The following is a 115,343-nucleotide window of genomic DNA, read 5'->3' on the forward strand; positions in this document are numbered from 1 at the left end:
ACAACGCGGTGCCCTTCGTGTATCGGAACGCAACACAATCACTTTATTACGATCAGTGGAGAGCATTCCATGTCCGGCAAGCCCGCCTATAAGCGCGTCCTTTTGAAAGCCTCGGGCGAGGCATTGATGGGCAGTCAGGGTTTCGGCATCGATGTCTCCGTTGCAGATCGTATCGCCAACGATATCAAACAGGCCCGGGTGCTCGGCGTCGAAGTCGGCGTGGTGATCGGCGGCGGCAATATTTTCCGTGGTGTCGCGGTGGCGTCCAAGGGCGGCGACCGCGTGACCGGTGACCATATGGGTATGCTGGCGACGGTGATCAATTCGCTGGCGCTGCGCACCTCGCTGCACAAGATCGGCGTTGACGCCGTTGTTCTCTCCGCAATAGCAATGCCGGAAATCTGCGAGAGTTTCTCGCAGCGTCAGGCGACGGCCTATATGGACGAGGGCAAAGTAGTGATTTTTGCAGGCGGTACGGGCAATCCGTTCTTCACGACCGATTCAGCGGCAGCGTTGCGCGCCGCAGAAATCGGCGCGGATGCGCTGTTGAAGGGCACGCAGGTGGACGGCATCTATTCGGCTGATCCGAAGAAAGACCCGACCGCGACCCGGTTCGACACGCTCACCCACAAGGAAGTTCTCGATCGCGGACTGGCTGTCATGGATACGGCAGCTGTTGCCCTTGCGCGCGAGAACAACATTCCGATAATAGTCTATTCCATCCATGAAAACGGCGGCTTGGCCGAAATTCTGCAAGGCAAGGGACGTTGCACGATCGTTTCCGATAATTGATCGACACTGATCGTTCTCATGTCTTGCTGCGTATCGAAGGAGAATATGCATGAGTGATGCTTTTGACATCAACGACCTGAAACGCCGCATGGAAGGCGCAGTCAATTCTTTGAAGCACGATCTGAACGGTCTTCGTACCGGTCGCGCTTCCGCCAGCCTGCTTGAGCCAATCACCATCGAAGCCTATGGCGCGACGATGCCGATCAATCAGGTCGCCAATATCACGGTTCCAGAATCGCGCATGCTTTCTGTTTCCGTCTGGGACAAGAGCATGGTGGGGGCCGTCGAGCGCGCTATCCGTGATTCCGGTCTGGGCCTCAACCCAATCACCGACGGCATGACACTGCGTATTCCGCTGCCGGAACTGAACGAACAGCGCCGCAAGGAACTGGTCAAGATTGCGCATCAATATGCGGAGCAGGGCCGTATTGCCGCTCGCCATGTGCGTCGCGACGGTATGGATACGCTGAAAAAGCTGGAGAAGGACGGCGACATCAGTCAGGATGACAGCCGCGTTCTGTCCGAAAAGGTGCAGAAGCTGACCGACGACACCATCGCCGAGATGGACAAGGTCGTTGCTGTCAAGGAAGGCGAAATCATGCAGGTCTAGGACCTGTATGACGTTCGTAAAAGGAGAGCCAGGAATGTCCGATCCGCGCCACATCGCCATTATTATGGATGGCAATGGCCGTTGGGCGAAGGCGCGCGGCTTGCCGCGTAGCGCCGGGCATCGTGCTGGCGTGGAAGCGCTGCGCGAAACGGTGCGGGCGGCGGGTGATCGCGGTCTTGGCTTTCTCACGCTTTTTGCGTTTTCTTCCGAAAACTGGTCGCGACCGAGCGGTGAGGTCAATGACCTGCTCGGTCTGCTCAAACTGTTTATCCGTCGCGATCTTGCCGATCTTCATCGTAACAATGTGAAAGTCAGCATCATCGGCGAGCGGGAAGGGCTGACCGACGATATTCGTGGGTTGCTCACCGAAGCAGAAGCGCTGACCCGCCGCAATACCGGCCTCAATCTGGTGATTGCCTTCAATTACGGTTCACGCGACGAGATCGTCCGTGCAGTCAAGAGCCTGGCGCGCGATGTCGCCGCCGGGCGTCTCGACCCATCGTCGATTTCTGCCGAGCTGCTCTCGGCAAATCTCGATACAGCTTCTATACCCGACCCGGACCTCATCATACGCACCAGTGGCGAGATGCGTCTGTCGAATTTTCTGCTTTGGCAGGCCGCTTATGCGGAATTTCTGTTTCTGCCCGGTCACTGGCCGGATTTCCGTCCGGCCGATCTCGATGCTGCCTATGAAGTGTTCCGTCAGCGTGAGCGCCGCTTTGGTGGTGTGGAGGCGCGGAGCAGCCTTGAAGACGGTCTCGTCGAATGCGAAGAGGGCAGCCGGGCAATGGGGCAATAGGCGCGTCATGACAGATCGTTTCACAGCCGTGCTTCGCCATTGCGCTGTTCCATCGCATCGCATGCTCTGACGCAGTGCAAGCCGAAAGGTGTCAATGTCCAATCTGCAAACCCGTATTCTCACCGCCATCGTGCTCGGCGCAGTGGCCTTGTGGCTGACCTGGGTAGGCGGGTTGGGTTTCACGCTTTTCGCAATCGCTATCGGTCTGGCGATGTTCTACGAATGGACGGCCCTGAGCGCCCCGCGTCAAACATCGTTTTCGCAGGTTTTCGGCTGGGTCTGGCTGGTCCTGACAGCCATTCTTCTTATTCTGGACCGCAGCGCGTTGCTGACCATCGGCACGCTTTTGCTGGGGACGCTGATTCTTCTCGCCACGCAGTGGAAAACTGGGCGTGGCTGGCCTGCCGCCGGACTTTTCTATGCCGGGTTCTCGGCGATATCGCTTTCGCTCCTGCGCGGTGACGAGCCCTTCGGCTTTACGGCCATCGTTTTCCTGTTCGCCGTCGTCTGGTCCACTGACATCGCAGCCTATTTCAATGGTCGCGCTTTGGGCGGGCCAAAGCTTGCGCCGCGTTTTTCGCCCAACAAGACATGGTCTGGCGCTATTGGCGGTGCTGCGGCGGCGGTCGCTGGCGGCATTCTGGTCGCTTCGCTGGTGGCGACACCGGGTAGCCTGATCGTGCCGTTGCTGGCGCTTCTGCTCTCTATCGTTTCGCAGATCGGCGATCTGGCGGAATCCTGGGTAAAGCGCCAGTTCGGCGCCAAGGATTCTGGCCGTCTTCTGCCGGGGCATGGTGGCGTGCTGGACCGTGTGGATGGGCTTGTCGCCGCCGCTGCACTTCTATACCTCTTTGGTGCCGTGATTGCGGAGCCGGATGTGCCATCTGCTATCTTTTTCAGTTTCTAAGCGGCAGACGATTCGTAGAGTACGAGGGTCGATGCCGTGCTGTGGCCGCTGTCGATCACTGGGTGATTTGTAAGGAGTAGTCATTTGCAGGAGGCTCTGGCCTTTTTCTTCGGCGGTGAAAGCCTGCTTGTCGGGACAATCGTACCGTTCCTTTTCGTTCTCACAATCGTCGTATTCGTGCATGAGATGGGGCATTATCTGGTGGCGCGATGGTGCGGCATCGGTGCGCAGGCCTTTTCAATTGGCTTCGGCCCCGAACTTCTCGGCTTCACCGACCGCCGTGGCACCCGCTGGAAGCTCTCTGCAATCCCGCTTGGCGGCTATGTGAAGTTCATCGGCGATGAAAGCGAAACCAGTTCGCCCGTCGGTGTGGATAACAATGCGCTGAGCGAGGAGGATCGCAAGCGCGCGTTCCATACTCAGCCGGTCTGGAAACGTGCGGCAACGGTTTTTGCCGGTCCTGCTTTCAATATCATCCTGACCATCGTGATTTTCAGCGTCTTCTTTGCGCTTTATGGGCGGCAGATCGCCGATCCCCTGATTGCAGGCGTTCAGCCGAACAGCCCTGCTGCTGCTGCCGGTTTTGAACCCGGTGATCGCTTTATCAGCGTTGAGGGCGAGAAGATCACCACTTTTGCCGATGTACAGCGCATCGTTTCGGGCCGTGCAGGCGATACGCTCGACTTCACGGTGGAGCGCGGCGGCAAGATGGTTGATCTCAAGGCGACGCCCGCGACCGTCGAGAGAACCGATCCGCTCGGCAACAAGGTGAAGCTTGGCGCCATCGGTGTCGAGACCACGGAAGCGGTCGGCAATTTCCGCCGTATTGAATATGGTCCGCTCGAATCAGTCGGGCAGGCGGTGATGGAAACGGGCTTCATCATCAGCCGCACAGGTGAGTTTTTCACACGTTTCGCCTTTGGCCGTGAGGACAAGTGTCAGCTCGGTGGGCCGGTCAAGATCGCCAATATGGCGAGCAAGGCGGCGAGCGCCGGCTTTGACTGGTTGATACAATTGACGGCTATGCTCTCCATCGGGATCGGGCTTTTGAACCTGTTTCCCCTGCCGCCGCTGGATGGCGGGCATCTGGTTTTCTACGCGGTCGAAGCGGTCAAGGGCAGCCCGGTTTCACCGGCGGCGCAGGAAATTTTCTACCGCATCGGATTCCTTCTTGTGATGGGATTTATGGGGTTCGTACTTTTCAACGACCTCTTTGCCTGCTAGATCAAATGCCGACTGTCTCAGGCAGCGGTCCTAGGAATTGAAATCTTGGGGGATGACGATCTTGGGGATTATTGGCCAGGCCGGCTTGTCCGGTTAAGCTGACTGCAGTGAGGCGACGCTTTGACCGACGGAGGCCGGGCAAGGTGTTAAACAGAAGTGAACATTGGGAGCGACGACCAGAAAAGCTAAGCAATCTGTTTACCATAACTCACAATTCGCGTGGCATGGATGCCACGCTTGTTGCCTAAGTAAACAGAATTTAACCGCAACGCTTGCTTGTATGGAAAAACCGGCTAATACGGTTGTATCTGTACGCATTTTTCTGGGTTAATCGTCCCGGGGACAGAAACGAAGGTTCGGAAAGCCTATGACGGCAAGTTCTAAATTCTTTGGCGCCGCGTCCGCGCTCGCCATGTCGGTGGCTCTAGTGGCTTCGGGTACTGCTGCGCTCTCGCTCGCATCCGTGAATGTCGCGGAAGCTGCCGTTGTGAGCCGTATCGATGTTCGCGGTAATACGCGCGTTGATGCTCAGACCATTCGCGACAACATCGACATTCGTCCGGGTAAAGCCTTCACCAGCGCCGATATCGATGCCGCTGTGAAGCGTCTTTTCGGTATGGGCCTGTTTTCCGATGTTCGCATCAACCAGTCTGGCAGCACGCTTGTCGTGACCGTCAGTGAGCGTTCCGTGGTCAACAACGTCCTGTTCCAGGGCAATAAGAAGATCAAGGATCCTGACCTGACGCGCGCCGTGCAGCTGAAGCCGCGTTCGCCTTACGATGCGGCGACGATGGAATCGGACAAGGAAGCGATCAAGGCTGCCTATGCACATATCGGGCGCAGCGATGCGACCGTTAATGCGCGCACCGTCGATCTCGGTCAGGGTCGCGTCAACGTTGTCTACGAAGTCAACGAAGGTTCGCGCACCAAGATCGAGAATATCGAATTTGTCGGCAATCAGGCCTATAGCGGTCGCCGTCTGCGCGACGTCATCTCCACCAAGCGTTCGAACCCGCTGTCGTGGCTGACCCGTAATGACGTTTATGACGAAGGCCGTTTGCAGGCTGATGAAGAAACGCTGCGTCGCTTCTATTACAATCGTGGTTATGCCGATTTCCGCGTTGTTTCGTCGAATGCGGTTCTCGATCCGGCTACCAATGAATACACGATCACAATCACCGTCGATGAAGGTCAGCGTTACACCTTCGGTGATGTGAGCGTTGAAAGCACCGTTGATGGCGTCAATACCGATGCTTTGTCCGGTCTCGTGAAGACCCGTTCGGGTCGCGCCTATAGCGCCAAGGAGGTTGAAGATTCCGTTCTGGCTGTGACTGAAAGTGTTGCCGGTAGCGGTTATGCCTTCGCCAAGGTTGAGCCACGCGGTGATCGCAACTTCGAGAATCGCACGATCTCGGTTGTCTATAGCGTTGATCAGGGTCCACGCGCTTACATTCAGCGCATCGAAATCCGCGGTAACGACAAGACGCGCGATTACGTGATTCGTCGTGAGTTCGACATGAACGAAGGCGATGCCTTCAATCAGGTCATGGTGCAGCGCGCCAAGCGTCGCCTTGAGGCTCTGGACTTCTTCCAGACCGTCAACATCTCGACCGCTCCGGGCTCCGAGCCGGACCAGGTGATTCTGGTTGTGGATGTTGTCGAAAAGTCGACGGGTGAATTCTCCATCGGTGGCGGTTACACCACCGGCGGCGAAACGCCGGGTGCGTCTGTCGAAGGTGCAATCACTGAGCGTAACTTCCTCGGTCGCGGCCAGTATATCCGTCTTAGCGCCGGTGCCGGTCAGGACGATATGCGCAATTACGGCCTGTCCTTCACGGAACCGTATTTCCTTGGCTATCGCATTTCGGCTGGCTTCGACGTGTTCCGTCGCAGCTATCGCGTGAACGATGACTACGACGTCGAGCAGACTGGCGGTACGATTCGCTTCGGTCTTCCGGTCACGGAAAACTTCTCGGTCGGTCTCGCTTACAACCTGGTTCAGGAAAAGTATGACCTGTTCCGCGACAATATTGCTGATTACTATGCGCCTGCTCTGCAGGAAGCTGCAGAAAACAGCCCATGGCTTCGCTCGTCGGTCAGCTATTCGCTGACGTATAACACCATCGATGACATGAAGAATCCGCATGAAGGCCTCTTTGGCAAGTTCACGCAGGAATTTGCAGGTCTTGGTGGCGATGCGAAGTTCCTGAAGACGACTTTCAAGGGTAACTACTATAAGACGCTGGCGCAGGAAGCCGACATTGTCGGTATGCTGGGTGTCGGTGGTGGTTACATCCACGAATTCGGCGACGACGGCGTTCGTATCTTCGACTTGTTCAAGAACAATTCGGATATCATTCGCGGCTTCAAGTTCAACGGCATCGGTCGTTACCAGGATTCTGCCAGCGGCCAGCGTTACTGGATGGGCGGCACGACCTACATCAACGGTACGGCTGAAGTGCAGTTCCCGATGCCTGTCGTACCGGAAAGCCTCGGTATCCGTGGGGCATTCTTCGCTGATGCGGCCATGCTCTATGGCGGTGACGACGTGTTGGGTAATCAGCCGGTTCTCGGCGACGACAAGAAGCTTCGCGCTTCGGTGGGTCTCAGCCTGATGTGGGCTTCGCCGTTCGGTCCGTTGCGCTTCGACTACGCATTCCCGGTCGCGAAGGCTGATACTGATAAGGTTCAGAACTTCAACTTCGGTGTTTCGACCAAGTTCTAACCGATTTGCCTTTCCCCGGGGCGGCTACGCCCCGGGAGAGAAAGTGTACTGATGGCAGATCCCGTCTTTTTCTCGCCTTCTCGTGAACTCACGATTGGCGATGTTGCTGATTTCACCGGTGCAAGACTTCGTGACCCGAAGCTTGCACCGCGTTCTGTTGAGCGTCTGGCTTCCATGAAGGATGCCGGAGAGGGTTCGCTTATCTTCGTGGAAGGTAAGAAGAACGCCGAAGCGCTGGCCGGTATCAAGGCCGCTGGCGTTTTTTGCAAGGAGGACATCGCTCCAAGTGTTCCTTCGCATATGGCAGCCCTGATTACCCGCAATCCGCATCGCGATTTTTCCGCCGTTGGGCGCATGCTGTTTCCGACCTCGGCCAAGCTGGAAAGCTGGCTTGGCGAAACCGGCATTTCCCCGCAGGCCTTCATTCACCCTTCAGCGCATGTCGAAGATGGCGCGACCGTTGAAGCGGGCGCGGTGATCGGCAAGGGCGTCACCATCGGTTCGGGCACGTTGATTGCTGCAACGGCGGTGATCGGCGAGAATTGCCAGATTGGACGCGACAGCTATGTCGGGCCTGGTGTGACGATCCAGTGCGCATTTATCGGCAATCGTGTTTTGTTGCATCCCGGCGTGCGTATCGGTCAGGACGGTTTCGGCTATGTCCCCGGCGCTGCAGGACTTGATAAAGTTCCGCAGATCGGGCGGGTCGTTATTCAGGACAATGTTGAGATCGGGGCTAATACGACGGTTGATCGCGGGTCGCTGAGCGACACGGTGATCGGTGAGGGCTCCAAAATCGATAATCTCGTCCAGATTGCGCATAATGTGCGCATCGGTCGTTTTTGTCTCATTGCCGCGCATTGCGGTATTTCCGGAAGTTGCGTGATCGGCGACGGGACCATGCTTGGCGGTCGCGTCGGTCTTGCGGATCACCTGATTATCGGCTCGGGCGTGCAGATTGCCGCTGCGAGCGGTGTTATGAACGATATACCCGATGGAGAACGTTGGGGAGGTCTTCCCGCACGTCCTATCAAGCAATGGTTCCGCGATATCGCGAACATTCGCAGCATCGGGCAATCAAGAAAGGAGCAATCCTCAGATGAGTGATACGGAACAGACGAAACTCGAAGCGGCGGATATTCAGGATCTTCTGGCAGTGCTGCCGCACCGATATCCCTTTCTGCTGATTGACCGGATCGTGGATATTGATGGCGATCGTTCGGCAACCGGCATAAAGAATGTCACGATCAATGAGCCGCATTTTACCGGGCATTTCCCGGAAAAGCCGATCATGCCGGGTGTTCTGATTATCGAAGCCATGGCGCAGACCGCTGGTGCCATCTCGCTGCTGCAGCGCAAGACCGGTCGCCCGGGCGTGGTCTATTTTATGACGATCGACAATGCGAAGTTCCGCCGTCCGGTTGTTCCGGGCGATCGCCTGCTTCTGCATGTCAAGAAAACCAAACAGCGCGCCAATATTTCCAAATATGAGTGCGTGGCTGAGGTTGATGGTGTGAAAGTTGCTGAAGCGGAAGTCGCGGCGATGATCAACGCCGGTGAAGAAAGCCAGTGAGCATTACAATGAAAGAAACAATCATTCACCCCACCGCTCTTGTCGAGCCGGGTGTGGAACTGGGCCAGGGTGTGTCTGTAGGCCCCTTCTGTCATATTCAATCGGGCGCTGTCATCGGCGATAATTCCGTCCTGATGAGCCATGTGGTGATCACAGACGCGACCACGCTTGGCGCGGGCGCGAAGGTCTATCCGCATGCCGTTCTCGGCTGCGATCCGCAGAACAACAAGCATAAAGGCGGCCCAACCACGCTGAAGATCGGCGCGAATTGCATGATCCGCGAAGGCGTCACCATGCACCGCGGCTCCGACAGTGCGCGCGGCTATACTTCGGTCGGCGACGACTGCTCTTTCCTCGCTTATGCCCATGTTGCGCATGATTGCGATATCAGCGATCATGTTACTTTCTCGAACAATGTGATGATCGGCGGTCACACGACCATCGAACACCACGCCATTTTGGGCGGCGGTGCGGCTGTGCACCAGTTCGTGCGCGTGGGCCACCACGCGTTCATCGGCGGCATGGCTGCCGTGGTAGGCGATGTCATCCCTTACGGCATGGCCATCGGCAATCACGCGCATCTGGGCGGGCTCAACATCGTCGGCATGAAGCGTTCCGGCATGGAGCGCAAGGAAATTCACAATCTGCGCCATGCCGTGCGTATGCTGTTCGACCGTACCAAGCCGGTGCGCGACCGTACCATCGACGTACTCGCAGCTTTCCCGGATTCTCAGGCGGTCGCCGATATGATTGCCTTTATCAGTGCCGATACGAAACGCGCCTATACCACGCCACCGCTCGATGCGGCTCATGGTGGACTCGGGCATGACAGCGACGAAAGCTGAAAACTTGGCACGTCCGTCCGTCGATGGCGGGCGTGTCGGTATTATTGCGGGCAACGGCCTGTTGCCCATTGCCGTGGCTGAGGCGCTTCAAAACGCTGGCACACCGCCCTTTCTCGTTCCCTTGCGTGAAGAAGCCGACCGGGTGCTCTATAATTATGAGCATCAGGAAGTATCGGTTGTCGAATTTGCAAAGCTTGTTCGCTCCATGAAAGCGGCTGGCGTTTCGCGAGTTGTCCTGGCAGGAGGCGTGCGCAGCAGGCCGCATCTCAGTGACCTCAAGCTCGACTGGCCGACGTTGCGGGCTGTGCCGCATGTGTTTCGCGCGCTTGGGCAAGGCGACGACGCTTTGCTGCGGGCCTTTATCGGCCTGCTGGAATCATTCGGCTTCAAGGTGGTTGGTGCCCATGAAGTCGTGCCCGATCTTCTGTCTCCGTCGCCCGCTCGCATTCTTACCAAGGTTGCGCCGGATGCGCGTGAAGCGGGAAATATTAAGCTGGCTATGGAATCGGCTTTGCGGCTCGGCGATCTCGATGTCGGGCAGGGCGCTGTCGCTGTCGGTGGACGGGTAGTGGCGCTGGAAGGCGCGGAGGGCACCGATCTAATGATTGAGCGCGTCCGTGAACTGCGTGAAGCCGGGCGTATTCCCAAGCGCGGAGGAGTGCTTGTGAAAATGGCCAAACCCCGTCAGGATGAACGCGCGGATTTGCCTGCCATTGGTATTTCCACTGTGCTTAATGCTAAACGCGCCGGTCTCGCCGGGATTGCAGTTGAGGCCCGGCGTACATTTATTCTAGGCTTCGGCGACACCATTGCGGCGGCCAATGAAGGCGGCCTCTTCATAGAGACGATCAGTCGACACGAGAAGGACAGTTAAGGGTGAGCAACACCAGCCGGCCATTGAAAATAGCAATCGTGGCCGGTGAAGAATCCGGCGATCTTCTTGGTGCTGACCTAATTGACGCCTTGCGTCTTCAGACCGACAGGCTAGTGGATCTGGTCGGTGTCGGTGGCGATCATCTGGCCGCGCGGGGTCTGAAAACCTTTTTCGACCCGCATGAAATCGCTTTGATGGGGCTTGGTGCCATCATCAAAAACTTGCCGGGACTGGTGTTGCGCATTCGGCAGACTGCACGGCAGATCGTGGCGGAAAAGCCGGATTGTGTTCTGCTGATCGATAGTCCGGATTTTACGCATCGCGTCGCAAAAAAGATCAGAGCCGCCGATCCCTCCATTCCAATCGTCAAGTATATCGCGCCCAGTGTCTGGGCGTGGCGTCCGCAGCGCGCACGTGCGATGCGCGCCTACATCGATCATGTGCTGACGGTTTTGCCGTTCGAGGTCGATGTGATGGAGCGGCTGAATGGACCGCAGGCAACCTATGTCGGGCATCGCCTGTCGAGTTATGCGCCGATCATTGAGACGCGCGCGGCGCAGCTTGCGCTGGAGCCGCAACGATCGGAAGCCGGAAAACATACGCTGTTGCTTCTGCCCGGTTCTCGCCGCACAGAAATCCAGATGTTGATGGAGCCTTTCGGCAGAGCGGTCGAAGAGCTGTCGCAGCGCGTGGAGAAACTCGAAGTCATTCTGCCCACTTTGCCGCGCATCGAAGCGATGGTGCGCGATCTGTCGCGGGACTGGGCGGTGAAGCCGCTGATCGTCGTGGGTGACGAGGAGAAGTGGAAGGCCTTTGCGCGGGCCGATGCAGCACTTGCCGCGTCAGGCACCGTATCGCTGGAACTGGCGCTGTCGCGCATTCCGAGCGTGCTTTCCTACAAGGCAGACTGGTTTGCGCGCAAATTCCTGATGCCGAAGATCACAATCTGGAGCGCGGCATTGCCCAATATCATTGCGGATGAACCGGTGGTGCCGGAGTTTTTCAATGAATTTGTGCGTCCGGGCATGCTGGCGCGCAATCTGGAGCGCCTCATGCGGCCCGGTTCAGCGCGTCAGGCGCAACTGGATGGCTTCGACGCGGTCGCTTCGGTCATGGCGACGGAGCGGCCTTCTGGGGAAATCGGCGCGCGGGTTCTGCTGGACGCGATCGAAAAAGGCCGCAAGGGCTGAACAACTCAAATTTGGATCAAAAAGAAACCCCGGTTGCCATTGGCAGCCGGGGTTTTGTTTTCAGCGTTTGCCGCGCTTATTTGCGCTTTGCAACCGGCACGTAGTCGCGTTCCGTTGCGCCCGTGTAGAGCTGACGCGGGCGGCCGATCTTCTGCTGCGGGTCTTCGATCATTTCCTTCCACTGAGCGACCCAGCCCACGGTGCGGGCGAGTGCAAAGAGAACCGTGAACATTTCGGTCGGGAAGCCGAGAGCCTTCAGCGTGATGCCGGAGTAGAAGTCGATATTCGGATAGAGCTTCTTCTCGATGAAGTATTCATCCGTCAGAGCGATCTTTTCCAGTTCCATTGCAACGTCGAGCAACGGATCGTCCTTGATGCCCAGTTCGCCCAGAACTTCATGGCAGGTCTTCTGCATGATCTTCGCACGCGGATCGTAGTTCTTGTAGACGCGGTGACCGAAGCCCATCAGACGGAACGGATCGTTCTTGTCCTTGGCGCGGGCGACGAATTCCGGAATGCGGTCAACCGAGCCGATTTCGGCCAGCATGTTGAGCGCTGCTTCGTTTGCGCCGCCATGGGCAGGGCCCCAGAGGCATGCAACGCCAGCTGCGATGCAGGCGAACGGGTTGGCGCCCGACGAACCGGCAAGGCGCACGGTCGAGGTCGAAGCATTCTGTTCGTGATCGGCATGCAGGATGAAGATGCGGTCCATGGCGCGGGCCAGAACCGGATTGACCTTGTAATCCTCGCAAGGAACGCCAAAGCACATGTGCAGGAAGTTCGAAGCGAAATCGAGGTCGTTCTTCGGATACATGAACGGCTGGCCGATATGGTACTTATAGGCCATTGCAGCGAGCGTCGGCACCTTAGCGATCAGGCGGATGGAAGCGACCATGCGCTGATGCGGATCGGTGATGTCGGTCGAGTCGTGGTAGAAGGCGGACATGGCGCCCACACAACCGACCATCACGGCCATCGGATGCGCATCGCGGCGGAAGCCGGTGAAGAAGCGCGTCATCTGTTCATGGATCATCGTGTGACGGGTCACGCGATAGTCGAAATCGGCCTTCTGGGTTGCCGTCGGCAGTTCACCGTAAAGCAGCAGGTAGCAGGTTTCGAGGAAGTCGCCATGTTCGGCGAGCTGGTCGATCGGATAGCCGCGATAGAGCAGGGTGCCTTCGTCGCCATCGATATAGGTGATCTTGGATTCGCAGGAAGCGGTCGAGGTGAAACCCGGATCGTAGGTAAAGGCATGCGAATTCTTGTAAAGTGGACCGATGTCGACGACGTCCGGCCCGACAGTGCCTTGTCGCACAGGCAGATCGAACGTATTGCCGTCGAGAGTAAAGCTGGCTGTCTTAGCTGACATCATGTTTCCTTTCATGTCCACTTTGCCGCCGCAGGCGGCAGTATTGCATTCGCTGCTATAACTTGTCTCGTATCTCTTGGCGGGCCCCGAAAGACTGCGGGATGCCCGATTTTTAACGCATTACGGCTACGATTTTGACCGCCAAACTATCCCAAACCGTCCGCGATGCAATGCGAAATTTGAACTATTTATATGCCGTTCGTCACGTCAGCGTGAATGATAGCACCTTAACCGATTTGATCGCGAATACGGCCCAAGGACTCGTCGCGACCCAGCACGAAAAGCACATCGAACACACCCGGTGAAGTAGCGCGCCCGGTAAGGGCGGCACGCAACGGTTGCGCAATCTTGCCGAGTTTCAGTCCGGTTTTTTCTGCATGGGCGCGAACCACAGCGTCCAGTGATTCAATGGTCCACTCGCCGGCAGCTTCCAGATCCGGCAGCACCGATTTCAGAACGGCGCGACCTTCTTCATTGAGAAGTGAGGCGGCCTTTTCATCGAGATCGAGCGGGCGCGCTGCGAAAATGAATTTTGCACCGTCGGCAAGTTCAACGAGCGTCTTGGCGCGGTCCTTCAGGCCGGACATGGCCGTGAGCAGCTGCGCGCTGCGCTTGTCATCGAGCGCTGCGGCCAGCTCTTTACCACCTTCGATTTCCGGCAGAACGGCAACAAGGGCATCAAACAGCGCCTTGTCGTCGCTGCCGCGCATATAAAGACCGTTGATCGCTTCGAGCTTCTGGAAGTCGAAACGGGCAGCGCCCTTGTTGATGTCCTTCACGTCGAACCATTCGATCATCTGTTCGGTCGACATGATTTCGTCATCGCCGTGGCTCCAGCCGAGACGGACGAGATAATTGCGCAATGCTGCGGGCAGATAGCCCATGGCGCGATAAGCATCGACGCCAAGAGCGCCATGACGCTTGGAAAGCTTTGCACCGTCCGCACCGTGGATCAGCGGAATATGCGACATTTGCGGCACGTCCCAGCCCATGGCGTCATAGATGACAGTCTGGCGGGCTGCGTTGGTCAAATGATCGTCGCCGCGAATGATATGGGTGACGCCCATGTCGTGGTCGTCAACGACAACCGCGTGCATATAGGTCGGTGTGCCATCGGAACGCAGAATGATGAAATCATCGAGATCCTTGTTGGGGAAGCGAATATCGCCCTGCACGGCGTCGCGCACGAGCGTTTCGCCTTCCTGCGGCGCCTTAATGCGAATGACCGGCTTTACACCTGCAGGCGCTTCGGACGGGTCGCGGTCGCGCCAGCGGCCATCATAACGCGGCGGGCGGCCTTCGGCGCGCGCTTTTTCGCGCATTTCTTCCAGCTCTTCCGGCGTGGTATAGCAGTAATAGGCTTTGCCGAGAGCAACCAGTTCCTCGGCGACTTCGCGGTGGCGCGGCGCGCGCTCGAACTGCGAGATCGCGTCACCTTCCCAGTCGAGGCCGAGCCAGGTCAGGCCGTCGAGAATGGCGGCGGTGGCGGCATCGGTGGAACGTTCACGGTCGGTGTCTTCGATACGCAGCAGCATCTTGCCGCCGGTATGCTTGGCATAGAGCCAGTTGAACAGGGCCGTGCGGGCACCGCCGATATGAAGATAACCCGTGGGCGAAGGGGCAAAACGGGTGACGACCGGTTTCGACATGGTAGCTCCACTTTATCGTGCGCCCGTCAAGACAGCGGCAATTGCCGGGGCAGGGGCGCAAACTGAATTCTGATGCTCGCCGCCAAAGAGCGAGGGCGAGGATTTCTATAACGAAACCCTCTCGATTTCGACTGGCGTTCATGTAGCATAGGCAGCATTGTGCGCAAGGGCTTCGCGTTTGTTTCGGCTCCTTGCGACATTGTTCTTTTGGGGTATTTCGACAAAAAGACCTTTTTTTGCAGTCAGGCGGGGGCATGACGCGCATAGGTGATATGGCGGAAGCAAATGAGCGGGCGCTTGTCAAAAGCCTGCCTGACGGCTTGACGCGCTCATATCTTCCCGAGCCGTGGCCTGACCCTGCAATTGCGCCTGCCGAACGCCGCGACCGCGATCCGTCGCAAATCCCGACGCCGGATGATGGCCGCAGCGCCGTCAAAAGCCTTGCGCGCAGGGCTCCCGCCGCCTTTGCGGAAGCTGTCAGTCTGGAAGCGGCGCGCGGGATTTTCTTTCTGCTGATTCCGATTTTCAGCGGCCTTGGCGCGATTGCCTATTTCACCGTGTCATTTGAACCGGATTGGACGCCGGTGCTGGCGCTTCTCACCGGACTGGCTGTCATCCGGCTCCTCGCGCGGAAGCATTTCCTTGTTGCGCAGATACTGACGCTGGCGCTGGCTTTCCAGCTGGGTCTTGTCAGCGGAAAATGGGAAACCGAACGCAGGGCGACGCCGATGCTCGGTTCCGATGTTTCAACACGCATAACAGGCCGTGTCGTTGCGCTGGAAGCGCAGGATAATGGCAGCTGGCGTATTACCCTTGATTTGCTGGCAACAGAACGCCCGAAACTGCGCTTTGCACCGGAACGTATCCGTATCAATGCGCGCGATATACCTGCTGAAACAACGATTGGCGGCGGCTTGACCGGTTTTGCGCGGCTGCGGGTGCCGTCAGGCCCGGTCCGCCCCGGCAATTATGATTTTTCTTTTCACGCCTATTTCAACGGTATTGGTGCAAACGGCTTCTTTCTGGGGAACCCAAAGACGGCGCATGTCCCGCCGCAAACAAGCCTGATCGCTGCGATCAGTGAGTGGGTCGCCTTGCTGCGCGTGCGCGTTTCGGAGCGGGTGGAGGAGGTGATTGGCGGCGAGGACGGCAATGTCACAGCCGCATTGATCGCTGGAACGCGCGGCGGCATCAGTGAGGAAACCAACGAAAATCTGCGCAAGGCGGGTCTCGCGCATATTCTTTCCATATCGGGGCTGCACATGGCACTGGCGGCGGGGGTCGTCATGTTTGTCCTCCGGTCTGGTTTTGCGCTCTTTCCCGCGTTCAGTGTGCGCCATCCGGTCAAAAAATACGCGGCATTCCTGTCCCTGCTGAGCTGTACGTTCTATCTCGCCATGTCTGGAGCGGATGTGGCCGCACAGCGCAGCTATGTGATGATCGCCGTGATGCTCAGCGCGTTATTGTTCGACCGGGCTGCGATCAGCATGCGCAATCTGGCAATCGCCGGAATGGTGACCATCGCGATTTCACCGCATGAAATATTGGGGCCTAGTTTTCAAATGTCCTATTCGGCGACAGCTGCCCTGATCGCCGGTTATGCCTGGTGGAGTGCGCGCAAGGCCAAGAAGCTGCAAGATATGGAAGGGCGTATTGCGGCACCCGCTGGCGGATTGGCAGCCAAGGCGTTGAAATTTGTCTTTGCCGCTGCAGGAACGTCGTTATTGGCTGGGCTTGCAAGCGGTATTTTTGCTGCCTACCACTTCAACAATACCGCACCGTTGGGGCTGATAGGCAATGTGCTGGCTGATCCGGTGATTGCCGTTCTGGTCATGCCCTTTGCTGTTTTCGGTTTGGTGTTGATGCCGCTCGGTCTCGACTGGATACCATTGTCCATTGCTGGTTCCGGTGTGTGGATGGTGCGCGAGATTGCAAGTTTCGTGGCGTCCTGGTCCCCGGAAGGCAATCCGGGCGCGATGCCGCTCACAGGTCTTGCTTTCTGGACCATAGCGCTTGTGATTGCGGTCCTGTTCACAACCAGATTTAAGATTCTCGCTTTACCATTTGCTTTATTGGGATTTATCGCCTTTGTACGCGAGCCGTTTCCAGATGTCGTGATCTCGGAAGACGCTAAGCTGGTTGGGGTTCGACTGTCCGATGGGCGTTTTGCCGTGAACCGCGACAGGCCCTCCAAGTTTACGGTCGATAATTGGCAAACCGCCTATCTCGCACCGCACTTTCTGATACCGCAACACGCAAAGGACCGGCTCAGAGGAAACCCGACGGACGGCTTTATCTGCGAGGATGGATTGTGCACGATCACGCTGCACGACGGGCGCGTGCTTGTCTATACGGCTGATCCGACAGTTCAGGATATCGCCTGTGACATTGGCGATGTGATTATTCTGGCTGTAGCTGGCGAAATGCCAGGATGCACGCGCACGAATAAGCTCGTTCTCAACCGGCGTGATCTGGCCTTGCGCGGAACCGTTGAAATCAAATTGGGTGACAAGAAAGACGCCGCCAATGTTCGCACCACCGTGAAGCTTTCAAGCACCTCGCCCGACGAAAGCGGCGCTCCACCGCAACAGCCCAGATTTGCTGATCCGCGTTACGACGACACGCTGGCCTTCGCCATCGATGAGCCACGGCGTCCGTGGCATCTATTTCGGCTCTATTCCCGCGCAGCGCGGGGACTGCCAGATTGGGAATATAAAAAGAAAAAGACTGCGCCAGTGTTGGTGTCAAATTGCCCGGCTGATGACAATCAGGAGCCGGGCAAATGTGAATGACCGCATGGCGGCTATGAGATCAGTTATTCCGGCAGTCCGGTAAAGCTACCATTGCGACCCAAATCGCCCAAAACGGACAACCTCTGATCAATACCGGCGGATCAGACCGACCAGCTTGCCCTGTACGCGCACGCGGTCGGGACCGAAGATGCGCGTTTCGTAAGCGGGGTTTGCCGCTTCAAGCGCAATCGACGCACCCTTACGGCGGAAGCGCTTCAAGGTCGCTTCTTCATCATCGACCAGAGCGACGACAATCTCGCCCGGATTGGCCATGTCACCGCGCTTGATGATCACCGTGTCACCGTCGAAAATTCCGGCATCGATCATCGAGTCACCTTTGACCTCGAGCGCATAATGTTCGCCTGCACCGATCATTTCCGGCGGAAGGCTGAGCGAATGTGTCTGGTTCTGAATGGCGGAGATCGGCACACCGGCAGCGATGCGCCCCATGACAGGCACCGACACCGTCGTGGAAACATCGTCATTGATCGCCACAGGGGCGGGGCGCAATGGCTGCGCGGGCGCAGGCGGCGCCTTGCCCAGACTGCCTTCAATGACGCTTGGTGCGAATTTCTTCTGCGCGTTCAGCCCCGGTGCAATCGAATCCGGTAGCCGCAGCACCTCAAGGGCACGCGCTCGGTTCGGCAGTCTGCGAATAAAACCGCGTTCTTCCAGAGCGGTGATCAGCCGATGGATACCCGACTTGGAAGCAAGATCGAGCGCCTCCTTCATTTCGTCAAAAGATGGCGGAATGCCCGTTTCTTTCAGACGGTCATGAATGAACAGCAGAAGCTCGTGCTGCTTACGGGTCAACATGCGCGACACCCTCCGGCCAGATAAGAATCGAGAAAAACAAAACCAGAACGAACACTATATGTTCCAGTCTTGTTCTGCAATGGTTTTAAAATGATTAACGGGTGCGCGCCTTGTTGCGGTTCTGTTCACGGAAGGGTGTGAGGCGGGGCTCGGTGTTTGATGAAGCGGTTTGTTTTCAAACAATTACGTTTGTTACTTCGTGTTCATTCGAGGTTGTGAAAGCGTGGCTTTTCTCGCCGATTAGCGCAACATCAGAACGTGACACGGTGTGCCCGCATCAGCCGCCGGGGCATTTTCATCACGAATAAGGAGTGCGTTGGAGCCGACGAGTGCTGTCAGCATGGACGAGTCCTGTACTGGAAACGGTGTCGCCAGCAGTGTTCCATCGCTTTGTGATTCGACCGTTGCGCGCACAAAATCGCGGCGATGGTCATTGGCGGGCATCGCCTGACCGAGTTTCGCCGGGCGGATATCCGCCGTCAAATCGGTGCCTGCAAGTTTCGCGATAAGCGGACGGAGAAAAACCAGACTGCAAACAAGACTTGAAACCGGATTGCCTGGCAGGCCGATTATGTGAACGGTTTTGCCATTGACGGTCTTGCGTCCGTACATCAGCGGCTTTCCGGGGCGCATGGCGATTTTCCAGAAGTCCAGTTCGACACCGCAATTGCGTAATGCGCCATGGACGTAATCGCGGTCACCGACCGAGGCGCCGCCGATGGTCACCAGTACGTCGATGCCGCTGTCGAGAGCGGAGGCGATAGCCGCTTCGATCTGAGCCGGATCGTCCGGAATGATTCCCATATCTTCAGGCTTGCCACCGGCGCGGCGCACGATTTCGGCAATGCCGACGCTGTTTGACGCGACAATCTGGTCCGGGCCGGGGTCGGCTCCCGGCGGCACAAGTTCGTCGCCGGTGGCCAAAATAGAAATGCGAGGTTTGCGAAACACATCAAGCGTTGGATTGCCGCTGGCCGCAGCCAGTGACAAAGCGGGTGCGTCCAGTTCGCGGCCAACGGACAGAACAGTCTTGCCCGGCGCAAAATCGAGACCAGCCCGGCGGATATGACGCCCCGTGGCTATGCCTTCGAGTATGGTTAGCTGATCGCCGGATCGCTCGGTATGTTCCTGGATGACAATCGTATCGGCAGCTTCCGGCATCGGTGCGCCAGTGAAAATACGCACAGCCTGTCCGGGGAGGAGTGAACCGTCGAAGCGCTTGCCAGCAGCGGATTCGCCGATAACCTTCAGTTGAAGCGGATAGGTGGTATCTGCTGGCGCAATCAAAGCGTAGCCGTCCATGGCCGTGCAGTCGAAAGGCGGTTGCAGGAAATGCGCCTCAACGGCGCGGGCAACAACGCGCCCGCCCGCTTCGTTCAACGCAACGGTTTCGAGGCCATGCGGTTCTGCGGAGGAGAGTATACGCGCCAGAGCATCTTCGACCGGGAGAAGGGACATCGTATTTCCTCTCGAACTCAAACTTGTCGGAACGTTTCACGCCTTCCAGTCGCCGGACTTGCCACCAGACTTTTCCACAACGCGGATATTGCCGATTTCCATATGGCGATCGACAGCCTTGGCCATGTCATAGATCGTCAGGCACGTCACGGATACAGCGGTCAGAGCTTCCATTTCCACGCCGGTGCGGCCCTTGAGCTTTGCAAGTGCGCGAACGCGCAAGCCCGGCAGCGCATGGTCCGGTGCAATATCCACCGCGACCTTGGTCAGCATCAGCGGGTGGCAAAGCGGAATGAGGTCGGCGGTCTTTTTCGCGGCCATGATGCCCGCAAGACGCGCGGTTCCGATCACATCGCCCTTGGCTGCGTCGCCCGCCAATATGAGCGCCAGCGTTTCCGGCTTCATGGTCACGCTGCCTTCGGCAAGGGCCTGGCGCTCCGTCTCGTCCTTTGAGCCGACATCCACCATATTGGCGGCGCCGGTCTGGTCGAGATGGGTGAGCCTGGCCGTGTCCGAGGTCATGACATCAGACCTTGCCGGTAAGAAGTTCGCGTGTGGCAGCGGCCACATCGTCCTTGCGCATCAGGCTTTCACCGATGAGGAACGTGCCGATGCCGGATTTTTCCAGTCGCAGGCAATCGTCATGGGTGAAAATGCCGCTTTCGCCAACCAGCAGGCGGTCGGCAGGAGCCATTTTCGACAGCCGTTCCGAAACAGTCAGGCTGACTTCGAATGTACGCAGGTTGCGATTGTTGACGCCCAGAAGGCGCGAGGAAAGCTTGAGCGCGCGTTCCATTTCGGCTTCGTCGTGCACTTCGATGAGCGCATCCATGCCGAGTTCGAAAGCGGTTTCTTCCAGCGCCCTGGCTAGATCGTCATCGACGCTCGCGAGAATGATCAGGATGCAATCCGCACCCCAGCTGCGCGCCTCATAGACCTGATAGGTGTCGAACAGGAAATCCTTGCGCAGGGCAGGCAGGTTGCACGCGGCGCGCGCTGCCATCAGGAATTCCGGCGCTCCCTGAAAGGACGGCGTATCGGTCAGAACCGAAAGGCAGGCAGCGCCGCCATCTTCATAGGCCTTTGCCAATGCTGGCGGATCGAAATCCGGACGGATCAAACCTTTGGAAGGGCTAGCCTTCTTGATTTCCGCGATCAGGGCGAATTTATCGGCTGCGCGCTTGGCTTCGAGCGCCTTGAGAAAGCCGCGTGGTGCGGCCTGATCCTGTGCACGGGCCTTCAGGTCTTCAACCGTATGACGCGCCTTGGCAGCCGCGATTTCCTCGCGCTTGTAGACTTCGATCTTACGGAGAATGTCGGTGGACATGGTGCGCTTCCTCTCGTCAGACTGTCTTGTCGTTGGAGACAGCGATTACTTTTTGCAGAACGGCCAAAGCTGCGCCGCTGTCGATGGAATGGGCAGCCTGTGCTATACCATCCTTCAAATCCGTGGCCTTGCCCGCGATCACGAGGGCGGCAGCCGAGTTGAGCAGAACAATGTCGCGATAAGCGTTCTTCGTGCCTTCCAGAACGGCAAGCAGAGCCTTGGCATTCTCGGCAGCGTCCCCGCCTTTCAGTTCTTCCGGCTTGCAACGGCGCAAACCGACGTCTTCAGGCGTAATCTCGAATGTGCGGACGGTGCCGTTTTCCAGCGCCGCGACCTGGGTCGTGCCAGCGGTGGTCATCTCATCCAGACCGTCGCCATAGACGACCCAAACGGCTTCCATGCCGAGTTCATTCAGCACATGCGCCAGAGGCTCAACCCATTGTGCCGCGAAAACGCCCAGGAGCTGGCGCTTCACGCTGGCCGGATTGGCGAGCGGACCCAGTATGTTGAAGATCGTGCGGGTTCCAAGCTCGACGCGAGAAGGGCCGACATGGCGCATAGCGGAATGGTGCATCGGCGCGAACATGAAGCCGAGACCGGCTTCCCGGGCGCTGCGGCCAATGGTTTCCGCGTCGGCTTCAATATTGACGCCCAGTGCTGCAAGCGTGTCTGCCGCGCCTGAGCGGGACGACAGGGCACGGTTGCCGTGCTTGGCGACGGGAACGCCAGCGCCCGCCACGACAAAGGCCGAGCAGGACGAAACATTATAGGAACCGGACTGATCGCCGCCGGTGCCGACAATGTCGATGGCGTTTGAAGGGGCGACGACCGGCAGCATGCGTGACCGCATGGAAGCGACCGCGCCCACGATTTCCGGCACGGTTTCGCCACGCACGCGCAAAGCCATCAGAAAACCGCCGATCTGCGAAGGCGTTGCCTGACCGGACATCATGATATCGAACGCGGCCTTGGAATCCTCTTGGCTCAGTGGTTCGCCGGAGGCCGCTTTCGCGATGTATGGTTTCAGATCAGCCATTGTCTTTCTGCCGTTTGTTTCTGTGAATTCTCGCGTTCGGCTGCTCAGCAGAACCTAGAATGCGAGAGCATTATTGATGACAGTCTGGTTGATCTTCACCGGATACTGCTTCTGCAATTCGCCAACCATCTGTTCCAGCACATCGTCGGAAAGGGCGGTTGCGAGATAGTTGCGCTGTTGTTCAGGAATGGTGTCCGGGCCAGCACTTGCAGGCTCGGTCACTTCCGTCACCTTGAAGAGAATCTGCGCGTCGTCGGAAGGCGCTGCCGCCGTGCCGGTGAAACCGTCCGGGCCGCGGAAAATCTGCGCTGCCGCAGCCGAGCCGATATCGGCATCGTTCGTGGAGCGGGTGATGCCGCGCTTGGTCTGCTTTTCAAGGCCAAGTTCCGAAGCAATCGCATCGAGCGTCGCGCCGCCATCGAGGCGCTTCTTCAGGTCTTCCAGACGCTGATTGAGACGCTTGACGGCTTCCTCACCCTTCCATGCCGCCACAACCTTGTCCTTGACTTCATCAAGGGTGCGGTCGCGGGCAGGGGTGACGCCATCAATCTGATACCAGAGATAGCCGACATTGCCCATGGTCAGCGCGTCATTGTCAAAGCCCTGTTCGGCCTGGAAAGCTGCGGCCAGAAGCGCCTGTCCGTTCGGAAGCTCAACCGGCTTGCCGGACGGGTCGTTGCCTTCGGCGTCGACCGCATCGACGGTGACGGTCTTGAGGCTCAGGCTCTTGGCGACATCGGCCATCGATGCGCCATCGGAGCGCTGCTGCTCATAGGAATCATGAATGCCGCTGATGCTGCTCGCCGCAATGTTGTTGGCGAGCGTCGTGCGGATTTCGGCTTCGACTTCCGAGAGTGGCTTGACATGCGCCGGGTCGATCTTGGTAACGCGCAGAATGACCGGGCCGAAACCGCCCTTGACGACAGGGCTCACGCCGTTTTCAGCGAGTGCAAAGGCTGCATCGGCGATGGTCTGGTCAGGAATAGCGCTTTTCTCGAAGGTGCCGAGTTTGAGATCGTCTTCGGTCTTGCCCTGTTCCTTGCCTATGTCGAGGAAGCTGGCGCCAGCGGCAATCTTTTCCTGCGCGGCGTTGGCCGCAGCTTCGTCGGCAAAGCTCAGCTGTTCGATGGTACGCTGTTCGATAGTGCCGTAGCGCGACTTGTTCTTTTCGTAATATTCGTTGATTTCGTCCTGCGTCACCGCAGAAGGGTCTGCAATGTCTGCTGGCTCCAGCTTGACATAGGTGACCTTGCGGTATTCGGGCGCCTTGTACTCATCCTTCTGCGCATCGAAATAGGTCTTGAGGACCTCATCCGACGGGGCAGGGATCGCGTCTGCTTTTTCCACAGGAATGGTGATGTAGTCCGCGCTGCGGCTTTCGCCCTGATAAAGCGCCAGAGCTTTCAGCATGGCGTCGGGCATCTTGATGCCGTCGGTCGCCGCTTCGACCATCTGCTGGCGACGGGCAACCTTGGCGCGATTATCAAGATAATCCTGCGCGCGAATGCCGGACTGGCGCAAAACCGCATCGAACTGCGCGCGGTTGAAGTTACCGCTGGCGTCCTGGAACGCCGGATCTTCCGCCGTCAGGCGGGCAATGCCGTCCTTCGAAAGGCCGAGCTGCATCTTGCGTGCGCCTTCGTCGAGAACGACACCGGCCGCGAGCTGCGCCAGAACCTGATTTTCAACGCCAATCGATTTTGCCTGTTCGCGCGTCAGACGCTGGCGGAACTGCTGCGACAGGCGCATCACCTGCTGTTCATAAGCGAAGCGGTAGTCAGTCGCGCTGACTTCGGAGTCGCCCGCGGTCAGCGCGGCATTGCCGGTCATGCCACCGCGGAAAACATCCGCAATACCCCAGACGCCGAAGCTCAGGACGAGCACACCAAGCAGAAGCTTGGAGATCCAGGAGCGAGAGGCAGAGCGCAGGCTGTCGAGCATGGGAAACCCTTCGATTATGAAATAAAGCTCGGCTTTGGTTGATTTGAGCCAGTCATTGAATTGATCCGTTCAGGGGATAACCCCAAGCAAGCCCCATATGCAAGGTCTCATTGAGGCTCTGCAACCAAGAACATTTGCATTGCGACACGAATATGCTTAGTCAGTGGCAAAATTCGGCGCGGTCATGCGTTATTCGCAGGAGGCGCCTGCCGTTTAGAGCGTGTTTCGATCCGAATGAATCGGATCGACGCTCTGAATGTTCAGTTCGACGCATAATCTTATCGATCCTCGTTTCACTCCGGTCGGATTATGCTCTTGAAAGGCGAGGAGAACACAATGACTCCGGGTATCCGTCCGTTGGTCGCTGGCAACTGGAAGATGAATGGTACGGGAGAATCTCTCACCGAACTGCGCGCGATTGCAGCCGGTCTGAGCTCCGATTTCGGTAGAAAATTGGATGCAGTGATCTGCGTACCGGCCACGCTGCTTTCACGCGCTGCCGAAACGCTCTCTGGCGAAACGACGGTCGGCCTTGGCGGGCAGGACAGCCATTTCAAGACTTCCGGCGCGCATACCGGCGATATTTCGGCTGAAATGCTGAAAGAAGCAGGCGCAAGCCACGTCATCATTGGCCATTCCGAGCGCCGCACCGATCACCACGAAACCAACGATACGGTGAAGGCAAAGACCGAAGCCGCCTGGGCCGCTGGTCTTGTTGCCATCGTTTGCGTGGGTGAAACGGCCGATGAGCGTCAGGCAGAACGCACGCTGGACGTCATCGGCTCGCAGCTTGCGGGCTCCCTGCCAGATGGTGTGAATGCAGAAAACACCATCATCGCCTATGAGCCTGTCTGGGCCATTGGAACGGGTCTGACGCCGACGGTGCAGGACGTTCGCGCGGCGCACGCCTTCATGCGTGAGCAGCTGACCGAGCGCTTTGGAGCCAAGGGCGCGCATTTGCGTCTTCTCTATGGCGGTTCGGTCAAGCCGTCCAACTCTACCGAACTGCTCGGCATCGCCGATGTCGATGGTGCGCTTGTTGGTGGTGCGAGCTTGAAGGCGACAGACTTCCTCGCCATATGCGAGACCTATCGCAACCTTTGAGCGACGCCTTGCCTCGCCATGCTCTAACTTGGGCGGCGGGGCTTGGATTATCACGCAATAGCGTGTAAAGAGCCGCATCTATTCTATCGTGCAGTCTGGACATGGTCATGTGATGTGTCCTGGAACTGCTTTAGTTCAGGGACGTAAAGACCGTTACCCATGCAAACCGTACTCATTGTCATTCATTTGTTGATCGTGCTGGCGCTTGTCGGCGTTGTGCTTATCCAGCGCTCTGAAGGCGGCGGCCTTGGCATTGGCGGCGGTTCTGGCTTCATGACGGCGCGGGGTGCCGCCAATGCGCTCACCCGTACGACTGCCATTCTGGCTATCGGCTTTTTCGCGACGTCGCTGGTTCTCGGCATCATGGCGCGTTATGGCGAACGCCCGACCGATATTCTAAACCGTATCCCGGCAGCATCCGGCAGTCAGACGGCTCCGGCAGGCGGCAACGGCGCTGGTGGTGGCATCCTCAATCAGCTCGGCGGCGAAGTCTTCGCGCACCGACACGAATGGGACCGCACCGGCTGCACCGGGCGCCGCTCCGACGGGAACGACTGCACCGCAGGCGCCGGCGACGCCGGAAGCTCCGGCCAATCCGGTTCCAAGCTCACAGTAAAAAGAGCTTTCCATTCAGGCGATTGTGAAGCCGGCCCAATGGGCCGGTTTTCTTTTGTTAACCACCGAATTGCAAAGTGTTGCAAGCAGGCAATAGGCTTTCACGAATCGCATTGCACAACTGTTGCAACGAATTGAGTCGTTCCTGCGTTTACAGTAAGGAAAGCGAAAGCTTGGCCGTAAAGTTGCGGCAGCTATTTTCCGCTTGTGCTTGGATTTCGGGAACTGATCATGTTTTCACGTCGTATTCTTATGGCTGGCATTGCGAGCCTTTGCGTTGGAGTTTCCGCGCCGGCTTTTGCCGCATCGCCGGTCAGTGCTGAAGCGCAGCTGAACGAAGCCGCTGCCGCTAACGTGCAAAAGGTTGCGCTTTCGAGCGACGCCAAGGCCAATCCGGACAAGCCGAAGAAGAAGAAAAAGAGCGCTTCCAACGGCAATGCCGGTGTGAAGGCCAACAAGTACAATATCGATCCCAAGTTCCGCGCACAGGAAGTTGCTTTTACGGGCTACAAGCCGGGCACGATCGTGATCGACCCGAAGCAGCGCTTCCTCTATCTGGTTGAAACCTCGACCACGGCGCGCCGCTATGGCATCGCAGTGGGCAAGCAGGGTCTGGAATTCAAGGGTTCTGCGACCGTCAATGCCAAGCGCGAATGGCCACGCTGGATCCCGACCAAAGAAATGGTCGAGCGTGATCCGGGCCATTATGGTCGCTTCAAGAACGGCATGGATGGCGGTCCGGGCAACCCGCTCGGCTCGCGCGCCATGTATCTGTTCCAGGGCAACAAGGACACCTATATCCGTATTCACGGTACGGTTCAGCCATGGACCATCGGCAGCTCCGCTTCGAACGGCTGCTTCCGCATGATCAATGAAGATGTGATGGATCTCTACGAGCGCGTCGGTCTCGGCACCGAAGTCATCGTTCTTTGATCACAAATGACGATCTGAAAATGGCCGGGCTTTCGGGCCCGGCTTTTCTTTTGGCCGATTTTACGAATGCGTGAAGCTAAGCTGTGGATTGCGGGCTTCGGCATGGAAAAGTCGGGCAGGGGCCGTTAAGACGGTTCCATGTATTCGTCCGGAGATCATGCTTCCGTCATCTTCAGACGTATAGCGTTCGCATTCGTGCAATAGGGTTTCAGGGGTGCGTGTCACTCACCAAACGGTCCGTTTTGGGGTGACGTGTCTGTGTTCAACAACGATTACCGCATCGCTTCGGTGAAAAATCACTCCGAAGCGCATTTTTTTGTGGCGGAATCAATTAAGAAAGTCTAACGAGATAAGCCCATGGCGCGATATGTTTTCATCACTGGCGGCGTGGTTTCTTCCCTTGGAAAAGGCATAGCTGCTGCAGCACTGGCTGCACTCCTTCAGGCACGCGGTTACCGCGTGCGTATCCGTAAACTCGACCCTTATCTGAACGTCGATCCCGGCACGATGTCGCCTTACCAGCATGGTGAGGTGTTCGTCACTGACGATGGTGCCGAAACTGACCTCGATCTCGGTCATTACGAGCGGTTCACCGGTCGTCCTGCCAACAAGCAGGATAATATCACCACCGGTCGCATCTACCGTAACATCATCGAAAAGGAACGCCGCGGCGACTATCTCGGCGCGACGGTTCAGGTCATTCCGCACGTCACCGACGAGATCAAGAATTTTGTTCTCGAAGGCAACGAGGATTACGATTTTGTCCTGTGCGAAATCGGCGGCACTGTTGGCGACATTGAAGCCATGCCGTTCCTTGAGGCGATCCGTCAGCTTGGCAATGAATTGCCGCGCGGCGCAGCCGTTTACATCCATCTGACGCTGATGCCGTATATTCCGGCGGCGGGCGAGCTCAAGACCAAGCCGACGCAGCATTCGGTCAAGGAACTGCGTTCCATCGGTATTGCGCCGGATATTCTTCTGGTGCGTGCGGATCGCGAAATTCCGGAATCCGAACGCCGCAAGCTGTCGCTGTTCTGTAACGTGCGTGAAAGCGCCGTTATTCAGGCGCTCGATGTGGCAACGATCTACGATGTGCCGATTGCCTATCACAAGGAAGGCCTCGATTCGGAAGTTCTTTCGGCTTTTGGTATCGACCCGGCTCCGAAACCGCGCATGGATCGCTGGGAAGAAGTTTCCCATCGCCTGCACAATCCGGAAGGCGAAGTCACCATCGCAATCGTCGGCAAATATACGGGTCTGAAGGACGCGTATAAGTCGCTAATCGAAGCGCTCTATCACGGTGGTCTCGCCAACAAGGTGAAGGTCAATCTCGACTGGATCGAAGCGGAAGTCTTCGAAAGCGAAGATCCGGCTCCGCATCTGGAAAAGGTACACGGCATTCTGGTGCCGGGCGGTTTCGGCGAGCGTGGCGCAGAGGGCAAGATTCTTGCGGCGAAATTCGCGCGTGAGCGGAAAGTGCCGTATTTCGGCATTTGCTTTGGCATGCAGATGGCCTGCATTGAGGCAGCGCGTAATCTGGTTGGCATCGAAAACGCGTCTTCGACCGAGTTTGGCCCGACCAAGGAGCCGGTTGTCGGTCTGATGACCGAATGGCTGAAGGGCAACATGCTCGAGAAGCGCGCGGCAGCGGGCGATCTCGGCGGCACGATGCGTCTTGGCGCTTATGAAGCAGCCCTTGTTCCGGGTTCCAAGATCGCGGAAATCTACGGCTCGACCGACATTTCCGAGCGTCACCGCCATCGCTACGAAGTCAATATCGACTATAAGAACCGTCTCGAAGAGGCGGGTCTGAATTTCGCGGGCATGTCGCCGGATGGCGTTCTGCCGGAAACGGTCGAATATCCAGACCATCCATGGTTCATCGGCGTACAGTACCATCCGGAACTGAAGTCGCGCCCGTTCGAACCGCATCCGCTCTTCGCTTCGTTCATCGAAGCGGCGATTGAACAAAGCCGTCTGGTTTGATGCATGAATAATGATCTCGCGCGCAATGCTCGTTCGGTGGACCATCTGGTTCTGCCGGTTGGACGACTGGACGAAGCGCGCGCGAGACTTTCTCTCTTGGGATTTACAGTGGCCCCGAATGCCCAGCATCCATTCGGCACCGCCAATGTGTGCAGCTTTTTTGCTGACGACACCTATCTGGAAATGCTGGCAGTCGACCGCGAGCCGCTTTATGTGGCTGCCGCCCGTCGCTCGAACAGTTTCATTCTCCGCGATCAGGCCTACCGCTTCCGTAACGGGCAGGATGGCTTTTCAGGCATAGCCTTCAAAACGGACGATGCACGCGCCGATCACGCCGCGTTCAAACGGCGCGGTGTTGCCGGTGGCCGCATGGTCGAGTTTTCACGTGCGTTCGTGAGCAAGGAAGGCAAGCGCGAGATTGCGAGTTTCCGCCTTGCCTTTGCGGCGGATTTGCGCGCGCCTGATGCCTTTTTCTTCTGCTGCCAGCGGCTGGCTTATCCGAAAACGGATCGGTCGCATTTGATGGCGCATGAAAACGGCGTCACCGGCCTGCGCAAAATCCTGATCTGCGAGGATAATCCGGCGGAATTTTCGGAATTGCTGCAAGGCGTGTTTCATGCGCCAGCGCGCAAGCAGAACGGTGGTTCTCTGGAAATCACCGCAGGCAATGCCGATATAGATATCCTTCCTTCCAAACAGTTTGAACAAAGCTTTGGATGGTTGCCAGAGCTTCATGGCCGTGGCTTGCGGCTTGCAGGGCTGGTTTTCACGGTTGCTTCGCTTTTGACAATCGAGCAGCTTCTTGACCGCAACGGTGTCACGTTTCTGAAAAGAGATGGCCGTATCATCGTTTCTCCGGCTAAAGGCCAGGGTACGTTGTTCGTATTTGAAGGTGTTGAATAAATGACGACCCCCAATTCCTCCGTCAAAGTCGGTAATGTTACCTTCTCCAACAGCGCGCGTTTCGCGCTGATCGCTGGCCCATGCCAGATGGAAACGCGGGACCATGCCTTCGACATGGCGGGACGCCTGAAGGAAATCACCGACAAGCTGGATATAGGTCTGGTCTACAAGTCCAGTTTCGACAAGGCCAACCGCACGTCGCTGAAGGCGGAGCGCGGTATCGGTCTCGAAAAGGCGCTGGAAGTCTTTACCGATCTGAAAAAAGAATTCGGCTTTCCGGTTCTGACCGATATCCACACCGAAGAACAATGCGCCGCAGTCGCACCCGTCGTCGATGTGCTTCAGATTCCGGCCTTCCTCTGCCGCCAGACCGATCTGCTGATCGCCGCCGCGAAGACTGGCCGCGTGGTCAATGTCAAGAAGGGCCAGTTTCTGGCACCCTGGGACATGAAGAATGTTCTGGCCAAGATCACCGAAAGCGGCAACCCGAATGTGCTTGCAACCGAGCGCGGCGTGTCCTTCGGCTATAATACGCTGGTTTCGGATATGCGCTCGCTGCCGATCATGGCCGGCCTTGGCGCGCCGGTGGTTTTCGACGCGACCCATTCGGTGCAGCAACCGGGCGGGCAGGGCGGTTCTTCGGGCGGACAGCGCGAATTTGTGGAAACACTGGCGCGCGCAGCGGTGGCTGTCGGCGTGGCCGGTCTTTTCATTGAAACCCATCAGGACCCCGACAATGCGCCGTCGGACGGACCCAATATGGTGCCGATCGACAAGATGCCTGCACTGCTGGAAAAGCTTGTGGCGTTCGACCGGATTTCCAAGGGTCTATAAAACACAGAGCGAATTGTGAAAGGCGGGGGATTTTCCTCCGCCTTTTGTTTCGCTAAGGATGTGCCCACATCGGATTTGTTCAGCAGCTCTGCATATAAGCGGAGCGATCTATAGGGAAGGACTGGCTCCTATGACTGCAATTATCGACATCGTCGGCCGCGAAATTCTTGACAGCCGCGGCAACCCGACCGTCGAAGTGGACGTAGTGCTTGAAGATGGCTCTTTTGGCCGTGCCGCTGTTCCATCCGGCGCATCGACCGGTGCCCATGAAGCCGTTGAGCTTCGCGATGGCGGCAGCCGCTATCTCGGCAAGGGCGTGGAAAAGGCCGTTGAAGCGGTGAATGGCAAGATTTTCGACGCCATTGCAGGCCTCGATGCCGAAAGCCAGCTGCTCATCGACCAGACTCTGATTGACCTCGACGGCTCTGCCAACAAGGGCAATCTTGGCGCCAATGCTATTCTCGGCGTGTCGCTGGCCGTTGCCAAGGCTGCCGCTCAGGCAACTGGCCTGCCGCTTTATCGCTATGTCGGCGGCGCGAATGCGCATGTTCTGCCAGTGCCGATGATGAACATCATCAATGGCGGCGCACATGCCGACAATCCAATCGACTTTCAGGAATTCATGATTCTGCCGGTCGGCGCATCGTCAATCCGTGAAGCCGTGCGTTATGGCTCGGAAGTTTTCCACACGCTGAAGAAGCGCCTGAAGGATGCTGGCCACAACACCAATGTCGGCGATGAAGGCGGTTTTGCTCCTAATCTCAAGAGCGCGCAGGCCGCCCTCGATTTCGTGATGGAATCGATCGAAAAGGCCGGTTTCAAGCCGGGTGAAGATATCGCTATCGGCCTCGATTGCGCATCGACCGAATTCTTCAAGGATGGGAATTACGTCTACGAAGGCGAGCGCAAGACCCGTGATCCAAAGGCGCAGGCCAAGTATCTGGCCAAGCTCGTCGCTGATTATCCAATTGTCAGCATTGAAGACGGCATGGCCGAAGACGACTGGGAAGGCTGGAAGTACCTGACCGACCTCGTTGGCAACAAGTGCCAGCTGGTTGGCGACGATCTGTTCGTCACCAATTCGGCCCGTCTGCGCGATGGCATCCGCATGGGCGTCGCCAATTCGATCCTCGTGAAGGTCAACCAGATCGGTTCCCTGTCGGAAACGCTCGATGCCGTCGAAACCGCACACAAGGCCGGTTACACCGCCGTCATGTCGCACCGTTCGGGCGAAACCGAAGATCTCGACCATTGCCGATCTGGCAGTTGCCACGAATTGCGGTCAGATCAAGACGGGCTCGTTGGCCCGTTCGGACCGTACGGCGAAGTACAACCAGCTTATCCGCATTGAAGAAGAACTCGGCAAACAGGCTCGCTATGCAGGCCGCAGCGCGCTGAAGTTCCTTTAATCGGAACGCAAAGGCTTTTGATGAAAGGCGGGCTCTGTGCCCGCCTTTTTCGTTGTCTTTGAGAAGCATACCGCCATCTTGGCCAGCCCACTTTTGACTCCAACCATATATATTGATATCAATGTTATCGTTCTGCCATCCGCTGGCCCTGAATTTGGAGCACTATGGCGGACATGGAGCGGCTCAATCCCGTATTGATCCGAGCCGCAAGGGGGGAATCAAAAGGGAGAGAGAAAATGGCTTATATTGAAGGCTTCGTCGTTGCGGTTCCAAAAGCGAACAAGGAAATCTATCGCAAACATGCCGCGACTGCTGCCGAACTGTTCAAGGAATTTGGCGTTACGCGCATGGTTGAGGCATGGGGTGACGATGTGCCCGATGGAAAGGTGACCGACTTCCGCCGGGCCGTGCAGGCAACCGACGATGAGGAGGTGGTTTTCTCCTGGTTCGAATATCCCGACAAGGCCACCCGCGATGCGGCCAATCAGAAAATGATGAGCGATCCGCGCATGGCGGCGATGGGCAGCGAGATGCCCTTTGACGGCAAGCGGATGATCATGGGCGGGTTCTCAACGATTCTCGACGTGTGATCGTCTGAACGGTCGATAATGAACAGATCGGCAATCAAGAATTGATCCTGGTTGCCGATTTCTCCCCTGCGAGTGAATTACTCACGAGAGGTCACCGTCTTTTGATTATCCGAACTGTTTCACAAAAATAGGGTTAATCCTTCCCTGACATATGGCTGCGGTAAAGCTCTGTTAAGCAAAATAATGCTTCATGGTGGAATTCGGATTGGCGGCTACAGCTTCAGATTCGCTGCCGTCAAAAACATCCGGGAAGGAAGCCGCAATGTGGACCAAGCAGAAACGTAAATCGATCCGTGGGCGCTTTATTCTGCCTATTCTGACGGCTGCGTTTCTCAGCTATTTCGGTTTCCACGCCTATCACGGCGAGTTCGGCCTATACGCCCGCATCCAGCTCGAAGAGCAAAAAGCGAACCTCACCAAGCAGCTCGAAAAAATCAGTGGCGAGCGTTCCGCGCTCGAAAAGCGTGTCGCGCTTTTGCGTGATGGTTCCATCGAAAAGGATATGCTTGACGAGCAGGCGCGCAGGGCGCTTAATCTCTCCCATCCCGATGAAGTGACAATTATTACCTCTCGGGAAGACAGGTCGAATTAACTGAATTCCGGTTAATTGTCTTTTTGTGATATGTTTTTAAGGGCTTGGCAGCATAGCAGCTATGCTCTGGGTGCATATTGTATCTTGTAATATGCGCGTATAACGTCACAATATAACGACAATCTAAGGGAGCGAGATATGGCACCGAGGGCTAAAAAAGACGCCTGCTGGCAAAACGCAGACGTCTTCTGTCACTACCCCCAAGGCACCTGCGCCTGTGGAATTTACCAAGGAGCAGGAACTGCACGCCTATCGCGAGATGCTGATGATCCGGCGTTTCGAAGAAAAAGCCGGCCAGCTTTATGGCATGGGCTTCATTGGTGGCTTCTGCCATCTTTATATCGGACAGGAAGCTGTCGTCGTTGGTATGCAGACCGCGCTGAAGGAAGGTGACCAGATCATCACTTCCTATCGCGATCACGGTCATATGCTGGCAACGGGCATGGAAGCGCGCGGTGTCATGGCCGAGCTGACCGGACGCCGTGGAGGCTACTCCAAGGGCAAGGGCGGCTCCATGCATATGTTCTCCAAGGAAAAGGGCTTCTTCGGCGGTCACGGTATCGTCGGCGCTCAGGTTCCGCTCGGCACCGGTCTTGCCTTTGCGAACAAGTATCGTGGCAATGACAATCTGTCGGTCACCTATTTCGGCGATGGCGCTGCCAATCAGGGCCAGGTTTATGAAAGCTTCAACATGGCCTCGCTGTGGAAGCTTCCGGTGATCTACGTCATCGAAAACAACCGTTACGCCATGGGCACCTCGGTATCGCGTTCTTCCGCTGAAACCGATTTCTCCAAGCGCGGTGTTTCGTTCAATCTTCCGGGCATCAAGGTCGATGGCATGGACGTTCGCGCCGTTGCCGCTGCCGCCAAGTTCGCTGCCGATTGGGCGCGTTCCGGCAAGGGTCCGTTGATTCTCGAAATGGAAACCTATCGCTATCGCGGTCACTCCATGTCCGATCCTGCGAAATATCGCTCGAAGGACGAAGTGCAAAAGATGCGTTCCGAGCATGATCCGATCGAACAGGTCAAACAGCGCCTGATCGACAAGGGCTGGGCAACCGAAGAAGAGCTGAAGGAAATCGACAAGGAAGTCCGCGACATCGTCGCTGATTCGGCCGATTTCGCTCAAAACGATCCGGAGCCGGATGTTTCCGAGCTCTATACGGATATTCTGCTCTAATTCGGGAAAGGTGTTGTCATGCCCGTAGAAATTCTCATGCCCGCCCTTTCTCCGACCATGGAAGAAGGCACGCTTTCCAAGTGGGTGAAAAAGGAAGGCGACAAGGTTACGTCCGGCGATGTGATTGCCGAGATCGAAACCGACAAGGCGACGATGGAAGTCGAAGCCGTCGATGAAGGCGTTATCGGCAAGATCCTCATCGCTGAAGGCACAGAAGGCGTGAAGGTCAATACGCCGATTGCCGTGTTGCTCGGCGACGGCGAAAGCGTTTCCGATATCGGTTCGGCCCCGGCTGCCAAGGCTGAAGCCCCGAAGCAGGAAGCCAAGGAAGAAGCAAAGGAAGCGCCGAAGGCTGAAGACAAGCCTGCTGCCAGCGTTCCGGCTGCTCCGAAGGTTGAAGTCGCTTCCGATCCGGATATTCCGGCAGGCACGGAAATGGTTTCGATGACCGTGCGTGAAGCGCTGCGCGATGCCATGGCCGAAGAAATGCGCCGTGACGAAAACGTCTTCATCATGGGTGAAGAAGTTGCCGAATATCAGGGCGCTTACAAGATCACGCAGGGTCTTCTCGATGAGTTCGGCGCGCGCCGCGTCGTCGATACGCCGATCACCGAGCATGGTTTTGCCGGTGTGGGCGTCGGTGCCGCAATGGCCGGTTTGAAGCCGATTGTCGAATTCATGACCTTCAACTTCGCCATGCAGGCAATCGACCAGATCGTCAATTCGGCTGCAAAGACGCTCTACATGTCGGGCGGTCAGATGGGTGCACCGATGGTGTTCCGTGGTCCTTCGGGCGCTGCTGCCCGCGTTGCCGCCCAGCACTCGCAGTGCTACGCCGCCTGGTACAGCCACATTCCGGGCCTGAAGGTCGTCATGCCTTACACGGCTGCCGACGCCAAGGGCTTGCTCAAGGCTGCCATCCGCGATCCGAACCCGGTCATTTTTCTCGAAAACGAAATTCTCTACGGTCATCATTTCGAAGTGCCGAAGCTGGATGATTTCGTCCTGCCGATTGGTAAGGCCCGCATTCACAAGCAGGGCAAGGACGCCACGCTGGTTTCGTTCGGTATAGGCATGACCTATGCGGTCAGGGCTGCGGAAGAACTGGCTGCACAGGGCATCGACGTTGAAGTCATCGATCTGCGCACCATTCGTCCGATGGACATTCCGACTGTCGTGGAATCGGTCAAGAAGACCGGTCGCCTCGTAACCGTCGAAGAAGGCTTCCCGCAGTCGTCGGTCGGCACGGAAATCGCCACCCGCGTGATGCAGCAGGCTTTCGACTATCTCGATGCGCCGATCCTGACCATTGCGGGCAAGGACGTTCCAATGCCTTACGCCGCAAATCTCGAAAAGCTGGCGCTGCCGAATGTGGCCGAAGTCGTGGAAGCGGTGAAAGCCGTGACCTACACCGCTTAACGAAAGGGTCTGGACATGCCGATCAATATCACCATGCCAGCGCTTTCTCCCACGATGGAAGAAGGCAACCTGTCGAAATGGCTGGTCAAGGAAGGCGACAAGGTTTCCTCCGGCGATGTGATTGCCGAGATCGAAACCGACAAGGCCACGATGGAAGTCGAGGCTGTTGACGAAGGCACCGTTGCCAAGCTGGTTGTTCCGGCTGGCACCGAAGGCGTCAAGGTCAATGCGCTGATCGCAATTCTCGCCGCTGACGGCGAAGATATCGCGGAAGCAGCAAAGGGCGGCGGCGCTGCCGCTCCCAAGGCGGAAGCAAAAGCCGAGGCTCCGAAGGAAGGGCCGAAGGTTGAAGCCAAGAAGGAAGCCGCGCCCGCCGCTGCTCCTGCTCCTGCTCCGGCACCTGCCGCTCCCGCACAGGCAAAGGGCGAACGCGTTTTCGCTTCTCCGCTTGCCCGCCGCATTGCCAAGGACGCTGGCGTCGATATCGCCGCCGTGAAGGGCACTGGTCCGCATGGCCGTGTCGTTCAGCGCGATGTGGAATCCGCGATCCAGTCCGGCGGCGCGAAAGCTGCTGCTGCACCGCAGGCTGCTGCGGCTGCTCCAGCGCCTAAGCCGATGTCGGACGATGCCGTTCTCAAGCTGTTCGAGGAAGGTTCTTACGAGATCGTGCCGCATGACGGCATGCGCAAGACCATTGCTCGCCGTCTGGTGGAATCGAAGCAGACCGTTCCGCATTTCTATCTGACGATCGATTGCGAACTGGATGCGCTTCTGGCGCTTCGCGCGCAGATCAACGCGGCGTCGCCGATGCTCAAGACCGAGAAGGGCGAGGTTCCGGCCTACAAACTCTCCGTCAACGACATGATCATCAAGGCGACCGCTCTGGCGCTGCGCGATATCCCGGAAGCCAATGTTTCCTGGACCGATGGCGGCATGATCAAGCACAAGCGTTCGGATGTCGGCGTTGCCGTTTCCATTCCGGGTGGCCTGATCACGCCAATCGTCCGCAATGCGGAAAGCAAGACGCTCTCCACCATCTCCAACGAGATGAAGGATTTGGCCAAGCGCGCGCGTGATCGCAAGCTGAAGCCGGAGGAATATCAGGGCGGTTCGACCTCCGTGTCCAATCTGGGCATGTTCGGCGTCAAGGATTTTGCAGCCATCATCAACCCGCCGCATGCGACCATTTTCGCAATCGGCGCCGGTGAAGAGCGCGTCGTGGTGAAGAAGGGCGAGATGAAAGTGGCGACGGTCATGTCGGTCACGCTTTCTACCGATCACCGCGCGGTGGACGGCGCACTTGCTGCCGAACTCGCGCAGGCCTTCAAGCGCCACATCGAAAACCCGATGGGCATGCTGGTCTGATGGAACTGACGCCGCGCTTGTCTTTGTAGATCATGCAGGGACAAGCGCGGCCTTTCCGCATTCAGGAATAAGGGCAAGAATTATGGCCGACATTTACGACGTTATTGTTATCGGATCTGGCCCCGGCGGCTATGTGACGGCAATCCGTGCGGCACAGCTGGGTCTCAAGACCGCTATTGTCGAGCGCGAGCATCTGGGTGGTATCTGCCTCAACTGGGGCTGCATTCCCACCAAGGCACTGCTGCGTTCGGCGGAAATCCTGCATTTCGGCGAACACGCCAAGGATTACGGTCTGAAACTCGAAGGCACCATCACGCCGGACGTGAAAGCCGTCGTGCAGCGTTCGCGCGGCGTTTCGGCCCGTCTTAATGGCGGCGTCGCCTTCCTCATGAAGAAGAACAAGATCGACGTCATCTGGGGCGAAGCCAAGCTCGTCAAAGGCGCTTCCGGTTCCAATCCTGCTGAAATCACGGTCGGCAAGACGTCGAAGCAGCCGATGCAGCCGCAGAACCCGGTGCCGAAGGGCGTGCTGGGCGAGGGCAGCTACAAGGCCAAGCACATCATCGTGGCCACCGGTGCGCGTCCGCGTGCGCTGCCTGGCATCGAACCGGACGGCAAGCTGATCTGGACATATTTCGAAGCCATGGTGCCGCAGGACCTGCCAAAGTCGATGCTGGTCATGGGTTCGGGCGCTATCGGCATCGAATTCGCGTCGTTCTATCACGACATGGGCGTCGATGTGACGGTTGTGGAAGTGATGCCGCAGATCATGCCGGTAGAAGATGCGGAAATTTCCGCCATCGCCCGCAAGCAGCTCGAAAAGCGCGGCCTCAAAATCATCACCGACGCCAAGGTTGCGAAAGTGGAGAAGGGCGCCAACAACGTCACTGCTTCCATCGAAACCAAGGATAGCAAGGTGCAGAAGCTGACGGTCGACCGGATGATTTCGGCTGTCGGCGTGCAGGGCAATATCGAGAATCTCGGCCTTGAAGCGCTTGGCGTGGAGACGGATCGTGGCTGCATCGTCATCGACGGTTATGGCAAGACCAATGTTGAAGGCATCTATGCCATTGGCGATGTCGCCGGTCCGCCGATGCTGGCGCACAAGGCCGAACATGAAGGCACGATCTGCGTTGAAAAGATCGCAGGCCTTCCGAATGTCCATTCGCTCGACAAGGGCAAGATTCCGGGCTGCACCTATTGCAATCCGCAGGTCGCGTCGGTCGGTCTGACGGAAGCCAAGGCCAAGGAACAGGGTTTCGACATTCGTGTCGGTCGCTATTCCTTCACGGCCAACGGCAAGGCGATTGCTCTGGGTGAAGATCAGGGTCTGGTAAAGACGATCTTCGACAAGAAGACCGGTCAGCTTCTGGGCGCACATATGGTTGGCGCGGAAGTCACCGAGCTTATCCAGGGTTTCGTGATTGCCATGAACCTTGAGACCACCGAAGAAGAGCTGATGCATTCGGTCTTCCCGCATCCGACCCTTTCGGAGATGATGAAGGAAAGCGTACTCGACGCATATGGCCGGGTGTTAAACGCCTAATCCCGAAAAGTTGCAGACTTTTCGGACCAGATTAGGCGTGTAAATAAAGCTTAAAGCAATAGGAGACGCCTATTCCGCTGATCGAAAATGGAGGGCCATGGCGGCGCGCCGCCTGGCCGATCATAAAATGGTGTACCGTCATCGGTCTGGCGCTCGGATTTGTAGCCGGCATCTTGAGTCTGCTTGGCGGTAACACCATATCGGTCAACGGAATGGCGCTCTTGGGCTGGTATGGTGTCTGGACGCTGACTTTGGCGCTTGGCTTTGGCGGTCTGGTCTTTGGGCTCATCTGGGCTCTGGTTTTCAGGGCGCTCGGGCTGGCTGCGCGGCGATGAGTAGCAAATGGTCCAAGTTGACAGGTCTGTGGTCAGGGCTTAGGACCGGACCGAATTAAGGAGCGTTCCACATTTCTTTTGGAACATGCTCCGGATAGGCAGGAAACAGCATGGTTACAGTTCTCAATACGGTCAACCAGAGCGGACGTCTGCGGCACCCGGAAAAGGCGCACCGCCCGGACAATGAAGTCCAGAAGAAGCCTGACTGGATTCGCGTCAAGGCTCCGGTCTCGCGCGGCTATAGCGAAACGCGCGAAATCGTGCGTTCCAACAAGCTCGTGACCGTCTGTGAAGAAGCTGGCTGCCCGAATATCGGCGAGTGCTGGGAAAAGAAGCACGCCACGTTCATGATCATGGGCGAAATCTGCACACGCGCCTGCGCGTTCTGCAATGTTTCGACCGGTATTCCTACGCCGCTCGATCCCAATGAGCCGGAAAATGTCGCCAAGGCCGTCAAGCAGATGGGCCTGACCCATGTGGTCATCACCTCGGTAGACCGTGACGATCTGGCAGACGGCGGTGCGCAGCATTTCGCCGATGTCATTCGCGCCATCCGCGCTGCAACGCCTGCGACCACCATCGAAATTCTGACGCCGGACTTCCTGCGCAAGGAAGGCGCGTTGGAAATCGTGGTCAAGGCGCGTCCCGACGTGTTCAACCACAATCTGGAAACCGTGCCGTCGCGTTATCTGAAGGTTCGCCCCGGCGCACGCTATTTCCATTCGATCCGCCTGTTGCAGCGCGTCAAGGAACTCGATCCGACCATCTTCACCAAGTCCGGCATCATGGTCGGTCTCGGCGAAGAGCGGAATGAAATTCTCCAGCTGATGGATGATCTTCGTTCGGCGGATGTGGATTTTATGACCATCGGGCAGTATCTACAGCCGACGCGCAAGCATCATCCGGTCATCCGCTTCGTGACGCCGGACGAATTCAAGTCGTTCGAAACCATAGGCAAGGCAAAGGGCTTCCTGCTCGTCGCCTCCAGCCCGCTGACGCGTTCGTCGCACCATGCTGGCGACGATTTTGCAAAGCTCAAGGCCGCCCGCGAAGCGCAGATTGCCAACCGGGCATAACAAGTCATGCCGCAGTTTACGACCGTCAGACGGGTGCATCACCGGGCCGATCAGATGTTCGCACTCGTGGCGGATGTCGAGAAATACCCGGAATTTCTGCCCATGTGCGAAGCCTTGTCGATCCGCTCCCGCAAGGAGCGCGACGGCAAGGCGCTGCTGATTGCCGATATGACGGTCGGCTACAAGCTCATCCGCGAAACCTTCACCAGTCAGGTGCTGCTGAAGCCGGAAGAGAACGTCATCGACGTCAAATATCTCGACGGCCCGTTTCGCTATCTCGACAATTGCTGGACGTTCAAACCTGTCGAGGATGCGGCTTATTGTGACGTCGAATTCTTCATCGACTACGAATTCAAGAGCCGCACACTCGGCTTGCTGATGGGGACGATGTTCGATCTGGCCTTCAAGAAATTCTCCGAAGCCTTCGAAAAGCGCGCCGACCAAATCTATGGTTTATGAGGAAGCGCGTTTCTTGCGATTACCCCGATTAAACAGGATTGTTTGAACGCTCATTTGTGCGGATTATAAGGTGGCGCTTTCAATTCGCACAGAGAGGGGTCGTCGTATGTCAGCATGCAGACATATATGCATTCTTTTAGCTTTTTCGGGTCTGGATGTTTCATATCCTCACCGATACATGCATGAGCCGCACTGCAAGTAATAGCTATCGATAATATGGTTGAAATGTATATTAATTTCTTCATAGTTCTTGACCAAGATATTGTATTTGAAAAGTGAATACTTTAACATTAACAAATAAATGTGCTTATTTTAAGGCTATTTTGTTTTTTACTGCGCCGTATAACCGCCATCGACCATTAGCGAAGACCCGGTGATGAATGAGGACTCGTCGCTGGCGAGGAACAGCACGGCGCTGGCCACTTCCTCGGCGCGACCAAGGCGACCCATCGGGTGCAGTGCAACCAGAGCGTCCTTCTTGTCGTCGGGAATATCTTTCAGAAGTGGTGTGTCGATATAGCCGGGGCAGACGGCATTTACGCGGATATTCTGCGTGCCATAATCGATAGCCAGTGTCTGGGTGAGAAGTTTTACGCCGCCCTTGGCAGCCGCATAGGCAGTCACGCCAGACTTGCCGACATGGCTGTGGATCGATCCGCAATTGACGATCACACCGCCGCCTTGCGACCGCATCTGGTCGATTGCGTATTTATCACAGAGATAAACGCCGGTCAGATTGATATCGATGGTCTTCTGCCAGGCGCTTTCGTCAAGTTCGTCGATTGGTCCGTCCGCAGCAATACCGGCATTGGCGAACATGATGTCGAGACGACCGTAATTTTCCACTGTTCGGGCGATAAGCTCCTGAACAGCTTTGGTTTTTGTCACGTCTGTCTTGATGAAAATGGCCTGCTGGTGTTCATCGGCCAGTTGCTGGCCGTGGTCGGCATAATCGGCAATGATAACGTTGGCGCCTTCGCGCACAAAAGCCCGGACCGTCGCTTCCCCAATACCGCTTGCCCCGCCCGTAACAATGGCCACTTTGCCTTTGAACCGCATTGCCTATGCTCCTCATCTTAAACTGATAAGTAGAGGATAGGGCGGCAGGGCGGAAAGTACATGCGTGAGCGTTATGCCTTGCGCAAATTTGTCAGCACCAGTTCCAGCGCGGCAAGAACCGTTGCATGGCGAATTTCAGCACGGCTTTTCGGGCCGAAACGGCATTCCTGATGCAGCGTTGGCTGGCCGTTGCGTGCGGAGGCGATATGGACGAGCCCGACGGGCTTTTCTTCCGAGCCACCGCCCGGACCGGCAACGCCGGTCACCGCGATGCTGATGCCCGCCCGCGAGTGCTTCCAGCGCGCCTTCGGCCATGGCAATCGCCACTTCCTTCGAGACTGCGCCGACGCGGTTGATCAGCTCCATTGGCACGCCGATCATGTCGTGCTTGGCCTCATTGGAATAAGTGATGAAACCGCGATCCACCACATCGGACGAACCGGCAATATCGGTCAATGCACCGGCAATCAGGCCGCCGGTGCAGGATTCTGCGGTCGCAATCATCAGGCCGGCCTTGCGGCAGGCGTCCAGCAGCGCGATGGCTTCCTTCTCTGCGACGAGTTCGCTCATTCCGGCACCTCGCCGGGATAGATGACGGTCGCCGTCGCAATCGCGGCAATGCCTTCACGACGCCCGACAAAGCCGAGCTTTTCGTTGGTCGTGGCCTTGATCGATACGCGGTCGGCGGCAATGCCGAGCATATCGCAGAGCGCTTCCGTCATGGCGGCGCGATGCGGTCCGATCTTCGGCGCTTCGCTGATCAGCGTCACATCGACATTGGCGATGCGCCCGCCAGCCTCACGAACGATTTTGGCGGCGTGCTCGATGAAGATGCGCGAGGCCGCGCCCTTCCATTGTGGATCCGATGGCGGAAAATGCGTGCCGATATCGCCTGCGCCGCGCGTGGCGAGCAGGGCGTCGGTCAGGGCATGGAGCGCCACATCGGCGTCAGAATGGCCGTTGAGCTTTGCTTCATGCGGAATTTTCACGCCGCATAGCGTGACATGGTCGCCCGGCTCGAAGGAATGTACGTCATAGCCATTGCCCGTGCGAATATCCGGAAAGGCGGCATGGTCTTGCCGCAGGCGCTTGTCTGCCATTTCAATGTCCTTTGCCCAGGTAAGCTTTGTATTGTCTGCCGAGCCTTCGATGATGCGCACGGCGAGGCCCTGCCATTCGGCGATGGCGGCGTCGTCGGTGAAATCGGTGCGACGAATGGCGAAGGCTTTTTCATGCGCTTCGAGAATAGGCGCATAGGGAAATGTCTGCGGGGTCTGTGCCGCGAACAGACCGGCGCGGGGAACGGTGGTCTTGACCGTGCCATCGATGGCGGATTGTTTCAGCGTGTCCGAAACGGCCAGCGCGGGGAGGACGCCTTCTTCCGGCGTCAGATTGCCGACGATGCGTTCGAGCAGTGCTTGCGTGATGAAGGGGCGCACGCCGTCATGGATCATCACATAATCCGGCGCGTGGTCCTTGAGGGCGAGGAGGCCCAGCCGTGTGGATTCCTGCCGTGTGGGGCCGCCGGTGACGACGATCGCATCTTTGTGGCTTTCTGGTATGGCGCGTTCATAAAGCGCGAGATCGTCCGGATGAATGACGACGACGATCTCGTCGACCAATGTGCAGTCGGTAAAGGCGCGCAAGGTGCGCGCGAGCACGGCTTCGCCGCCGATGCGCCGATATTGCTTCGGCCCTTCGACGCTTTGCCCCGCCCGTTCGCCCCGGCCGGCTGCCACAATGACCGCTGCTGTTTTCGAAATGATCTTTGCCTTTGCCAAAACGGATCGCTTTGAAGCCGAATAATGCCTTGCATCGACAAATGCCAGACTGCAATTGATTTATCGCTTAATCTATGCGCTTTTCCTTGCGTTCAAAAGATGAACTGATTAAAGTGTGTGCGTTATGCATCATGCACATGAAATAGGCATTTGTTGGTGACTTCTCTCGATCAGCCCTTGGATATCCGCGGCGTGGTGCTCAAGAATCGCGTTTTTCTGGCACCGATGTCAGGCGTCTCCGATCTGCCGTTTCGCAAGCGTGCCGCCGCCGCCGGAGCGGGTATGGTCGTTTCGGAAATGGTGGCCAGCGCCGAACTCTGCAATCGTCACAAGGAAAGCCTGCTGCGCCTGTCGGGCGAAGGTTTGGGCACGCATGTGGTTCAGCTTGCCGGGCGTGAAGCGCATTGGATGGGCGAGGCGGCCAGGATTGCCGAGGGCGAGGGCGCCGATATCATCGATATCAATATGGGCTGTCCGGCCAAGAAGGTGACAGGCGGCTATTCCGGGTCGGCGCTGATGCGCGATCTCGATCACGCCATGACGCTTGTCGAAGCAACAGTGGCAGCGGTCAACGTGCCGGTCACATTGAAAATGCGGCTTGGCTGGGACGAAAACAGCATCAATGCTCCGGAACTGGCCAAACGGGCCGAGGATGCCGGTATTGCGATGGTGACGGTGCATGGCCGCACCCGCTGCCAGTTCTATGAAGGTCATGCCGACTGGGACGCCATTCGCGCCGTACGCGATGCGGTGAAAATTCCGCTCGTCGCCAATGGCGATGTGACGTCGCGTGAAGATGCGGAAGAGGTTCGCCGCCGGTCGGGTGCCGACGCGGTGATGGTCGGGCGCGCTACCTATGGGCAGCCATGGTTGCCGGGCTCGATCGCGGGCAGTGCCTTGTCGTCTCAAGATGGAACAGAGATTATCGATTATATTATAATGCATTACGAAGATATGCTCGACCATTATGGTAGCAAGACGGGTATTCGCCATGCGCGCAAGCACCTTGGCTGGTATCTGGATCGTCACGCTGGAGAGTGTTCGACCTCAGCAGACAAGGCGGAAGTGATGACGCTGACCGATCCCGCAAAGGTGGTGGAAGTGCTGCGCCGGATTTTCGCGGCGCGGACGACGGATGCGCCAGAGTTGAAATCGGCGTTCAGAAAGGTCGCCTGATGCGCGAAAGAGATGAAAAGGGCAACATCCCGTCGGTCATATTGGATGCGATCAGCCAGCCGGTCATCATGGTTGGGCCTGACAATCACATCGTTTATGCCAATCTGGACGGCGAGCAGTTCTTCCGCTCGGGTTCGTCCATATTGGCGCGCAACCGGCTGGAAAGTTTTCTGCCGTTTGGCAGCCCGCTTCTGGCGCTTATCGATCAGGTTCGCGCTAGCCAGATGCCGGTCAATGAATATCGCGTCGATATTTCTTCGCCGCGTCTTGGTGCGGAACGCATTGTCGATCTCTATGTCGCGCCCGTTGTTGAAATGCAGGGCGCCGTAGTCATTCTTTTCAAGGAAAAGACCATGGCGGAAAAGATCGACCGCCAGATGACCCATCGCGGTGCTGCCCGTTCAGTGACCGGGTTGGCCTCGATGCTGGCGCATGAAATCAAGAACCCGCTATCGGGCATTCGCGGTGCTGCGCAGTTGCTTGAACAGGTGGTGGGCGACGAGGACCGCGCGCTGGCGCGACTCATTACCGATGAAACCGACCGTATCGTATCGCTGGTGGACCGGATGGAGGTTTTCTCCGACGAACGCCCCATCGAGCGCACAGCTGTGAATATTCACGCGGTTCTGGACCATGTAAAGGCCGTGGCCCGCAACGGGTTTGCGCGGCATATTCGCTTCTCGGAAGATTACGATCCCTCACTGCCGCCGGTTTTCGCCAATCGCGACCAGCTTGTGCAGGTGTTTCTCAATCTGGTGAAGAACGCCTCTGAGGCCATTGGCGACCGCGACCACGGAGAAATCCTTCTCTCGACAGCGTACCGTCCCGGTATCCGGCTTCAGGTGCCGGGCGCATGCGACCGCGTTGCGCTGCCGCTGGAATTCTGCGTGCACGACAATGGGCCCGGAGTGCCGCAGGATATGCTGCCGCATCTCTTCGATCCGTTTGTGACGACCAAAACCAACGGTTCGGGCCTTGGACTGGCACTGGTGGCGAAAATTATCGGCGATCACGGCGGCATTATCGAATGCGACAGCCATCCCTCGCGCACCACTTTCCGCATTCTCATGCCTGCCTGGAAAAGCTCGGATATTGCTTCGCCAGCGCGCAAACTCACGACTGATTATACCGGAGACGACGCATGATAGCAGGACGCCCGACGGGAACCGTATTGGTGGCGGATGACGATGCGGCGATCCGCACTGTGCTCAATCAGGCGCTTTCCCGGGCCGGTTACGATGTGCGGGTCACTTCGAACGCCGCTTCGCTTTGGCGTTGGGTGGCGGCAGGCGACGGCGATCTGGTGATTACCGATGTCATGATGCCGGACGAAAACGCCTTCGACCTTCTGCCGCGCATCAAGAAGATGCGGCCGGAATTGCCGATTGTGGTAATGAGCGCCCAGAACACCTTCATGACGGCCATTCGCGCCTCGGAAGCGGGCGCTTATGAATATCTGCCAAAACCGTTCGACCTGACGGAACTGATCAATATTGTCGGACGCGCGCTGTCTGAACCAAAACATAAGCCGGCTTCGGTGATGCACGACGAGCCGGGCGAGAACATGCCTCTTGTCGGCCGTTCGCCCGCCATGCAAGAAATCTACCGCGTTCTGGCGCGTATGATGCAGACGGACCTCACCATGATGGTCACGGGCGAATCCGGCACCGGCAAGGAGCTGGTCGCAAGCGCCTTGCATGAATATGGCCGTCGCCGCAAAGGACCATTCGTTGCTATCAATATGGCGGCGATCCCGCGTGATCTGATCGAGTCCGAACTGTTCGGCCACGAGAAGGGCGCTTTCACCGGCGCGCAGAATCGGTCCAGTGGTCGCTTCGAGCAGGCCAATGGCGGTACGCTTTTTCTTGATGAAATTGGCGATATGCCGATGGAAGCCCAAACGCGTCTGCTTCGCGTGTTGCAGCAGGGCGAATACATGACCGTCGGCGGGCGTACGCCGATCAAGACCGATGTGCGCATCGTGGCAGCGACCAACAAGGATTTGCGCCAGCTGATCGCGCAGGGTCTTTTCCGCGAGGATCTTTATTACCGGCTTAATGTGGTGCCGCTGCGGCTGCCGCCGTTGCGTGAGCGCAGCGAGGATGTGCCTGATCTTGTGCGCCATTTCTTCAAGCGCGCCGCCGAAGAGGGCTTGCCTGAAAAGCGCATTACCAATGCCGGTCTCGACATGATGCGACGCTATCCATGGCCGGGCAATGTGCGCGAACTGGAAAATCTGGTGCGCAGGCTAGCCGCGCTCTATCCGCAGGAAGAGATTTCGCCGGAAATCATCGAAACCGAGCTGAAGGCGGAAATGTCGAAGCCCGACAGCATTCCGGCAGTGGCAGGTGATGCGGAAAACATCACGATTTCGCAAGCCGTCGAGCAAAACATGCAGCGTTATTTCGCTTCGTTCGGTGCCGATCTGCCGCCGCCGGGGCTTTATCACCGTGTGCTGGCCGAACTCGAATATCCCCTGATTCTGGCTTGCCTGACGGCAACGCGCGGCAACCAAATCAAGGCGGCGGACCTGCTCGGTCTCAACCGCAATACGCTGCGCAAGAAAATCCGCGAACTCGGCGTAAATATCTATCGCGGCGGGAAGGGAAACTGAGCCCGTCCGTCTGATCTTCGAGCCGCTATCTCTTTGTCACGGTAGCGGTCTGAGAGCCAAATCTTACCAATCGGACGAAGATCGATAAGATTTGGCCGTGAAATAGACTTAAAACGCGAATTTCTGTTTTGTGTTAATGCCGTGTTGGCTTTTTGATGGGCTTCTTTACCGGCTTTTTCACATGCCTTTTGGGGGATGGCTTTTTCGCTTTCGCCTTTTTCTCCGCTTTGACCTGATGAACCAAGCCCGAGGAGATGTGGCTTTGAGCAGCAAATGCAACCGGAGCAGAAATAAAGGAAAGGGCGATTGCTGCAGCAAAGATTTTTCTCATAATCAGTATCCTCAATGATTCCAGTTGTTCAAATATACATCTATAGATTGTCCTGTTTAGGGCTGATTTGTAAACGAACGTTTCTAATATGAAGTTTTATGAATATTCTGATCGGTGATAAATAAACTATTTCTTGCTTTGATAAAGCTGCAAGCTTCCGAAGCGACTGATTGAGATGCCATCAGAGATATCAGTCTGCGGCGGTTCTGAATTTTGAGGAAGTGTAATCTTGTCATTGTGAACGGCGAGCGTTTTGCTCCAACCGTGAAAAAATTGGTGCCCCCAGAGAGACTCGAACTCCCGACCCCCTGATTACAAATCAGGTGCTCTACCAACTGAGCTATAAGGGCACTTCACAATACAGTGTTGTATCGAACCGGTTTTGGTCGCAAATCGCTTCCGCATCGCGGTTAGCGCTCGATTAGCACAAATGACGCGTCTGTAAAACGAAAATTCATCGCATTGAGGTCATGGCAACAGGGTTTTTCATGTGCTAGCCAGTAGACCGCGATGAGGACATGGCAAACTTATCAGGGTTGAACTGGGGAGCGAGACGGTAGACATGACAGACAAATCACTCGCGCTTCATTTTCTGTCGTCCGGGAGTGAAGAATCACTCGCGGCGCAGAAAGAACTCGTGAAACGCTATGGCCACGTGGCAGGCGAAGACGCCGATATCATCGTTGCGCTCGGCGGCGATGGCACCATGCTGCAGGCGCTGCGTGATTTCATGAATACCGGTACGCCGATCTATGGGATGAATCGCGGGTCCGTCGGCTTCCTGATGAATGAGTTTAGCGTCGATAATCTGTGCGAGCGCATTCTCGCCGCACAGATGGAAACGATCCGCCCGCTGGTCATGATCGCGGAGACCGAAAACTCAGCGCCGGTCGAAGCGCTTGCAATCAACGAAGTTTCGCTGTTTCGCCAATCCTATCAGGCAGCCAAGGTTCGCATATCGATTGACGGCAAGGTGCGGCTGGAAGAGCTGGTCTGTGACGGTGTGATGGTTGCAACGCCCGCCGGTTCGACGGCCTATAATCTGTCGGCGCAGGGGCCAATCCTCCCTCTGGAAGCACCGCTTCTGGCGCTGACGCCGGTGAGTCCGTTCCGGCCACGTCGCTGGGGGGGGCGCATTGCTGCCAAAGCATGTAACGGTGCGCATGGATCTGCTTGAAACGGAAAAGCGCCCGGTTAATGCGGTAGCTGACAATAACGAAGTCAAATCGGTAACGTCGGTTACGGTGCGCGAGGCGCCGAACAGCCAGGTAGCCATTTTGTTCGATAAGAACCATTCCTGGGACGAGCGGATTTTGACGGAACAGTTCCGGCATTGATCTGAAAAGTCTATAGATTTCGGGTAAGATTATGCGCAAGCAAAGATGAAAAACTTCCGTGTGTGACAATCCTCTAATGTCATCAATTTGATTTAATTCGATTAGAAAAGGCGTTGATTGGCGTCGATTATCGTTTTGTGCAGAACTATCAAAGCAATTTGATATCGTATGATGGTATTTTGGTTGACTTTTGCACGCTGCGGACGTAGGCGATGCTGCAAGAAAACGCTAGATGCGTTGCAGACGCCTTTTCTGCTTTGGTCCTGCGCCCGATGACGCGGCTGCAATGACAGGATGGGCGGAACACGTTTCCGAACCAGAGAGCTGCGCCTCCATTGACGACATTTGCCGAACTCGGTCTTTCCCCGAAAGTGCTTGCTGCTGTAGAAGCGGCAGGATACACCGCGCCTACACCCATTCAGGCTGGCGCCATTCCGCCCGCGTTAGAGCGCAAGGATGTGCTTGGTATCGCCCAGACGGGGACGGGCAAGACGGCTTCTTTCGTTCTGCCGATGCTGACGCTCCTGGAAAAAGGCCGCGCTCGCGCACGTATGCCGCGCACGCTCATTCTGGAGCCGACGCGTGAACTCGCAGCGCAGGTTGAAGAAAACTTCGTCAAATATGGCGTCAATCATCGCCTGAACGTCGCCCTGCTGATCGGCGGCGTTTCGTTCGACGAACAGGAGCGCAAGCTGGAGCGCGGCGCGGACGTGCTGATTGCAACGCCGGGCCGTCTTCTTGATCATTTCGAACGCGGCAAGCTTTTGCTGACCGGCGTTGAAATTCTGGTCATCGATGAAGCAGACCGTATGCTCGACATGGGCTTCATCCCGGACATCGAACGCATCTGCAAGCTGATCCCGTTCACGCGCCAGACGCTGTTCTTCTCCGCGACCATGCCGCCGGAAATCACCAAGCTCACCGAGCAGTTCCTGCATTCGCCATCCCGGATCGAAGTGGCCAAGGCTTCGTCCACGGCCAAGACCGTGACGCAGCGTCTGGTCAAGTCGAGCAAGAAGGATTGGGACAAGCGCGCCGCATTGCGCGATCTTATCCGCGCCGAAGGCGACACGCTCAAGAATGCGATCATCTTCTGCAACCGCAAGAAGGATGTGTCGGAGCTGTTCCGTTCGCTGGTGCGTCACGAGTTCAACGCCGGTGCCTTGCATGGCGATATGGACCAGCGCGCCCGCATGACGATGCTGTCCAACTTCAAGGACGGCAAGCTGCAGCTGCTGGTCGCTTCCGATGTGGCCGCACGTGGTCTCGACATTCCTGACGTCAGCCACGTTTTCAACTTCGATGTGCCGATTCACTCGGAAGACTATGTCCACCGCATTGGCCGTACAGGCCGCGCTGGTCGCTCCGGCAAGGCGTTCACCATCGTGACGCCGTCGGACACGAAATACCTTGCCGCGATTGAAAACATGATTGGCGAGAAGATTGAATGGGTCGATGGCGATCTGTCCACGCTTGCACCGTCCGACGAGGCCGATGATCAGCCGCGCAAGGGCCGGAATGCGCGTGGCAAGGGCAAGGACTCCCAGCGCGACAGCAAGGGCAAAGACAAGGGGCGGGACAAGAGCATGGATAAACCGAAGGAAAAGGTCGCTTCGATTGAAGCGCTCGATCCGGCGGAACAGCCGCAGCCCATTATCGAATCCCACGACCGCCGCGACGCGATCCGCGCTTCCAACGATGAACGTCGTGGCAGGCCGCAGCATGACCAGCATAAGCAGCGCCGTCGTGATCGCGATGATGATGGTCCGTCGCCGGTTGGTTTCGGCAACGATATCCCTGCTTTCATGCTCATTCCGACGGGCATGTAAGCAGACTGCAGTTTTGAGATTGTTATTCGGCCGTGAAGGAACGCTTCGCGGCCGATTTCTTTTGGGGTTTTGATGGACCGCTGCGCAGGGCGGCTTCATAGGCGAGGCGCGCCCACTCAGTCATGATTTCTGGATCATCGAAGGCTTCGCCCGGCACGCTCCAATAAGGCATGCCGATCGGATCGCCGCCTTTGCGCCCTTCATAGGTCCACTGCACCGATCCGGCATCGATGAAACGCGGACTGGTCAATGCGTCGGCTTTGAAAAGGAGTTCGTCGCGAACCACAAGCGCGAAGATCAACCCCTGATGATAAATGCCCTTGCCGCCGAACATGCGGCGGATGCTGATCGGGCCGAAATCCTGCAGCAGATCGCGGAGGGTTTCGTCATCCATTGGGGAGATTCCTTCGGAAGACCAGCCGCTTAAATCAGATCAGGCGGCGCCTTGCATCTGGCGGAGGCTTTCTGCCGAGGCGGGCGTCAGCTCAACCGATTCACCGCAGCCGCAGGCAGAGGTCTGGTTCGGGTTGTTGAACACGAAACCGGTGCGCAGCGTCGTCACTTCAAAATCCATCTGGGTTCCGAGCAGGAAAAGCACGGCTTCCGGGGCGATAAAGACCTTGGCGCCATCTTTCTCGGCAACATCGTCACCGGCTTTCGCTTCATTGGCGACATCGATGGTATATTCCATGCCTGCGCAGCCACCTTTTTTCACACCGACACGAATACCCAGCGCGCCTTCACGCGACTCAACAATCTCGCGAACGCGATTTGCTGCGGCTTCGGTTAGCGTCATGACTGCGAAACGGCCCATGGTTCATCTCTTCCGGTGTTATGCAGTGGCTTCGAAAGTGTGGCTTCATGCGCGAGAATCAACCAATCTCGTGTGAAACCCGCGAGTTTCGACCTCGCTGCCACGTTTTCACTATAGTTAGTGTTGTAACATCATTACCGCAAGACACCAAATCGAGAGCACAGGCCGGGTGCCCGGCTGGCGGGCTTTGGGAAAGAGGAGATGTGAATGTCGATCGATCGGATGAAATCTCTGAGACTGGCTGTTCTCGCGAGCGCGCTCGGCTTGTCTGTTGCTCTCCCGCAGGCCTATGCGCAGGAAGCGCCGAAACCTGCCGCGAAGGAAGCACAGAAGCCTGCGGCGAAGGAAAACGCCGAGCCGACAGCGCAGAAGAAGCCAGAGGCTGCGGAAACAAAGGCGCCCGTGGAAGAGACCAAGCCATCCGAACAGACGCAGGATGCCGCCAATGGTGTTACGGTCCCGGAATATCGCGACGACCGGTCTTCGCCGCAGGCGCTAATCGGATCTTACTATAATGCGATCAACCGCAAGGAATATACGCGGGCTTATGGGTATTACTCGGAAGAGGGGCGGGAGCCCGACTTCAAGACCTTTGTGAAGGGCTACGAGAACACCAAAAGCGTCAAGGTCGCTTTGCGCAAGACCGAACCCGATCCGGGGGCTGGCCAAATCTATTGGAGCCAGCCGCTGGCCATCGAAGCCGAGAGCAATGATGGCAAGAAGGAAGTCTTCGGCGGCTGCTACACAATTCATCTTACCAATCCCGCCATGCAGGAAGAGCCGCCCTTCAAGCCGATTGAAATCATGACCGGCTCGCTGAGCAAATCGGAACTGGAGCTTGAAAAAAGCGTGCCGGAAGCCTGTGAAGCCCCATAATTCTTTGATCCCGGCAACGGAATAGAAAGGTGAAATAAGCCCTGATCGCTGATGGCTTTTTCACGCTTGACCTTACCACGATGGCAAGGTGCATAACGTGTGTATATCAAGTGTGGAGCGTTACCCGTGATGAAATTGACTATTCCCAAGATGAAATGTGGCGGCTGTGCCGATAGCGTGACTGCCGCCCTGCGCAAGCTCGATGCTACGGCGCCGATTGAAATCGACCTCAAAACCAAGGAAGTCGAGTTTGGCGGCGATGCGTCCAGAGATGCCGTGGTTTCCGCGCTGGCCGCAGCGGGTTATCCGGCTGCAAACGCTCAATAATGTGATTTTGCCAGCGCTTGCGCCGGGACAAGACAGGATGTAGGTGCCGGGAAGCCTCGCTTTCCGGCATTTTCTTTCCGCAAGGAAAGTGGGGCTGAAAAGGTTCGTTATGGTGAGTTCAAGTGCCGCAAATGCGGGTGTTTCGCAGCTGTTTCATTGACTGCACCAGCGATTTTTGCCACATCAACGGCAAATCTCGTTTATGGTGCACTCGCAGCGGGGTTTGAACCAACGCTGCGGAGTGCTTTGTGATATGAAACATCGCGTTAGGCGATAATGAAGGGTTGAGGGCTATGGCAGCCGATTTCCAGGATCTTCGCACAAAGATGGTCGACAATCAGATCCGTACGACGGACGTAACCGATCTGGCGGTTATCGATGCATTCCTGGCGGTACCGCGGGAAGCTTTCGTACCGACTGTGCGTCAGGCTGTTGCCTATATTGACGAAGACCAGCGGCTTGAGACCGAAGGTTCTGCACCACGCTATCTGATGGAGCCGTCGCCTTTCGCCAAGCTCGTTCAGCTCGCCGACGTGAACAAGAACGATGTCGTGCTGGATATCGGATGTGGCACTGGTTATTCCTCGGCGATCCTGTCGCATCTGGCCGGTTCGGTTATCGGACTGGAGAGTGATTCTGCACTTTCTGCGGCTGCGACCGCGCGTCTTGCCGAACTCGGCTATGACAATGTTGTGATTGTGTCGGGCGACCTGCATGCCGGCTATCCTTCGGAAGCACCTTACGATGTGATCATGATCGAGGGCGGCGTGGATTTCGTTCCGGACGCCTTGTTCCAGCAGCTTAAGGAAGGCGGACGCCTCGTCGCCGTCGAAGGCCGCGGAAATGCCTCGGTTGCCCGGATTTACGTTAAAGAAAATGGTGTTGCATCGGGACGCATTGCGTTCAACACTGCGGTGCGCCCACTTCCGGGATTCGAGCGGATTCCACAGTTCGAATTTTAATTTCGGGGATTGGTACAATTCTGCAACGCTGCGGAATTTCTTTGTGCATGCTCTGGGCAGGGCGATGGAAATAACCGATTTTAAAGGTTATTTAAGGTTGCCCGAACTGATTGGTTCGATTTACTGAAATTGGCTGTTCTTAAGATGAGGTACCCGGTGTTTAAAACATACAAAGGACTGGTCGCAGCGGCAGCATTGTTGGCCGGCACCGTTTTATCGGGGCAGTCCGCCTTATCTGAAACCCTGCCTGGTGCACTGGTCAAGGCTTATAAGAATAACGCCACGCTCAACTCGTCCCGCGCAGGTGTGCGCATTCAGGACGAGAACGTGGCGATCGCCAAGTCCAATTATCGCCCGCAGATTACCGGTACTTATGATGCAAGCCGCAGTCGTTCGCCGACGAGCGGTTACCGCACCAGTGGCACGGTCGGCATTCAGCTGAACCAGATGCTGTTCGACGGTTTCCAGACCAAGAATAATGTCGCCGCAGCGGAAACGCAGGTTTTTGCCCAGCGCGAAAATATGCGCAATGACGAGCAGAACACGCTCTATAGCGCTGTCGCCGCCTATATGGACGTTTATCAGAATCGCCAGATCGCCGTGCTTCGCGAGAAGAATCTGGCTGCGATGAACGAACAGGTGCGTGCAGCTCGCGCACGTCTGGATGTTGGTGAAGGCACGCGCACGGACGTTGCGCAGGCTGAAGCCAGCCGTTCGACAGCAGTTGCCGAACTGAATAGTGCCCGCGCCAATATCAAGTCGGCAGAAGCCACCTATATCCGTATCGTTGGTGCGCAGCCGGGCAAGCTGTCTGCTGCTGCGGCAGCGAAGAACCTGCCCAAGTCGCCGAGCGAGGCTTTCGCAATCGCGCAGGCAGGCCATCCCGGCATTCTAGCAACGCAATATGCGGTGAATGCCGCTGGCTACAACGTGAAGGCCAAGGAAGGCGCAATGCTGCCAACCGTTGGTCTGTCGGCTGGCGCCAGCCGTCTCGATACTTATGCCGGTTCGACGGTGGGTGACGGCAATTCCGCTTCGGTCGGTATTGGCGTGACCATTCCAATTTATACGGGTGGCCGCACCTCGGCGCAGATTCGCCAGTCCAAGGAACAGCTTGGTCAGGCGCGCATCGAAGTTGACGTTGTGCGCGATCAGGTTCGTGAAGCCATTGGTTCGGCATGGTCGCAGCTAGAAGCTGCCCGCGCTTCGGTCAAGGCAAATCGCGATGGTATCGCCGCCGCCCAGCTCGCGCTGGATGGTGTGGTCGAAGAACGCAAGGTTGGTCAGCGCACCACGCTCGACGTGTTGAACGCGCAGAACGATTTGACTGCCGCCGAAATCAGCCTGGTCCAGTCGGAGCATGATGTGGTTGTCGCCAGCTATGCGCTTCTCAACGCGACCGGCCGCATGACCTCGAAGCAGATGGGCCTTCAGGTGGCTGAATATAAGCCGGAAGAACATTACGAGGCCGTCAAGGACAAGTGGTTCGGCCTGCGCACGCCGGACGGTCGCTGATCAGCGAGAATTCAGATCAAACGGCGCCTTCGGGCGCCGTTTTTGTTTGATGATGATTCGCGAGCGGCGGCGATCAATTCTTAACAAAATGATAAAGCTGTGGGTTCAATTGGCTGGCTCTCTTGCGGGGATTCTCAAATCGTCGAACGTCCGGTACCCTTAATTCATTGATTCTCTGTCCTTTGCAGGACGCGGCTTGCGAAGCTGCGGAACGGTTTTCCGCGCCGGAACGGCTGCTCCAAACAGAGAAGGAGAACCTTGCGTCGCTCACACGCGCGCATTGCTCTATTCTGAAATAGGGAAGATGGACAGCTATGGCACAGACATCCAGCGCATCACGCGAACCGTCCATGGAAGAGATTCTCGCTTCCATCCGGCGCATTATTGAAGACAGCGATGTGAGCCGCCACCCTGTGTCCACCACGGCGAATTTTCCGTTGCGCGGCGAGGTGGCAGAGTTCCGTCGCCCAGTGCCTGCGCAGGAACAGCCCGCTGCAGAACCTCCGGTTTCCAGAGCGGCAGAAAAGCCGGTCATGATGCGCGATATTCTAAAAGATGAGCCGGTGTTGCGCGGCTCGATTGATGCGCCGGTCAAAGCCGCGCCCGCACCGGAACCGGAAATCGAAGAGGAAGAAGAGGACATTGTTCTCGACGCCCAGAACGATGACCGGCGCGCCGCCGAACTGTCCCCGAACGCGCCTGCCGCAACTGCTCCGGAAGCTGCAAAAGAGGATGTTTCGATAGAGGCGCTTGATCGCTCATTGGAAGATGGCATCGCCGAAGCCATCGACGAACTGCTTGAACCTGACCTTGAAGAGCCTGTCGAGGCAAGCGCTGCGCCCGTCGAGGAACCAGTTTCAGAAACGCCGGTTGCTACCGCTGCTACGACCGCACCCGAACCACTGGCAAAGGCGGCTACGGCTTCCCATATTCTGTCACAAGTGGCAGAACGTCAGGTGGCCGCCGCCTTCCAGGATTTGAGCCACGTCGTGCGGTCGGAACCGCGTCGTTCGTTTGATGATATCGCTGCAGAGATTCTTCGTCCGATGTTGCAGGATTGGCTGGACAACAATCTGCCCACCCTTGTGGAGCGGCTTGTTCGTGAAGAAATCGAACGGGTGGTGCGCGGCGACCGATAATCGACGTGTTGCCTGTCTAAAACGGCCTTTGAGTTCAAAAGCCCGTCTGTCTCGCAGGCGGGTTTTCACTTTTAAAGTGATTTATCACCCGTTTGTTGTTATTGAGCGCTCAATCCTTTCATTGCGCAAAAAGACCGGATAATTCCATGCTTGAGAAGACTTATGACGCCGCGGCCATAGAGCCGAAAATTGCCGAACGCTGGGAAGAAGCTGGGGCATTTAAAGCGGGAGCAGGAGCGAAGCCAGGAGCCGATCCTTTTGCCGTGGTCATTCCTCCGCCGAATGTCACCGGATCGCTGCATATGGGCCACGCGCTCAACAACACGATTCAGGACATTCTGGTTCGTTTTGAGCGCATGCGCGGCAAGAACGTGCTGTGGCAGCCGGGCATGGATCATGCCGGTATCGCCACCCAGATGGTTGTCGAGCGTCAGCTGGCCGAGAGGCAGGAGCCGAACCGCCATGTCATGGGCCGCGAGAAGTTCATCGAGCGTATCTGGCAGTGGAAATCAGAATCCGGCGGCATGATCTCCAATCAGCTGCGTCGGCTTGGCGCGTCGTGCGACTGGTCGCGCGAGCGCTTCACCATGGATGAGGGCCTGTCGCGCGCTGTTCTGGAAGTCTTCGTCACGCTTCACAAGCAGGGCTTGATCTATCGTGACAAGCGACTGGTCAATTGGGACCCGAAGCTGCTGACGGCGATTTCCGACATTGAAGTCGAATCCCGTGAGACGAAAGGGCATCTCTGGCACTTCCGCTATCCGCTGGAAAATGTGCCGTTCGATTCAGAAAATCCGCATACTTACATTGTTGTCGCGACGACCCGTCCGGAAACCATGCTGGGCGATACCGGCGTTGCGGTCAATCCGAAGGATGAGCGCTATCACGCTCTGGTCGGCAATGATGTCGTTCTGCCGCTCGTTGGCCGTCATATTCCGATTGTCGCTGATGATTACGCTGATCCGGAAGCTGGTTCCGGCGCGGTCAAGATCACGCCTGCGCATGATTTCAACGACTTCGAAGTCGGCAAGCGCAATGATCTGCGCGCGATCAATATTCTGACGCCGGCAGCGGCTGTCACGCTGAAAGACAATAACGACTTCCTCGAAGGCCTGCAGCTCACGCCGGAACTGAAGGCGCTGATCGCCGAGCTGGACGGACAGGATCGCTTTGCGGTGCGCAAGCGTATCGTTGAGTTGATGGACGAGCGCGGCTATTTGGAAAAGGTTGAGGATCACACCCATGCCGTTCCGCATGGTGATCGCGGCGGCGTGCCGATCGAGCCTTATCTGACCGACCAGTGGTATGTGAACGCAGCCGAAATGGCCAAGCCTGCCATGGCCGCTGTTCGCGACGGTCGCACCCAGATCGTGCCTAAAAACTGGGAAAAGACCTATTTCGACTGGATGGAGAACATTCAGCCGTGGTGCGTTTCGCGTCAGCTATGGTGGGGACACCAGATTCCGGCGTGGTATGGCCCGGATGGCGCCTGTTTCGTTGAAAAGAGCGAAGCCGAAGCCAAAGCGGCTGCGAAGGCGCATTATGGCGAAGACGTTGCTCTGGAACGCGACACCGACGTTCTGGACACCTGGTTCTCATCGGGCTTGTGGCCTTTTTCGACGCTGGGCTGGCCCGACAAGACGCCGGAACTCGCGACCTATTACCCGACCAGCGTTCTGGTGACCGGCTTCGACATTCTGTTCTTCTGGGTTGCCCGCATGATGATGATGGGCCTCCATTTCATGGAGGAAATCCCGTTCCATACGGTCTATCTGCACGCGCTCGTTCGTGACAAGCACGGCGCGAAGATGTCGAAATCCAAGGGCAATGTCATCGACCCGCTGGAATTGATGGACGAATATGGCGCCGATGCACTGCGTTTCACGCTGGCCATCATGGCCGCGCAGGGCCGCGACGTTAAGCTCGATCCGGCGCGTATCGCGGGCTACCGCAATTTCGGCACCAAGCTCTGGAATGCGACGCGTTTTGCGCAGATGAATGGCGTTGAGCTCAACGCGGATTTCCATCCGGAAAACGCAAGGCTTGCGGTCAATCGCTGGATTCTGACCGAACTGACAAAGGCCACGCGTTCCGTGACCGAGGGCATTGCCAATTACCGTTTCAATGAAGCGGCTGGTGCGGCCTATCGCTTTGTCTGGAACCAGTTCTGCGACTGGTATCTGGAATTGCTCAAGCCGATCTTCATGGGCGACGATGAAGTGGCAAAGGCCGAAGCGCAGGCTACGGCTGCTTACTGTCTGGATCAGATCTATAAGTTGCTGCATCCGTTCATGCCGTTCATGACGGAAGAACTGTGGACGCTGACGGCTGGTGAAGGCAAGAAGCGCGATACGGTTCTGGCACTGGCCGACTGGCCGGAGCTTTCCTTCGCGGATGAAGACGCGGCTGCCGATATCAACTGGCTGGTCGATCTCGTCACCGGTATCCGCTCGGTGCGCGCGGAAATGAACGTCCCGGCAGGTGCTGTGGCACCAGTCGTCGTTCTTGACGCCAACGCAACGTCGACGGAACGTTTTGAACGTCACGACGCTGCGATCAAGCGTCTGGCCCGTGTTGAAAGCGTGACCTTCGAAGCGCAGGCTCCGAAGGGGGCAGCGCAGATGCTGCTCGGTGAAGCGACGATCTGCATTCCGCTCGGCAAGCTGATCGATCTCAAGGCTGAAGCTGCACGTCTGGCCAAGGAAGCAGGCAAGATTGCCGCTGATATCGACCGGATCGAGAAGAAGTTGTCGAACGAGAAGTTCGTGGCCAATGCCAAGGAAGAGGTCGTTGAAGCCGAACGCGAGCGTTTGGTCGAGCTGAAGGAAGCCGCGGAGCGGGTTGCGACAGCTGAGTCACGTATCCGTGACGCAGGTTGATTTGACGCGTTCCGCAACGTAAGACTTTCACGAATCAACACCCGGCAGCGAAAACTGCCGGGTGTTTTTTTGTGCGGTATGTCGCGGAAAAGTTGCGTTTCAAGGGGCTTTGGACCGCATCGAACCGGCGTTTCGATTGTTTTTTGAAAATGTTGCCCTTTCGCAACAAGGCCGAAATATGGCCGAAAAAGGGGCAATTTGGGCGAATTTCTGGTCTACATTTGTCGGAATGTTTCCACCAAATGGAGAAACGCCCCGTATTTTAAGCGTTTTGAAAGAAGCGACTTCGAAGCTGCTCATAGCCCGCGAATGATTGGATATTGCAGGTCGAATCCTTCCTGTTTTACGTTTGCGTCAACGTTAATGCCGGTTGCTATCTGGGAGGACATAATGAGCGGACGCGGCTTAAAAATTGGGGGAATTGCAGCGGTACTGCTTGGGAGTGCGGTTGTCGCTCACGCGGGTGGTCTGGAACGTAGCTCGCAGGATTTTGATATCCTGTTTGAGCAGGGAAATGCTGTCGATGCGTCCGGGACTTTTGTCGCGCCGCAGCGTAAGCTCAAGAATATTCGTGGCTCTGCGGTTGGAGCAGCGACTGGTGGAAGAAACCCATTCAACGGCTATCAGCCCTATGGTACGTCGGTTGACGAAGCGACGAGCTATTGGGTGCCAAAAGCATCTGCAAAGTTCGATCTGACCTCGGATTTGGCTTGCGCGGCGCAATATCGTCAGCCTTGGGGCATCCATACCGATGTTGGCCTCGACTCGGTCCGGAGCTTTGTCGCCATCGAGCAGAAGATTTCCTCGAACGATTATGGCGTGAACTGTTCCTATCGTTTCGCCGCTGGCGAAAAGGGCTATTTCCGCATTCTCGGTGGCGTGAGCTATCAGGAACTCCGCGGCGAACAGACTAAGGCAATCCCGCCAATAGGTCATCCATTCGGCGGCTCGTGGCGCGTCGCTTCTCTTGACGTGGAAGATGAATCTGTGGGCTGGCGTCTTGGTGCGGCTTACGAAATTCCTGAATATGCGATGCGCGCCAGCATCGTGTACCAGTCTGAGGTCAAGTATAATCTCGAAGGCACCATCGACAATCTGGCTCTGAACCCGCTCACCGGCAAGGGCTTGCCGATCAACGTATCGAGCGATGTTGCAACGCCGCAGTCGGTGGAATTCAAGTTCCAGACCGGTATTGCGCCCGATTGGCTTGCATTCGGTTCGGTGAAGTGGACTGACTGGTCGTCGTTGACCTCGGTTGATTTTGCCTCTTCCGATAGCAAGATTGTTCCGACCGGTACCAAGATCACGAGCCTGAACCTGTATTATCAGGACGGCTGGACTGTGAGCGGTGGCGTTGGTCACAAGCTCAACGATCAGTGGTCGGTTGCAGGAACTGTGACATGGGATCGTGGCACCAGCACGGGTCTCACATCGCAGACCGATATCTGGCTGTTCGGTCTTGGCACGAACTACAAGCCGAACGATCAGTTTGAAATTCGTCTTGCCGGTGCTGCCGGCTGGCTGACCTCGGGCGAACTGGATGATACCGTCGTTGCTGGTGTGCCAAGCGCATCGGGTTCGAAGGGTGAATTCGACAACGACTTCGTCGGCGGCCTCTCGCTGACGGCGAAGGTCAAGTTCTGATCCATCGGATCAAGTATAAATCAAGGGCCGGAGCATCCTAACGATGTTCCGGCCCTTTATGTATCAGCCCGGCAGTTGCCGCTGCCGGGCTTTTTGCGTGATCGGTCCGGGGAAATTTTAATTCCAGAATCGTCTAAAGTAATCGAACCGGCGGTTCGGTTTCGCAAGCACGCCATTGCGCATTCGCAGCAGGCGGAAACAGGCCAAAAACGGCGGTTTTAGCGGAATTCTGATCGTGAGTTATCGGAATTCCGTCGCTGAGCCAATTTGCTCGGGGGGGCGCTTTGGCCGCACAATTAACCCGCTATTGGTTGGATATTGCAGCTCCGTTTCTTCCCGTTTTACGTTTGCGTCCACGTTAATGCCACAGCTTCTTGGGGGAGATTTATGGGCGGACGCGGCTTTCAAATCAGTTGTATCGCGGCAGTGCTGTGTGGAAGAGCGGTCGTCGCTCACGCCGGAGCTTTCGAGACGAGTTCGCAGGATTTCGATATTCTGTTCGAACAGGGAAACGCGGTCGATACGTCGGCGATTTATGTGGCTCCCCAGCGTCGATTGACGAAAATCGGTGGCTCGGTCGCCAGCGACACGAATGGCGGTATCAACCCGGCGACAGGCCGCCCGTTCGAAAAAGGTATCGAAGAGGCGAAGGGACTTTGGGTGCCGAAGATTTCGGCCAAGTTCGATCTGACCAGCGATCTTGCCTGTGCTGCGCAATACCGTCAGCCTTGGGGCATCGACACCGATGCGGGCATTGAAACGGTTCACTCTTACACCTCGATCGAACAGAAGATCACGTCGAACGATTACGGTGTGAACTGTGCCTATCGTTTTGATGCGGGCGCGATGGGCTATTTCCGTATTCTGGGTGGCGTCAGCTATCAGGAACTGCGCGGCCAGCAGACTAGAATGGTCCCACATTTTTCCCGCAATCCTGACGGCATTCCCGGAAGCCCGTTTCGCGCCGCTTCTCTGGATGCAGATGACCAGTCGTTTGGCTGGCGAATTGGCGCTGCCTATGAAATTCCTGAATATGCGATCCGTGCGAGCATCGTTTATCAATCTGCGGTCAAGTACGGCCTTGAAGGCACTGTTGATAATCTGATTTTGAACCCAATCACCGGGCGCGGCGAACCGATTGATGTGAGCAGTGACGTTGCAACACCTCAATCCGTCGAATTCAAATTTCAGGGGGGGTATAACGCCCGGTTGGCTGGCTTTTGGCTCGATAGAATGGATGGACTGGTCAAGCGTGACGTCGGTTGATTTTGTTGCGGCTGACAGTGCGGTTCTCCCTATTGGCACCAGAGTTACCAGCCTGAACCTCTATTATCAGGACGGCTGGACTTTGAGGGGCGGTGTTGCTCACACGTTCGACAACCACTGGTCTCTCGACGGGACTTTAACCTGGGATCGCGGCACCAGCACGGGCCTCACCACGCAGACGGACCTCTGGTTGTTTAGCCTTGGCGCCGGTTACAAGCCAAGTGACCAAGTCGAGTTTCGTCTGGCGGGCGCTGCGGGTTGGCTGGTCTCAGGAAAGGTTGACACGACGCTTGCCGACGGTGAGCGCAGTCTGCTGGGTTCCGAGGGCGTACTCGACGATGATTTTGTCAGCGGGCTGTCGCTGACGGCGATGGTCAAGTTCTGATTGAACGCGGCTAATATAAAAAAGCCCGGCGGGCATGCCGGGCTTTTCTCCTGAGCTGAACTCAGTTGATGTTCACTTCTGCTCCAGACGCGCCAGCAGAGAAGACGTATCCCAGCGATTTCCGCCGATCTTCTGCACTTCTTTGTAGAATTGATCGACAAGCGCCGTGACGGGCAGAAGCGCGCCATTGCGGTCTGCTTCGTCAAGGCAGATGCCCAAATCCTTCCGCATCCAGTCGACGGCAAAGCCGAAATCATATTTGCCCTGGTTCATCGTGGCGGAGCGGTTTTCCATCTGCCACGAACCGGCAGCGCCCTTGGAAATCACCGCGATGAGCTTTTCGATGTCGAGACCGGCCTTCTTGCCAAAATGAATGCCCTCGGCCAGCCCCTGAACGAGACCGGCGATGCAAATCTGGTTCACCATCTTGGCCAACTGTCCCGAACCGACCGGACCCATGAGACCGACAGACCGGGCATAGGCGTCGATGATCGGCTTGGCGCGCTCGAAAACCGGCTCACTGGCACCAACCATCACGGTCAACACGCCGTTTTCCGCGCCAGCCTGACCGCCAGAAACCGGCGCATCGATGAAATGAATGCCAAGCTTCTGCGCTTCTTCCGAAAGCTCACGTGCAACTTCGGCGGAAGCCGTCGTGTTGTCGATGAAAATCGCTTCTTTCTTCATTGTCGAGAAAGCGCCGTCCGGGCCGATTGTTACCGAACGCAGATCGTCATCATTGCCGACGCAGGCGAATACATAATCGGCATCGCGCACGGCTTCTGCGGGCGTGGCGGCGAAACTGCCGCCGAATTCCTTCGCCCATTTTTCCGCTTTTGCCGTCGTACGGTTATAAACCGTAACGTCGTGGCCACCCTTGTTCCTGAGGTGTCCTGCCATTGGATAGCCCATCACGCCCAGCCCGAGAAAGGCTACTTTTGCAGTCGTCGTCATTCGTTCATTCCTCTGGATAGTTTGTGGACCGTTTGATCAGGTGAGGGGTGTCATCACAGCCGAACGGTAGGCAGGGCGCTCTTTCAGGCGCTCATACCAGCTTTCGAGCTGCGGAAGCGAGGGGCGTTCGATGGGGAACTCGAACCATGCATAGGCATAGCAGCCAATCGGAATGTCGCCGATGCCAAACGCGTCTCCGGAGAACCACGGCGCTTGGCCGAGACCGTCATTGGCAATCTTCATGGAACGGGCAAGGCCGTCGAGACCGCGTTGCAGGATTGCCGGATCGCGCTTGTCTTCCGGCAGGCGGATCATATGCTTCATCACATTGCTGAAATCGCTGTAGAGCGTGTTGGACGCCCAATCCATCCATTTTTCCGCTTGCGCCCGCTTGGCCGGGTTTTCGATCCACAGGCTGTTTTTGCCATAGGTTGCAGCCAGATAACGCGTGATGACATTCGATTCCCAGAGCACGGTTTCTCCGTCTTCGACAAGCGGAATGAGGCCATTGGGATTGCGCGCGAGGAAGGCCGGGTCGTCCAGGCCGCCAAACTGGCCGCCCACGTCGATCTGTTCGTAATCAAGGCCAAGCTCCTGCGCGATCCAGAGCGCTTTCTTGACATTGGTGGAATTGGTGCGACCCCAGATTTTCAGCATGATATTGCCCATTGCTATGCTTGAGAAATTGTCTGTGCGCTGCGTGGCAGCGAAGACATATTGTTGATTAAACAGATAGCCCCCGGAAGCTGCAAGGCTGCCGAGGGCTAAATTTAAGGTCTATCTGGTAAATCAACGAACAAGATGCCGTGTCAGCTTCCGTTCGAGATAATCCCAGATGTGGCGCAGCGCTTCGACGATCAGCAGATAGATCACGGCTGCCCAGAGATAGGTCTGGAAATCGAAAGTGCGGGAATAGGCGCGGCGCGTTTCACCCATCAGGTCGAGAACCGTAATGATGGCCACAATGGCCGAGCCCTTGATCATCAGGATGATTTCATTGCCGTATGGACGCAGCGCAACGATCAGCGCCTGTGGAAGAATGACCTTCCAGAACGTCACGCGCTTGGAAATGCCCAGCGCCGCGGCACCTTCCCACTGGCCCATGGCAACGCTCTGGATCGCGCCGCGCAGGATTTCAGCCTGATAGGCAGCCGTATTGAGCGAGAAGGCCAGAATGGCGCAATTCCATGCATCACGGAAAAACACCCACAGACCGATGCTTTCTAGGAAAGGCCGGAAAGTGCCGAAGCCGTAATAGATCAGGAAGGTTTGCGCCAGAAGCGGCGTGCCGCGGAAGAAATACACATAGCCGAAGGCGATGGCTTTCAGCCAGCGATTGTTCGACATGCGTGCGGCTGCGATCGGGATCGACAATGCAGCGCCGACAAGGATCGACACCACGACCAGTTTCAGGGTGATCAGCAGGCCGGACCAGTAGCGCGGTCCATAAGTTTCGAAGAGATCGATGCGCCAGACATTGTAGAGATAGATGGCGAGCCCAGCGAAGAGCAAAGCCCATATGCCGACGAAGATGTGGCCTGCAATGCGAGCGCGGGTCCATTCGCGGACGACGGGCGGCGGCGCCATGACGGCAGCACTGGTTTGAGTGACGGCTTCGCTCATGATCATGCACCCCGCGAACGATTGCTGCCCGCATCAGCCCATTGGGCAATGCGGTTGATGAAATAGGACGAGATGATCGCGAGAGCGAGATAGAGCAGGCAGGCGACGCCGAAGAACAGAAACGGCTCCTTGGTCACGCGCGCTGCGATGGATGTCTGACGCATGATGTCGGACAATGTGATCACGGACACCAGCGACGTGTCCTTCAGCAGCACCAGCCACAGATTGGCAAGGCCGGGCAGGGCGATGCGGATCAATTGCGGCAGGATGACCTTGCGCATGGTTTGCCAGTGCGACAGGCCGACAGCGTAACCGCCTTCATATTGGCCACGCGGAATGGCACGGAAAGCGGACAGGAAGACTTCACTCGAATAGGACGAGAAGACGAAACCGAGCGCCACCATACCGGCGGCAAAGGCGTTGATCTCGACATTCGCATTGATGCCGAAGAGCGCCAGCAGTTTCTGTAGGCCGAGCGAAGCGCCGAAATACACCAGAAACAGGGTCAGCAGTTCTGGAAGGCCGCGGAAAATGGTCGTGTAGATATTCGAGGCCAGTCGGATCGATGGTTCGCTCGATTGCTTCCCCAAAGCAACCAGAAATCCGAGAACGAGGCCAACGGGCAGAGTGGCGATTGCCAGAGTGACAGTGACCAATAGCCCCCAGGCGATGCTCCTCGACCAACCTTCGGGGCCGAAACTCAATAAAGTGGCGTAATGTTCCATCGCCTTTTTTCTTTTTTCTGGGCGGATACCAAATCCGGCGGTCTCTGTTTCGAGCGCTTCTACCGAATGGTCTGCCATAAATGATGTGCGCCGGTTTGTGTGACACAAACCGGCGCAAACTTCTTCAAAGCAACTTAGTTTTCGGCGCCGTAGGCGTCAAACTCAAAGTACTTATCGTTGATTTCCTTGTACTTTCCGTTGGCGCGGATCGCCTTGATGGCCGCGTTGAACTTTTCAATCAGTTCCGGGCGGCCTTTCTTGAAGGCAACGCCCGCACCGGGACCGTGAATTTCAACAACCGGCGGGAAGGTGCCGACCATCTTGCAGCAGGCGCCATCCGGCGTCTTCAGCCATTCGCCCAGCGTTACGCTGTCGTCATTGGCGGCGTCGAGACGGCCATTGGCCAGATCGAGGCGGTATTCCTCGGCAGTCGGGTAGGCCTTGATCGTGCTGTCGGTAAAGGTCTTTTCCGAGTAGTTGGCATGGGTGGTGGAAACCTGAACGCCGATCGTCTTGCCAGCGAGATCTTCCTTGGTCACGCCCTTGATGTCGCTATCTTTCGGAGCGACGATGCCCGGAGGCGTGTTGTAATATTTGTTCGAGAAATCGACCTGCTTCTTGCGCTCGTCGGTGATCGACATGGAAGCGATGAAAGCGTCGAACTTGCCAGCCTGAAGGGCCGGAATTGCGCCATCCCATTCCTGAGTGACGAACGTGCACTGAGCCTTCATCTCATCGCAAAGTGCTTTCGCGATATCGACGTCAAATCCCGAAAGGGTGCCGTCCGGCTTGATGAAATTGAAGGGGGGTAGGCGCCTTCGGTGGCGATGGTGAGCTTCAAGGGCTCTTGGGCATTTGCGGCGCCAATGGCCAATCCGCCTGCCATGGTTGCAATGGTTGCAACCGAAGCTGCTGCTACGATACGCTTCAATACGCGCATATTTAGTCCTCTCGTTTACTCAGGCTGGTTCCCTGATTATTGTTCTGGTTCAGCCATCTGTAGTGCAATTGCAATTTAAAATTGAGGATTACCGATTGATAGTCATTCCTCCTGTGGCTACCAATAGATGGTTCAACGGAGGCTGCGCAATATTTTTTCGCATCTTCGCCGCCGCCCTCCAATCTGAGCACGATATTCCCACCACTTTTCACCCGAAGGCAAGATGGGTTGCGTAATAATTTTGCGTATAATTATTGTGGAATTCACAGGCTATTCCGCCGAAAGACGTGGCAAAATAGTGAATGCTGACGTTTTGGCGGAAAGCGATAGGGAATTGCTCAAAGTGCCATTTCATTTTGGATGAAATCGGCGATTTCATCGACCATATTGATATCGAAGACCGGCAGGCTCAAGCCCGACTGTGGATGATCGGTTGCAATGGCGACGATGCTTGGATCGTTTTCGGCGAGCGGCGGGCCATCATGGCTGCCCGTTCGGCGAAGCTCGATTTTCTTGTGCGGCTCGCGCTTATAGCCCTCGACGAGAATCAAATCGCACGGCGCAAGCTTGTCCGCGATGTCTTGCAGGGCGATTTCCGGACCGTCGAGATTTTCATGCATGATGGCGAAGCGGCGCTCCGAAACGATGGCCACTTCTGCGGCACCTGCTTGACGATGCCGCCAGGAATCGGTGCCTTCGTGATCGATGTCGAAATTATGATGCGCGTGCTTGATCGTGGCGATGCGATAGCCACGTTCGGTCAGGCAGCGCACGAGCTTTTCGGTCAGTGTGGTCTTGCCGGAATTCTTCCAGCCCGTAATGCCGAAAAGCTTATGTGTCATTCCGTATCTCCGTTCAGTCTATGCAATCGCCGGGCTTCGACAAGGTCGTCGGGCCGGTTGATATTGAAGAAGGGATCATAGTTCTCCGCGCCATCCTTGGTCGCCAAGAGCGGAAAGTCCACCGTTTCAAATTCAACATCGCGTGCGAAAGCGAGAACACTGGCTTTCTCTGCGGTTGAAAGCCAGTCTTTCAGACGATCCGCCAGCTGCGTGCGCCACAGGCCAAAGATCGGGTGAATATGCCCGGCGGAGCTTGCAAGAACGATGTCCTTGCCGGTCGCTCGTTGACGTTCGAAAAGCCGCTCTCCCAGATCGGCAGGCAGAAACGGCGTGTCCGCCGCTGCGGTCAGCAGCCATGTCGAATTTTTTGCGTGGATGAGCGCCGTGAGGATGCCGGGCAGCGGACCGCCATGTGATGCGGAAATGTCCGCTACAACCGGTAGGCCGAGGCTGAACAGTCGGGAGGCGTCGCCATTGGCATTGATGAAAAGCGCGCTCACCTGCGGTTTCAGCCGTGCGGCGACTTCACCAATGACGGAACCGGCACCCAAAACCTGCAGGAATTTGTCACCGTCTATTCCGCCTTCGCGCATACGGCTCGATAATCCGCCCGCGATGATCGCACCGGCTACATCCTTGATGGTCATCATTTTGGTCCGAGGCCGGTTGGAATAGACGCCAGAGTGCTTTTGTTCTTCTCACGCTTCTTGAGCGCGTTTTCGCGATAGACCATGTAAATGCCGCTTCCGACGACCAGAACAGATCCAGCAATTGTATACGCATCCGGCGCTTCACCAAAGATTGCAATGCTCAAGCCTATCGCCCAGAGCAGGCTGGAATAGCGGAACGGGGACACGAAGGACACTTCGCCCTCACGCATGGCGAGAATGATAAAGTGATATCCGATCAGCAAAAGCAACGGCTGCGCCCAGCAAGGTCGCGATGGAAAGAAGGCCGACAGGCTGCCAACCGCCCATGGGGACGGTCAATACGCCGCCGGTAACCGCAATCGCACCGGCGGTAAGCGTGGAAAGGTAGAATGTCGGCACATGGGCGGGCACACGGCGCGTTGCAATATCGCGCATGGCCGCGCAAGCGACACTCGCCAGCAAAATGCCAACGGCACCGAGGCTTGCCGCACCGGCTGAACCGGGGCGAATGATGATGATTACACCGACGAAGCCCACCAGAATGGAGACCCAGCGCCGCCAGCCAACTTTTTCCTTGAGAAAGATTGCAGCGCCCAGCGTGACGACCAAAGGTGTGGCCTGAAACACGGCGGAACAGAACGCCTGGGAAAGATGACCCAGCGAGACAATGTAAGTGATTGTCGCAACGACTTCGCCCAGCACGCGCAGGACCGTCATCCACTCCAGAGAAAGATTGCGCAGCGCGCCATGACGCCAGGCCAAAAAACCAATCATCGAAGTGGCAAAAAAACCGCGGATCAGCATGTACTGCCCGCTGTTCATTTCCGTGAGAAGGAATTTGGTTATGCTGTCCCCGATGGTGAAGGTGCCCATGGCGAGAAGCATATAAATACTTGCGCGGAAATTATCTGACTGCAGCACGGTATAGAATCCAGTTTAGAATCCAATACCTTGTTAAAGTTTATTGCGCGACAATTATTTGTGATTATTTTCGCCTAAAAGTATAGCGCGGGGATTAACCACCCGTCAGGCTCATGTGGCGCGCCACAGCTGGGCGGTTATGATCGCGATCAATGATGAAATCATGGCCCTTGGGTTTGCGCGAGATTGCCTCATCGATAGCCCGGCTCAAAAACGTATCGCTGTCGTTTTCCCGCAGCACCTTGCGCAGATCGGCATCGTCATTCTGGCCGAGGCACATATAAAGCATGCCTGTGCAGGTGAGGCGGACGCGGTTGCAGCTTTCGCAGAAATTATGCGTCAGAGGTGTGATGAAGCCGAGGCGACCGCCAGTTTCCTCGATCGTGACATAGCGGGCAGGGCCGCCCGTCCGGTACGGAATATCGGTCAGCGTGAACTGACGTGACAGATCATTACGCACCTGCGACAGCGGCAGATACTGATCGGTGCGGTCGAATTCGATTTCGCCCATCGGCATGGTTTCGATGAGCGTCAGGTCCATATCGCGACCATGAGCCCAGCGGATCAGCTCGGGGATTTCGAGCTCGTTGAAATCTTTGAGCGCCACGGCATTGATCTTCACACGAATACCGGCCTTCTGGGCGGCATCGATGCCTTCTAGCACACGTGCGAGATCACCCCAGCGGGTTATTTCGTGAAACTTGTCAGGGTTCAGCGTATCGAGCGAGACATTGATGCGCTTCATGCCGCAATCGGCCAGTTCATGGGCAAAGCGCGCAAGCTGCGAGCCGTTGGTGGTCAGCGTCAGTTCATCCAGCGCTCCGGATGCCAGATGGCGCGAAAGCCCGCGGATCAGATGCATGATGTTCTTGCGCACCAGCGGTTCGCCGCCGGTGAGCCGCAGCTTGCGCACGCCCTTGTCGATGAACACGGTGCAAAGCCGTTCCAGCTCTTCAAGCGTCAGCAGATCCTTCTTGGGAAGAAAGGTCATATGTTCCGCCATGCAATAGGTGCAGCGGAAGTCGCAACGATCCGTCACCGAAACACGCAGATAGCTGACCATCCGCCCGAAAGGATCGATCATCGGTCCGGTTGGAGAAACAAGGGGCTGTGCCTGCAAGGTTTTCATCTGTGAAGCCATTGTTTCCATGAGGTGCGACGCAGTATCGACCCGTTCTTATGAGATAAGGCTTCCGCCACGCATTGTCCAGTTTTGCGCGGCTGAAGCAGTTTCAATACCCTTGCGGTAATTTGACATGCGGCCTATCACAAGCAAGCTTCGACGATGACGGAGCAAGCTCAATATGGAGAAAAGTGATGAGCGACGTTTGGCCGACCGAACTGCGCGTTTCCAGCGACCGCAAATTGCTGACGGTGGCTTTCGACAACGGAGAGCGATTTGAACTAACAGCCGAGCTGTTGCGCGTGCTTTCTCCGTCGGCAGAAGTGCAGGGCCATTCTCCCGAACAACGCATTACGGTTGGCGGCAAGCGCAACGTCGAAATCATCAAGGTCGAGCCGGTCGGCAATTATGCGGTGCGCATAACCTTTGACGACATGCACGACACCGGCCTGTTTTCCTGGACCTATCTGCATAAGCTCGGCACCGATAAGGAGACGCTGTGGCAGACTTATCTCGACGAGCTGGCCGAAAAAGGGCTCAAGCGCGACCGCTAATCGAGCTTAATCCTTTTCCAGCATATCCGCGATACGCCGCATCATGTTGCCCATCGCATTGCATTGCGCTGCGGTCGATTGCGCCATGACGCGGTCGATCAGATCGGTATAGACTAAAAGCGCTTCACCGAGCAGCTTTTCGCCGTCCGGCGTGAGAGTAAGGCGAATGATGCGTTTGTCTACCGGATCGCCGGTGCGCATTAGCAATCCCCGATTCTCCAGTTTCGGCAGCAACATCGTGATGTTCGAGCGTCCGACCAAAATCCGGCGCGCGAGATCGTGCTGCGATTCGCCGGGGTGGCGATAAATATTCATCAGCACATCGAGGTCGGCGATCTTGAGATCGAAGGGTGCCAGTCCCTGCGCCAGCGCGCGTTCAACCGCTTTGCCGGCTCTCGCAACCGCAATCCAGTTTTTAAAGCGCGGATTATCCCACGGCAGCTTTTGATTCTTGTCTTGCATTTTGTTCATTCTTGTACAATTATTTGTTCAGGATTGAACATGATTGAGGCCCCGTTATGGCGACGTTATCCCTACAGGTTACGCGATTCGGTCTGGGTGTGCTTGGGCGCATCGCACCGGAACGTGCCGGCCGCGCGGCATTCAGGATTTTCTGTCGCACACCGAGCCGTAAGCCCCAAACAAAAGCCTATGCGGAAAGGCTGCGTCAGACGAGCCGCGAGTTGTTCAAGGCAAAGCGGCTTGACCTGATTATCGATCGGGGCGTTGTCGCAACCTATCTTTTCGAGCCAGCAGGGATCGCTCGACAGAATGCCCGTACCTCGCTGGTAGTGCATGGCTGGGGTTCACGCAGCGCGGATATGATGGCCATTATCAGCGCGCTGGTCGCACGCGGCGAACGGGTTGTCGCTCTCGATCTGCCGGGGCATGGCGCTTCAGCGGGACGCGAACTGGATTTCATCCGGGCCATCGCGGCGGTGGATGCCGCGTGGCGTCAGTATGGGCCGTTCTACGCCATGGTCGGGCATTCCTTCGGCGGTGCGGTTGTCGTCAATGCAGCTGCGGGGCCGCTTGGTTGTTATCGTGAGCGGCGTCCCGCCAAGCTGGTCACGATTGCGTCACCGCATTCGATGGAGGGTGTTTTCGACGGATTCGGAAAGGTGCTTCGCCTGAACGCCGATGTGCGTCAGGCGATGAAGGACACGGTCCAGCAAATCGCCGCGCGCCCGATCCATGATTTCGATACCGATGCGCATCTGCGCCGATTGTTGATCCCGACGCTGGTTATTCACGCACGCGACGACAAGGAAGTGCCAGCGCGCTGTGCGGAAATGGCAGCGAAAGCGGGGCCGCATGTCCGTCTGCACTGGGCTGACGGTCTTGGCCACCGGCGGATCATCGCCAGCACGGATGTGGCCGACAAAATCGCGGATTACGTGAGCGGTCCAGTGCCCCTGCGCGCCGTGGCATAAGCGGCCCGTAACCAATCAGGCCGCGGTGAGCCTGTCCCACGCCGCCATCGCGCCATGCGCCGTGGCGACAAGACTTTCCACGCTGCCACCATCGCGCGCCAGGATGGACATACCGTTCTGTACCGTCGCGTAAAAGGTGGCGATAGCGTCCGTGTCGATGGTCGCGGGCAAGGAGCCTTCCTCGACACTGCGTTGAAGGCGGGCGCGCAGCACGTTGATATTCCCGTTGCGACGCGCCTTTAGTTCATTGCAGACATTCTGGCTGGACTGGGTGCGGTACAGCGCATCCAGCGCGATCAGGCATCCGCGCGGCTTGTCGGTGACCGAGAAAGTCTCGGCACTCACCAGCAAAAAGCGCTCGAATGCCTGCTTTACGTCCGATGTTTCTTCCAGTTGCGTCCAGATATCTGTGCCGACTTCGCTCGAATAGAGCGACAAGGCATGCATATAAAGCCCCTCCTTGCTGCCGAAGGCGGCATAGAGGCTCGGCGCATTGATGCCCATGGCGGCTGTCAGGTCTGACAGTGATGCGCCGTCAAAGCCCTTTTCCCAGAAAACATACATTGCTGCGCGCAATGCTTTTTCTCGGTCAAAGTTGCGAGGTCTTCCGCGTTCCGACACGGCTATCTCCTTTTTTGTATTGATCGTTAAATAATCCACTTGACGTCATTCGACAAGCCTGACACCTTTTATGTATCAATCGTTACAGAAAGGATATTTCATGTCGGGAAAACCTTTGAATGGGAAGGTGGCCTTCGTAACCGGCGGCAGCCGCGGCATTGGTGCCGCGATTGCGCGACGGCTGGCCAAGGACGGTGCCATCGTCGCCATCACCTATGTGAGTTCCAGGGAAAAAGCCGAAGCGGTCGTGTCCGAGATTGCCGCCGAAGGCGGCCGGGCAGTCGCGTTCAAGGCGGATAATCGTCATGCGGATGAAATTGCCGCCGCGATTGCAGCGGCGGTCAAAGAGCTGGGACGGCTGGATATTCTGGTCAACAGCGCTGGCATCTGGCGCGCTGCTCCGCTGGGTGAGACGACGATTGCGGATTTCGATGAGGTGATGGCGGTCAATTTCCGAGCTGTTTTCGCCGCTGTTATAGCGGCTGCGCCGCATCTGGGCGAGGGCGGGCGTATCGTCACCATTGGCTCCAATCTGGCGGACCTTGTCGCATGGCCGGGGATCAGCCTCTATGCCGCCAGCAAGTCGGCGCTCATTGGTCTGACGAAGGGGCTTGCCCGCGATCTTGGCCCCAAGGGCGTTACGGTGAATGTCGTGCAGCCGGGGTCTACCAATACGGATATGAATCCTGCTGACGGCGATCACTCCGGTCCGCAGCTGGAGCGCATTGCGACCGGCAGCTATGGCTCGCCGGATGATATTGCAAGCTTGGTGGCATGGCTTGCCGGTCCAGAGTCGCGCTTCGTTACGGGTGCTACGCTAACTGCCGATGGCGGTGCGAATGCCTGATACAAAAAGGGCGGCTCTGGAAGCCGCCCTTATTCGTTTCGGAGATCAATCGGGCCAGATCAACCCAGGTTGAGTTCCTTGAAGAAATCATTGCCCTTGTCGTCGATGACGATGAAAGCTGGGAAATCTTCCACTTCGATGCGCCAGATGGCTTCCATGCCGAGTTCTGGATACTCGACCACTTCCACTTTCTTGATGCAGTCCTGCGCCAGACGGGCGGCGGGACCACCAATGGAGCCGAGATAGAAACCGCCATGGCTTCCGCAGGCTTCGCGCACCTGACGCGAACGGTTACCCTTGGCGAGCATCACCATGGAGCCGCCAAACGACTGGAACTGGTCGACATAGGAATCCATGCGCCCAGCCGTCGTCGGGCCGAACGAACCCGATGCATAACCAGCGGGAGTCTTGGCCGGACCGGCATAATAAATCGGGTGGTTCTTGAAATAATCCGGCATGGATTCGCCGTTTTCCAGCCGTTCGCGAATTTTCGCATGTGCCAGATCGCGGGCGACGATAATCGGGCCAGTCAGCGAAAGCTGTGTCTTGACGGGATGCTTGGACAGCTCCTTCAAGATTTCGGCCATCGGCTGGTTGAGGTCGATCTTCACCACATGCGAGGAGAGCTTTTCTTCGTCGATATCCGGCATGTATTGCGCGGGATTGGTCTCCAGCTGTTCCAGAAAGATGCCTTCCTTGGTGATCTTGCCTTTGGCCTGACGGTCTGCCGAGCAGGACACGCCGATACCGATCGGCAGCGATGCGCCATGGCGCGGCAGACGGATGACGCGCACGTCATGGCAGAAATATTTGCCGCCGAACTGCGCGCCGACGCCCAGTGACTGGGTCAGCTTGTGGATTTCGGCTTCCATTTCCAGATCGCGGAACGCATGGCCAGTTTCCGAACCCGCCGTCGGGAGGCTGTCGAGATAACGCGTCGAGGCGAGCTTGACCGTCTTGAGGTTCATCTCGGCTGACGTGCCGCCGATGACGATAGCGAGATGGTAAGGCGGGCAGGCCGCCGTGCCGAGGCTCAGGATCTTGTCCTTGAGGAAGTCGATCATCCGGTCATGGGTCAACAGCGAAGGCGTGCCCTGATAAAGGAACGTCTTGTTGGCTGAGCCGCCACCCTTTGCCACGAAGAGGAACTTGTAGGCGTCTTCGCCTTCTTCATAAATGTCGATCTGCGCAGGCAGGTTGTTCTTGGTGTTCTTCTCTTCGAACATCGACAGCGGCGCCAGCTGCGAATAACGCAGGTTCTTCTTGTTATAGGCGTCGAGCACGCCGCTGCCGAGCGCATCGGCATCGCCGCCTTCTGTCCAGACGCGACGGCCCTTCTTGCCCATGATGATCGCGGTGCCGGTATCCTGACACATCGGCAGGACGCCGCCTGCGGCGATATTCGCGTTTTTCAGAAGATCATAGGCGACGAAGCGATCATTGTCGGTCGCTTCCGGGTCTTCCATGATTTTGGCAAGCTGCTGCAAATGGCCGGGACGCAGCAGATGGTTGATGTCGGCAAATGCCGCCTCGGACAGAAGACGCAGACCTTCCGGGTCGACGGTCAGAATTTCCTGACCCTTGAACGTATCGACCGAAACATGGTCGGAGGTTAGTTTGCGGTAAGGGGTGGTGTCTTCGCCAAGAGGAAAGAGATCGGCGGCGCTTGCTTCTGCCATCGTGGTACCTCGCTTGCTTGCCTGCCGCACCGGCCAGAAATCGCGAGATCGCCAGCCTGCACGTATGTTGCTCAAAACCCGGATTACCGGGCAGCGTCCGGGGTTAATTCTGAGGGGCTTTTAGCGCGATGAGAGGCGGAATCCACTGCGGCACATTGCGCAATGAGGGGAATGGCGAGCGGCATCCCTTGCGGGACAGCTGTTGCGCGGATGCGCCTCCCTCAAAGTTTTGTGATTATTTTCGAGCAAGAAATTGAAAGAAGTGGCATTAGCGTTAAAACTTTCTATACGAGATTCATAAAATCTACGCGAAATGATTGAGACGGATTCGCCTTTCGGCGGACATGCTAACTTTGGCGGTTGAAATGCAGTTTTCTCGGCGCGCGCAGATGGATGCAAAGAAAAATCGCACCAGCGGGTCTTATATCCGCAATGCGATGGTACTGGCTCTTGCCGCATCGGCCTTGTTCCCGGTCACGCAGGCACAGGCAGCAAATTCACTTTTCGAGCTGTTTCAACAGCGCCGCCAACAGGCCGAGCAGCCCGTAGCACCGCTTCCACCCGCAGCGGCCGCGCCGCGCATAAAAGCAGCACCAGCTGCCGCCGCACCGGCAGCGCGCACGCGTATCGCTCCGCCCGCGCAGCGTGTGACGGTCAAGGGGCCGGAGATTTATGATTACAAGCCGGAAACGCTGATCAAGATCGATTTCAGCGCGCTCGATCTGCAGGTGACTGCGGCAACCTCTGCGCCAACTGTTGATCCACTGACATCCGGCATGTCGCCGATCCGTGTGGAAAAGGCGCCTGATACGACCGAAACGGCTGGCAACCGCGCTTTCGACGCCGCCATGGACTATCTGAAGTCGGTTGATGTGAAGGCTGAAAAGCCAATCGCTGAAGCGATTGTTTCCTATTATTCGACCAACCGTTCTTTCATGTGGTCTGCCGACGGCAAGGTGCTTGACCGCGCCAAGGCCGTAGCCGCTTTCTTCGCACGCGCTGGCGAAGACGGTCTCAATCCGGATGAATATGCAGTCACGATCCCTTCGGACAATTTCGATCCGTCGCAGAATGCGGAACGTCAGCAGAAGCTGGCAGAGTTTGAAGTTCGCATGTCGGCCCGGGCATTGCGCTATGCGATGGATGCAGGCGAGGGACGCGTGATCGCCGACCGCCTGAGCGGTTTCCACGACCTGCCGCGTGATCGCGTCGATCCCAAAACTGTGCTGGAAAGACTGGCCGGTGAAGCGGATGCATCCGCCTATTTGCACGGGTTCCAGCCGGATAATGCGCAATATGCGGCTTTGAAGCAGGCTTTGTCCCAGACAGATGCACCGACGGGCGAACCCATTCGCGTGTCGCTCGACGGCGTCATTCGTCCGGGCGACACGAGCGACCAGTTGAGCAAGGTGGTTGCCCTGATTACCAAACACGCGCCTGCTGATTATCTGGAAAAGCACCGCGATGTGTTGCAGGCCCATGCCGATACGAGCCTTTACGATCCGGAACTTGTTTCCGCGATCAAGGACTATCAGAAGCTTTCAGGCGGCGCGCCCGATGGGGTTATCGGACGAAACACGATTTCGGCGTTGCAGGGTGAGCAATCATCCGTCAAGCGCGACCGTATTCTCTATTCGATGGAACGTCTGCGCTGGCTGCCGCATGATTTCGGCACGCGCTATGTAATGGTCAACCAGCCCGCATACCGCGCTGAATATTTCGAAGGCGGCCAGGAAAAGCTGGGTATGAATGTGGTGATTGGCTCGCCGACCCATCAGACCTATTTCTTCTACAACAAGGTGCAAACCGTCGTCTTCAATCCGTCCTGGGGTGTGCCGCGTTCAATTATTCTGAACGAAATGCTGCCGAAGGTCATGCGCGACACGAGCTATCTCGACCGCAACGGCTATGAAGTCTATGTCGGCGGCAAGAAGGTTTCGGCGAGCGCCGTTAATTGGAGCGCGGTTGCTTCGGGAAAGGCGCATGTCGGTATTCGTCAGAAGCCGAGCCTCGACAATGCCTTGGGCGAACTGAAAATCCTGTTCCCGAACGAACATGATATCTACATGCATGATACGCCGGCAAAGTCCTATTTCAGCCGCGACATGCGTGCGCTGAGCCATGGCTGCATTCGTCTGGAACGCCCACGTGATATGGCTGCGGCAGTGCTGGGTAAGCCAGTCGGCGATCTGGAGAAATATTTCGGCAAGAACGAGCGCGGCATCAAGGTGCCGGAGCCGGTGCCGGTCTATATTTCCTATTTCACGGCATGGCCGGATGCGAATGGCCAGATTCGTTATTACAGTGACGTTTATGATCGCGACTCGGGCATGCAGAAGGCATCCGACAAGACGGTGGCTTCGCGTCTGGCAGCAATTTAATCGGCGTTACGCCCCTGGTATCTGTCAGAAGTACGGATGTTTAATCCTTGGATATGGCGGCTATCGTTCGATAGTCGCCATTTTCGTTGGGTCTGCCCGGACGGTTTTCGGCAGGGAAAATCATTTGGGAAATAAGTGTGGTCATGCTTGACTTTGCCCTGAGCGGGAACGTATATCCGCGTCACCTTGATTGAGCACATATGTGCCTCTAAGGGCGCGTAGCTCAGCGGTAGAGCACTCCCTTCACACGGGAGGGGTCACAGGTTCAATCCCTGTCGCGCCCACCATTTATTGCCACAAATCAAGCTCTAATGCCTCCGCAGCGTCCATCATGTGGTGTGGGGCGTTTATTTTCTGCGTCCTATCATGCCGAAATACGACAAGTGCCGTATACCATTTAAATGAAATCTAGCGTTTCGTGACACCGGATTGTGTGTCAACGCCCGCACGATCTCATCGTATTTTCGGCGTCAGCTGGCGGGGCCAGCAAAGGAGGAACGATGAAGACCATAGCTTTGTTAGCCGTTGGTGCATTCATGACCGCAGGCACTGCATTTGCAGCTGCACCGATCAACGGAAACATAGATACCCAGACAGTGAAGTCCGATAAATCGACCGCGACCATTGTTGCGAGCGGCAATAAAAAACCTACATTGAGCTTTGGTTCGGCGAATCGCGGAGGGAAAACATCATCTTTCGGCGGTTGAGGGATTTGCCCCGTTACGCGGGGCAAACTCTCATTACGTCTTCCTGGACGCGCCCACCATTTTCCAACCGCCCAAATGCATTGCGAAAATCGTTCAGTTGCCGTTCGGCATCGTCGCGCCTGCAACGCCGGTATTCGTCACGATATTCCTGTCGTCGTCATATTTGGCGATAAGCATGAGGGCGGTGAGGGCGACAATAATCGGCACGATAAGACACAGCACCCTGACCGCCATCAGAGCGGTATGCCGTGTTCTTATTAGCGCCCTTGTTCTCATGGCCGATACTATCGCACGGATACGCTTAATCCGCCATATTGAGCGACATTAACAATAAGCAATCTCTTACAAACGCAGGCGCTTCAGAATGCGTTCTAGCGTGCGCAACGCTGCCGGTTGAGGCGGACCTTGATCTTGTCGCCTTTGTCCGACGCGGTGGGCTTGGAAGAGACGATATGCGCGCGCACGGTGCAGGTGCCGGCGAGAACCTCGAAATTATTCGCCCGGATATACATAACCGTATTGATCGGGTTCTTCGGCAGTTCGCGAGAGACCGCGTCGATGACGGCCTTGACTTCGGCGGCGCGCTGCTTGGGAGAGGTCGAGGCCTCAACGGAATTGATTGCGGCGAAGCTGCTGGCCGACAATGCCGCGATGCAGATGAGAACAGCTTTCTTCATTGGCGTAGCCTCCGATTGAGCCCAATGGATAAAAGTGCGGGCCTTTGTGAGAAAGGTCCGCTGAATCGGTTATGGCCCCGAACCTATCACAGATCGGGGCCATAGCTGTCATTTGGTCAGCTTTTATTGAGCCGGGGCAGGCGTTGCGGGTGTCGCCGGGGTAGTCGTCTCACCGCTGGCCGGAGCCTCGCTTTCCTTGGCTGCGTTTGGATCGGCCACGCCATTGGTGAAGACCTTGGAGCGGTCGAAAGCAGGCGCTGCGGTCAACTGGTCCTTCGTTGCGCTGAGAACCAGCCAGGTGTTTCCGTCGCTACGGGTCGCGAGCTGCAAGACATCCGGGCTTACGGCCACGTCCTTCTCACCGACGCCAAGGAAGCCGCCGACGCCGATCACGGCTGCTACAACCGAACCATCAGCACTGACGATCAGGTCATTCAGCTTACCGATGGATTTTGCATCATTGGCATCGCTTTCATAAACGCTGCGGCCAATGAAGCTTGAGACGAGAACTTCGCCTTCCTTAGGCTCGACAAAGCCGATCTTATTGTTGTCGGGCGAGGGTGCTGTGCCGAACATGTTCTTGGTGGAAACAGGCAGATCCTGTTGTGCGGGCGCATCCGTGCCGGGCGTTGTCGCGGTGGGAGCCGCCGTCTGCGCAAGGGCTGGAGCACCAATCAAGAGTGCACACGCTGCCGTCAGAAGTGTCGTTCTAAACATAACTGCTCTCCTTTCTGCATTGAGTGTTCATAGTCCTAACGGTTTGATTTCAGGATCGTTCCGACATTTTTTGCCTGTTTCATGAGGAAACCTGCGCCGGTCGTCGCCCGCATGCGATTTAGACCGGCGGAAAAATAGCAGGCACGCTGCTGCGAAACTCCGAGCAAGCCCGGAATTCTCAACCGTGCAGAGGTGTCGTGCTGGCTATCTGTTATTGTACGACCGGAGAGGCCGGGGTGGGCTCGGATGGCGTAGGCGCCACAACAGGCGCAGAAGGGGCAGGCCCGCAACGGTTGGCCCGCGTGTGGCGCACGCCTTTCGACAGGAATACGATTTCCACTGCGTCACCAATCGGCGTGATGGTCACGTTTTCACTGGCCTGCTGTTGGTCGTTTTCGCAAACCAGATTGAGCGTGAACGTTCCTTTGTAATTGTCGAGCTTCATGACGGTACACTGCATGTCGCGGCTGTCGAAGCGCTCCTGCGAAATTGTGAAGCGCTTGTCATTATTGCTGCACCAGGTGCCGAGGATAGGTGTCGGATCGACTGGCGGCTTCGGCGGATTGACGCTGGCTGAAGGCGACGTGCAGGATGCCAGCGCAGGAAGCGCCAATGCACAAGCAGCAACATTCAGTTTATGCGACATTTAAAACCCCTGCGCAGCAGAACATCGAACAGTCTCAGCTCTTGGATACCGGGAAAGTCGGGCGGGCTCAAGACGGGCGCATGCAGAACAGTGTTGCGTCCGTGCGTGAAGCGTAGCCTAAGAAAAAACCCCGCCGTGGCGGGGTTTCATTCATGAAAGCCATTGCTGTCGATTATACCAGTCATCAATTTCGGATTTGGCGCGGTCTTTCGCGACTCCGTACCGCTCCTGAATCTTACCCTCAAGCTGTTCGCGGCGACCGCTGATCTGGTCGAGATCATCGTCTGTCAGCTTGCCCCATTGTTCCTGGATCTTACCTTTGACCTGTTTCCAGTTGCCTTCAACACGATTCCAGTCCATCGGGATTTCCTCCGTTTTACATTTGGAACAGGTAACTAACGCACGAGCGGCAGGATTGTTCATCGTTTTGATGCCAAGGCGCGTGATGACCTGATGTGCGGGGAGGGGAATCAGACAGGAGAAACCCCGACGTTTGTGTTTGGTGCATAATGACGCCGGGGGCGCTTCAACGCTAATGCAGCGAAGCGCCTGCGGACATGATTGCATAAAGACGGCAGAAAAATGAACCCGTAGAGGTTGCACCGAAGAGTGGAGCGGGAGACGCGCAACAAGGGCAGCGTGGCGTCTCCCGTGTCAATTGCGTGCTAATTGGGGGCAACACGCAAATTAACAGACTGGTATGTCTTCCAGTCGGCGGATGCTTGGACCGCCAAGAAACAATTTACCGCGGTCTGATTTCATCTCAATCGAAGTTTTGTAACGATTGGTTGCTGGAAATTTCTTGGTTTTTTCGCTGCGATAACCAATTATTATCGGTGTAAAAATTTCTTGAAGAATAAATTGAACGGCTTTTAAGATCATCACAGATGTTTGAAAAGTTCAATCTGTTCATTTTGAGTTCATGCGCTAGGTTTCATGATGCTTCCCATCAAGAGGAGTATACAGAATGAAGCTCTTTAGTGGACTTATTGCAGGTATTGTTGGTGTTGGCTTGTTGGTGGGAGCTGGCGCGGCTTCCGCCGCACCAGTGGCAAATCTCGCTAAGCCCGGCGTGACCTCGAACGTGGAACAGGTTCGCGATCATCGCGGCTACCATTCGCGTAAGCACTGGAAGAAGCGGCATTACCACAGAAGAGACCATTGGCGGTCTGATCGTCGTCATTACCGCGATCATCGGTGGCGGTCGCACCGTCACTACAAGCGCGATTACTATCGCGGGCATTACCGGCATCACAGCAGCCGGTGGAATGGTCCGGCCAGTTCCAATCGATAGAATCAGGGCGCAGCAGCGCCCTTTTTAGTTGGTCTGCTGTCGGATGGTAATTGACTGCACTCGCGTTTCACAGAAACATACCGCAAGATGAGATTTGGATATTGCCCTGCTCGGGCAGGTTTGCCCTGAAAGAAAACGGTATTTCATGTCGAAGTTTTTGAAGCGATTTCTCACGTTTCTCGTCGGTTTGGTTGTTCTACTGTTAGTCGGCGCGGCATCATGGCTCGGTTTCAACCCGCCGGAGCTTTTGCGGGTGGGCACGGGTTATGCGGCCAAGATTGTGTGTTCCAATGTCTTTATCGCCAAACGAGACGCCGATGCGGTACTCGCAGACGATGTTCAGGCTCCGGGAAACCCGCTGCTGAAATTCCTCAATGTGGCCGTTGATGATGACACTGACACCGTAACTGTCCGGATTTTCGGCTTTTTTTGCCCCCAGCAAGGCTGTGTTTCTCCCCGGTCAGGGTTGCGCCAATGTTCAATCGACGGATAGCCGCAGCGTCGCCAGCGATGAAGCTGCACAAGCGTCATCGCAACCGCTGAACGTGGCGATCTCAGATAAGGTGCAGAGCGTTATCGTGGATAAGGAACTGGCAGGCGCCGGCATGCGGGCCATCGCGGTCATTCACAACGGTCAACTCATCGCCGAAACCTATGGCGAGGGCTTCAATGCCGACACGCCGCTGCTTGGTTGGTCGATGACAAAATCTGTCATGGCGACGCTCATTGGGATGCGCATTGGGGAAAACCGCATGGATCTGGCCAAAAGCGATCTTCTACCGGAATGGCAGAACGATGAGCGCGCCAGAATCACCATCGCCAATCTGATGGCGATGGAAAGCGGGCTGCGCTTCAACGAGAATTATGGCGCAGTGGCAGATGTCACCCGCATGCTGTTTCTGGAAAAGGACATGGCGGGATTTGCCGCTTCGCTGCCACTGGAAGCAGCACCTGGAACGAAATTCAACTATTCGAGCGGGACCGCGAATATTCTGTCGAGGCTGTTCATGAATAGTTTCGACAGCCGGAATGCGGCTTTGGTCTATCCGCGCATCGCCTTGTTCGAACCACTCGGCATGAGCAGCGCCCTATTGGAAACCGACGCGTCGGGCGTCTTTGCCGGGTCGTCCTATATGTACGCGACCGCGCGCGATTGGGCCCGTCTCGGAGCGTTTCTGGCAGAGGGCGGGAAGCTCGATGGAAGGCAGGTACTGCCAGCTGATTTCGTGGCGTCCATGCGCACACCGTCAGCGGCCTCGGATGGCCGTTACGGTTCTGCGCAGGTCTGGTTGCAGTCCGGCGGTGCCAAAGCGGGCGAGGATGGCATTCCCGATGATGCTTTTTGGATGTCCGGCCATGACGGTCAAACCGTCATGATCGTACCGTCCATGCATCTTTCTGTGGTGCGTCTGGGACTTACGCCATCCCGCTCCGGCTATAGCGTTCAGAACCTCGACGCGCAGATCATCGAAGCTCTTCGTTAGAACCTGGTTCAGCCACCACCAGCTTGCGGAAATCCTTGCCGCTCGGGTTCTGGAAAGCGCTCAAGCCGAATTCCGGCAGCACCGCATAAAGGTGGTCGAAAATATCGGATTGTATCTGCTCGAATGAGGCCCAGACGGTGGTGTTGGTGAAGCAGTAGATTTCGAGTGGCAAGCCTGCCGGGGTCGGGTCCATCTGGCGCACCAGCAGCGTCATGCCCTTATGGATGCCGGGATGGTTGCGCAGATAGTTTTCCACATAGGCGCGGAAAGTGCCGATATTGGTGAAACGGCGCGTATTGACCGGGTTTTTGGCGCGGTCACCCAGCTTGTCGTTCCATTCGGCGATTTCCTTCGCCTTTTTTTGGCAGATAGTCGGCCAGCCAGTCCACCGACGCCATTTTCGCGCGTTCGTCGTCGGTCAGGAAGCGGATTGAATTCTGGTCGATAAAGAGCGCGCGCTTGATGCGGCGGCCGCCCGATTCCTGCATGCCGCGATAGTTCTTCATCGGTTCGGTGACGAGCTTGCGGATCGGAATGGTGGTGATTGTTCTGTCGAAATTCTGCACCTTGACCGTATAAAGCGCGATTTCGGTCACATCGCCATTGGCGTCGAGATTTTTCATCTCGATCCAGTCGCCCACACGAACCATGTTGGAAGAGGCGATCTGCATACTGGCGACCAGTGAGAGCAATGTGTCCTGAAAAACGAGTATCAGTACCGCAGCCATGGCACCCACACCGGACAGCAGAATAACCGGCGACTTGTCGAGCAGGGTTGCAATGATGAGGACGGCAGCGATGATATAGACGACCAGCTTGCCGACCTGAATATAGCCCTTCATGGGCCGATAACGGGCCTCTGGGCGGCGATGATAAAGCGTGTCGACCACACCCAATGCTGAATTGATCGCGAGGGCGAGCGTCAGAATGATGAAGGCGATCGCGACATTGCGAATGACGGTGATTGCCGTATCCGGCAACCCCGGTATCGCCAGAATGCCTGAAGAAATGATCAAGGCCGGAACGATATTGGCCAGACGGCTGATGACGCTGTGGCGTTTCAGTTCTTCATCCTGACCGAATGAAGTCTTCTGAACGAGCCGGTCGAGCAGCTTGAGCAGGATCGCCTTGATCAGAAAATTTGCGATGAATGCGGAGAGAAACAATCCGCCGAGTGCCGTGAGCGTCTCCGCCCACGGATATTTAACAAAGAATTCCGACAATAGATTTTCCCGAAACGAGTTTTCGTGCGTTTTGATGGACGCCGTTCAAAGACTGATACAGTTTTGATGATTGTATCATCGAGATCTATTGCGAAATAATGCGGTGTGGCTCGTAAATCAACCGCAGAGAGTGTATTTAGCGGATGCCGATCCGGTTGAATTGTTCACAGATCGGTCATCCGGATGTGAATAGCTACAGTCTTTGACCTTCAAAGGGATGCGGTGATGCCGCCATCGACATAAAGCACATGGCCGTTGACGAAAGAGGACGCGCCAGACGCAAGGAAAATGCAGGCGCCAACGAGTTCGTCAACCTTTCCCCAGCGGCCCGCAGGCGTGCGCTTTTCAAGCCAGCTTGAGAAAGCCGGGTCTGAAACGAGCGCGGCGTTGAGCGGCGTGTCGAAATATCCCGGAGCAATGGCGTTGCATTGCAAGCCGTATCTCGCCCAGTCGGTGGCCATACCCTTGGTCAGATTGCCAACGGCACCTTTGGTCGCGGTATAAGGCGCGATGCCGGGCCTTGCGAGCGCGGTCTGAACGCTGGCAATGTTGATGATCTTGCCCGTTCCGCGCTTGATCATATGTCTGGCGACCGCCTGTCCGACATTGAACACGGTAGACACGTTGGCTTTCAGCAAGCGCTCAAAGGCATCGGCTGGAAAGTCTTCAAGCGGGGTGCGATGTTGCATGCCTGCATTGTTGACGAGAATGTCGATGGCGCCGACATCTGCTTCGAACCCATCTACTGCCGAGCGGACGGTGTCGTGATCCGTCGCGTCGAATGCCAGTGTGTGCTTTACACCGAGGCTGTCGGCAGCGACTTTCAACTTTGCCTCATCGCGACCGTTGAGGATGACGTCGGCACCGGCGGCGGCGAGACCTTTTGCCAGCGCATAGCCGATCCCCTGAGACGAGCCGGTCACAAGCGCGCGTTTGCCTGTCAGATCGAAGAGTTGGACGCTCATATCTTCTCCTGAAATTCTTTAGAGCGGTTCCGGTTAGTACGGAATCGTGGGGCCGCTCTATCTATTTGTTTTTACGCAATATCCCACGCAAATCCGCTGCGCACTTTTGCTGGAAATGCTCTAGCTGAATGCGATCTGGGTTTTCATCGACTGCGTTTTATCCGACGCAATGTCGAAGGCGCGCAGCGCATCGGAAAGGGGCAGCGTCTGCGTGATGAGGGGTTTGACGTCGATCAGCCCATCCTGCATGAGTTTGACCGCGATGGCGAATTCCTCGTGGAAGCGGAAGGAGCCGCGCAGATCGAGTTCTTTGGCTGTGATCGTCATGATCGGCAGGTTCATTTCGCCGCCCATGCCAAGCTGCACGATGACGCCGCGCGGCCTGATGGCATGTATGCCCGCCACAAGGGCGGATGCTGCACCGGAGCATTCGTACAAAATGTCGAATGAACCCTTGTTCTGAGCGTATTCCGCCAGACCATCCGGGTTCTCCGATAGGTTGACGGTGCGGTCCGCGCCGACCTTGCGGGCAAAATCAAGCGCTGGCCCGGAAATATCCGCTGCGACGATTTCAGCAGCGCCTGCGCGGCGGGCAGAGAGGATCGAAAGCGTGCCGATCGGGCCGCAACCTGTCACCAGCACGCGCTTGCCCAATATCTCGCCTGCACGGCGGGTGGCGTGCAGGGTGACCGAGAGCGGTTCTGCCATTGCTGCTTCACCGGCGCTGAGGCCGTCGGCTTTCACGCATTGGCTGGCTTTTGCGACAAGCCGTTCGCGGAACGCGCCTTGAATATGCGGGAAGGGCATAGCCGATCCGTAAAAGCGCATGTTGAAGCAATGATTGGGCAGCCCCTTGTGGCAATATTCGCAGTGGCCGCAGGGGCGGGACGGCGATATGGCGACCAGATCGCCAATGGCGAGCCCGGAAACCCCTTCGCCAAGTGCTGCAATATGGCCGGAAACCTCGTGTCCGAGGATCATCGGTTCCTTGACGCGCACGGTGCCGAAACCGCCGTGATTGTAATAGTGCAGGTCCGAGCCGCATATGCCGCCAGCCGCGAGACGGATTTCAACCTCTCCCGGACCGGCCATCTCGAGCTCGCGCTCATCAATACGCAAGTCCTTTGCAGCGTGGATGACAATCGCTTTCATCGCGTCCTCACAGAACCGGATTGGGGATCAGTCGGCCCTGGAAATGAGCCGACAAATTATCGAAGATCATTTGTTTTCGAAACGGAATGTACGGCTTGTTTTCGCTCATCACAAATAGAAAGAGCGCCCCGAAGGGCGCTCATTTATCTCAATAAAAATGCTCGCGGTTTCCCCGTCGCTCGATCAGCTGCAGCCGCTCGTCGCGCCGCAGGTGTCGCACTTCAGGCAGGTGCCGTTACGCACCATGGTGAAGTTCTGGCATTCCGTGCAGCTGTCGCCGGTGTAACCCTGCATCATCGACTTGATGCGGCGGTCCGCTTCGAGCTTCTTTGCCGAGTTGGCGCTTTCAGCGCGGGCCGAAGCAGCATCGGCGGCAGCCTTGTCGGAGAACAGTTCCGTTGCAGCCGAGGTTTCCTGCTGCTGTATCGGAGCGGCCTGTTCTTCGAACTCACGCTTGAAAGCCGTTGCACCTTCCGTCACCAGACCGATGGTCGCCGGGCGACCAGCCGGAGTGGCACTGGACTTCAAAGTCGTGACATTCGACGCCTGCGGTGCGGATGCCGAAGAACCCTTGGCTTCGCTGCCGCCCGGTGCCGTATTGGTCACCAGTGTCGGCTTGTAGCCGCGCGTCCAGCCGGTCGAGACCAGATTGGTCTTGCCTTCCTTGATGCCCTTGCCAAGCGCTGTGTTCGAGAAATCGCTCGTGTCAACATGGGCGAGATCGTTGCGGCCCAGATAGGACACGGCCAGTTCGCGGAACACATAGTCGATGATCGACGTTGCGGTCTTGATCGCGTCATTGCCGATGACGATGCCAGCCGGTTCAAACTTGGTGAAGGTGAACGCCTCCACATATTCTTCCAGCGGCACGCCATATTGCAGGCCGAGCGACACGGCGATGGCAAAGTTGTTCATCATTGCGCGGAAGGCGGCGCCTTCCTTGTGCATATCGATGAAGATTTCGCCGAGGCGTCCGTCACCGAACTCGCCGGTGCGCAGATAGACCTTGTGTCCGCCGACGACGGCCTTCTGGGTATAGCCCTGACGACGGTTCGGAAGCTTTTCGCGCTCATGCACGATCTTCTCGATCACCTTCTCCACGATACGCTCCGTCACCTGAACGGCACGAGCGGCTGCCGGTGCTTCGATCAGCGCTTCGACTGCATCATCTTCGTCTTCATCATCCGAGATCAGCGCTGCGTTGAGCGGCTGCGAGAGCTTGGAACCATCGCGGTAAAGCGCATTGGCCTTCAGAGCCAGCTTCCAGGACAGCATGTAAGCGTTCTTGCAGTCTTCAACGGTCGCGTCATTCGGCATGTTGATCGTCTTGGAGATCGCGCCCGAAATGAACGGCTGCGCGGCAGCCATCATGCGGATGTGGCTATCGACCGACAGATAACGCTTGCCGATCTTGCCGCATGGATTGGCGCAATCGAACACCGCGTAATGCTCTTCCTTGAGGAACGGTGCGCCTTCGAGGGTCATTGCACCGCAAACGTGAATGTTGGCGGCTTCGATGTCCTTCTTGGAGAAACCGAGGGCTGGCAGCATCTCGAACGAGAAATCGTTCAGCTGTTCGTCGGTAAGTTTCAGCACATCCTTGCAGAAGTCTTCGCCCAGCGTCCACTTGTTGAAAGCGAACTTGATGTCGAAGGCGCTCTTGAGCGCAGCATTCAGGGCTTCGATCTTCTCATCGGTGAAGCCTTTGCCGCGCAGCGACGAAGGATTGACGCCCGGTGCCTGATTGATGTTGCCGTGACCGACGGCATAGGCTTCGATTTCGGCGATCTGGCTTTCCGAATAACCGAGCGTGCGGAGTGCTTCCGGCACGGCGCGGTTGATGATCTTGAAGTAGCCGCCACCGGCCAGCTTCTTGAACTTCACCAGTGCAAAGTCAGGCTCGATGCCGGTCGTGTCGCAGTCCATGACGAGGCCGATCGTGCCTGTTGGCGCGATAACGGTGGACTGGGCGTTGCGGTAGCCATGCTTTTCGCCAAGTTCCAGCGCCTTGTCCCAGGCCGCGCGGGCATGGGTGATCAGATCCTGATCCGGGCAGTCTTCGGCAATCAGCGCCACCGGGTTGACGGCGAGGCCTTCATAACCTTCCGTCTTGCCATGAGCGGCCAGACGATGGTTGCGCATGACACGCAGCATATGTTCGGCGTTTGGTTCGTAGCTTGGGAAGGTGCCCAGTTCCTTCGCCATTTCAGCGGAGGTTGCATAGGCAATACCGGTCATGATCGCGGTCAGCGCACCGCAGATGGCGCGGCCTTCATCGGAGTCATAAGGAATACCGGAAGTCATCAGCAGGCCGCCAATATTGGCATAGCCGAGGCCGAGCGTGCGGTATTCGTAGGAGAGGCGGGCAATTTCCTTGGACGGGAACTGCGCCATCATCACCGAGATTTCGAGAACGATGGTCCACAGGCGGGCCGTATGCTCGTAAGCTGCAATGTCGAACGAACCGTCCTTGTTGCGATAGGTGAGCAGGTTGATCGACGCCAGATTACAGGCCGTATCGTCAAGGAACATATATTCCGAGCACGGATTGGAGGCGCGGATCGGACCTGCGACCGGGCAGGTGTGCCAGTCGTTCATGGTGGTGTTGTAGTGCAGACCCGGATCAGCGGACGCCCATGCGGCATAACCGATCTTTTCCCAAAGATCGCGCGCCTTGAGCGTCTTCATGACCTTGCCGTCCTTGCGTGCAGTCAGGTTCCAATCGCTGTCGTTTTCGACGGCGCGCAGGAATTCATCCTTCAGCGAGACGGAATTGTTCGAGTTCTGGCCCGAAACGGTAAGATAAGCTTCCGAATCCCAGTCCGTGTCATAGGTCTTGAACTGAATGTCCGTATAGCCCTGACGCGCGAACTGGATCACACGCTTGACGTAGTTTTCCGGCACCTGGTTTTTCTTCGCGGCCTTGATTTCGCGCTTCAGGGCAGGGTTCTTCGATGGGTCGAAGCAATCGTCATTATCTGCTTCGCAGTTGACGCAGGCTTTCATGATTGCAGCCAGATGCTGCTTGACGATCTTGGAACCGGTGACGAGCGAAGCAACCTTCTGCTCTTCCTTCACCTTCCAGTCGATATATTCCTCGATATCCGGATGGTCGATGTCGACAACGACCATCTTTGCAGCGCGGCGCGTGGTGCCGCCCGACTTGATGGCGCCCGCAGCGCGGTCACCGATCTTGAGGAAGCTCATCAGGCCCGACGACTTGCCGCCGCCGGAAAGCTTTTCGCCTTCGCCACGCAGATGGCTGAAGTTGGAGCCTGTGCCGGAGCCATATTTGAACAGGCGCGCTTCACGCACCCACAGATCCATGATGCCGCCTTCATTGACCAGATCGTCAGCGACGGACTGGATGAAGCAGGCATGCGGCTGCGGGTGTTCATAGGACGACTTGGATTTGGTCAGCTTGCCGGTCTGCCAGTCGACATAGAAATGGCCCTGGCCGGGGCCGTCAATGCCATAAGCCCAATGCAGGCCGGTGTTGAACCATTGCGGGCTGTTCGGCGCGACGCGTTGTGTGGCGAGCATATAGGCAAGCTCATCTCGGAAGGCGAGAGCGTCTTCTTCCGAACCGAAATAGCCGCCCTTCCAGCCCCAATAGGTCCAGGTGCCAGCGAGACGGTCGAAAACCTGACAGGCATCCATTTCGGAGCCATAACGCTCGTTCTGCGGCAGCGACGCCAGCGCATCCTCATCGGCGACCGAGCGCCACAGCCACGACGGAACGTCGTTTTCTTCGACTTTCTTCAGATGGGCAGGCACGCCAGCCTTGCGGAAATATTTCTGCGCAAGAATATCGGCCGCAACCTGACTGAACTGAGCCGGTACATTGATGTTTTCCAGGCGGAATACGATGGATCCATCGGGATTCTTGATCTCGCTGGTCGCAGTCCGAAACGCGATGTCCGCATAGGCCGACTGATTCTCTTTCGTGAAACGGCGTTCGATCTTCATCTTTTCCATCCAAACGTTCTATATATAGTAGCCCCAAGGGTGAGTTTCCACCATGGCCTGCCACGTGCTGTCCGTACCGCGTCTCTGTTTCGAAAGCCCAACTGCGGGGAAGGGCTTCTTGGTGAGGACACCGGCAGATATCCGGGGCCCCAAAATCCTGCTTCTGCCGTATCCGGCTCGCAACAAAACACCCCAAGGCAGTCGAAACCATCCTCGTCAGGGCATTGCAAACCAACAAATCAGCAGATCGAAAAATACTCTATCTTGTAAGAAGCATGAGCGCAAATACTAAATCTAGTGTTAACGCTCTTTCGTCATGTGGCTGCATCTGCTTCTCCAAAGGCGGTCCGACCCGGAATTCGGGCACGACGAAGCCCGGAGCGACAACTACGCTGAATAAGCGCAACGCCCGTTCCAGAACTTGACTAACCTGAAAGAAAGACCGGCTATTCAGACGCCCGGCCACGCCACTTACGCAACGATAAGTTCATAAAAAACGACTCGGCTGCGAGCGTCAAGCATTGGTTTGTTGTAAGGCGTCTAACGCTAGATATTGTGCGTCAGTCGCTGGGGGCGAATGTGGATAACGGGGAGAAGAGAAGCTTTTGTGAACGAAGCCGGCTAAAACGCCTTTACCTCTTTTTAACCAAATATGGAGGGCAATTATTTTGCAAAAACAGCAGGATCAGGCTGCTTGCTGATGCAAGCTTTGAGCAAAATGCCTCTTCCGGCCCCGCCATTCACGCTGCAATTGCCGAAAAATGCCGCCGTTGGACGTTCGCGATTTTCACCGTCAGCGTGATGCCCACGGGGATCATACGGCTCTATGGCTGGAATAGCCGCAGGAAACGCCGCATCAAAGCCGAATGACGATGGATAAAAAGCGTTGAGGGGGGAAACGACGCTGCTATTCGGCGGCGACGACCATACCCGAATCACCGAAACGGAGAAGAATCTGCTTCAACTCTGTCTCTTCGACGCGCCGGGCGGCTTCATCCGGGCAAACCCATTCGCAGATGCGCTGATCCCGTTCCGGCCAGCTTTTTTCCTGGCCGGTGAAACGGACGGCGTAAACGGCCACCGAAAACTGGTTGATCCGCTCTGGCGGCATATCCATCTTGCAGTAATTATAGCTGCCAATGGGTTCCGGGGAGACATCGCCGCGTATGCCTGCTTCTTCGAAGGCTTCGCGCAAGGCTGTTTCCGCAAGCGTGCGACCGACTTGCGGCCAACCTTTGGGGATGATCCAGCGGCCCGTGCCACGGCTTGTGATAACGAGAACCTGAAGGGTATCCATTTCGCGGCGGTAGACAAGGGCTGCAACCTGCTGCAAACGGCCAGAAGGCGTAAGAATACGCTTTTCCGTTGCGATAAGTTGTTTGGCTGCCGTCTTCACTGCTGGTTTCCCTCTTTTCCTTAAAATGGAACGATTCGCCAAAATAACAACTGATCAAATACGCAACAGTTCTTACAAAGGGGAAAAAAGCCCTTTATTTAAAAGCCACTATTAAAATACAGGAGAGGCGTATCGTTTTCGAACGCCGAACCTGAGCGCGATCAGCGTCATTTCATGTGCTTTCTATAGCACGTGAATACGGCAAAAATATCATTTTTTTTGTTTTCGCTTTTTTTTCGTTTTCGCACGTCCTTGAAAATTTTCGTGGTTTTTTGAGAAATCCCTCCATTCTGAATGGTCTTGGGGCGATAACAGTGACGGACAATAAAAAAATGCCAGCCGGTAAGGCTGGCATTTAGAATTTACTATCGGGCGTTAGAGCGCGTTTCAATCTGATTGGATCAGATCGGCACTCTAACAGTTTGTCATAACGCGCCTTATGTCCGAAATCCGTTTCACACTTTTCGGGGCGCGCGCTAAACGAAGACTATCCGCGCTTGTCGCCTGCAATCGGTTCCAGATAGGTGTAGCCCATATCCCAGGGGAAATAGATCCAGGTATCCTGCGATACTTCGGTCACGAATGTATCTACCAGCGGACGGCCTTTCGGCTTGGCATAAACCGTTGCAAAATGCGCCTTCGGCATCATCTCGCGCACGATTGCGGCCGTCTTGCCGGTATCGGTGAGGTCGTCGACGACGATCACGCCTTCACCGCCATTTTCCAGAAGCTGGTCGCCGATGCCCTTCAGAATTTGCATTTCGCCCTGCGACGTGTAGTCGTGATAGGAGGCAATGCAGACGGTTTCAATCAGGCGGATGCCGAGTTCACGGCAGATAATGGCCGCAGGCACCAGACCGCCGCGCGTAATGGCGACGATCGCACGCCAATCGTGCCCCATGCCGGAAATGCGCCAGGCAAGCGCGCGGGCATCGCGGTGGAACTGATCCCAGGATACGGGAAAGGCTTTATCGGGCAAGGACATCGAAACGCTCCATGGAACAGTCCGTGGGCTGTGGCCACAGACTGGCTAAACCAAAAATGCGCGATGACCACCGTCAAGCGCGCTGAACTGTGTAGACCTTCGCTTTCGCCATCTGCGCCCACCATAATAGGGGCTGCAATACGATGAAAAGGTTTCTTCAACCCGGCACAGTCAGCGCCGGGTAGTGCTGATAACCGCAAAAACACCGATCTTGCAAGTCTGTTATGGCTTGAAGGCGTTCATTGCCACCAATTGGGGATAATTGCCCGCTCTGAATGAGCGGACATGTCACCGAGAAAACAGTGTCAGGACGGGGAGGTCATTCAGCATGGATCGCGTCACTCCACCGAAAACAAGCTCGCGCAGGCGCGAATGGCTATAGGCGCCCATGACGAGCAGATCGGCACGTTCCGCAACGATGTGCTCCCGCAGCGCATCCTGCGCATAGCGACCATGCGAGGCGAGCGGCGTCACGTTGACCTCAATGCCATGGCGGGCGATGGATTCGGCCAATTCGGTTCCGGCGAGCGCTTCGTCCTCGCCCTCGGCTTCCGGCGGATCGACCCAGACGATTTCCGTCCGTCCAGCCTGTTTCATCAAGGGCAGCGCATCGAAAGCGGCGCGCGCGGCCTCTCTTTTGCCGTTGAAGGCAACGACGATCCGGTCAAGGGACAATTGCGGCAAGACGGGTGCGTAGGGCACGAGCAGCACAGGGCAGCTTGCATTGAAGACAATCGTGTCGGCGGTTTCGTCATTGGTAGCCGGATCATCGGGGTCCGGCTGGCCCGCGACCAGCAATTCCGCGCCGAGACAGGAGGTCAACACGCCATCAGCGGCGGTGCCGGTTTCCGAGCGGGTGATACGAAATTCGAAATGCGCATCCTGACGGCGCATTTCTTCTTCAAAGACGTGTTTCAGCCGCTCGGAGAGTTCCTTGTGCTGCTTGTCGTGCAGCTCGAACATGCCTGGATCGATAAAGCCGTTGGGATCGGCATAGACGATGGGAGAGGGGATGGAATAGAGGCCGATGACATGAAGGTCGGGCACTTTTCGCATCAAAAGCGCGACGGCGGACAGAACCCGCTTCAGTTCAGCCTCGCTCCGGGAATAGGCAACCACCGTTTTGTAGGTCATGACCGATCTCCTTCCAGCTGTGTTTCCATTTTAGCATAGAAAGCAACGCGTTGCGTAGGCAAAAGGTTGCAAGGCATAAAGAGTTGTCAGCTTGCGCCAGAAGCCACCAGCCCGGCAATCATGGCTTCAATTTCGACAACTGCCGCATCAATCTTTTGCGGATCGCTGCCGCGCACCACGAGTTCGGTGCTGAAGCGCCCGCCTTCGAATTTCGGATAGGAACCGATGATCGTATCAGGGTTCTGCTTCTGGATTTCGGCCAGTGGCGCGCCGATGACGCCTTCGCCGAACGGGCAATGCACCGCGCGCGACAACAGCTTGCGCCCGGTCCGCAGCGTCGGGAGAACATTGTCGAGCATGGCCTGAAACACGGACGGCACGCCCGCCATCACATAAACATTGCCGATATGAAAGCCCGGTGCAGCAGAAACCGGATTGTCGATATGTTCCGAACCCTCTGGCATGCGGGCCATGCGCTTGCGGGAATCGGTGAATTCCAGACCCCGCCGCGCATAATTGTCGCCGAGAAGCTTCATGGCTTTTTCATCATAGATGCAGGGCACGCCAAAGGCTTTCGATACAGCGTCGGCGGTGATGTCGTCATGGGTGGGGCCGATGCCGCCAGACGTAAAGACATAATCATAGTTCGCACGCAGGGCATTGAGGGCGGCAACGATGGCGTCTTCCTCGTCCGGCACGATCCGCACTTCCTTGAGGTCAATGCCCGCAGCCGTCAGCAGATCGGCGAGATGCCCGATATTCTTATCCTTGGTGCGCCCGGAAAGAAGTTCGTCGCCAATGGCGAGCATTGCAGCCCTGACGGCCTGCTGCGAAGTGTCGGTCATACCCAGACTCCATTTCAATCTGGCGACAGTTAAGCCTCAGCCGCACCCAGCCGCAACCGGTTTTCGCAAAAGGCAAAATGTTCCTCCCTTGGTCCACCTTTCCAAAATGAAAATGCTCTCTAGTTGAGTGAATGCGGAAAAGGGGTTCCGTAAAATCGAAAACGGAGACGTCAGATGGTAAAGGTTCTGGTGCTGTACTATTCGTCCTATGGACATATGGAGCAGATGGCCAAGGCTGCGGCAGAAGGTGCGCGCGAAGGCGGCGCAGAGGTCACGATCAAGCGGGTGCCCGAACTGGTGCCGCTCGAAGTCGCCAAGGCCTCGCATTACAAGGTCGATCAGGACGCACCCATCGCATCGCCGAACGATCTGGTCGAATATGACGCCATTATATTGGGCACGGCGACCCGCTATGGCATGATGGCCTCGCAGATGAAGAATTTTCTCGATCAGACCGGTGGTCTGTGGGCAAAGGGCGCGCTGCTCAACAAGGTTGGCTCGGTGATGGTTTCAACGGCGACGCAACATGGCGGCGCGGAACTGGCGCTGATTTCGGCGCAATGGCAGTTGCAGCATCATGGCATGATCATCGTGCCGCTTTCCTATGCCTATCAGGGGCAGATGGGCAATGATGTCGTGCGCGGCGGGGCGCCCTATGGCATGACGACGACGGCAGACGGCGACGGGTCGCGCCAACCATCCGAACAGGAACTGGAAGGCGCGCGTTTTCAGGGCAAGCGTGTTGCAGAAATCACCGCCAAGCTGCACGGCTGAGATATCTGATTAAAACAAAAGCCGCCGAGAAAACACGGCGGCTTTTGCGTATGAAAAATTGTGGTGCGGTCGGCGGGACTTGAACCCGCAAGCCTAAAAGGCGACGGATTTTAAGTCCGTTGCGTATACCAATTTCGCCACGACCGCAGCGACTGGATTTCTATGTCATGATTTGCGCGATGATTTCAAGACAGAAAGCTTGTCAGCAATAACAGCGAATTTCCGAATATCTGCATGTTCTAAAATAGAAAAGCAGTATAATCGACATGCTTTCCCGGCCATGGATTTGATCGGTTCGCGCATAACGAGGCATTCCCGCAAAAGCCTGTTGTCCTCCGAATTTTCGATGTGACAAGCCGCCGGGAATGGTCTACGCCTACGGATGGACCGCTACGCGGCGGTCCGGGGCTTAGTAACCCCTTTATCACAGCGTGGTTGGCATCACCAAAAGATGCCGAACCTTCGTCCTTTATGGTCAGGGTGCTTGCGGCGTATGTCCAAGCTTCTCTGAAGCCAAAGGCCGTAGGGCCGTCGCTGTGCGGTTACTAACACCCTGATCACCAAAGATCGAAGGGCACAACGCGGGGGCGTACCGCGAGAGTGCTTTTGGGTGTGGCCGGTATGACAGACACTGTAACCTATTACACAATCACCTATGATCATGTTCAGGATTGGTGTGGCGGATTTTTCCGCCAGGACCAGCGCGCAGAAGCCGAGGCAGCACTTCGTTTGATGCATCGCGAGATACAGAGGGAACGGTCTGTTTCGTGGCAGGCGCTTTACCTGGAAGAAATAACGATCCCGCTTCCAATTAACGAAGCCGTTCTGTTCGAACTTTTGAATGACGGTCCGCTGGTGGTCTTTGGAGACCGCAAGATCGTCAATATTTATTACGTTGGTTAGAGACGTTTCCCTTCATCCTTGTTTGCATGGGCAAACCCGTATAGCGATAAGCCCTATCGAGTAGGAATGAAGAAAGTTTCAGTATGACCGCCTTCGTCAAATCCGTGGCTCAGGCCGAAAAGGCAATGCGTGCGCTTTTCCCCGAGACACAATTGCAGCTCAACGACTATCTCTCCCGCAAATATGGTGCGGAGATTTGGTTGAAGCGCGAAGATCTGACGCCGGTGCGCTCCTACAAGATTCGTGGCGCTTTCAATTTCATTTCCAAGGCAGTGAAAACGACTGATGAGAACGCGGTGTTCGTCTGCGCTTCGGCAGGCAATCACGCGCAGGGTTTCGCTTTCGTTTGCCGCCATTTCGGTCGCAAGGGTGTTGTTTTCATGCCGGTGACCACGCCGCAGCAGAAAATCGACAAGACCCGCGCTTTCGGTGCTGAATTCATTGAAATCAAGCTGGTCGGCGATATTTTCGACGTTTGTTATGCCGCTTCGCAGGAATTTGCGGCCAGCAACAACGGTGTCATGGTGCCGCCATTCGACCATCCGGGTATCGTGGAAGGACAGGCAACCGTCGCTTTGGAAATCGAAAGGCAGCTACCGGAGGGCAAAAAGCCCGATCTGGTTCTGCTGCCGGTGGGCGGCGGCGGGCTTTCCGGTGGCGTGACGCAGTATATTTCCGATCTCGGCTGGAAAACCGCGTTTCGCTTTGTCGAACCGAAGGGCGCCGCAAGCCTGAAAGGCAGCCTTGAGGCCGGCAAGCGCATCAAGCTTGCTCATGTCGATAATTTTGTCGACGGGGCGGCGGTTGCCGAGATCGGCAAAGAAAACTTCAAGCTTCTCAAAGGCTTCGACGCAAAGTCTGTCATAACGGTTCCGGAAAACCGTCTCTGCGCGACCATCATCGAAATGCTCAATATTGAGGGCGTGGTGCTGGAGCCAGCGGGCGCTTTGGGCATAGACGCGCTGAAGGATTTCAAGAAAAGCGAAATCAAGGGCAAGCGCATCGTGATTGTCGTTTCGGGCGGCAATTTCGATTTCGAACGCCTGCCGGATGTGCGCGAAAGGGCGCTTCGCTTTGAAGGTCTGAAGAAATACTTCATTTTCCGCTTCCCGCAGCGTCCGGGCGCGTTGCGCTCGTTCCTCGATCTGCTGGGGCCGGAAGACGATATTGCCCGCTTCGAATATCTGAAGAAATCGGCGCGCAATTTCGGCTCGGTGCTGATCGGCATCGAAACGAAGGATGCCGCGAATTTCAAGCTTCTGGAAAAGCAATTCGGTGAAGCCGGTTGGGCTTATCAGGACATTACGGATAATCAGGTTCTGGCTGATTTCATCATTTGAACCGGAGCTAAGCGTCTGAATCAAAAAGGCGACAGGCCACGGCGAAAATGGTGATTTCGAGAACCGGAGCGCAGCGTACTTGAACGTACGTGAGCACCGGAAGCGCAGAAATTGCCATTTGCAGACCGGCATGATGGCTTTTGGATCAGAGGCGAAAACGAAATCATTTGCTTTTTTTGCTCAAACCACCCCATATGGGCGGCAGGCGCATGGGCCGACGTTAGTTGTCGGCTTTCCCGGCATTGGACTTGTTGCGTCACACCTTTGTCTTCCGGAATGGTCTGGAAACGGAGGGGACCTGAGATTTGCTCGGGCACGGCTGCGCAAGTCGCCAGGGGTTTTCCCGGCGTCCCGTCGTTATCATAAAAACAGATTTGGCTCGGGCAAGTTGCGCTTTCCCGGCATTGAAAGCGGACCGCAGATGTGCGGTGCCGCCGAAAGAGATTGAATTGACAAATGAAAATACGAGCGGCTTTGCCGCTCTTGGCGTCACCGGCGTTTTGCTTAAAGGTGTCGAAGCTGCTGGCATGACCGAACCGAAGCCGATCCAGACGCAGGCCATCCCGCCGCAGTTGGAAGGCAAGGACATTCTCGGCATTGCGCAGACCGGCTCGGGCAAGACCGCGGCTTTCAGCCTGCCGATCCTGCAAAAGATCATCGGTCTGGGCGATAAGCGCCGCCCGAAGACGGCGCGTGCGCTTGTCCTCGCACCGACCCGCGAGCTGGCCGTCCAGATTGAACAGACGATCCGCAATGTTTCCAAGAGTGCGCATATCTCGACTGCGCTCGTGCTCGGTGGCGTATCGAAGCTGACGCAGATCAAGCGTATCGCGCCCGGCATTGACGTGCTGATCGCAACGCCGGGCCGTCTGACGGATCTGATGCGCGAAGGTCTGGTTGACCTTTCGCAGACCCGCTGGCTGGTGCTCGATGAAGCCGATCGCATGCTCGATATGGGCTTCATCAACGATGTGAAGCGTATTGCCAAGGCAACTCATGCCGACCGCCAGACCGCGCTTTTTTCGGCAACCATGCCGAAGGAAATCGCGGCGCTTGCGGGTAGCCTGCTTCGTGATCCGGTTCGTGTGGAAGTTGCGCCGCAGGGCACGACGGCTGCCGAAATCACCCAGGTTGTGCATCCTGTGCCGACCAAGGAAAAGCGCCGTCTTCTGTCGGCTCTGCTGGCCGACAAGAACATGCGCTCGGTCATCGTCTTCACCCGCACCAAGCATGGTGCGGATGCGGTTGTGCGCCACCTTGAGCGCGACAAGTTCGACGTTGCGGCCATTCACGGCAACAAGTCGCAGAATGCCCGCCAGCGCGCGCTGAACGGTTTCCGCGATGGCACATTACGCATTCTGGTTGCGACCGACATCGCCGCGCGCGGTATTGATGTTCCCGGCATCAGCCATGTCGTCAACTACGACCTTCCTGACGAGCCGGAAACTTACGTGCATCGTATCGGTCGCACCGGGCGCAATGGCGCAAGCGGCGCTTCGATCACCCTGTACGATCAGGCAACCGAGGATTCGAAGCTGCGTGCAGTAGAACGTGTGACTCGCACCAAGCTTCCGATCAAGGATGCTCCGGTCAAGCTTGCTCCGGCACCAACGGCAGCGCCGCGCATTTCGATTGTGGGCGAAGACAAACCGCAGAAGACGCAGCACCGCAAGGGCCCGTCGCCGCAGCAGCATCGTCGCCCAGCGCAGAAGCCGGGCGAACATCGTGGGGGCAACCACGCTTCCGCAGGTGGCCATGCCAATGCGACTGGCGAAGCTGCACCGAAGGCAAAGCGCCCATTCCGCCGCAAGCGCCGCACAGGCAATGGCGGTGGTGGTCAGCGCGCTGCGTAACCGTCTTTCGGAACATCTTTTACAAAAGCCGTCCATTTCGGGCGGCTTTTTCTTTTGGGATGGCCTTTTGTGGATTGAGTTTGCCAGTTGGCGTGGAAAATTATTCCATCCTTCCTTGAAGGGCAGGGCAGTTCCTCATACTTTCCGGGCAAACAATTCGGCCCAAGATGAAGGATGGAAGCTATGCTCCAATCGGTCCTCGACGCAATCGGTAACACGCCATTGATTCGTCTCAAGAAGGCTTCCGAAATTACGGGTTGCGAGATTTACGGCAAGGCTGAATTCCTCAATCCGGGACAGTCGGTCAAGGACCGCGCGGCGCTCTACATTATCCGTGACGCCGAAAAGCGCGGCCTGCTTCGCCCCGGCGGTGTCATTGTTGAGGGCACGGCAGGCAATACCGGCATTGGCCTGACGCTCGTTGCCAAGGCGCTCGGCTATCGCACGGTCATCGTCATTCCGGAAACGCAGAGCCAGGAAAAGAAGGATGCGCTGCGTCTGCTCGGCGCGGAACTCATCGAAGTTCCGGCAGCGCCTTATCGCAATCCCAACAATTATGTACGACTGTCGGGGCGGCTGGCCGAACAGCTCGCCAAAACCGAACCGAATGGCGCGATCTGGGCCAACCAGTTCGATAATCCGATCAATCGTCAGGCGCATATCGAAACCACTGCGCCGGAGATCTGGCGCGATACCAATGGCAAGGTCGACGGTTTCGTGGCGGCGGTCGGATCGGGCGGTACGCTCGTCGGGACGGCCATTGGTTTGAAGGAACACAATCGCGACATCAAGATCGCGCTCGCCGATCCTTATGGCGCGGCACTTTACTCCTATTACACGACCGGCGAATTGAAAGCCGAGGGCGATTCGATCACCGAAGGCATCGGGCAGGGGCGTATCACTGCCAATCTGGAAGGGTTCACGCCTGATTTTTCCTATCGCGTTGCGGATGCCGACGCGCTCGACGTTGTGTTCGATCTCGTGGAGAATGAGGGGCTTTGCCTTGGCGGTTCTTCTGGCATCAACATCGCCGGTGCGATCCGGCTTGCAAAAGATCTCGGTCCGGGCCACACAATTGTGACGGTGCTTTGCGACTATGGTAATCGTTACCAGTCGAAAATGTTCAATCCATCCTTCCTGCGCGGCAAGAACCTGCCGGTGCCGGGCTGGCTGGAAACGAAAACCGAGATAGACATACCGTTCGAGGAATAAAACAATGGCCTATGAGACCGATGCGCTTTTCCGTGAAGATTCCTATCTTTCAACGGCGGAGGGCAAGGTTCTCGCCATTACCGACACCGGCGGCATTATTCTCGACCAGACGAATTTCTATGCCACCTCCGGCGGACAGCCGGGGGATATCGGCTTTTTCGAGCGCGCAGATGGATCGCGGATCGAGATTACCGCGACCGTTACCGGCGAAAACAAGAATGAAATCGTTCATGTGCCTGGCGAAGGTCGGGCCGTGCCGACAGTCGGTGAAACACTCGTCCTGCATATCGACTGGCCGCGCCGCTATAAGCTGATGCGCATGCACACCGCCTGCCATCTGTTGTCGGTCGCCTGTCCGTTTCCGATCACCGGTGCTGCGGTGGGCGAGGATGAAAGCCGTGTCGATTTCGATCTGCCCGATCCGACCTACACGAAGGAATTCGTGACCGAAAAGATCATGGAACTGGTCAAGGCCAATGATCCGGTTTCGATCAACTGGATCAGCGATGAAGAATTTCTCGCCAATCCTGATATTGTGAAATCGAAGAATGTCCGCCCACCTGTCGGGCTCGGACGCATCCGGCTTGTCGCCATTGGTGAAAATGGCGCGGTGGATTCCCAGCCATGCGGCGGCACCCATGTGTCCGAAACGCAGGAAGTGGGCGAAATCCATATCGGCAAGATCGAGAAAAAGGGCAAGGAAAACCGCCGTTTTCGTATCCGCTTCGGTGCTTTGCCGGACGCGTGAGCATACAGGAGTTTTGACTATGGTTGAGAAAAGCGCATTTGTCGTATCGCGCGACTGGTTGAAGGAGCGGCTGAAAAAGCCCGGCATCGCCATTGTGGATGCATCCTGGTATCTGCCTGCGGCGGGACGCAATGGCCTTGAAGAATATAATGCCTCACACATTCCGGGCGCAGTGTTCTTCGATCAGGACGTGATCGCCGACAAGGATTCCGGCCTGCCGCACACTTTGCCATCGCCCGAACTCTTCGCGCAGCATGTCGGCGCCATGGGCATCACGGCAGATGAAACCGTGGTGGTCTATGATGGGCCCGGCATGTTTGCAGCACCGCGTGTCTGGTGGATGTTCCGCATCATGGGCGTTAAAAACGTCTTCGTTCTCGATGGCGGTTTCGATGGCTGGAAGGCAGCAGGATATCCTGTGACCGACGAACCGACGAAAATTGCGGCGACGCTGTTCACGCCTGCTTTCGATCCGGCTGGCGTCGTCGATTTTGCCGAAATGCGGGAAATCGTCGATGAGCGCCGTTCGCAGATTGCCGATGCACGCGCTGCCGGACGTTTTACCGGTCGCGACGCCGAACCGCGCGCGGGCATGCGCTCTGGTCACATGCCGGGCGCGCGTAATGTTCCAGTCGGGACGCTGTCGGAGAACGGCGAGCTGAAGGATCTGGATAGTCTGCGCGCAATTTTCGACAAGGCTGGCGTCGATCTCACCAAGCCTGTCGTCACAAGCTGCGGCTCTGGTGTCACGGCGGCGGTCATCATGTTGGCGCTGGCCTCGCTCGGCCATAAGGATAACCGGCTTTATGACGGTTCCTGGAGCGAATGGGGTAGCAGGCAGGATACCCCGGTAGTGACGGGCGAAGCCGACTGATCATGGTCGAAAAGCTGAAAGCCCGCATTACGCATCTGGAAATGCAGACGCGACCGGCGATTTCCGTGCCGGTTCCCTCTGGTTTGCGGCTCGCCATCATGCGGGCGAGCGGCATGCCGGTGCATTTCTATCGCTATCTTTACGAGCAGGTGGGGCGGCAGCATCACTGGATGATGCGCCGCGTGCAGAGCGATGCGGAAGTGGCCGACATTATCCACGCGGATGCGAGTGAAATTCACGTGCTTTATGCCGATGGCAATCCAGCCGGTTTTGTGGAACTCGATCTGACAGCCATGCCGGAAACGGCGGAAATCCTCTATTTTGGCCTGATGCCCGATTTTCAGGGGCGGGGGCTTGGCAAGTTCTTTCTCAGTGAAGCAATCTCGGCGGCCTGGGCGCACGGGCCGCAGAAAATTGCGATCCATACCAATACGCTCGACAGCCCGCGCGCTTTGCAGCTCTATCAGAAGATGGGTTTTGTTCCGGTCGGCTGGTCGGAGGAAGAAGTTATCCCTTGGGTTGAATAGCTCACCGAATATCAGCTGCGCGCTATTTCGCGACCACTGTTGATAGAGACAACTGAAGCGCTCGCCAGTCGAGCGCTTTCTTCATCCAGCACCACGCAATTGCGTCCGCGTTGCTTGGCGATATACAGGCAGCGGTCGGCGCGGCTCATCACTTGCGAATTGGTTTCGGTTTTTGGAGCGGAAGCCACGCCGATGCTGATCGTCAGCGGATAGACCTGATATTCGGTCGAGTGAAAGGGCGTACCTTCCACTTCCGTACGGATGCGCTGCGCTACACGCACGCCGGTTTCGCTGCTCGCGCCCGGCAGGAAGACGCAGAATTCCTCGCCGCCGATGCGCCCGACCAGATCGCCTTTACGCGTCACGTTTTGCAGGGCAAAAGCAATCAGCTTTAAAGCACGGTCGCCGGCGCTGTGGCCGAACGTATCGTTGATGGCTTTGAAGTGGTCGGCATCGATCACCATCAGTACACCTGTTTCAATACGCGACCGGCTGACTTTCATGGCGTCGAAAAGCGCTTCGCGATTGAGCAATCCCGTCATGTGATCGACGCGCGCGCGCGCCTGCAATTCAACATGCGCTTTCTCAAGCTGGGTATAGGCGTCTTTCAGCCTGTTATGCTGCCGGAAAATATAAGCGAGTGACGGAAAAGCCGTGGCAAAGGGAATTCCAGAGCTGAGCGCCAGCGCCACAATCCCAGGTCTTTCACCAGACAGGGCGGCAGCAGTCCAGGTCAGCGTGACAGAAAACAGCACGACAGAAAGGGTTATCACTCCTGCTTTCCATAAAGCTGCCTTCATTTCCTTACTCCCCGTCCCCGGATCAGGATTATCTGTTTGCCACTCGAAACCTTACGTTAAGGGAGCAATTGATTGAACGGCTTATAAGAGCAACTGCTCGTAAGGAAAAGATACCAAAAAGCCCGGATGCAACTTTTCCAAGAAGCGTACCCCGAAAGACACAATTTAAGGTTTAAGTTGTCCTCGTGCGGGCAAGCAAAAAGACAACAAGAGCGGGGGAGGTATCGGGATTTTCGAAGGATATATTCGCTTTGAAATGGCTAACATATGCAAGGGACGGAAACAACCGCCCGGAGCAGTTTCAGCGAAAGTTGAATCACCGTAATCCCTATAATCTTTGGCTTTTGCGCACATCTTATCCGAAACAGCTTCGTGCTTTTCGAACCATGCTCAAGCGACGAAGACGAGCCTTCCGAGGCGTACAGATGGCAAGGACGCTTCGAAAGAACTCGTCTTATCCGGGCAGTGCATAACGTTTGGAGATTTCCGGTTGTGAACCGGTAAGGCGGTGGTCGTCAGAAGACAGCGAGGTATTTCAGCAGCGAGATGATGCCGATGATGATCACGATAACTTGAGCGATCTGTTTCACCTTCGCATCCAGTGGCAGCATGTTGATGAGATAAAGCACGAGGAAGATAACAAGAATTGTTATCAGAAGGCCGATGAGGATGGACATAGCTGTTCTGACCCTTACTGGAACGGCGCATTGTTCTTACCGTCTGACCGCCGCTCCTCCAGAACGTCAGACTGAACGTTAAGCGAAAAGGCTGGTGCAACAGCCCAAGTCCTTTCGCAGCATTCTCGTTTCCCGTTGGAAAACGATATGCCGGATAACGTTTCGACGTGGAGAAAGTTCCGCTGGAACTGCGAGCGGGAAGGGCGAAGGGTGGCTGGATTTGAACTCCCGCCACCCGCAGAAGAATATTATCCCTGCTTCATGGTGCCGCTTTCGCGACGGCGTGTGTGCCAGCTGAAAGCTTCCTCCAGAAGGTGTGGCGTATGGCCGCCACGCGCGCAGGCGCGCTCGAAATAATCATTGAGCTGGTCGCGATAATCCGGATGCGCGCAATTGTCGATGATCACACGGGCGCGCTCACGCGGGGCGAGGCCGCGCAAATCGGCGAGCCCCTGTTCGGTCACCAGAATATCGACGTCATGTTCCGTGTGGTCCACATGGGTGACCATCGGAACGATGGATGAAATGGCGCCATTCTTGGCTTCGGACTTGCTGACGAAGATCGAGATATAAGCATTGCGCGCGAAATCCCCCGAGCCGCCAATACCGTTCATCATATGTGTGCCATCGACATGGGTGGAATTCACATTGCCATAAATATCGAACTCAAGCGCGGTGTTGATGCCGATAATGCCGAGGCGGCGAATGACTTCCGGGTGGTTGCTGATTTCCTGCGGGCGCAGGATCAGCTTGTCGCGATAGCGGTCGATATTGTTGAAGACGCGCTCGCCGACGGCAGGGCTGAGCGTGATCGATGCACCGGAGGCGTAGTCCAGCTTTCCAGCATCGAAAAGCTCGAAGGTGCTGTCCTGCAGCACTTCGCTATACATACGCAGATTGTGGAAAGGGCTATCGGCAAAACCGTTGAGCACAGCGTTTGCAATGGTGCCAATGCCGGCCTGAAGCGGGTTCAGTGTCAGATCGAGACGGCCATGCTCCACTTCCTGCTTAAGAAAATTGATCAGGTGGGTGGCAATGGCAACAGTTTCGCTGTCGGCAGGTTCGACCGTCGAGGCGCTGTCGTGTTCCTGCGTAATGACGATACCGGCAATTTTCTCGACCGGAATCGGAATATAGGGCAGGCCGACGCGGCTGTCGCAGGCCGTGACCGGGATGGGGTCGCGGGTAGGGCGCTTTGTCGGAATATAGATGTCGTGCAGGCCTTCAAGCGCCATAGGCTGATTGAGATTGACCTCGACGATCACCTTCTCGGCCAGGATGGCAAAGCTTGCCGAATTGCCGACCGACGTGGTCGGAATGATGCCACCGCTTTCGGTGATCGCCAGCGCCTCGACAACAGCATAATCGATCGGACCGATCTGGTTGGAACGCAACTGCTCGACCGTCTCAGACAGATGCTGGTCGATGAACATGACCTCACCGCGATTGATCGCGGAACGCAGGGTTCGGTCGACCTGAAACGGCATACGGCGCGCAAGCACATGGGCTTCGGTCAGGATCTTGTCGACGTCATGTCCAAGCGAAGCACCGGTAATCAGCGTGATCTGAAAAGGATCGGTTGCCGCACGCGCTGCCATGGCAACCGGAACTGCCTTGGCGTCACCGGCGCGGGTAAAGCCGCTCATGCCGACGATCATGCCATCCTTAATGAGGCTGGCCGCCTGCTCCGGCGTGATGATCTTTTCTCGCAGCGAAGCGTTTCGAATACGTGCTTCCAACATCTATAACTCTACCTTCTATCCCATCCAGCCAGCGGGTCGGGAATGCCCGTTTAATATGCGTCAAGACCCACAAATGCCGGTCAGGAACGCGAGCGCTGGAACCCATGTCGGGTCATATAACATGTACACGACGAATACATGCTGCTTTGGTCTTAGACCGTTCCAGGCTCCATACACTTTTCAGTCATTCTCATGATGCGCGCAGTGAGGAAATGATTTTAATCAACCACCGATTTTGTCAATCACAGATGAGATGAAACGCCCGATCAGTCACGCTTTAAGCGTCGGGCCGGTCACGTTTTTCGTGTTTTTTATCTTAATATAATTAGATATTACTTATATTGATTCAAAAATAAAACAAATATATTTGCAATGTAAATTTCAATGCATCATATTAAATTGATAACGGGGCGGGGGATATGATTATATTATTATTCTATAATTTATATTATCGACTAATATCCATTCTTTTTTTCGTTTTGTTTCTGTTGACGATTTGCGCAACTGCTAATGCGCAGGGGCCGACACAAGCCCCAAAGCCTGTGCAAGTTGGCGTTTATGTCAGCGAACCTTTCGTCAACAATGAGGGCAATAGTTACTCCGGCATGGCGATCGACATCTGGCAGAACATCGCTGAACGCCTGAATATTGCATCGCATTATGTGGAATTTCAAAACTACGGCGCGTTGATGAGGGCCGTTTCCGAGGGCAAAGTCGATGCAGCCGTTACCAATCTGACCATCACCGAAAGCCGGGCTGAGGTCGCCGATTTTACCTATCCATGGTTCGATGCTGGTCTGCGTATCATGGTGCATACCCAGGCCGGTACCGGCTGGGGTGACCTTGTCGGACACCTCGGCCGCGCTGGCCATCTGACCACCTATGTCTGGATTCTGGGAATTCTGCTTGCGGCAACGGTGCTTCTGACGCTGTTCGACAGGCGTTTTGATGAAAGTTTTCCGAAACGGTGGCGGGAAGGGCTGGCGGAGAGCTTCCATCATGTGGTTTCAATTGCCACTTCCGGCAAAACCTCACGCAAAAATCTGTTCGGCTGGATTGGGCGTATCTGGCAAACCTTCTGGATGGTCTTCGGCATCGCCATTATCGCTTATGTGACATCATCGATCACCAGCGTGATGACCGTGGCGCATATCGACAACAGGATATCGAACCTGAACGACCTGCAGAGAAAATCCGTTGGTGTGCGAACTGGCAGCGTTGCAGAACAGTTTCTGAAATCCCGCTCCATCGCCACCGTTACGTTCGATCATTTGCCGGAAGCCGTTACCGCGCTCGTCAATGACGAGATAGCGGCAATCGTCGCAGACGGTCCCGTGCTGGAATATTATATGCATCAGCATACCGATCAGCCGCTCGATCTTGTCGGCGGTGCATTCAGCCCGGACAAATACGGATTTGCATTTCCGCGTCACAGCGAACTCGTCCAACCAGCCAGCGTAGCCATCATCAGCCTGCATGAAAGCGAGGAAATCGCAAAGCTGAGGACTAAATATCTCGGTCAGGCGAAATGAGCGAGGGCGCGAGCACCGATGGCTTCTCGCATTTCGAAGTGAACGATAAGCCGTGGGTGTCACGCTCATATTGCCGTTCATATCCGTATCGCCATCGTGGGTCGGTCGCACTTCAAGCTTGAACCCACCCCTGTTATATATGTCGATCACATAAGATAGATTATGGAACAATCATGTTCATGAAACGGCGATGTGAAAGCACGTCCAGCTCCACGACTATTCGATGAACCAGACAATTACGCCAACCGTCATCAAGCGATCTAGCGTGGTTCAGTTCAACCACGCTGGATCGAAATGTCAGCGACGTCGCGCGACGTAAAGATGTCCGGGAACCGGCGATCCTTGTTCGCTACGCACGGTGATGTTTTCACAGCGGATGCAGTCCATGCCGTGCGCATCCAGCATTGCTGTCACGTATGATTTTGCATGCGCGAAACGCTGATAATCGCCGACCATAAACGCCCGGCCCGCAAAGCGCGTATCGTCCTGCGTTTCACTGGAGAAGCCAAAATAGCCGTCCGGCTCCAGTTGCGTCGCCACGCCTGCAAAGAACCGATCCAGTTCGCCCATATAAGGCAGCACGTCGGTTGCCACGATGAGGTCCCAATTGTCCTCGGCGGTGGTTTCCAGAAAGCGTACCGCTTCGCCGACGAAAAGCGCGTCGTAATCACCTTTTTCAAAAGCGACTTCGATCATGTTTTCAGAAATGTCCACACCGGTCTTGTGCGTCGCCATGTCGTCGAGCGCATCGGCGGAAAGGCCCGTACCGCAGCCAAGATCGAGCATACGGTCACGATGAAACTCGTCATCGATCTCCAGCAATATTTCGCGCAATTGCAGCGGCACGTCGTAACCAAGCTGGTCCACGAGAATTGTGTCGAACATTTCCGCATGCTGGTCGAACAGCGTTGCCACATAAGCATCGGGAGCTTTCAGCGGAACAGCGCCGCGTCCCATGCTGGCAAGCCGCACAGTCGCGCCGCCATGATCGTCGGGATCAATGGCCAGAACTTCTTCATAGGCCTTAGCAGCGCCGTCGAAATCGCCAGCCTTTTCAAGCGCAAGCGCACGATCATAGGCTTCCGCCAGAGCGTCCTCATCGAAGGATTTGTCGTCGGTCTGCGCCATTGTCGTAATGCCTTTTCAAAGTCTGATGGTCGTGCAGCTTATTTATGATCGGCCAGTTTTCGCGCAATCACCGCGCAAGCCATAAGCTGTATCTGATGAAACAGCATCAATGGTAGCACAATACTGCCGACATTGGCGCTCGCGAAAATGGCACTAGCCATCGGCGCACCACTGGCAAGGCTTTTCTTGGAGCCGCAAAACAGGATGGTTATGCAATCAGCGCGATTGAAACCCAGTCGCTTGCTGCCGTACCAGGTAATCAACAGGACGGCAATCAGCAGCACGATGTTGACACCGACCATCATCACCAGATCGTCCCAGGAGACCGATTTCCAAAGGCCTTCCACGATGGCTTCGCTGAAAGCCAGATAGACGACCATCAGGATCGAACCGCGATCCACGAAGCTGAGCGGCTTGCTGTTGCGCCGCATGAAATTGCCGATCCAGGGCTGCAGGATTTGACCCAGAACGAAGGGCAGCAGCAATTGCAGCAGAATAGATTCAAACGCATCGAGAGAGATGCCGCCTCCTCCGCTTTGCACAGCAAAAAGCAAGCCCACCAGCAGTGGCGTCAGAAACATGCCGAAAATATTCGACGCAGAAGCCGAGACAATCGCCGCGGACACATTGCCACCCGCCATCGATGTGAATGCGATGGATGACTGGACCGTCGAAGGCAGAACGCAGATGTAGAGAATGCCGGTATAGAAGGCCGATTGTGCGAGGCCCGGAATAACCCATCCCGCTGTGAGGCCCAGAATCGGAAACAGCACGAAAGTGGACAGGAAGACCACGAGATGCAGCTTCCAGTGGGTGATGCCTGAAATAACGGCTTCGCGCGACAACCGCGCTCCATGCAGGAAGAAAAGAAGACCGACGGCCACTTTTGTCGCCATGCCGAACCATTCGGCAAACTCGCCCTGTACCGGGAGCACCGATGCCAGCAGAATTGTGGCGATCAACATTGTGGTGAATTTATCCGGCAGGAAGCGCATTCTTTCGTCCAATCTTGTTCGGCGCGCCTTTTAGGAAATTGGGCGCCGTTTCGTATCCATGAAACAGGGATATTCAGGGACATAAGCCCATTTTGCGGGGCCTGTTTATTAAACGCATCGGGCCTGTTTTCAACCATTGGTGGATCGAAAACAGACCTGTCTGCTTCACTTTTCCGGGATTTACTTGCGATGAGCGCGTGACGCCGATCTATTCATAACCATTGGGATTTTTTGCCTGCCAGTTCCACATGTCCTGACACATCTCGCGCAAGTTCTTTTCAGCCGACCAGTCGAGGAAATCATTGGCAAAAGTTGGATCGGCGTAGCATTCGGCAACGTCGCCCGGACGACGCGGTGCGATTTCGTAATTGATCTGGCGGTTGGAGACATGCTCGAACGCCTTGACGACATCAAGGACGCTGTAGCCCTGCCCTGTGCCGAGATTGACGGCGAAGCATTTCGGCTCGTCCAGCTTTTTCAGAGCCTTGAGGTGTCCAGCGGCCAGATCGACCACGTGGATGTAATCGCGGACGCCCGTGCCATCCGGTGTCGCATAGTCATTGCCCCAGATGTTGAGCTTTTCCCGGCGTCCAGTTGCAACCTGGGCGATGATCGGCATCAGATTGTTCGGAATGCCTTTCGGGTCTTCGCCAATCAGGCCGCTTTCATGCGCGCCGACGGGATTGAAGTAACGCAGAATGGCGATCCTCCAGCTGTTGTCGCTGTTATAGAGATCGCGCAGCATTTCTTCGATGATCAGCTTGGTACGGCCATAGGGATTGGTCGCGGAAAGCTGCTGGTCTTCGGTGATCGGCAGCTTTTGCGGATCGCCATAGACGGTGGCGGAGGATGAGAAGACCAGCGTTTTGACGCCAGTGGCCTCCATCGCCTGCAACAGCCGCAGCGTGCCCAGCACATTGCAGTCATAATAATGCAGCGGCTTCTCACTTGATTCTCCGACAGCCTTCAGGCCCGCAAAATGGATCACCGCCGTACATTTGTGACGGGTGATGATCTGCTCCAGAAGCGCGCGATCGCGAATGTCGCCCGGCTCGCGAATGGGCGCGCGACCGGTAATTTTTTCGATCCGGTGAAGGGCTTCCGGGTTACTGTTGTCGAAATTGTCGACCACGACCACTTCATGGCCTGCCTCGATCAGCTGAACGCAGGTATGAGAGCCGATATAGCCGGCGCCGCCAGTCACAAGAATTGTCATTGATCAAGTATCCACTTGTTGAACATGCCGCCCCGATGTGCGATCCCGAGCTGACTATGCAAAATCGGCAACGGACTTCAACCCGTTCCAGATGATTCTTTGGGAGCAACTGGCAATGGTATTAACGAAGTTCGATGGAGCGCAGATGACCCCTTCCCGCAATATCGACCGCCTGCTTGAAATTATGGCCGCCCTTCGAAATCCGGAAACCGGCTGCCCCTGGGATGTGGAGCAGAACTTTCGCTCGATCATGCCATATACGCTGGAAGAAGCCTATGAGGTTCTCGACGCCATTGAGCGCAACGATATGGACGATCTGCGCGAGGAACTGGGCGATCTTCTGCTGCAAGTGGTTTTCCATGCGCGGATGGCTGAAGAGCAAGGCAGCTTCGATTTCGGCAATGTGGTGGAGGCGATCACCCATAAGATGATCCGCCGCCACCCGCATGTCTTTGGCGATGCGGAAGCCCGAAGCGCCGGTATGGCCAAGGGGTCGTGGAACCGGATCAAGGCGGAAGAGAAGGCGGAGCGTGCGGAACGCCGCGCCAATCTCGGGCTTGAGACGAGCGAGAGCAACGGTTTTCTTGACGATATACCGAACGCCTTCCCTGCCCTCGTCCGCGCTTTGAAATTGCAGCAGAAAGCAGCAAAAGTTGGCTTTGACTGGTCTGAGGCGGCACCGATTCTCGACAAGATTTCGGAAGAAACCGCCGAGCTGAAGGAAGCGATGGCCGCACAGGATAAAGCCAATATCGCGGAAGAATATGGCGACCTGCTCTTCGCCATGGTCAATCTGGGCCGTCACCTTGAGATTGACGCAGAAACGGCGCTGATTTCTGCCAATGAGAAGTTCAAGCGGCGCTTCCATTTCATCGAAAAGACGCTGGATGAGGCAGGAAACAGTCTCGATTCAGCAAGCCTTGAGGAAATGGAAGATATCTGGACCGAAGCCAAGAAAAAGGGGCTTTAACAAGCCCCTCTTACTGATCTTTCCATTTCGGCCGGAACATCTGATAGACGCTCTCCGTCGTGGCGTAATCCATATAACCAAGCCGGGTTACCGGTTTTACCTTGGCGATATCGACAAGGCCGTCGGTCAGAATGCTTTCATCGATATGAACGCCGACGACTTCCCCGATGACCATATAGTTATTGGTCGGCTGGCCTTCCTTGTCCTGCAATCGCCGGATGTCCACGGCGACACATTCCAGTGACGCGTAGGCTTCCTTGACACGCGGAGCGGCAATGATTTTCGACGATGCGCGGGTCAATCCGGCATAGTCGAACTCGCTGACACCACGCGGTGCGTCGACGGATGACGCATTCATATGCGTCTTGAGATGGTCGCTCACCAGATTGGCCGTGAACTCGCCCGTTTCCTCGATAAACGTCACGCTGTCCTTGATGCCACTGGACGAAAACATCACCATCGGTGGCGTGTCGCAGATCGCGTTAAAGAACGAGTATGGAGCGAGATTGACTGCTCCGTCCTTCGAACAGGTGCCGATCCAGCCGATCGGACGCGGCGCGACAATTGCCTTGAAGGGATTATGGGGCAGCGGATGCCCCTCTTTCGGCTCATAAAACATCGATATTTCCTTGTGTTAGGAAATGATTTTAAGGCGATAACTTATCCCGCCCACGGGCCGGAATAGTCGGAAACGATCCTGTCCATATCAGCGCGGGGGCGCTCTGGCATCTTGTTTTCGGCTGTACCAATATGAACGAAACCAGCCACGCGTTCATTCGGCGCGAGACCGAGAAACGCGCGGGACGGCGCGTCATTTGAATACCAGTTGGTGATCCAGTTGGTGGCATAGCCGAGCGCATTGGCAGCAATGCAGAGGTTCATCGCAACGGCGCCAGCTGACAGAAACTGCTCCCATTCCGGAATGCGCTCATGTCCCACTGGGGACGATATAATGCCGATCACCAGCGGCGCGCGCGAGAATCGGGTCAATTCCTGCTCCTTGCGGCCTTCCGGCAGTGGGCCTTCGCGCTCTTCGGCGCGCTTGACCAGCAACTCCCCTACGCGTTTGCGAGCATCGCCGCGGTACAAAATGAAGCGCCAGGGCGTGAGGCGGCCATGATCGGGAACGCGGGCCGCGACCTTGAGCAGTTCGGCCAGTTCGTCACCTTCCGGTGCGGGAGCGCCGATTGCGGAAATCGGCGTGGAACTACGCTGAGCTAGAAAATCGAACACCGGATGCGCCACGGGAAACCTCACGACTGGAACTTGCTAAAACCTGAACTGCCACTCCGGTTTAGAGAGGGCCGCCTCTTCTCGCCCGTCACAGGGGCGGTGTAAAGTCAAAACTCTGGCAAACCGCAGCACAGCGATGGTTAAAAAATGCCGGTGGCAGAAACGATTTGGCCTTGAATTCGACACCGGCATGGGATCAAAAAAGCTATGTCGGTTTTCAAACTTCTGCCTTGCGTTCAAATATCCCGATACTTTCGCGGCAAATGGGTTGCTGTCGCACTGCTATCCGCGATTCCGGGTGTACCCGCATGGGCGCAGGGTCTCGATCCTGCTGCCGAGGCAGGCAGTGGATTGAACCTGCCTGAACCGCCGCTCGATCTGCCAACGCTCAGCCCCTATGCGTCACCGACGAGCCCGGAAAACAATCCCTTGATGAAAACCAGTGAACTGGATCTCAAGGCACGCCTTGTGGATGATGGCAGCGACATACCAACGGGTTTGGTCTGGCGCGTTTTCTCTCCCAATGTCGGGCCAGACGGACAATTGCCGCTGATCGCCAGTGCACAGGGCGGAAGCGCTGTCTTCAATCTGCCGGAGGGAAGTTACCTCGTTCACGTGGCCTATGGGCGCGCTGGCGCAACCAAGCGCATTACGCTTGGTGGCAACGCCCGGCAGGAACTCATGATGCTCGATGCGGGCGGGATGAAGCTGAGCGCGGTTTTGCCCGACAAGAGCAAGATCAACAATGATCTGCTGCGGTTCTCGATCTATGCGGACGAAGACAATAGTGATCGTTCTCTGATCGTTCCCGATGTGAAGCCCAATGCGATCATCAGGCTCAATAGCGGCACCTACCACGTCGTTTCCAATTATGGTTCGGCCAATGCGATCATCCGTGCCGATATTCGTGTCGAAGCAGGCAAACTCACCGAAGCCACGGTCGAGCATCGTGCTGCGGAAATGACACTCAAGCTCGTGCGCGAACGGGGCGGTGAAGCGCTGGCCGACACGTCGTGGTCCGTTCTCAACGCCTCGGGCGATGTGGTGCGCGAAAGTGTGGGCGCCTATTCCTCGCTGGTTCTGATCGAAGGCGATTATGTCGCCGTCGCAAAGAACAAAGACCGCATCTATCAACGGGATTTCAAGGTTACGTCCGGAAAAAATGAGGAAGTCGAAGTCATTGCCAACAAGGAATCTGAGGCATCTGACGACAGCCTCGACTGAGATTCTAAATTCCGCTGAGATAAAAAAGACCGCGCTAAGGCGCGGTCTTTTTGTTTGGAGCGAGGCGTTTGTTATTTGCCGCCATTCTTGAGACGGATCAAATCCGGCGGGGTGGCCTCTTCGGTAAGACGGGCAATAGCCTCAACAAGCGTCATCGATTCCTGATCACGAGAGCCGAGGCGGCGCATATTAACCGTCTGTTCTTCCGCTTCACGCTTGCCGCAAACGAGAATGACCGGAACCTTCTGGAGCGAATGTTCGCGAACCTTATAGTTGATCTTCTCGTTGCGCAGATCGGTGACGACCTGCAAACCGGCAGCCTTCAGCTTGGCGGCTGTTTCGACCGCATAATCATCCGCATCCGAAGTGATCGTCGTCACCACGACCTGAACCGGCGCGAACCAGAGCGGCATGTGACCGGAGAAGTTCTCGATCAGAATGCCCAGGAAACGCTCCATCGAACCGCAGATGGCGCGATGGATCATGACCGGCTGGCGCTTGTCGGATTCCTTGTCGATGTAGAACGCTCCAAAACGTTCCGGCAGGTTGAAATCGACCTGCGTGGTGCCGCACTGCCATTCACGGCCAATGGCGTCTTTCAGCGTATACTCGAACTTCGGTCCGTAGAAGGCACCCTCGCCCGGCAGAATGCCGGTCTTGATGTCGTCTGACTGCTGTTCGATTTCTTCCAGAACCTTCATCATCACGCTTTCAGCGCGATCCCAAAGTTCGTCCGAACCGACGCGCTTTTCAGGGCGGGTCGAGAGCTTGATGGTGATCCCTTCGAAGCCGAAATCCTTATAAACCGACAAAATGAGATCGTTGATGCGCAGGCATTCCGCCGCCATCTGCTCTTCGGTGCAGAAGATGTGCGCGTCGTCCTGCGTGAAGCCGCGTACGC

General features: G+C 56.5%; 100 protein-coding genes, 3 tRNA genes and 9 pseudogenes (1 of these 112 only partly in view). 62 read left to right on the forward strand and 50 right to left on the reverse strand.

Features of this window, described 5'->3' with window-relative positions:
- Positions 1 to 69: 69 nt before the first annotated feature.
- The 11 genes from pyrH to lpxB all read left to right on the forward strand — a co-directional run bounded on the left by pyrH (position 70) and on the right by lpxB (position 11,539).
- Positions 70 to 792 (forward strand): UMP kinase, encoded by a 723-nt coding sequence (gene pyrH / locus QLQ11_RS02465; RefSeq protein WP_283735889.1) that lies wholly within the window; start codon positions 70 to 72, stop codon positions 790 to 792.
- 49 nt (positions 793 to 841) lie between these two features.
- On the forward strand, positions 842 to 1,402 hold the full coding sequence (frr, locus tag QLQ11_RS02470) for a ribosome recycling factor (protein ID WP_078340836.1): 561 nt from the start codon (positions 842 to 844) through the stop codon (positions 1,400 to 1,402).
- Positions 1,403 to 1,436: 34 nt separating this feature from the next.
- Positions 1,437 to 2,201 carry an isoprenyl transferase gene (locus tag QLQ11_RS02475; RefSeq protein WP_283735888.1) on the forward strand — a complete coding sequence of 255 codons (765 nt, stop codon included), beginning with the start codon at positions 1,437 to 1,439 and terminating at the stop codon, positions 2,199 to 2,201.
- Positions 2,202 to 2,295: 94 nt separating this feature from the next.
- Positions 2,296 to 3,108 carry a phosphatidate cytidylyltransferase gene (locus tag QLQ11_RS02480; RefSeq protein WP_283735887.1) on the forward strand — a complete coding sequence of 271 codons (813 nt, stop codon included), beginning with the start codon at positions 2,296 to 2,298 and terminating at the stop codon, positions 3,106 to 3,108.
- An 84-nt stretch (positions 3,109 to 3,192) separates the two neighbouring features.
- The gene (gene rseP, locus QLQ11_RS02485) at positions 3,193 to 4,332 is read left to right on the forward strand and encodes an RIP metalloprotease RseP (RefSeq protein ID WP_283735886.1); all 1,140 of its coding nucleotides are present in this window, start codon (positions 3,193 to 3,195) and stop codon (positions 4,330 to 4,332) included.
- 367 nt (positions 4,333 to 4,699) lie between these two features.
- A complete protein-coding gene (gene bamA / locus QLQ11_RS02490) occupies positions 4,700 to 7,057 on the forward strand; it encodes an outer membrane protein assembly factor BamA (protein ID WP_283735885.1) in 2,358 nt (785 codons plus the stop codon).
- 51 nt (positions 7,058 to 7,108) lie between these two features.
- Positions 7,109 to 8,164, forward strand: a complete 1,056-nt coding sequence (lpxD, locus tag QLQ11_RS02495; RefSeq protein ID WP_140025045.1) for a UDP-3-O-(3-hydroxymyristoyl)glucosamine N-acyltransferase — start codon at positions 7,109 to 7,111, stop codon at positions 8,162 to 8,164.
- On the forward strand, positions 8,157 to 8,630 hold the full coding sequence (fabZ, locus tag QLQ11_RS02500; RefSeq protein ID WP_109369165.1) for a 3-hydroxyacyl-ACP dehydratase FabZ: 474 nt from the start codon (positions 8,157 to 8,159) through the stop codon (positions 8,628 to 8,630). Before lpxD ends, fabZ begins: the two co-directional genes overlap by 8 nt.
- Before the next feature lie 8 nt (positions 8,631 to 8,638).
- Positions 8,639 to 9,475, forward strand: a complete 837-nt coding sequence (gene lpxA, locus QLQ11_RS02505; RefSeq protein ID WP_283735884.1) for an acyl-ACP--UDP-N-acetylglucosamine O-acyltransferase — start codon at positions 8,639 to 8,641, stop codon at positions 9,473 to 9,475.
- On the forward strand, positions 9,456 to 10,349 hold the full coding sequence (locus tag QLQ11_RS02510) for an LpxI family protein (protein WP_283735883.1): 894 nt from the start codon (positions 9,456 to 9,458) through the stop codon (positions 10,347 to 10,349). The genes lpxA and QLQ11_RS02510 overlap by 20 nt, the downstream gene beginning before the upstream one ends.
- A 2-nt stretch (positions 10,350 to 10,351) precedes the next feature.
- Positions 10,352 to 11,539: a lipid-A-disaccharide synthase gene (gene lpxB / locus QLQ11_RS02515; RefSeq protein WP_109369163.1), complete on the forward strand. Its 1,188-nt coding sequence runs from the start codon at positions 10,352 to 10,354 to the stop codon at positions 11,537 to 11,539.
- A gap of 76 nt (positions 11,540 to 11,615) precedes the next feature.
- On the opposite strand, the gene gltA is transcribed toward lpxB, so the two are convergent.
- Both gltA and gltX read right to left on the reverse strand, forming a co-directional pair.
- On the reverse strand, positions 11,616 to 12,908 hold the full coding sequence (gene gltA, locus QLQ11_RS02520) for a citrate synthase (protein WP_078340455.1): 1,293 nt from the start codon (positions 12,906 to 12,908) through the stop codon (positions 11,616 to 11,618).
- Positions 12,909 to 13,135: 227 nt separating this feature from the next.
- Positions 13,136 to 14,557: a glutamate--tRNA ligase gene (gene gltX, locus QLQ11_RS02525; protein WP_140025042.1), complete on the reverse strand. Its 1,422-nt coding sequence runs from the start codon at positions 14,555 to 14,557 to the stop codon at positions 13,136 to 13,138.
- Positions 14,558 to 14,811: 254 nt separating this feature from the next.
- Between gltX and QLQ11_RS02530 the strand changes: the two genes are divergently transcribed.
- Positions 14,812 to 17,349, forward strand: a complete 2,538-nt coding sequence (locus tag QLQ11_RS02530; protein ID WP_283735882.1) for a ComEC/Rec2 family competence protein — start codon at positions 14,812 to 14,814, stop codon at positions 17,347 to 17,349.
- Between the two features lie 87 nt (positions 17,350 to 17,436).
- Here the strand turns inward: QLQ11_RS02530 and lexA are convergent, their stop codons facing one another.
- From lexA to QLQ11_RS02560, 6 genes are all read right to left on the reverse strand, one after another.
- Positions 17,437 to 18,165, reverse strand: a complete 729-nt coding sequence (lexA, locus tag QLQ11_RS02535) for a transcriptional repressor LexA (protein ID WP_283735881.1) — start codon at positions 18,163 to 18,165, stop codon at positions 17,437 to 17,439.
- 240 nt (positions 18,166 to 18,405) lie between these two features.
- Entirely contained in the window at positions 18,406 to 19,623 is a 1,218-nt protein-coding gene (gene glp, locus QLQ11_RS02540) for a gephyrin-like molybdotransferase Glp (RefSeq protein ID WP_283735880.1), read from the reverse strand.
- Positions 19,624 to 19,659: 36 nt separating this feature from the next.
- Complete coding sequence (gene moaC / locus QLQ11_RS02545; RefSeq protein WP_283735879.1) at positions 19,660 to 20,145, reverse strand: cyclic pyranopterin monophosphate synthase MoaC; 486 nt, start codon at positions 20,143 to 20,145, stop codon at positions 19,660 to 19,662.
- Positions 20,146 to 20,149: 4 nt separating this feature from the next.
- Positions 20,150 to 20,950 carry an indole-3-glycerol phosphate synthase TrpC gene (gene trpC, locus QLQ11_RS02550; protein WP_283735878.1) on the reverse strand — a complete coding sequence of 267 codons (801 nt, stop codon included), beginning with the start codon at positions 20,948 to 20,950 and terminating at the stop codon, positions 20,150 to 20,152.
- 16 nt (positions 20,951 to 20,966) lie between these two features.
- On the reverse strand, positions 20,967 to 21,986 hold the full coding sequence (trpD, locus tag QLQ11_RS02555; RefSeq protein ID WP_283735877.1) for an anthranilate phosphoribosyltransferase: 1,020 nt from the start codon (positions 21,984 to 21,986) through the stop codon (positions 20,967 to 20,969).
- 54 nt (positions 21,987 to 22,040) lie between these two features.
- A complete protein-coding gene (locus QLQ11_RS02560) occupies positions 22,041 to 23,927 on the reverse strand; it encodes a peptidyl-prolyl cis-trans isomerase (protein ID WP_283735876.1) in 1,887 nt (628 codons plus the stop codon).
- 336 nt (positions 23,928 to 24,263) lie between these two features.
- Here QLQ11_RS02560 and tpiA point away from each other — a divergent pair, with 336 nt between their 5' ends.
- From tpiA to QLQ11_RS02640, 16 genes and pseudogenes are all read left to right on the forward strand, one after another.
- Positions 24,264 to 25,031, forward strand: coding sequence for a triose-phosphate isomerase (gene tpiA / locus QLQ11_RS02565; protein ID WP_140025035.1), 768 nt, complete (start codon positions 24,264 to 24,266; stop codon positions 25,029 to 25,031).
- Positions 25,032 to 25,190: 159 nt separating this feature from the next.
- A pseudogene (secG, locus tag QLQ11_RS02570) lies at positions 25,191 to 25,647 on the forward strand (preprotein translocase subunit SecG).
- Positions 25,648 to 25,877: 230 nt separating this feature from the next.
- Positions 25,878 to 26,579: a L,D-transpeptidase gene (locus QLQ11_RS02575; RefSeq protein ID WP_109369153.1), complete on the forward strand. Its 702-nt coding sequence runs from the start codon at positions 25,878 to 25,880 to the stop codon at positions 26,577 to 26,579.
- A gap of 357 nt (positions 26,580 to 26,936) precedes the next feature.
- Positions 26,937 to 28,565 (forward strand): CTP synthase, encoded by a 1,629-nt coding sequence (locus QLQ11_RS02580; protein ID WP_283735875.1) that lies wholly within the window; start codon positions 26,937 to 26,939, stop codon positions 28,563 to 28,565.
- 3 nt (positions 28,566 to 28,568) lie between these two features.
- A complete protein-coding gene (locus QLQ11_RS02585; RefSeq protein WP_283735874.1) occupies positions 28,569 to 29,468 on the forward strand; it encodes a VOC family protein in 900 nt (299 codons plus the stop codon).
- A complete protein-coding gene (gene kdsA, locus QLQ11_RS02590; RefSeq protein WP_283735873.1) occupies positions 29,469 to 30,302 on the forward strand; it encodes a 3-deoxy-8-phosphooctulonate synthase in 834 nt (277 codons plus the stop codon).
- Positions 30,303 to 30,432: 130 nt separating this feature from the next.
- Positions 30,433 to 31,711, forward strand: a pseudogene (gene eno, locus QLQ11_RS02595) (phosphopyruvate hydratase).
- Positions 31,712 to 31,947: 236 nt separating this feature from the next.
- On the forward strand, positions 31,948 to 32,301 hold the full coding sequence (locus QLQ11_RS02600; protein WP_078340401.1) for a DUF1428 domain-containing protein: 354 nt from the start codon (positions 31,948 to 31,950) through the stop codon (positions 32,299 to 32,301).
- A 262-nt stretch (positions 32,302 to 32,563) separates the two neighbouring features.
- A complete protein-coding gene (locus tag QLQ11_RS02605) occupies positions 32,564 to 32,893 on the forward strand; it encodes a septum formation initiator family protein (protein WP_121536242.1) in 330 nt (109 codons plus the stop codon).
- A gap of 259 nt (positions 32,894 to 33,152) precedes the next feature.
- Positions 33,153 to 34,073, forward strand: a complete 921-nt coding sequence (pdhA, locus tag QLQ11_RS02610) for a pyruvate dehydrogenase (acetyl-transferring) E1 component subunit alpha (RefSeq protein WP_371835943.1) — start codon at positions 33,153 to 33,155, stop codon at positions 34,071 to 34,073.
- A gap of 18 nt (positions 34,074 to 34,091) precedes the next feature.
- A complete protein-coding gene (locus QLQ11_RS02615; RefSeq protein WP_109369145.1) occupies positions 34,092 to 35,492 on the forward strand; it encodes a pyruvate dehydrogenase complex E1 component subunit beta in 1,401 nt (466 codons plus the stop codon).
- A gap of 15 nt (positions 35,493 to 35,507) precedes the next feature.
- Positions 35,508 to 36,857: a pyruvate dehydrogenase complex dihydrolipoamide acetyltransferase gene (locus QLQ11_RS02620; protein ID WP_283735872.1), complete on the forward strand. Its 1,350-nt coding sequence runs from the start codon at positions 35,508 to 35,510 to the stop codon at positions 36,855 to 36,857.
- Positions 36,858 to 36,939: 82 nt separating this feature from the next.
- On the forward strand, positions 36,940 to 38,403 hold the full coding sequence (gene lpdA / locus QLQ11_RS02625) for a dihydrolipoyl dehydrogenase (RefSeq protein WP_109369143.1): 1,464 nt from the start codon (positions 36,940 to 36,942) through the stop codon (positions 38,401 to 38,403).
- Positions 38,404 to 38,576: 173 nt separating this feature from the next.
- Positions 38,577 to 38,738, forward strand: coding sequence for a hypothetical protein (locus QLQ11_RS02630; protein ID WP_167836034.1), 162 nt, complete (start codon positions 38,577 to 38,579; stop codon positions 38,736 to 38,738).
- A gap of 110 nt (positions 38,739 to 38,848) precedes the next feature.
- Complete coding sequence (lipA, locus tag QLQ11_RS02635) at positions 38,849 to 39,814, forward strand: lipoyl synthase (RefSeq protein ID WP_283735871.1); 966 nt, start codon at positions 38,849 to 38,851, stop codon at positions 39,812 to 39,814.
- A 6-nt stretch (positions 39,815 to 39,820) separates the two neighbouring features.
- Positions 39,821 to 40,273, forward strand: a complete 453-nt coding sequence (locus tag QLQ11_RS02640) for a type II toxin-antitoxin system RatA family toxin (RefSeq protein ID WP_283735870.1) — start codon at positions 39,821 to 39,823, stop codon at positions 40,271 to 40,273.
- Between the two features lie 330 nt (positions 40,274 to 40,603).
- Here QLQ11_RS02640 and QLQ11_RS02645 read toward each other — a convergent pair whose 3' ends face one another.
- From QLQ11_RS02645 to QLQ11_RS02655, 3 genes and pseudogenes are all read right to left on the reverse strand, one after another.
- Entirely contained in the window at positions 40,604 to 41,332 is a 729-nt protein-coding gene (locus QLQ11_RS02645) for an SDR family NAD(P)-dependent oxidoreductase (protein ID WP_283735869.1), read from the reverse strand.
- Positions 41,333 to 41,403: 71 nt separating this feature from the next.
- A pseudogene (locus QLQ11_RS02650) lies at positions 41,404 to 41,902 on the reverse strand (CinA family protein).
- Positions 41,899 to 43,113 (reverse strand): bifunctional 2-C-methyl-D-erythritol 4-phosphate cytidylyltransferase/2-C-methyl-D-erythritol 2,4-cyclodiphosphate synthase, encoded by a 1,215-nt coding sequence (locus QLQ11_RS02655; RefSeq protein WP_283735867.1) that lies wholly within the window; start codon positions 43,111 to 43,113, stop codon positions 41,899 to 41,901. The pseudogene QLQ11_RS02650 and the gene QLQ11_RS02655 overlap by 4 nt, the downstream one beginning before the upstream one ends.
- A gap of 156 nt (positions 43,114 to 43,269) precedes the next feature.
- Here QLQ11_RS02655 and dusB point away from each other — a divergent pair, with 156 nt between their 5' ends.
- From dusB to ntrC, 3 genes are read left to right on the forward strand one after another with little or no spacing between them, the layout of a single operon-like run.
- A complete protein-coding gene (gene dusB / locus QLQ11_RS02660) occupies positions 43,270 to 44,289 on the forward strand; it encodes a tRNA dihydrouridine synthase DusB (protein ID WP_171318378.1) in 1,020 nt (339 codons plus the stop codon).
- Positions 44,289 to 45,434: a nitrogen regulation protein NR(II) gene (locus QLQ11_RS02665; protein WP_283735866.1), complete on the forward strand. Its 1,146-nt coding sequence runs from the start codon at positions 44,289 to 44,291 to the stop codon at positions 45,432 to 45,434. The genes dusB and QLQ11_RS02665 overlap by 1 nt, the downstream gene beginning before the upstream one ends.
- Positions 45,431 to 46,903, forward strand: a complete 1,473-nt coding sequence (gene ntrC / locus QLQ11_RS02670) for a nitrogen regulation protein NR(I) (protein WP_109369136.1) — start codon at positions 45,431 to 45,433, stop codon at positions 46,901 to 46,903. Before QLQ11_RS02665 ends, ntrC begins: the two co-directional genes overlap by 4 nt.
- Positions 46,904 to 47,036: 133 nt before the next feature.
- Here ntrC and QLQ11_RS02675 read toward each other — a convergent pair whose 3' ends face one another.
- A complete protein-coding gene (locus tag QLQ11_RS02675; RefSeq protein WP_371835905.1) occupies positions 47,037 to 47,234 on the reverse strand; it encodes a hypothetical protein in 198 nt (65 codons plus the stop codon).
- 274 nt (positions 47,235 to 47,508) lie between these two features.
- Positions 47,509 to 47,584, reverse strand: a tRNA-Thr gene (locus QLQ11_RS02680).
- Between the two features lie 212 nt (positions 47,585 to 47,796).
- Here QLQ11_RS02680 and QLQ11_RS02685 point away from each other — a divergent pair.
- Positions 47,797 to 48,571: pseudogene (locus QLQ11_RS02685) on the forward strand (NAD kinase).
- 335 nt (positions 48,572 to 48,906) lie between these two features.
- The gene (locus tag QLQ11_RS02690) at positions 48,907 to 50,400 is read left to right on the forward strand and encodes a DEAD/DEAH box helicase (protein ID WP_121536232.1); all 1,494 of its coding nucleotides are present in this window, start codon (positions 48,907 to 48,909) and stop codon (positions 50,398 to 50,400) included.
- Between the two features lie 22 nt (positions 50,401 to 50,422).
- Here the strand turns inward: QLQ11_RS02690 and QLQ11_RS02695 are convergent, their stop codons facing one another.
- Positions 50,423 to 50,794, reverse strand: a complete 372-nt coding sequence (locus QLQ11_RS02695; protein ID WP_109369132.1) for a TfoX/Sxy family protein — start codon at positions 50,792 to 50,794, stop codon at positions 50,423 to 50,425.
- A 39-nt stretch (positions 50,795 to 50,833) separates the two neighbouring features.
- Complete coding sequence (gene sufA, locus QLQ11_RS02700) at positions 50,834 to 51,214, reverse strand: Fe-S cluster assembly scaffold SufA (protein ID WP_109369131.1); 381 nt, start codon at positions 51,212 to 51,214, stop codon at positions 50,834 to 50,836.
- Positions 51,215 to 51,421: 207 nt separating this feature from the next.
- On the opposite strand from sufA, the gene QLQ11_RS02705 reads away from it, so the two are divergent.
- From QLQ11_RS02705 to QLQ11_RS02745, 9 genes and pseudogenes are all read left to right on the forward strand, one after another.
- Complete coding sequence (locus QLQ11_RS02705) at positions 51,422 to 52,090, forward strand: hypothetical protein (protein ID WP_371835906.1); 669 nt, start codon at positions 51,422 to 51,424, stop codon at positions 52,088 to 52,090.
- Between the two features lie 126 nt (positions 52,091 to 52,216).
- Positions 52,217 to 52,417 carry a heavy-metal-associated domain-containing protein gene (locus QLQ11_RS02710; protein ID WP_283735863.1) on the forward strand — a complete coding sequence of 67 codons (201 nt, stop codon included), beginning with the start codon at positions 52,217 to 52,219 and terminating at the stop codon, positions 52,415 to 52,417.
- A 293-nt stretch (positions 52,418 to 52,710) separates the two neighbouring features.
- The gene (locus QLQ11_RS02715) at positions 52,711 to 53,379 is read left to right on the forward strand and encodes a protein-L-isoaspartate O-methyltransferase (RefSeq protein WP_109369128.1); all 669 of its coding nucleotides are present in this window, start codon (positions 52,711 to 52,713) and stop codon (positions 53,377 to 53,379) included.
- 144 nt (positions 53,380 to 53,523) lie between these two features.
- Positions 53,524 to 54,894 carry a TolC family outer membrane protein gene (locus QLQ11_RS02720; RefSeq protein WP_140025020.1) on the forward strand — a complete coding sequence of 457 codons (1,371 nt, stop codon included), beginning with the start codon at positions 53,524 to 53,526 and terminating at the stop codon, positions 54,892 to 54,894.
- 314 nt (positions 54,895 to 55,208) lie between these two features.
- Positions 55,209 to 56,033 (forward strand): PopZ family protein, encoded by an 825-nt coding sequence (locus QLQ11_RS02725; protein WP_109369126.1) that lies wholly within the window; start codon positions 55,209 to 55,211, stop codon positions 56,031 to 56,033.
- Between the two features lie 146 nt (positions 56,034 to 56,179).
- Positions 56,180 to 58,912 carry a valine--tRNA ligase gene (locus tag QLQ11_RS02730; RefSeq protein WP_109369124.1) on the forward strand — a complete coding sequence of 911 codons (2,733 nt, stop codon included), beginning with the start codon at positions 56,180 to 56,182 and terminating at the stop codon, positions 58,910 to 58,912.
- Positions 58,913 to 59,021: 109 nt separating this feature from the next.
- Positions 59,022 to 59,225, forward strand: a complete 204-nt coding sequence (locus QLQ11_RS02735; RefSeq protein ID WP_171318385.1) for a hypothetical protein — start codon at positions 59,022 to 59,024, stop codon at positions 59,223 to 59,225.
- A gap of 353 nt (positions 59,226 to 59,578) precedes the next feature.
- Positions 59,579 to 60,556 carry an OmpP1/FadL family transporter gene (locus tag QLQ11_RS02740; protein WP_371831521.1) on the forward strand — a complete coding sequence of 326 codons (978 nt, stop codon included), beginning with the start codon at positions 59,579 to 59,581 and terminating at the stop codon, positions 60,554 to 60,556.
- A gap of 387 nt (positions 60,557 to 60,943) precedes the next feature.
- Positions 60,944 to 62,207, forward strand: a pseudogene (locus tag QLQ11_RS02745) (OmpP1/FadL family transporter).
- A 72-nt stretch (positions 62,208 to 62,279) separates the two neighbouring features.
- Here QLQ11_RS02745 and QLQ11_RS02750 read toward each other — a convergent pair.
- The 9 genes and pseudogenes from QLQ11_RS02750 to moaA form a co-directional block, all read right to left on the reverse strand.
- Positions 62,280 to 63,161: an NAD(P)-dependent oxidoreductase gene (locus QLQ11_RS02750; protein ID WP_283735861.1), complete on the reverse strand. Its 882-nt coding sequence runs from the start codon at positions 63,159 to 63,161 to the stop codon at positions 62,280 to 62,282.
- A gap of 36 nt (positions 63,162 to 63,197) precedes the next feature.
- The gene (locus QLQ11_RS02755; RefSeq protein ID WP_109370243.1) at positions 63,198 to 63,818 is read right to left on the reverse strand and encodes a glutathione S-transferase family protein; all 621 of its coding nucleotides are present in this window, start codon (positions 63,816 to 63,818) and stop codon (positions 63,198 to 63,200) included.
- A 132-nt stretch (positions 63,819 to 63,950) separates the two neighbouring features.
- Complete coding sequence (locus QLQ11_RS02760; RefSeq protein ID WP_109370242.1) at positions 63,951 to 64,784, reverse strand: ABC transporter permease; 834 nt, start codon at positions 64,782 to 64,784, stop codon at positions 63,951 to 63,953.
- A gap of 2 nt (positions 64,785 to 64,786) precedes the next feature.
- Entirely contained in the window at positions 64,787 to 65,509 is a 723-nt protein-coding gene (locus QLQ11_RS02765) for an ABC transporter permease (protein WP_109370241.1), read from the reverse strand.
- Between the two features lie 134 nt (positions 65,510 to 65,643).
- Positions 65,644 to 66,449: pseudogene (locus QLQ11_RS02770) on the reverse strand (ABC transporter substrate-binding protein).
- A 338-nt stretch (positions 66,450 to 66,787) separates the two neighbouring features.
- Entirely contained in the window at positions 66,788 to 67,291 is a 504-nt protein-coding gene (gene mobB / locus QLQ11_RS02775) for a molybdopterin-guanine dinucleotide biosynthesis protein B (protein ID WP_109369118.1), read from the reverse strand.
- Positions 67,288 to 67,941 carry a molybdenum cofactor guanylyltransferase MobA gene (gene mobA, locus QLQ11_RS02780; RefSeq protein ID WP_371830785.1) on the reverse strand — a complete coding sequence of 218 codons (654 nt, stop codon included), beginning with the start codon at positions 67,939 to 67,941 and terminating at the stop codon, positions 67,288 to 67,290. The genes mobB and mobA overlap by 4 nt, the downstream gene beginning before the upstream one ends.
- Positions 67,938 to 68,826 (reverse strand): annotated as a pseudogene (locus QLQ11_RS02785) (DMT family transporter). The gene mobA and the pseudogene QLQ11_RS02785 overlap by 4 nt, the downstream one beginning before the upstream one ends.
- 130 nt (positions 68,827 to 68,956) lie before the next feature.
- Positions 68,957 to 69,991 carry a GTP 3',8-cyclase MoaA gene (gene moaA / locus QLQ11_RS02790; protein ID WP_109370240.1) on the reverse strand — a complete coding sequence of 345 codons (1,035 nt, stop codon included), beginning with the start codon at positions 69,989 to 69,991 and terminating at the stop codon, positions 68,957 to 68,959.
- Positions 69,992 to 70,179: 188 nt separating this feature from the next.
- On the opposite strand from moaA, the gene QLQ11_RS02795 reads away from it, so the two are divergent.
- Complete coding sequence (locus QLQ11_RS02795) at positions 70,180 to 70,539, forward strand: gamma-butyrobetaine hydroxylase-like domain-containing protein (protein WP_109369115.1); 360 nt, start codon at positions 70,180 to 70,182, stop codon at positions 70,537 to 70,539.
- Between the two features lie 6 nt (positions 70,540 to 70,545).
- Here QLQ11_RS02795 and QLQ11_RS02800 read toward each other — a convergent pair whose 3' ends face one another.
- Positions 70,546 to 71,010: a MarR family winged helix-turn-helix transcriptional regulator gene (locus QLQ11_RS02800; protein WP_121536226.1), complete on the reverse strand. Its 465-nt coding sequence runs from the start codon at positions 71,008 to 71,010 to the stop codon at positions 70,546 to 70,548.
- Positions 71,011 to 71,057: 47 nt separating this feature from the next.
- Here QLQ11_RS02800 and QLQ11_RS02805 point away from each other — a divergent pair, with 47 nt between their 5' ends.
- A complete protein-coding gene (locus QLQ11_RS02805; protein ID WP_283735858.1) occupies positions 71,058 to 71,972 on the forward strand; it encodes an alpha/beta fold hydrolase in 915 nt (304 codons plus the stop codon).
- Between the two features lie 15 nt (positions 71,973 to 71,987).
- Here QLQ11_RS02805 and QLQ11_RS02810 read toward each other — a convergent pair whose 3' ends face one another.
- Positions 71,988 to 72,593: a TetR/AcrR family transcriptional regulator gene (locus tag QLQ11_RS02810; protein ID WP_109369112.1), complete on the reverse strand. Its 606-nt coding sequence runs from the start codon at positions 72,591 to 72,593 to the stop codon at positions 71,988 to 71,990.
- A gap of 100 nt (positions 72,594 to 72,693) precedes the next feature.
- On the opposite strand from QLQ11_RS02810, the gene QLQ11_RS02815 reads away from it, so the two are divergent.
- A complete protein-coding gene (locus QLQ11_RS02815) occupies positions 72,694 to 73,440 on the forward strand; it encodes an SDR family oxidoreductase (protein WP_109369111.1) in 747 nt (248 codons plus the stop codon).
- A gap of 59 nt (positions 73,441 to 73,499) precedes the next feature.
- On the opposite strand, the gene QLQ11_RS02820 is transcribed toward QLQ11_RS02815, so the two are convergent.
- The gene (locus QLQ11_RS02820; RefSeq protein WP_109369110.1) at positions 73,500 to 75,119 is read right to left on the reverse strand and encodes a fumarate hydratase; all 1,620 of its coding nucleotides are present in this window, start codon (positions 75,117 to 75,119) and stop codon (positions 73,500 to 73,502) included.
- 389 nt (positions 75,120 to 75,508) lie between these two features.
- Between QLQ11_RS02820 and QLQ11_RS02825 the strand changes: the two genes are divergently transcribed.
- From QLQ11_RS02825 to QLQ11_RS02835, 3 genes are all read left to right on the forward strand, one after another.
- Positions 75,509 to 77,500 carry a murein L,D-transpeptidase gene (locus QLQ11_RS02825; protein ID WP_371835907.1) on the forward strand — a complete coding sequence of 664 codons (1,992 nt, stop codon included), beginning with the start codon at positions 75,509 to 75,511 and terminating at the stop codon, positions 77,498 to 77,500.
- A gap of 212 nt (positions 77,501 to 77,712) precedes the next feature.
- Positions 77,713 to 77,787: transfer RNA gene (locus tag QLQ11_RS02830), tRNA-Val, on the forward strand.
- A 213-nt stretch (positions 77,788 to 78,000) separates the two neighbouring features.
- The gene (locus QLQ11_RS02835; protein WP_109369109.1) at positions 78,001 to 78,207 is read left to right on the forward strand and encodes a hypothetical protein; all 207 of its coding nucleotides are present in this window, start codon (positions 78,001 to 78,003) and stop codon (positions 78,205 to 78,207) included.
- Positions 78,208 to 78,300: 93 nt separating this feature from the next.
- Here QLQ11_RS02835 and QLQ11_RS02840 read toward each other — a convergent pair whose 3' ends face one another.
- The 5 genes from QLQ11_RS02840 to QLQ11_RS02860 all read right to left on the reverse strand — a co-directional run bounded on the left by QLQ11_RS02840 (position 78,301) and on the right by QLQ11_RS02860 (position 80,607).
- Complete coding sequence (locus tag QLQ11_RS02840) at positions 78,301 to 78,441, reverse strand: hypothetical protein (RefSeq protein ID WP_167836033.1); 141 nt, start codon at positions 78,439 to 78,441, stop codon at positions 78,301 to 78,303.
- A gap of 137 nt (positions 78,442 to 78,578) precedes the next feature.
- On the reverse strand, positions 78,579 to 78,884 hold the full coding sequence (locus tag QLQ11_RS02845) for a hypothetical protein (RefSeq protein ID WP_109369108.1): 306 nt from the start codon (positions 78,882 to 78,884) through the stop codon (positions 78,579 to 78,581).
- Positions 78,885 to 79,007: 123 nt separating this feature from the next.
- Entirely contained in the window at positions 79,008 to 79,601 is a 594-nt protein-coding gene (locus tag QLQ11_RS02850; protein WP_109369107.1) for a PRC-barrel domain-containing protein, read from the reverse strand.
- Between the two features lie 211 nt (positions 79,602 to 79,812).
- A complete protein-coding gene (locus QLQ11_RS02855; RefSeq protein ID WP_180917971.1) occupies positions 79,813 to 80,247 on the reverse strand; it encodes a hypothetical protein in 435 nt (144 codons plus the stop codon).
- 150 nt (positions 80,248 to 80,397) lie between these two features.
- On the reverse strand, positions 80,398 to 80,607 hold the full coding sequence (locus QLQ11_RS02860) for a CsbD family protein (RefSeq protein ID WP_109369106.1): 210 nt from the start codon (positions 80,605 to 80,607) through the stop codon (positions 80,398 to 80,400).
- Positions 80,608 to 81,686: 1,079 nt separating this feature from the next.
- Here QLQ11_RS02860 and QLQ11_RS02865 point away from each other — a divergent pair.
- Positions 81,687 to 83,025, forward strand: a pseudogene (locus QLQ11_RS02865) (serine hydrolase domain-containing protein).
- Here the strand turns inward: QLQ11_RS02865 and QLQ11_RS02870 are convergent.
- From QLQ11_RS02870 to QLQ11_RS02885, 4 genes and pseudogenes are all read right to left on the reverse strand, one after another.
- A pseudogene (locus QLQ11_RS02870) lies at positions 83,006 to 84,248 on the reverse strand (mechanosensitive ion channel family protein). The pseudogenes QLQ11_RS02865 and QLQ11_RS02870 sit on opposite strands and share 20 nt — an antisense overlap.
- 209 nt (positions 84,249 to 84,457) lie before the next feature.
- The gene (locus tag QLQ11_RS02875) at positions 84,458 to 85,213 is read right to left on the reverse strand and encodes an SDR family oxidoreductase (RefSeq protein WP_283735854.1); all 756 of its coding nucleotides are present in this window, start codon (positions 85,211 to 85,213) and stop codon (positions 84,458 to 84,460) included.
- Positions 85,214 to 85,333: 120 nt separating this feature from the next.
- Positions 85,334 to 86,365: an L-idonate 5-dehydrogenase gene (locus QLQ11_RS02880; RefSeq protein WP_371835908.1), complete on the reverse strand. Its 1,032-nt coding sequence runs from the start codon at positions 86,363 to 86,365 to the stop codon at positions 85,334 to 85,336.
- Between the two features lie 183 nt (positions 86,366 to 86,548).
- On the reverse strand, positions 86,549 to 90,334 hold the full coding sequence (locus tag QLQ11_RS02885) for a vitamin B12-dependent ribonucleotide reductase (protein ID WP_283735853.1): 3,786 nt from the start codon (positions 90,332 to 90,334) through the stop codon (positions 86,549 to 86,551).
- 579 nt (positions 90,335 to 90,913) lie between these two features.
- Between QLQ11_RS02885 and QLQ11_RS02890 the strand changes: the two genes are divergently transcribed.
- On the forward strand, positions 90,914 to 91,204 hold the full coding sequence (locus QLQ11_RS02890) for a hypothetical protein (RefSeq protein WP_371835909.1): 291 nt from the start codon (positions 90,914 to 90,916) through the stop codon (positions 91,202 to 91,204).
- Positions 91,205 to 91,241: 37 nt separating this feature from the next.
- Here the strand turns inward: QLQ11_RS02890 and QLQ11_RS02895 are convergent, their stop codons facing one another.
- The 4 genes from QLQ11_RS02895 to QLQ11_RS02910 form a co-directional block, all read right to left on the reverse strand.
- Positions 91,242 to 91,730 (reverse strand): NUDIX hydrolase, encoded by a 489-nt coding sequence (locus QLQ11_RS02895; RefSeq protein WP_140024995.1) that lies wholly within the window; start codon positions 91,728 to 91,730, stop codon positions 91,242 to 91,244.
- A 487-nt stretch (positions 91,731 to 92,217) separates the two neighbouring features.
- Positions 92,218 to 92,715 (reverse strand): xanthine phosphoribosyltransferase, encoded by a 498-nt coding sequence (gene gpt, locus QLQ11_RS02900; protein ID WP_109369100.1) that lies wholly within the window; start codon positions 92,713 to 92,715, stop codon positions 92,218 to 92,220.
- Positions 92,716 to 93,003: 288 nt separating this feature from the next.
- On the reverse strand, positions 93,004 to 93,849 hold the full coding sequence (locus tag QLQ11_RS02905; RefSeq protein ID WP_109369099.1) for a universal stress protein: 846 nt from the start codon (positions 93,847 to 93,849) through the stop codon (positions 93,004 to 93,006).
- Between the two features lie 86 nt (positions 93,850 to 93,935).
- Positions 93,936 to 94,694: a competence/damage-inducible protein A gene (locus QLQ11_RS02910; protein ID WP_140024994.1), complete on the reverse strand. Its 759-nt coding sequence runs from the start codon at positions 94,692 to 94,694 to the stop codon at positions 93,936 to 93,938.
- 174 nt (positions 94,695 to 94,868) lie between these two features.
- On the opposite strand from QLQ11_RS02910, the gene wrbA reads away from it, so the two are divergent.
- Positions 94,869 to 95,468: an NAD(P)H:quinone oxidoreductase type IV gene (gene wrbA, locus QLQ11_RS02915; RefSeq protein ID WP_109369097.1), complete on the forward strand. Its 600-nt coding sequence runs from the start codon at positions 94,869 to 94,871 to the stop codon at positions 95,466 to 95,468.
- Positions 95,469 to 95,529: 61 nt separating this feature from the next.
- Here wrbA and QLQ11_RS02920 read toward each other — a convergent pair.
- Positions 95,530 to 95,615 (reverse strand) — tRNA-Leu (locus QLQ11_RS02920).
- A 474-nt stretch (positions 95,616 to 96,089) separates the two neighbouring features.
- Between QLQ11_RS02920 and QLQ11_RS02925 the strand changes: the two genes are divergently transcribed.
- From QLQ11_RS02925 to QLQ11_RS02960, 8 genes are all read left to right on the forward strand, one after another.
- Positions 96,090 to 96,371 (forward strand): hypothetical protein, encoded by a 282-nt coding sequence (locus QLQ11_RS02925; protein ID WP_140024992.1) that lies wholly within the window; start codon positions 96,090 to 96,092, stop codon positions 96,369 to 96,371.
- Positions 96,372 to 96,454: 83 nt separating this feature from the next.
- Positions 96,455 to 97,711 (forward strand): threonine ammonia-lyase IlvA, encoded by a 1,257-nt coding sequence (gene ilvA / locus QLQ11_RS02930; protein ID WP_283735852.1) that lies wholly within the window; start codon positions 96,455 to 96,457, stop codon positions 97,709 to 97,711.
- A gap of 79 nt (positions 97,712 to 97,790) precedes the next feature.
- Positions 97,791 to 98,159 carry a hypothetical protein gene (locus tag QLQ11_RS02935; protein WP_283735851.1) on the forward strand — a complete coding sequence of 123 codons (369 nt, stop codon included), beginning with the start codon at positions 97,791 to 97,793 and terminating at the stop codon, positions 98,157 to 98,159.
- A 1-nt stretch (position 98,160) separates the two neighbouring features.
- Positions 98,161 to 99,564: a DEAD/DEAH box helicase gene (locus tag QLQ11_RS02940; protein WP_371835910.1), complete on the forward strand. Its 1,404-nt coding sequence runs from the start codon at positions 98,161 to 98,163 to the stop codon at positions 99,562 to 99,564.
- Positions 99,565 to 99,747: 183 nt separating this feature from the next.
- On the forward strand, positions 99,748 to 100,776 hold the full coding sequence (locus tag QLQ11_RS02945; protein ID WP_140024989.1) for a cysteine synthase A: 1,029 nt from the start codon (positions 99,748 to 99,750) through the stop codon (positions 100,774 to 100,776).
- Positions 100,777 to 100,780: 4 nt separating this feature from the next.
- A complete protein-coding gene (locus QLQ11_RS02950) occupies positions 100,781 to 101,524 on the forward strand; it encodes an alanyl-tRNA editing protein (RefSeq protein ID WP_283735849.1) in 744 nt (247 codons plus the stop codon).
- Positions 101,525 to 101,543: 19 nt separating this feature from the next.
- Positions 101,544 to 102,398, forward strand: coding sequence for a 3-mercaptopyruvate sulfurtransferase (sseA, locus tag QLQ11_RS02955; RefSeq protein ID WP_140024988.1), 855 nt, complete (start codon positions 101,544 to 101,546; stop codon positions 102,396 to 102,398).
- Positions 102,399 to 102,400: 2 nt separating this feature from the next.
- Complete coding sequence (locus QLQ11_RS02960; RefSeq protein ID WP_283735848.1) at positions 102,401 to 102,925, forward strand: N-acetyltransferase; 525 nt, start codon at positions 102,401 to 102,403, stop codon at positions 102,923 to 102,925.
- 11 nt (positions 102,926 to 102,936) lie between these two features.
- Here the strand turns inward: QLQ11_RS02960 and QLQ11_RS02965 are convergent, their stop codons facing one another.
- From QLQ11_RS02965 to QLQ11_RS02975, 3 genes are all read right to left on the reverse strand, one after another.
- On the reverse strand, positions 102,937 to 103,725 hold the full coding sequence (locus QLQ11_RS02965) for a GGDEF domain-containing protein (protein ID WP_283735847.1): 789 nt from the start codon (positions 103,723 to 103,725) through the stop codon (positions 102,937 to 102,939).
- Positions 103,726 to 104,240: 515 nt separating this feature from the next.
- The gene (locus QLQ11_RS02970) at positions 104,241 to 104,402 is read right to left on the reverse strand and encodes a Thivi_2564 family membrane protein (RefSeq protein ID WP_167836030.1); all 162 of its coding nucleotides are present in this window, start codon (positions 104,400 to 104,402) and stop codon (positions 104,241 to 104,243) included.
- A gap of 248 nt (positions 104,403 to 104,650) precedes the next feature.
- A complete protein-coding gene (locus QLQ11_RS02975; RefSeq protein WP_283735846.1) occupies positions 104,651 to 106,144 on the reverse strand; it encodes an acetyl-CoA hydrolase/transferase family protein in 1,494 nt (497 codons plus the stop codon).
- Positions 106,145 to 106,686: 542 nt separating this feature from the next.
- Between QLQ11_RS02975 and QLQ11_RS02980 the strand changes: the two genes are divergently transcribed.
- Positions 106,687 to 107,676, forward strand: a complete 990-nt coding sequence (locus QLQ11_RS02980) for a transporter substrate-binding domain-containing protein (protein WP_283735845.1) — start codon at positions 106,687 to 106,689, stop codon at positions 107,674 to 107,676.
- Positions 107,677 to 107,973: 297 nt separating this feature from the next.
- Here the strand turns inward: QLQ11_RS02980 and QLQ11_RS02985 are convergent, their stop codons facing one another.
- From QLQ11_RS02985 to galE, 3 genes are all read right to left on the reverse strand, one after another.
- Positions 107,974 to 108,804, reverse strand: coding sequence for a methyltransferase domain-containing protein (locus tag QLQ11_RS02985; protein ID WP_109369088.1), 831 nt, complete (start codon positions 108,802 to 108,804; stop codon positions 107,974 to 107,976).
- Positions 108,805 to 108,842: 38 nt separating this feature from the next.
- The gene (locus QLQ11_RS02990; RefSeq protein ID WP_121536214.1) at positions 108,843 to 109,799 is read right to left on the reverse strand and encodes a bile acid:sodium symporter family protein; all 957 of its coding nucleotides are present in this window, start codon (positions 109,797 to 109,799) and stop codon (positions 108,843 to 108,845) included.
- A 208-nt stretch (positions 109,800 to 110,007) separates the two neighbouring features.
- Positions 110,008 to 111,015 carry a UDP-glucose 4-epimerase GalE gene (galE, locus tag QLQ11_RS02995; protein ID WP_121536212.1) on the reverse strand — a complete coding sequence of 336 codons (1,008 nt, stop codon included), beginning with the start codon at positions 111,013 to 111,015 and terminating at the stop codon, positions 110,008 to 110,010.
- A 145-nt stretch (positions 111,016 to 111,160) separates the two neighbouring features.
- On the opposite strand from galE, the gene mazG reads away from it, so the two are divergent.
- On the forward strand, positions 111,161 to 111,985 hold the full coding sequence (mazG, locus tag QLQ11_RS03000) for a nucleoside triphosphate pyrophosphohydrolase (RefSeq protein WP_121536314.1): 825 nt from the start codon (positions 111,161 to 111,163) through the stop codon (positions 111,983 to 111,985).
- Positions 111,986 to 111,995: 10 nt separating this feature from the next.
- Here mazG and QLQ11_RS03005 read toward each other — a convergent pair whose 3' ends face one another.
- Positions 111,996 to 112,604, reverse strand: coding sequence for a flavin reductase family protein (locus tag QLQ11_RS03005; protein WP_121536210.1), 609 nt, complete (start codon positions 112,602 to 112,604; stop codon positions 111,996 to 111,998).
- A gap of 41 nt (positions 112,605 to 112,645) precedes the next feature.
- Positions 112,646 to 113,230 (reverse strand): nitroreductase, encoded by a 585-nt coding sequence (locus tag QLQ11_RS03010; protein WP_121536208.1) that lies wholly within the window; start codon positions 113,228 to 113,230, stop codon positions 112,646 to 112,648.
- A 195-nt stretch (positions 113,231 to 113,425) separates the two neighbouring features.
- Between QLQ11_RS03010 and QLQ11_RS03015 the strand changes: the two genes are divergently transcribed.
- Positions 113,426 to 114,442 (forward strand): hypothetical protein, encoded by a 1,017-nt coding sequence (locus QLQ11_RS03015; protein WP_371835911.1) that lies wholly within the window; start codon positions 113,426 to 113,428, stop codon positions 114,440 to 114,442.
- 71 nt (positions 114,443 to 114,513) lie between these two features.
- Here the strand turns inward: QLQ11_RS03015 and thrS are convergent, their stop codons facing one another.
- Positions 114,514 to 115,343, reverse strand: partial view of a threonine--tRNA ligase gene (thrS, locus tag QLQ11_RS03020; RefSeq protein ID WP_121536206.1) — the final stretch only. Its footprint extends 1,150 nt past the window's final position; only the last 830 of its 1,980 coding nucleotides appear in the window; its start codon lies off the right edge, out of view; its stop codon occupies positions 114,514 to 114,516.

Origin of the sequence: Ochrobactrum sp. SSR (assembly GCF_030067775.1) — a bacterium.
GTDB classification, from domain to species: Bacteria; Pseudomonadota; Alphaproteobacteria; order Rhizobiales; family Rhizobiaceae; genus Brucella; species Brucella teleogrylli.

Excerpts from the sequence above, each read along its gene's own strand:
- QLQ11_RS02880 (WP_371835908.1), bottom strand. The coding sequence starts at position 86,365 with ATGAAAGCGATTGTCATCCACGCTGCAAAGGACTTGCGTATTGATGAG.
- trpD (WP_283735877.1), bottom strand. The coding sequence starts at position 21,986 with ATGGCTGATCTGAAACCATACATCGCGAAAGCGGCCTCCGGCGAACCA.
- trpC (WP_283735878.1), bottom strand. The coding sequence starts at position 20,950 with ATGTCCACCGACATTCTCCGTAAGATCGAAGTCTACAAGCGCGAGGAA.
- galE (WP_121536212.1), bottom strand. The coding sequence starts at position 111,015 with ATGACAATTCTTGTGACTGGCGGCGCCGGCTATATCGGCTCTCATACC.
- lpxA (WP_283735884.1), top strand. The coding sequence starts at position 8,639 with ATGAAAGAAACAATCATTCACCCCACCGCTCTTGTCGAGCCGGGTGTG.
- moaA (WP_109370240.1), bottom strand. The coding sequence starts at position 69,991 with ATGAAAACCTTGCAGGCACAGCCCCTTGTTTCTCCAACCGGACCGATG.
- lpdA (WP_109369143.1), top strand. The coding sequence starts at position 36,940 with ATGGCCGACATTTACGACGTTATTGTTATCGGATCTGGCCCCGGCGGC.
- QLQ11_RS02715 (WP_109369128.1), top strand. The coding sequence starts at position 52,711 with ATGGCAGCCGATTTCCAGGATCTTCGCACAAAGATGGTCGACAATCAG.
- QLQ11_RS02510 (WP_283735883.1), top strand. The coding sequence starts at position 9,456 with ATGACAGCGACGAAAGCTGAAAACTTGGCACGTCCGTCCGTCGATGGC.
- fabZ (WP_109369165.1), top strand. The coding sequence starts at position 8,157 with ATGAGTGATACGGAACAGACGAAACTCGAAGCGGCGGATATTCAGGAT.
- gpt (WP_109369100.1), bottom strand. The coding sequence starts at position 92,715 with ATGTCCTTGCCCGATAAAGCCTTTCCCGTATCCTGGGATCAGTTCCAC.
- QLQ11_RS02990 (WP_121536214.1), bottom strand. The coding sequence starts at position 109,799 with ATGCGCTTCCTGCCGGATAAATTCACCACAATGTTGATCGCCACAATT.
- QLQ11_RS02640 (WP_283735870.1), top strand. The coding sequence starts at position 39,821 with ATGCCGCAGTTTACGACCGTCAGACGGGTGCATCACCGGGCCGATCAG.
- QLQ11_RS02945 (WP_140024989.1), top strand. The coding sequence starts at position 99,748 with ATGCTCCAATCGGTCCTCGACGCAATCGGTAACACGCCATTGATTCGT.
- sufA (WP_109369131.1), bottom strand. The coding sequence starts at position 51,214 with ATGGGCCGTTTCGCAGTCATGACGCTAACCGAAGCCGCAGCAAATCGC.
- bamA (WP_283735885.1), top strand. The coding sequence starts at position 4,700 with ATGACGGCAAGTTCTAAATTCTTTGGCGCCGCGTCCGCGCTCGCCATG.
- lipA (WP_283735871.1), top strand. The coding sequence starts at position 38,849 with ATGGTTACAGTTCTCAATACGGTCAACCAGAGCGGACGTCTGCGGCAC.
- sseA (WP_140024988.1), top strand. The coding sequence starts at position 101,544 with ATGGTTGAGAAAAGCGCATTTGTCGTATCGCGCGACTGGTTGAAGGAG.
- QLQ11_RS02820 (WP_109369110.1), bottom strand. The coding sequence starts at position 75,119 with ATGGCAGAAGCAAGCGCCGCCGATCTCTTTCCTCTTGGCGAAGACACC.
- QLQ11_RS02580 (WP_283735875.1), top strand. The coding sequence starts at position 26,937 with ATGGCGCGATATGTTTTCATCACTGGCGGCGTGGTTTCTTCCCTTGGA.
- QLQ11_RS02860 (WP_109369106.1), bottom strand. The coding sequence starts at position 80,607 with ATGGACTGGAATCGTGTTGAAGGCAACTGGAAACAGGTCAAAGGTAAG.
- QLQ11_RS02985 (WP_109369088.1), bottom strand. The coding sequence starts at position 108,804 with ATGGCGCAGACCGACGACAAATCCTTCGATGAGGACGCTCTGGCGGAA.
- QLQ11_RS02575 (WP_109369153.1), top strand. The coding sequence starts at position 25,878 with ATGTTTTCACGTCGTATTCTTATGGCTGGCATTGCGAGCCTTTGCGTT.
- QLQ11_RS02665 (WP_283735866.1), top strand. The coding sequence starts at position 44,289 with ATGCGCGAAAGAGATGAAAAGGGCAACATCCCGTCGGTCATATTGGAT.
- QLQ11_RS02855 (WP_180917971.1), bottom strand. The coding sequence starts at position 80,247 with ATGTCGCATAAACTGAATGTTGCTGCTTGTGCATTGGCGCTTCCTGCG.
- wrbA (WP_109369097.1), top strand. The coding sequence starts at position 94,869 with ATGGTAAAGGTTCTGGTGCTGTACTATTCGTCCTATGGACATATGGAG.
- QLQ11_RS02560 (WP_283735876.1), bottom strand. The coding sequence starts at position 23,927 with ATGCTCGACAGCCTGCGCTCTGCCTCTCGCTCCTGGATCTCCAAGCTT.
- QLQ11_RS02600 (WP_078340401.1), top strand. The coding sequence starts at position 31,948 with ATGGCTTATATTGAAGGCTTCGTCGTTGCGGTTCCAAAAGCGAACAAG.
- QLQ11_RS02725 (WP_109369126.1), top strand. The coding sequence starts at position 55,209 with ATGGCACAGACATCCAGCGCATCACGCGAACCGTCCATGGAAGAGATT.
- QLQ11_RS02925 (WP_140024992.1), top strand. The coding sequence starts at position 96,090 with ATGACAGACACTGTAACCTATTACACAATCACCTATGATCATGTTCAG.
- QLQ11_RS02910 (WP_140024994.1), bottom strand. The coding sequence starts at position 94,694 with ATGACCGACACTTCGCAGCAGGCCGTCAGGGCTGCAATGCTCGCCATT.
- QLQ11_RS02620 (WP_283735872.1), top strand. The coding sequence starts at position 35,508 with ATGCCGATCAATATCACCATGCCAGCGCTTTCTCCCACGATGGAAGAA.
- mobA (WP_371830785.1), bottom strand. The coding sequence starts at position 67,941 with ATGATGACCATCAAGGATGTAGCCGGTGCGATCATCGCGGGCGGATTA.
- mobB (WP_109369118.1), bottom strand. The coding sequence starts at position 67,291 with ATGACACATAAGCTTTTCGGCATTACGGGCTGGAAGAATTCCGGCAAG.
- QLQ11_RS02845 (WP_109369108.1), bottom strand. The coding sequence starts at position 78,884 with ATGAAGAAAGCTGTTCTCATCTGCATCGCGGCATTGTCGGCCAGCAGC.
- QLQ11_RS02645 (WP_283735869.1), bottom strand. The coding sequence starts at position 41,332 with ATGCGGTTCAAAGGCAAAGTGGCCATTGTTACGGGCGGGGCAAGCGGT.
- lpxD (WP_140025045.1), top strand. The coding sequence starts at position 7,109 with ATGGCAGATCCCGTCTTTTTCTCGCCTTCTCGTGAACTCACGATTGGC.
- QLQ11_RS02875 (WP_283735854.1), bottom strand. The coding sequence starts at position 85,213 with ATGAGCGTCCAACTCTTCGATCTGACAGGCAAACGCGCGCTTGTGACC.
- mazG (WP_121536314.1), top strand. The coding sequence starts at position 111,161 with ATGACCCCTTCCCGCAATATCGACCGCCTGCTTGAAATTATGGCCGCC.
- gltA (WP_078340455.1), bottom strand. The coding sequence starts at position 12,908 with ATGTCAGCTAAGACAGCCAGCTTTACTCTCGACGGCAATACGTTCGAT.
- QLQ11_RS02765 (WP_109370241.1), bottom strand. The coding sequence starts at position 65,509 with ATGGAACATTACGCCACTTTATTGAGTTTCGGCCCCGAAGGTTGGTCG.
- pdhA (WP_371835943.1), top strand. The coding sequence starts at position 33,153 with ATGCTGATGATCCGGCGTTTCGAAGAAAAAGCCGGCCAGCTTTATGGC.
- QLQ11_RS02975 (WP_283735846.1), bottom strand. The coding sequence starts at position 106,144 with ATGTTGGAAGCACGTATTCGAAACGCTTCGCTGCGAGAAAAGATCATC.
- QLQ11_RS02755 (WP_109370243.1), bottom strand. The coding sequence starts at position 63,818 with ATGCTGAAAATCTGGGGTCGCACCAATTCCACCAATGTCAAGAAAGCG.
- QLQ11_RS03015 (WP_371835911.1), top strand. The coding sequence starts at position 113,426 with ATGTCGGTTTTCAAACTTCTGCCTTGCGTTCAAATATCCCGATACTTT.
- QLQ11_RS02885 (WP_283735853.1), bottom strand. The coding sequence starts at position 90,334 with ATGAAGATCGAACGCCGTTTCACGAAAGAGAATCAGTCGGCCTATGCG.
- kdsA (WP_283735873.1), top strand. The coding sequence starts at position 29,469 with ATGACGACCCCCAATTCCTCCGTCAAAGTCGGTAATGTTACCTTCTCC.
- QLQ11_RS02730 (WP_109369124.1), top strand. The coding sequence starts at position 56,180 with ATGCTTGAGAAGACTTATGACGCCGCGGCCATAGAGCCGAAAATTGCC.
- QLQ11_RS02475 (WP_283735888.1), top strand. The coding sequence starts at position 1,437 with ATGTCCGATCCGCGCCACATCGCCATTATTATGGATGGCAATGGCCGT.
- QLQ11_RS02960 (WP_283735848.1), top strand. The coding sequence starts at position 102,401 with ATGGTCGAAAAGCTGAAAGCCCGCATTACGCATCTGGAAATGCAGACG.
- glp (WP_283735880.1), bottom strand. The coding sequence starts at position 19,623 with ATGTCCCTTCTCCCGGTCGAAGATGCTCTGGCGCGTATACTCTCCTCC.
- QLQ11_RS02805 (WP_283735858.1), top strand. The coding sequence starts at position 71,058 with ATGGCGACGTTATCCCTACAGGTTACGCGATTCGGTCTGGGTGTGCTT.
- moaC (WP_283735879.1), bottom strand. The coding sequence starts at position 20,145 with ATGACCTCGGACACGGCCAGGCTCACCCATCTCGACCAGACCGGCGCC.
- QLQ11_RS02835 (WP_109369109.1), top strand. The coding sequence starts at position 78,001 with ATGAAGACCATAGCTTTGTTAGCCGTTGGTGCATTCATGACCGCAGGC.
- QLQ11_RS02750 (WP_283735861.1), bottom strand. The coding sequence starts at position 63,161 with ATGACGACGACTGCAAAAGTAGCCTTTCTCGGGCTGGGCGTGATGGGC.
- QLQ11_RS02800 (WP_121536226.1), bottom strand. The coding sequence starts at position 71,010 with ATGAACAAAATGCAAGACAAGAATCAAAAGCTGCCGTGGGATAATCCG.
- QLQ11_RS02530 (WP_283735882.1), top strand. The coding sequence starts at position 14,812 with ATGACGCGCATAGGTGATATGGCGGAAGCAAATGAGCGGGCGCTTGTC.
- gltX (WP_140025042.1), bottom strand. The coding sequence starts at position 14,557 with ATGTCGAAACCGGTCGTCACCCGTTTTGCCCCTTCGCCCACGGGTTAT.
- QLQ11_RS02795 (WP_109369115.1), top strand. The coding sequence starts at position 70,180 with ATGAGCGACGTTTGGCCGACCGAACTGCGCGTTTCCAGCGACCGCAAA.
- QLQ11_RS02850 (WP_109369107.1), bottom strand. The coding sequence starts at position 79,601 with ATGTTTAGAACGACACTTCTGACGGCAGCGTGTGCACTCTTGATTGGT.
- frr (WP_078340836.1), top strand. The coding sequence starts at position 842 with ATGAGTGATGCTTTTGACATCAACGACCTGAAACGCCGCATGGAAGGC.
- QLQ11_RS03005 (WP_121536210.1), bottom strand. The coding sequence starts at position 112,604 with ATGTTTTATGAGCCGAAAGAGGGGCATCCGCTGCCCCATAATCCCTTC.
- QLQ11_RS02950 (WP_283735849.1), top strand. The coding sequence starts at position 100,781 with ATGGCCTATGAGACCGATGCGCTTTTCCGTGAAGATTCCTATCTTTCA.
- tpiA (WP_140025035.1), top strand. The coding sequence starts at position 24,264 with ATGACTCCGGGTATCCGTCCGTTGGTCGCTGGCAACTGGAAGATGAAT.
- ntrC (WP_109369136.1), top strand. The coding sequence starts at position 45,431 with ATGATAGCAGGACGCCCGACGGGAACCGTATTGGTGGCGGATGACGAT.
- QLQ11_RS02970 (WP_167836030.1), bottom strand. The coding sequence starts at position 104,402 with ATGTCCATCCTCATCGGCCTTCTGATAACAATTCTTGTTATCTTCCTC.
- QLQ11_RS02840 (WP_167836033.1), bottom strand. The coding sequence starts at position 78,441 with ATGGCGGTCAGGGTGCTGTGTCTTATCGTGCCGATTATTGTCGCCCTC.
- QLQ11_RS02605 (WP_121536242.1), top strand. The coding sequence starts at position 32,564 with ATGTGGACCAAGCAGAAACGTAAATCGATCCGTGGGCGCTTTATTCTG.
- QLQ11_RS02825 (WP_371835907.1), top strand. The coding sequence starts at position 75,509 with ATGGATGCAAAGAAAAATCGCACCAGCGGGTCTTATATCCGCAATGCG.
- QLQ11_RS02480 (WP_283735887.1), top strand. The coding sequence starts at position 2,296 with ATGTCCAATCTGCAAACCCGTATTCTCACCGCCATCGTGCTCGGCGCA.
- ilvA (WP_283735852.1), top strand. The coding sequence starts at position 96,455 with ATGACCGCCTTCGTCAAATCCGTGGCTCAGGCCGAAAAGGCAATGCGT.
- QLQ11_RS02675 (WP_371835905.1), bottom strand. The coding sequence starts at position 47,234 with ATGAGAAAAATCTTTGCTGCAGCAATCGCCCTTTCCTTTATTTCTGCT.
- QLQ11_RS02760 (WP_109370242.1), bottom strand. The coding sequence starts at position 64,784 with ATGAGCGAAGCCGTCACTCAAACCAGTGCTGCCGTCATGGCGCCGCCG.
- QLQ11_RS02615 (WP_109369145.1), top strand. The coding sequence starts at position 34,092 with ATGCCCGTAGAAATTCTCATGCCCGCCCTTTCTCCGACCATGGAAGAA.
- QLQ11_RS02585 (WP_283735874.1), top strand. The coding sequence starts at position 28,569 with ATGAATAATGATCTCGCGCGCAATGCTCGTTCGGTGGACCATCTGGTT.
- QLQ11_RS02720 (WP_140025020.1), top strand. The coding sequence starts at position 53,524 with ATGAGGTACCCGGTGTTTAAAACATACAAAGGACTGGTCGCAGCGGCA.
- lexA (WP_283735881.1), bottom strand. The coding sequence starts at position 18,165 with ATGTTGACCCGTAAGCAGCACGAGCTTCTGCTGTTCATTCATGACCGT.
- QLQ11_RS02965 (WP_283735847.1), bottom strand. The coding sequence starts at position 103,725 with ATGAAGGCAGCTTTATGGAAAGCAGGAGTGATAACCCTTTCTGTCGTG.
- QLQ11_RS02705 (WP_371835906.1), top strand. The coding sequence starts at position 51,422 with ATGTCGATCGATCGGATGAAATCTCTGAGACTGGCTGTTCTCGCGAGC.
- pyrH (WP_283735889.1), top strand. The coding sequence starts at position 70 with ATGTCCGGCAAGCCCGCCTATAAGCGCGTCCTTTTGAAAGCCTCGGGC.
- QLQ11_RS02815 (WP_109369111.1), top strand. The coding sequence starts at position 72,694 with ATGTCGGGAAAACCTTTGAATGGGAAGGTGGCCTTCGTAACCGGCGGC.
- QLQ11_RS02695 (WP_109369132.1), bottom strand. The coding sequence starts at position 50,794 with ATGGATGACGAAACCCTCCGCGATCTGCTGCAGGATTTCGGCCCGATC.
- QLQ11_RS02905 (WP_109369099.1), bottom strand. The coding sequence starts at position 93,849 with ATGACCTACAAAACGGTGGTTGCCTATTCCCGGAGCGAGGCTGAACTG.